The sequence below is a fragment of the Pseudomonas sp. AOB-7 genome (assembly GCF_003696305.1).
Classification (GTDB): domain Bacteria; phylum Pseudomonadota; class Gammaproteobacteria; order Pseudomonadales; family Pseudomonadaceae; genus Aquipseudomonas.
Genome location: NZ_RFFK01000005.1, coordinates 275,927 through 373,327 on the forward strand (window position 1 = coordinate 275,927; position 97,401 = coordinate 373,327).

The 97,401-nt window shown below is 67.0% G+C and carries 87 protein-coding genes, 1 tRNA gene and 1 pseudogene (1 of these 89 running past the window's edge); 37 read left to right on the forward strand and 52 right to left on the reverse strand.

Annotated features, from left to right (window positions below):
• The 9 genes from fdx to trmJ form a co-directional block, all read right to left on the reverse strand.
• Nucleotides 1–182, reverse strand: the 5' portion of a protein-coding gene (gene fdx, locus EA796_RS12400) for an ISC system 2Fe-2S type ferredoxin (RefSeq protein ID WP_122108831.1). The gene continues 160 nt to the left of window position 1, outside the view; only the first 182 of its 342 coding nucleotides appear in the window; its start codon is at nt 180–182; its stop codon lies beyond the left edge, outside the window.
• Between the two features lie 4 nt (nt 183–186).
• Nucleotides 187–2,052, reverse strand: a complete 1,866-nt coding sequence (gene hscA, locus EA796_RS12405; protein WP_122108832.1) for a Fe-S protein assembly chaperone HscA — start codon at nt 2,050–2,052, stop codon at nt 187–189.
• Nucleotides 2,053–2,097: 45 nt separating this feature from the next.
• Nucleotides 2,098–2,619, reverse strand: coding sequence for a co-chaperone HscB (gene hscB, locus EA796_RS12410; protein ID WP_122108833.1), 522 nt, complete (start codon nt 2,617–2,619; stop codon nt 2,098–2,100).
• A 9-nt stretch (nt 2,620–2,628) separates the two neighbouring features.
• Nucleotides 2,629–2,952: an iron-sulfur cluster assembly protein IscA gene (iscA, locus tag EA796_RS12415; protein WP_021442761.1), complete on the reverse strand. Its 324-nt coding sequence runs from the start codon at nt 2,950–2,952 to the stop codon at nt 2,629–2,631.
• Between the two features lie 14 nt (nt 2,953–2,966).
• Nucleotides 2,967–3,353: a Fe-S cluster assembly scaffold IscU gene (gene iscU / locus EA796_RS12420; protein WP_003246233.1), complete on the reverse strand. Its 387-nt coding sequence runs from the start codon at nt 3,351–3,353 to the stop codon at nt 2,967–2,969.
• A gap of 43 nt (nt 3,354–3,396) precedes the next feature.
• Entirely contained in the window at nt 3,397–4,611 is a 1,215-nt protein-coding gene (locus tag EA796_RS12425) for an IscS subfamily cysteine desulfurase (protein WP_122108834.1), read from the reverse strand.
• 30 nt (nt 4,612–4,641) lie between these two features.
• Nucleotides 4,642–5,136 (reverse strand): Fe-S cluster assembly transcriptional regulator IscR, encoded by a 495-nt coding sequence (iscR, locus tag EA796_RS12430; protein ID WP_122108835.1) that lies wholly within the window; start codon nt 5,134–5,136, stop codon nt 4,642–4,644.
• Nucleotides 5,137–5,272: 136 nt separating this feature from the next.
• Nucleotides 5,273–6,058 (reverse strand): serine O-acetyltransferase, encoded by a 786-nt coding sequence (gene cysE / locus EA796_RS12435; protein ID WP_021442764.1) that lies wholly within the window; start codon nt 6,056–6,058, stop codon nt 5,273–5,275.
• Nucleotides 6,051–6,830 carry a tRNA (cytosine(32)/uridine(32)-2'-O)-methyltransferase TrmJ gene (gene trmJ / locus EA796_RS12440; protein WP_178082561.1) on the reverse strand — a complete coding sequence of 260 codons (780 nt, stop codon included), beginning with the start codon at nt 6,828–6,830 and terminating at the stop codon, nt 6,051–6,053. The genes cysE and trmJ overlap by 8 nt, the downstream gene beginning before the upstream one ends.
• A gap of 145 nt (nt 6,831–6,975) precedes the next feature.
• Between trmJ and suhB the strand changes: the two genes are divergently transcribed.
• A complete protein-coding gene (suhB, locus tag EA796_RS12445; RefSeq protein ID WP_122108837.1) occupies nt 6,976–7,791 on the forward strand; it encodes an inositol-phosphate phosphatase in 816 nt (271 codons plus the stop codon).
• 58 nt (nt 7,792–7,849) lie between these two features.
• Here suhB and EA796_RS12450 read toward each other — a convergent pair whose 3' ends face one another.
• From EA796_RS12450 to queA, 6 genes are all read right to left on the reverse strand, one after another.
• Nucleotides 7,850–8,392 carry a glycine zipper 2TM domain-containing protein gene (locus EA796_RS12450; protein WP_021442767.1) on the reverse strand — a complete coding sequence of 181 codons (543 nt, stop codon included), beginning with the start codon at nt 8,390–8,392 and terminating at the stop codon, nt 7,850–7,852.
• A gap of 116 nt (nt 8,393–8,508) precedes the next feature.
• Nucleotides 8,509–9,426: a protein translocase subunit SecF gene (secF, locus tag EA796_RS12455; protein ID WP_122108838.1), complete on the reverse strand. Its 918-nt coding sequence runs from the start codon at nt 9,424–9,426 to the stop codon at nt 8,509–8,511.
• A 2-nt stretch (nt 9,427–9,428) separates the two neighbouring features.
• A complete protein-coding gene (gene secD, locus EA796_RS12460) occupies nt 9,429–11,297 on the reverse strand; it encodes a protein translocase subunit SecD (protein WP_021442769.1) in 1,869 nt (622 codons plus the stop codon).
• A 68-nt stretch (nt 11,298–11,365) separates the two neighbouring features.
• Complete coding sequence (gene yajC, locus EA796_RS12465; RefSeq protein WP_021442770.1) at nt 11,366–11,698, reverse strand: preprotein translocase subunit YajC; 333 nt, start codon at nt 11,696–11,698, stop codon at nt 11,366–11,368.
• Nucleotides 11,699–11,738: 40 nt separating this feature from the next.
• Nucleotides 11,739–12,854 (reverse strand): tRNA guanosine(34) transglycosylase Tgt, encoded by a 1,116-nt coding sequence (tgt, locus tag EA796_RS12470; protein WP_122108895.1) that lies wholly within the window; start codon nt 12,852–12,854, stop codon nt 11,739–11,741.
• Between the two features lie 20 nt (nt 12,855–12,874).
• Complete coding sequence (queA, locus tag EA796_RS12475; RefSeq protein ID WP_021442772.1) at nt 12,875–13,918, reverse strand: tRNA preQ1(34) S-adenosylmethionine ribosyltransferase-isomerase QueA; 1,044 nt, start codon at nt 13,916–13,918, stop codon at nt 12,875–12,877.
• 112 nt (nt 13,919–14,030) lie between these two features.
• Here queA and EA796_RS12480 point away from each other — a divergent pair.
• The 3 genes from EA796_RS12480 (at nt 14,031) to EA796_RS12490 (ending at nt 15,264) form a co-directional block, all read left to right on the forward strand.
• A tRNA-Leu gene (locus EA796_RS12480) sits at nt 14,031–14,115 on the forward strand.
• A gap of 333 nt (nt 14,116–14,448) precedes the next feature.
• The gene (locus EA796_RS12485; protein WP_003298189.1) at nt 14,449–14,661 is read left to right on the forward strand and encodes a cold-shock protein; all 213 of its coding nucleotides are present in this window, start codon (nt 14,449–14,451) and stop codon (nt 14,659–14,661) included.
• A gap of 105 nt (nt 14,662–14,766) precedes the next feature.
• The gene (locus tag EA796_RS12490; protein ID WP_122108839.1) at nt 14,767–15,264 is read left to right on the forward strand and encodes an RDD family protein; all 498 of its coding nucleotides are present in this window, start codon (nt 14,767–14,769) and stop codon (nt 15,262–15,264) included.
• A gap of 60 nt (nt 15,265–15,324) precedes the next feature.
• Here EA796_RS12490 and lptG read toward each other — a convergent pair whose 3' ends face one another.
• Nucleotides 15,325–16,389 carry an LPS export ABC transporter permease LptG gene (lptG, locus tag EA796_RS12495; RefSeq protein WP_122108840.1) on the reverse strand — a complete coding sequence of 355 codons (1,065 nt, stop codon included), beginning with the start codon at nt 16,387–16,389 and terminating at the stop codon, nt 15,325–15,327.
• The gene (lptF, locus tag EA796_RS12500) at nt 16,382–17,506 is read right to left on the reverse strand and encodes an LPS export ABC transporter permease LptF (protein ID WP_021442064.1); all 1,125 of its coding nucleotides are present in this window, start codon (nt 17,504–17,506) and stop codon (nt 16,382–16,384) included. Before lptF ends, lptG begins: the two co-directional genes overlap by 8 nt.
• 141 nt (nt 17,507–17,647) lie before the next feature.
• Between lptF and EA796_RS12505 the strand changes: the two genes are divergently transcribed.
• The 9 genes from EA796_RS12505 (at nt 17,648) to rlmF (ending at nt 29,641) form a co-directional block, all read left to right on the forward strand.
• Nucleotides 17,648–19,129 (forward strand): leucyl aminopeptidase, encoded by a 1,482-nt coding sequence (locus tag EA796_RS12505; protein WP_122108841.1) that lies wholly within the window; start codon nt 17,648–17,650, stop codon nt 19,127–19,129.
• Nucleotides 19,130–19,257: 128 nt separating this feature from the next.
• A complete protein-coding gene (locus EA796_RS12510) occupies nt 19,258–19,674 on the forward strand; it encodes a DNA polymerase III subunit chi (protein ID WP_122108842.1) in 417 nt (138 codons plus the stop codon).
• Nucleotides 19,675–19,687: 13 nt separating this feature from the next.
• Nucleotides 19,688–20,104 (forward strand): DNA polymerase III subunit chi, encoded by a 417-nt coding sequence (locus EA796_RS12515; protein ID WP_122108843.1) that lies wholly within the window; start codon nt 19,688–19,690, stop codon nt 20,102–20,104.
• A gap of 127 nt (nt 20,105–20,231) precedes the next feature.
• A complete protein-coding gene (locus EA796_RS12520) occupies nt 20,232–23,063 on the forward strand; it encodes a valine--tRNA ligase (protein WP_122108844.1) in 2,832 nt (943 codons plus the stop codon).
• Between the two features lie 103 nt (nt 23,064–23,166).
• The gene (gene nhaC / locus EA796_RS12525) at nt 23,167–24,597 is read left to right on the forward strand and encodes a Na+/H+ antiporter NhaC (RefSeq protein WP_122108845.1); all 1,431 of its coding nucleotides are present in this window, start codon (nt 23,167–23,169) and stop codon (nt 24,595–24,597) included.
• Nucleotides 24,598–24,791: 194 nt separating this feature from the next.
• A complete protein-coding gene (nhaD, locus tag EA796_RS12530) occupies nt 24,792–26,168 on the forward strand; it encodes a sodium:proton antiporter NhaD (protein ID WP_122108846.1) in 1,377 nt (458 codons plus the stop codon).
• Between the two features lie 15 nt (nt 26,169–26,183).
• The gene (locus tag EA796_RS12535; RefSeq protein WP_021443321.1) at nt 26,184–26,480 is read left to right on the forward strand and encodes a helix-turn-helix domain-containing protein; all 297 of its coding nucleotides are present in this window, start codon (nt 26,184–26,186) and stop codon (nt 26,478–26,480) included.
• Between the two features lie 170 nt (nt 26,481–26,650).
• On the forward strand, nt 26,651–28,480 hold the full coding sequence (locus EA796_RS12540; RefSeq protein ID WP_122108847.1) for an SLC13 family permease: 1,830 nt from the start codon (nt 26,651–26,653) through the stop codon (nt 28,478–28,480).
• Between the two features lie 159 nt (nt 28,481–28,639).
• Nucleotides 28,640–29,641, forward strand: a complete 1,002-nt coding sequence (gene rlmF, locus EA796_RS12545; RefSeq protein WP_122108848.1) for a 23S rRNA (adenine(1618)-N(6))-methyltransferase RlmF — start codon at nt 28,640–28,642, stop codon at nt 29,639–29,641.
• Nucleotides 29,642–29,708: 67 nt separating this feature from the next.
• Here rlmF and EA796_RS12550 read toward each other — a convergent pair whose 3' ends face one another.
• The 7 genes and pseudogenes from EA796_RS12550 to EA796_RS12580 all read right to left on the reverse strand — a co-directional run bounded on the left by EA796_RS12550 (nt 29,709) and on the right by EA796_RS12580 (nt 38,361).
• Nucleotides 29,709–30,953 carry an SLC13 family permease gene (locus tag EA796_RS12550; RefSeq protein WP_122108849.1) on the reverse strand — a complete coding sequence of 415 codons (1,245 nt, stop codon included), beginning with the start codon at nt 30,951–30,953 and terminating at the stop codon, nt 29,709–29,711.
• A gap of 86 nt (nt 30,954–31,039) precedes the next feature.
• Nucleotides 31,040–31,753 (reverse strand): type 1 glutamine amidotransferase domain-containing protein, encoded by a 714-nt coding sequence (locus EA796_RS12555; RefSeq protein WP_122108850.1) that lies wholly within the window; start codon nt 31,751–31,753, stop codon nt 31,040–31,042.
• A 300-nt stretch (nt 31,754–32,053) separates the two neighbouring features.
• Nucleotides 32,054–32,596, reverse strand: coding sequence for an isochorismatase family protein (locus tag EA796_RS12560; RefSeq protein WP_122108851.1), 543 nt, complete (start codon nt 32,594–32,596; stop codon nt 32,054–32,056).
• Nucleotides 32,597–32,598: 2 nt separating this feature from the next.
• Nucleotides 32,599–36,033, reverse strand: a complete 3,435-nt coding sequence (locus EA796_RS12565; RefSeq protein ID WP_122108852.1) for an SbcC/MukB-like Walker B domain-containing protein — start codon at nt 36,031–36,033, stop codon at nt 32,599–32,601.
• Between the two features lie 167 nt (nt 36,034–36,200).
• Nucleotides 36,201–36,560, reverse strand: a complete 360-nt coding sequence (locus tag EA796_RS12570; protein WP_122108853.1) for a hypothetical protein — start codon at nt 36,558–36,560, stop codon at nt 36,201–36,203.
• A 162-nt stretch (nt 36,561–36,722) separates the two neighbouring features.
• Nucleotides 36,723–37,939: pseudogene (gene sbcD / locus EA796_RS12575) on the reverse strand (exonuclease subunit SbcD).
• Between the two features lie 2 nt (nt 37,940–37,941).
• Nucleotides 37,942–38,361: an Lrp/AsnC family transcriptional regulator gene (locus EA796_RS12580; protein ID WP_021444208.1), complete on the reverse strand. Its 420-nt coding sequence runs from the start codon at nt 38,359–38,361 to the stop codon at nt 37,942–37,944.
• A 125-nt stretch (nt 38,362–38,486) separates the two neighbouring features.
• Between EA796_RS12580 and yjeH the strand changes: the two genes are divergently transcribed.
• Together yjeH and EA796_RS12590 are read left to right on the forward strand one after the other, a co-directional pair.
• A complete protein-coding gene (yjeH, locus tag EA796_RS12585; protein WP_122108854.1) occupies nt 38,487–39,740 on the forward strand; it encodes an L-methionine/branched-chain amino acid transporter in 1,254 nt (417 codons plus the stop codon).
• Between the two features lie 204 nt (nt 39,741–39,944).
• Nucleotides 39,945–41,318, forward strand: a complete 1,374-nt coding sequence (locus EA796_RS12590; protein WP_122108855.1) for a TAXI family TRAP transporter solute-binding subunit — start codon at nt 39,945–39,947, stop codon at nt 41,316–41,318.
• Between the two features lie 85 nt (nt 41,319–41,403).
• Here the strand turns inward: EA796_RS12590 and EA796_RS12595 are convergent, their stop codons facing one another.
• Nucleotides 41,404–43,014 (reverse strand): M28 family metallopeptidase, encoded by a 1,611-nt coding sequence (locus EA796_RS12595; RefSeq protein WP_122108856.1) that lies wholly within the window; start codon nt 43,012–43,014, stop codon nt 41,404–41,406.
• 349 nt (nt 43,015–43,363) lie between these two features.
• Between EA796_RS12595 and yejK the strand changes: the two genes are divergently transcribed.
• The 4 genes from yejK to EA796_RS12615 are packed head-to-tail and all read left to right on the forward strand — an operon-like array spanning nt 43,364 to nt 46,484.
• On the forward strand, nt 43,364–44,371 hold the full coding sequence (gene yejK, locus EA796_RS12600; RefSeq protein ID WP_122108857.1) for a nucleoid-associated protein YejK: 1,008 nt from the start codon (nt 43,364–43,366) through the stop codon (nt 44,369–44,371).
• 50 nt (nt 44,372–44,421) lie between these two features.
• The gene (locus EA796_RS12605) at nt 44,422–45,309 is read left to right on the forward strand and encodes a DUF4344 domain-containing metallopeptidase (RefSeq protein WP_021445743.1); all 888 of its coding nucleotides are present in this window, start codon (nt 44,422–44,424) and stop codon (nt 45,307–45,309) included.
• 12 nt (nt 45,310–45,321) lie between these two features.
• Complete coding sequence (locus tag EA796_RS12610) at nt 45,322–46,167, forward strand: polyphosphate kinase 2 family protein (protein ID WP_122108858.1); 846 nt, start codon at nt 45,322–45,324, stop codon at nt 46,165–46,167.
• Nucleotides 46,164–46,484, forward strand: a complete 321-nt coding sequence (locus EA796_RS12615; protein ID WP_122108859.1) for a glutaredoxin family protein — start codon at nt 46,164–46,166, stop codon at nt 46,482–46,484. Before EA796_RS12610 ends, EA796_RS12615 begins: the two co-directional genes overlap by 4 nt.
• Before the next feature lie 40 nt (nt 46,485–46,524).
• Here the strand turns inward: EA796_RS12615 and EA796_RS12620 are convergent, their stop codons facing one another.
• The 8 genes from EA796_RS12620 to EA796_RS12655 all read right to left on the reverse strand — a co-directional run bounded on the left by EA796_RS12620 (nt 46,525) and on the right by EA796_RS12655 (nt 53,455).
• A complete protein-coding gene (locus tag EA796_RS12620) occupies nt 46,525–47,460 on the reverse strand; it encodes a glutathione S-transferase family protein (protein ID WP_122108860.1) in 936 nt (311 codons plus the stop codon).
• 64 nt (nt 47,461–47,524) lie between these two features.
• Nucleotides 47,525–47,806: a GIY-YIG nuclease family protein gene (locus tag EA796_RS12625; RefSeq protein ID WP_122108896.1), complete on the reverse strand. Its 282-nt coding sequence runs from the start codon at nt 47,804–47,806 to the stop codon at nt 47,525–47,527.
• Nucleotides 47,803–48,522, reverse strand: a complete 720-nt coding sequence (gene pcsA / locus EA796_RS12630) for a phosphatidylcholine synthase (protein ID WP_021445748.1) — start codon at nt 48,520–48,522, stop codon at nt 47,803–47,805. The genes EA796_RS12625 and pcsA overlap by 4 nt, the downstream gene beginning before the upstream one ends.
• A 102-nt stretch (nt 48,523–48,624) precedes the next feature.
• Nucleotides 48,625–49,107 carry a nuclear transport factor 2 family protein gene (locus EA796_RS12635; RefSeq protein ID WP_021445749.1) on the reverse strand — a complete coding sequence of 161 codons (483 nt, stop codon included), beginning with the start codon at nt 49,105–49,107 and terminating at the stop codon, nt 48,625–48,627.
• A gap of 155 nt (nt 49,108–49,262) precedes the next feature.
• Entirely contained in the window at nt 49,263–50,027 is a 765-nt protein-coding gene (locus EA796_RS12640; RefSeq protein ID WP_021445750.1) for an amino acid ABC transporter ATP-binding protein, read from the reverse strand.
• Between the two features lie 9 nt (nt 50,028–50,036).
• Entirely contained in the window at nt 50,037–51,134 is a 1,098-nt protein-coding gene (locus EA796_RS12645; protein ID WP_021445751.1) for an amino acid ABC transporter permease, read from the reverse strand.
• 9 nt (nt 51,135–51,143) lie between these two features.
• A complete protein-coding gene (locus EA796_RS12650; protein ID WP_122108861.1) occupies nt 51,144–52,328 on the reverse strand; it encodes an amino acid ABC transporter permease in 1,185 nt (394 codons plus the stop codon).
• A 98-nt stretch (nt 52,329–52,426) separates the two neighbouring features.
• Entirely contained in the window at nt 52,427–53,455 is a 1,029-nt protein-coding gene (locus EA796_RS12655) for an amino acid ABC transporter substrate-binding protein (protein WP_021445753.1), read from the reverse strand.
• A 476-nt stretch (nt 53,456–53,931) separates the two neighbouring features.
• On the opposite strand from EA796_RS12655, the gene EA796_RS12660 reads away from it, so the two are divergent.
• The 8 genes from EA796_RS12660 to EA796_RS12695 all read left to right on the forward strand — a co-directional run bounded on the left by EA796_RS12660 (nt 53,932) and on the right by EA796_RS12695 (nt 63,626).
• Complete coding sequence (locus EA796_RS12660; protein ID WP_122108862.1) at nt 53,932–54,591, forward strand: alpha/beta hydrolase; 660 nt, start codon at nt 53,932–53,934, stop codon at nt 54,589–54,591.
• 121 nt (nt 54,592–54,712) lie between these two features.
• Nucleotides 54,713–56,614: an acyl-CoA synthetase gene (locus EA796_RS12665; RefSeq protein ID WP_122108863.1), complete on the forward strand. Its 1,902-nt coding sequence runs from the start codon at nt 54,713–54,715 to the stop codon at nt 56,612–56,614.
• A gap of 189 nt (nt 56,615–56,803) precedes the next feature.
• Nucleotides 56,804–57,742 (forward strand): GGDEF domain-containing protein, encoded by a 939-nt coding sequence (locus EA796_RS12670; protein WP_122108864.1) that lies wholly within the window; start codon nt 56,804–56,806, stop codon nt 57,740–57,742.
• Nucleotides 57,743–57,842: 100 nt separating this feature from the next.
• Entirely contained in the window at nt 57,843–59,006 is a 1,164-nt protein-coding gene (locus EA796_RS12675) for a dipeptidase (protein WP_122108865.1), read from the forward strand.
• Between the two features lie 110 nt (nt 59,007–59,116).
• Nucleotides 59,117–60,574 carry an ATP-dependent RNA helicase RhlB gene (gene rhlB / locus EA796_RS12680; protein WP_122108866.1) on the forward strand — a complete coding sequence of 486 codons (1,458 nt, stop codon included), beginning with the start codon at nt 59,117–59,119 and terminating at the stop codon, nt 60,572–60,574.
• Between the two features lie 250 nt (nt 60,575–60,824).
• Entirely contained in the window at nt 60,825–61,784 is a 960-nt protein-coding gene (locus tag EA796_RS12685; protein ID WP_122108867.1) for an ornithine cyclodeaminase family protein, read from the forward strand.
• Nucleotides 61,785–61,786: 2 nt separating this feature from the next.
• Entirely contained in the window at nt 61,787–62,914 is a 1,128-nt protein-coding gene (locus tag EA796_RS12690; protein ID WP_122108868.1) for an FAD-binding oxidoreductase, read from the forward strand.
• A gap of 82 nt (nt 62,915–62,996) precedes the next feature.
• Nucleotides 62,997–63,626, forward strand: a complete 630-nt coding sequence (locus tag EA796_RS12695) for a transcriptional regulator (protein ID WP_021442469.1) — start codon at nt 62,997–62,999, stop codon at nt 63,624–63,626.
• Nucleotides 63,627–63,664: 38 nt separating this feature from the next.
• On the opposite strand, the gene ycaC is transcribed toward EA796_RS12695, so the two are convergent.
• Nucleotides 63,665–64,279, reverse strand: a complete 615-nt coding sequence (ycaC, locus tag EA796_RS12700; RefSeq protein ID WP_021442468.1) for an isochorismate family cysteine hydrolase YcaC — start codon at nt 64,277–64,279, stop codon at nt 63,665–63,667.
• Between the two features lie 179 nt (nt 64,280–64,458).
• On the opposite strand from ycaC, the gene EA796_RS12705 reads away from it, so the two are divergent.
• Nucleotides 64,459–65,382: a LysR family transcriptional regulator gene (locus EA796_RS12705; protein WP_122108869.1), complete on the forward strand. Its 924-nt coding sequence runs from the start codon at nt 64,459–64,461 to the stop codon at nt 65,380–65,382.
• Between the two features lie 2 nt (nt 65,383–65,384).
• Here EA796_RS12705 and EA796_RS12710 read toward each other — a convergent pair whose 3' ends face one another.
• The 3 genes from EA796_RS12710 to EA796_RS12720 form a co-directional block, all read right to left on the reverse strand.
• Nucleotides 65,385–65,687 carry a hypothetical protein gene (locus tag EA796_RS12710; RefSeq protein ID WP_122108870.1) on the reverse strand — a complete coding sequence of 101 codons (303 nt, stop codon included), beginning with the start codon at nt 65,685–65,687 and terminating at the stop codon, nt 65,385–65,387.
• Between the two features lie 52 nt (nt 65,688–65,739).
• A complete protein-coding gene (locus tag EA796_RS12715) occupies nt 65,740–66,744 on the reverse strand; it encodes a TerC family protein (RefSeq protein ID WP_122108871.1) in 1,005 nt (334 codons plus the stop codon).
• A 272-nt stretch (nt 66,745–67,016) separates the two neighbouring features.
• Nucleotides 67,017–69,380, reverse strand: a complete 2,364-nt coding sequence (locus EA796_RS12720) for a DNA polymerase II (protein ID WP_178082560.1) — start codon at nt 69,378–69,380, stop codon at nt 67,017–67,019.
• A 147-nt stretch (nt 69,381–69,527) separates the two neighbouring features.
• Between EA796_RS12720 and EA796_RS12725 the strand changes: the two genes are divergently transcribed.
• Genes EA796_RS12725 through EA796_RS12735 form a run of 3 tightly spaced genes read left to right on the forward strand, consistent with a single transcriptional unit; the run spans nt 69,528 to nt 71,216 of the window.
• Entirely contained in the window at nt 69,528–69,962 is a 435-nt protein-coding gene (locus EA796_RS12725; protein WP_256679210.1) for a group II truncated hemoglobin, read from the forward strand.
• Nucleotides 69,959–70,297: an FKBP-type peptidyl-prolyl cis-trans isomerase gene (locus tag EA796_RS12730; RefSeq protein ID WP_122108874.1), complete on the forward strand. Its 339-nt coding sequence runs from the start codon at nt 69,959–69,961 to the stop codon at nt 70,295–70,297. The genes EA796_RS12725 and EA796_RS12730 overlap by 4 nt, the downstream gene beginning before the upstream one ends.
• Complete coding sequence (locus EA796_RS12735; protein WP_122108875.1) at nt 70,290–71,216, forward strand: class I SAM-dependent methyltransferase; 927 nt, start codon at nt 70,290–70,292, stop codon at nt 71,214–71,216. The genes EA796_RS12730 and EA796_RS12735 overlap by 8 nt, the downstream gene beginning before the upstream one ends.
• A 93-nt stretch (nt 71,217–71,309) precedes the next feature.
• On the opposite strand, the gene EA796_RS12740 is transcribed toward EA796_RS12735, so the two are convergent.
• Together EA796_RS12740 and norR are read right to left on the reverse strand one after the other, a co-directional pair.
• Nucleotides 71,310–72,086 carry an ABC transporter substrate-binding protein gene (locus tag EA796_RS12740; RefSeq protein WP_021442460.1) on the reverse strand — a complete coding sequence of 259 codons (777 nt, stop codon included), beginning with the start codon at nt 72,084–72,086 and terminating at the stop codon, nt 71,310–71,312.
• A 219-nt stretch (nt 72,087–72,305) separates the two neighbouring features.
• Nucleotides 72,306–73,853 (reverse strand): nitric oxide reductase transcriptional regulator NorR, encoded by a 1,548-nt coding sequence (gene norR, locus EA796_RS12745; protein ID WP_122108876.1) that lies wholly within the window; start codon nt 73,851–73,853, stop codon nt 72,306–72,308.
• 191 nt (nt 73,854–74,044) lie between these two features.
• On the opposite strand from norR, the gene hmpA reads away from it, so the two are divergent.
• Genes hmpA through EA796_RS12760 form a run of 3 tightly spaced genes read left to right on the forward strand, consistent with a single transcriptional unit; the run spans nt 74,045 to nt 76,655 of the window.
• A complete protein-coding gene (gene hmpA, locus EA796_RS12750; protein WP_122108877.1) occupies nt 74,045–75,226 on the forward strand; it encodes an NO-inducible flavohemoprotein in 1,182 nt (393 codons plus the stop codon).
• 18 nt (nt 75,227–75,244) lie between these two features.
• Complete coding sequence (locus EA796_RS12755) at nt 75,245–75,490, forward strand: hypothetical protein (protein WP_021444570.1); 246 nt, start codon at nt 75,245–75,247, stop codon at nt 75,488–75,490.
• A complete protein-coding gene (locus EA796_RS12760; RefSeq protein ID WP_122108878.1) occupies nt 75,477–76,655 on the forward strand; it encodes an NnrS family protein in 1,179 nt (392 codons plus the stop codon). Before EA796_RS12755 ends, EA796_RS12760 begins: the two co-directional genes overlap by 14 nt.
• A 135-nt stretch (nt 76,656–76,790) precedes the next feature.
• Here EA796_RS12760 and rimI read toward each other — a convergent pair whose 3' ends face one another.
• The 10 genes from rimI to EA796_RS12810 all read right to left on the reverse strand — a co-directional run bounded on the left by rimI (nt 76,791) and on the right by EA796_RS12810 (nt 88,420).
• A complete protein-coding gene (gene rimI, locus EA796_RS12765; protein ID WP_021445354.1) occupies nt 76,791–77,243 on the reverse strand; it encodes a ribosomal protein S18-alanine N-acetyltransferase in 453 nt (150 codons plus the stop codon).
• Between the two features lie 27 nt (nt 77,244–77,270).
• On the reverse strand, nt 77,271–78,068 hold the full coding sequence (locus tag EA796_RS12770) for an energy transducer TonB (RefSeq protein ID WP_122108879.1): 798 nt from the start codon (nt 78,066–78,068) through the stop codon (nt 77,271–77,273).
• Nucleotides 78,065–79,612 (reverse strand): 2-isopropylmalate synthase, encoded by a 1,548-nt coding sequence (locus EA796_RS12775; protein ID WP_122108880.1) that lies wholly within the window; start codon nt 79,610–79,612, stop codon nt 78,065–78,067. Before EA796_RS12775 ends, EA796_RS12770 begins: the two co-directional genes overlap by 4 nt.
• A 222-nt stretch (nt 79,613–79,834) precedes the next feature.
• Nucleotides 79,835–81,079, reverse strand: coding sequence for a saccharopine dehydrogenase family protein (locus tag EA796_RS12780; protein ID WP_122108881.1), 1,245 nt, complete (start codon nt 81,077–81,079; stop codon nt 79,835–79,837).
• 198 nt (nt 81,080–81,277) lie between these two features.
• A complete protein-coding gene (locus EA796_RS12785) occupies nt 81,278–82,375 on the reverse strand; it encodes a carboxynorspermidine decarboxylase (protein WP_122108882.1) in 1,098 nt (365 codons plus the stop codon).
• Between the two features lie 245 nt (nt 82,376–82,620).
• Complete coding sequence (locus EA796_RS12790) at nt 82,621–84,948, reverse strand: DUF6160 family protein (RefSeq protein ID WP_122108883.1); 2,328 nt, start codon at nt 84,946–84,948, stop codon at nt 82,621–82,623.
• An 11-nt stretch (nt 84,949–84,959) separates the two neighbouring features.
• Nucleotides 84,960–85,550 (reverse strand): DUF6160 family protein, encoded by a 591-nt coding sequence (locus tag EA796_RS12795; RefSeq protein WP_031304159.1) that lies wholly within the window; start codon nt 85,548–85,550, stop codon nt 84,960–84,962.
• On the reverse strand, nt 85,537–86,592 hold the full coding sequence (locus tag EA796_RS12800) for a hypothetical protein (protein WP_256679212.1): 1,056 nt from the start codon (nt 86,590–86,592) through the stop codon (nt 85,537–85,539). The genes EA796_RS12795 and EA796_RS12800 overlap by 14 nt, the downstream gene beginning before the upstream one ends.
• Before the next feature lie 8 nt (nt 86,593–86,600).
• Entirely contained in the window at nt 86,601–87,632 is a 1,032-nt protein-coding gene (locus tag EA796_RS12805) for a DUF6160 family protein (RefSeq protein WP_122108885.1), read from the reverse strand.
• 185 nt (nt 87,633–87,817) lie between these two features.
• Complete coding sequence (locus EA796_RS12810; protein WP_021446240.1) at nt 87,818–88,420, reverse strand: hypothetical protein; 603 nt, start codon at nt 88,418–88,420, stop codon at nt 87,818–87,820.
• Nucleotides 88,421–88,645: 225 nt separating this feature from the next.
• On the opposite strand from EA796_RS12810, the gene mksB reads away from it, so the two are divergent.
• From mksB to mksF, 3 genes are all read left to right on the forward strand, one after another.
• Nucleotides 88,646–89,887 carry an Mks condensin complex protein MksB gene (gene mksB, locus EA796_RS12815; RefSeq protein ID WP_122108886.1) on the forward strand — a complete coding sequence of 414 codons (1,242 nt, stop codon included), beginning with the start codon at nt 88,646–88,648 and terminating at the stop codon, nt 89,885–89,887.
• Nucleotides 89,888–90,069: 182 nt separating this feature from the next.
• Nucleotides 90,070–90,762: an Mks condensin complex protein MksE gene (gene mksE, locus EA796_RS12820; protein WP_122108887.1), complete on the forward strand. Its 693-nt coding sequence runs from the start codon at nt 90,070–90,072 to the stop codon at nt 90,760–90,762.
• Nucleotides 90,759–93,590, forward strand: a complete 2,832-nt coding sequence (gene mksF, locus EA796_RS12825; RefSeq protein WP_122108888.1) for an Mks condensin complex protein MksF — start codon at nt 90,759–90,761, stop codon at nt 93,588–93,590. The genes mksE and mksF overlap by 4 nt, the downstream gene beginning before the upstream one ends.
• A gap of 114 nt (nt 93,591–93,704) precedes the next feature.
• Here the strand turns inward: mksF and EA796_RS12830 are convergent, their stop codons facing one another.
• The 3 genes from EA796_RS12830 to EA796_RS12840 are packed head-to-tail and all read right to left on the reverse strand — an operon-like array spanning nt 93,705 to nt 97,264.
• Nucleotides 93,705–96,008 (reverse strand): PqiB family protein, encoded by a 2,304-nt coding sequence (locus EA796_RS12830; protein ID WP_122108889.1) that lies wholly within the window; start codon nt 96,006–96,008, stop codon nt 93,705–93,707.
• Nucleotides 96,001–96,618, reverse strand: coding sequence for a paraquat-inducible protein A (locus tag EA796_RS12835; RefSeq protein WP_122108890.1), 618 nt, complete (start codon nt 96,616–96,618; stop codon nt 96,001–96,003). Before EA796_RS12835 ends, EA796_RS12830 begins: the two co-directional genes overlap by 8 nt.
• Nucleotides 96,605–97,264: a paraquat-inducible protein A gene (locus tag EA796_RS12840; protein WP_122108891.1), complete on the reverse strand. Its 660-nt coding sequence runs from the start codon at nt 97,262–97,264 to the stop codon at nt 96,605–96,607. Before EA796_RS12840 ends, EA796_RS12835 begins: the two co-directional genes overlap by 14 nt.
• Between the last annotated feature and the right edge of the window lie 137 nt (nt 97,265–97,401).

Consider the following 97,401-nt stretch of genomic DNA (forward strand, 5'->3'; position numbering starts at 1 on the left):
GAATCGAAGCCCTCGCGCACGATGCAATGGCAGGTGGTGCAGGCGCACACGCCGCCGCAGGCGCTCTCCATCTCGATATGGTGCTGGTGCGCCAACTCCAGGATGGAAACGCCGGGCTCCGCCTCGACCACCATGCCTTCCGGGCAGAACCGCTCGTGGGGCAGAAAAATGACCTGCGGCATCAGTTTAGTCCTCGATCTCGTTCAGATTGCGCCCGGCCAGCGCGGCTTTTACCGTCGAATCCAGGCGCCGGGCGGCGAAGGCGTCGGTCACCTGCGACAGACGCTTGCTCTGCCGCTCGATGGCCGGGCCGTCATTGCTGGCGAGCAGCTCGCGCAGCTCCTGCACCTGCAATTCGATGACCTCACGCTCCTCGGCATCGAGCAAACGCTCGCCATCGGCCTGCAGCGCCGCCTCGACCGCCTCGATCAGGCGCTGGGCGTCGACCTGCAGCTCGCGCAGGGCGCGGGCGGCCTTGTCGTCGCCGGCGTTCTGGAAGGAGTCCTGCAGCATGCGCGCGATCTCGCCATCGGTCAGGCCGTAGGACGGCTTGACCTGAATGCTCGCCTCCACCCCGGAACCCAGCTCGCGGGCGGCGACGCTGAGCAGACCGTCGGCATCGACCTGGAAGGTCACACGAATCTTCGCCGCGCCGGCCACCATCGGCGGGATGCCGCGCAGCTCGAAGCGCGCCAGGGAGCGGCAGTCGGCGATCAGTTCGCGCTCGCCCTGCAGCACGTGGATCATCATGGCCGTCTGGCCATCCTTGTAGGTGGTGAAGTCCTGCGCGCGCGCCACCGGAATGGTGGTGTTGCGCGGAATCAGCTTCTCCATCAGCCCGCCCATGGTTTCCAGGCCGAGCGACAGCGGGATCACGTCGAGCAGCAGCAGCTCTTCGCCGTCGCCGCGATGATTGCCGGCCAATGTGTCGGCCTGGATCGCGGCACCGATGGCCACCACCTGATCCGGGTCGATGTTGGTCAGCGGCGTGCGGCCGAACAGCTCGCCGACCGCTTCGCGTACCCTGGGCACCCGGGTGGAGCCGCCGACCATGACCACCGCACTGACCTCCTCCAGCTCGACGCCGGAGTCGCGCACGGCGCGGCGGCAGGCCTTGAGGCTGCGTGCCAGCATCGGCTCGATCAGCGCCTCGAACTGCGCGCGCGACAGCGTGCCGCGCCAATCGCCATGGGCCAGCTCGACGCTGTCGGCGGCGGTCAGCCCTTCCTTGGCCGCGCAGGCGGTTTGCAGCAGGCTGCGCTGGGTCGCCGGGTCGAGGTCGCTGGACAAGCCGGCCTGGCCGATGATCCAGTCCGCCACGGCGTGATCGAAATCGTCACCGCCCAGGGCGCTGTCGCCGCCGGTGGCCAGCACCTCGAACACGCCGCCGGTCAGGCGCAGGATGGAAATGTCGAAGGTACCGCCACCCAGGTCGTAGATCGCCACCACGCCCTCGGCCTTCTGATCCAGGCCGTAGGCCACGGCGGCGGCGGTCGGCTCGTTGAGCAGGCGCAATACGTTGAGGCCGGCCAGGCGCGCGGCGTCCTTGGTGGCCTGACGCTGGGCATCGTCGAAATAGGCCGGCACGGTGATCACCGCCCCGACCAGCTCGCCGTCCAGGGCCTGCTCGGCGCGCAGGCGCAGCGTCTTGAGGATTTCCGCAGAGACTTCGACGGGGCTCTTGGCGCCCTGCACCGTCTCGATAAAGGGCATATGCGACTCGCCGACCGCGAAGCGATAAGGCATCTGCTCGCCGAGCTGATGCACATCGGCGATCCCGCGACCCATCAGGCGCTTGACCGACAGCACGGTATTGAGCGGGTCGCGGGCGGCCGCCAGCTTGGCCGACTCGCCAACCTCGACGCTGCCTTCGTGATAACGCACGGCCGACGGCAGGATGACCTTGCCCGCGGCATCGGCGATGGGCTCGGCCAGGCCGCTGCGCACGGCGGCGACCAGAGAATTGGTGGTGCCCAGGTCGATACCCACCGCCAGCCTACGCTGATGGGGTTGCGGGCTCTGCCCTGGCTCGGCGATCTGCAATAAGGCCATGGTCTTCTTGAAATCATCAGGCAGGCTGCCGGGGCAACCCACGGGTTAATCGTCGAGGCGCTCTTCTAACTGGCGCACTTCATGGGAGAGCTTGTCGAGGAACTGCATGCGGCGCATCAGGCGCTCGGCCTCCTCGCGCCGGGCGTCATCGTCCCAGCAGGCGGCGAAGCTGTCGTTGAGTTGCTCCTGCGCGCCCTTGAGGCGGCGCTTGAAGGCGGCCACGCCAGCCAGGTCGGCGTCGTCCTGCAGCTCCTCCAGCTCCTCGCGCAACTGCATCTGCTGCAGGAGGAAGTCCGGATCCTGCACCGTCACCTCCAGCGGCAGCTCGGGGCCACTCAGGGCCAGCAGGTAGCGCGCACGCCGCGACGGCGTCTTCAGCACCTGGTAGGCCTCGTTGAGGCTGGCCGAGCGCTCCAGCGCCAGGCGCTGCTCGCGCTCGCCGGCGTCGGCGAAACGATCCGGGTGAACCTGGCGCGCCAGCTCGCGGTAGCGCGCGGCCAATTGCTCGAGATCGAGACGAAAACTCGGCTGCAGCTCGAACAGGGCGAAATGACAAAGAGTACCCACGCGATAGCCTCAGACGTTGAAGCTCTCGCCGCAGCCGCATTCGCCGCGCACGTTGGGGTTATTGAACTTGAAGCCCTCGTTGAGGCCTTCCTTGACGAAGTCCAGCTCGGTGCCGTCGAGGTACACCAGGCTCTTGGGGTCGATGATCACCTTGACGCCGTGACTCTCGAACACCTGGTCCTCGGCCGCCAGTTCGTCGACGAACTCGAGCACGTAGGCCAGACCCGAACAACCGGTGGTGCGCACACCGAGGCGAATGCCCTCGCCTTTGCCGCGCCCATCGAGGGAACGCTGCACGTGGCGAGCCGCCGCTTCAGACATGGTGATGGCCATTGCAAACCTCGTGTTTAGAGCAAGCCTTTCTTCTGCTTGTAATCGCGCACGGCCGCCTTGATGGCGTCCTCGGCGAGCACCGAGCAGTGAATCTTCACCGGCGGCAACGCCAGTTCCTCGGCCAGCTGGGTGTTCTTGATGCTCTCGGCCTCGTCCAGGGTCTTGCCCTTCATCCACTCGGTGGCGAGGGAGCTGGAGGCGATGGCCGAACCGCAGCCATAGGTCTTGAACTTGGCGTCTTCGATCACGCCGCTCTCGTTGACCTTGATCTGCAGGCGCATCACGTCGCCGCAGGCCGGCGCACCGACCATGCCGGTGCCGACGTCCGGGTCTTCGGCATTCAGTTTGCCGACGTTGCGCGGGTTCTCGTAGTGGTCGATAACCTTGTCACTGTAAGCCATGGTGCTATTCCTCTCTCATCAGGTGCCGCTCTTCGGGCAGCTATCAGTGTGCTGCCCATTCCACGGAGGAAAGGTCGACACCTTCTTTGAACATATCCCACAGGGGCGACAGTTCGCGCAGCTTGTCCACCGCCTCGCGCACCTTGGCGGCGGCGTAGTCGACTTCCTCTTCGGTGGTGAAACGGCCGAAGGTGAAGCGGATCGAGCTGTGCGCCAGTTCGTCGTTGCGGCCCAGGGCGCGCAGCACGTAGGACGGCTCCAGGGAAGCCGAGGTGCAGGCGGAACCGGACGACACGGCGAGGTCCTTGAGCGCCATGATCAGCGACTCGCCCTCGACGTAGTTGAAACTCAGGTTGAGGTTGTGCGGCACGCGCTGGGTCAGGCTGCCGTTGACGTACAGCTCTTCCATGCCTTCGAGCTGGCGGTAGAAACGATCGCGCAGGGCTTTGACGCGCTGGTTTTCCGCAGCCATTTCTTCCTTGGCGATACGGAAGGCCTCGCCCATGCCGACGCACTGGTGGGTGGCCAGGGTGCCGGAGCGCATGCCGCGCTCGTGGCCGCCGCCGTGGGTCTGGGCCTCCAGGCGCACGCGAGGCTTGCGCCGTACGTAGAGGGCGCCGACGCCTTTCGGGCCGTAGGTCTTGTGCGCGGAGAAGGACATCAGGTCGACCTTGAGCTTGTCCAGGTCGATCTCCACCTTGCCGGTGGACTGCGCCGCATCGACATGCAACAGCACGCCGCGCGAGCGGGTCAGCTCGCCGATGGCGGCGATGTCGTTGATGGTGCCGATCTCGTTGTTGACATGCATCACCGACACCAGCGTGGTGTCGTCGCGCAGCGCGGCCTCGACCATGGCCGGGGTGATCAGGCCGTCTTCGCCGGGCTCCAGGTAGGTGACCTCGAAACCTTCGCGTTCGAGCTGGCGGGTGGTGTCCAGCACCGCCTTGTGCTCGATCTTCGAGGTGACGATGTGCTTGCCCTTGCTGGCGTAGAAGTGCGCCACGCCCTTGATGGCGAGGTTATCGGACTCGGTCGCGCCGCTGGTCCAGACGATCTCGCGCGGGTCGGCACCCACCAGTTCGGCGACCTGGCGGCGAGCGTTTTCCACCGCCTCTTCGGCCTTCCAGCCGAACACGTGGGAACGCGAAGCCGGGTTGCCGAAGTTACCATCGACCAGCAGGCACTCGCTCATCTTCTGCGCCACACGCGGATCGACCGGGGTGGTAGCGGAGTAATCGAGGTAAATCGGCAATTTCATCAGGCTTCTCCTATCAGGCAAACGCCCTGCTCATTCGACGGCGGACGCTTCAATCTTGTCCAGGTGTGGCACGGTCCTGCCAGTACAGCGGCGCTGATCCTGGCGCAGCGCGACTTCCTGTACCTCGCGGCGCGCGACCAGATCGGCCAGGCTGATGCCACTGAGGAACTCGTGAATCTGCTGACTGAGGTCGCACCACAGATGATGGGTCAGGCAGGTGTCGCCGGCATGGCAATCGCCCTGCCCCTGGCAACGGGTGGCATCCACCGACTCGTTGACCGCATCGATCACCTGGGCCACCTGGATGCCGCGCATATCGCGCGACAGCTGATAGCCACCGCCCGGCCCGCGCACGCTGGACACCAGATTGCCGCGCCGCAGCTTGGCGAACAGTTGCTCCAGGTAGGACAGGGAGATACCTTGCCGCTCGGAAATATCGGCCAGGGATACGGGACCATGCTGCGCGTGCAACGCCAGATCGAGCATGGCGGTAACGGCGTAACGGCCTTTGGTGGTCAGTCGCATGGCTCTACCACGAATCACTGAATTGCGGCGAAGTATGCGATTCCCGAGTATTTAAGTCAACTATAAGACCTATTGATTTACTCGGGATTGAGCGCAAAAAGAGGCGGCATCATAGCAAAGACCGCCTCGCCGCGCATCAGGCCGCAGGCTTATCGCCCTGCTGCTGGTCCTTGCACACCTCGGCGAAGTCCTCGTCGCGCAGCACCGGCAGGTCCTTGGCGCAATAGTCGCTACCCAGGGCAGTGAGCGCCTTGCACATGCCCTCGAGACGGCCGTCGACCGCATGCAGGTGATCGAGCAACTGGCCGATGGCGCGCGCCACCGGGTCCGGCATGTCCTGACCGACGCCATAGGCATCGAAGCCGATCTTCTCGGCCATCGCCTGACGCTTGGCCTCCTGCTCGTCGTCGGACTTGACGATGATCTTGCCGGGAATCCCCACCGCGGTAGCACCGGCCGGCACCTCCTTGGTCACCACCGCATTGGAGCCGATCTTGGCACCGGCGCCGACAGTGAACGGACCAAGTACCTTGGCCCCGGCGCCGACCACCACGCCGTCTTCCAGGGTCGGGTGGCGCTTGCCCTTGTTCCAGCTGGTGCCGCCCAGGGTCACCCCCTGGTACAGCGTGACGTCGTTGCCGATCTCGGCGGTCTCGCCGATGACGATGCCCATGCCGTGGTCGATGAAGAAACGCCGACCGATCTTCGCCCCCGGATGAATCTCGATACCGGTCAGCCAGCGGCCGAAGTTGGACACCACCCGCGCCAGCCACTTCCAGCCCGAGCGCCACAGGGCGTGGGCAACGCGATGCAGCCAGACCGCATGCAGGCCCGGGTAGCAGGTGACCACCTCAAAGGCGTTGCGCGCCGCCGGATCGCGGTGAAACACGCTCTGGATATCTTCTCGCATGCGCTCAAACATCGGACTTCCCCTGCTTGTGAGGCTCACCGCGCACGGCCTTCTCGGTCTCGGTGAGAATGCCGCGCAGGATATTCATTTCCAATTTGCTCACCGCACTGCGCCCATACAGGCGACGCAGACGGGTCATCAGGTGCCGCGGCTTCAGCGGATCGAGGAATCCGATCATCACCAGCACCCGCTGCAGGTGGCCGTAGAAGGACTCCAGCTCATCCGCCGTAGCCGCCTGGGAATTGAGCATGGCAGTGGTTTCCAGCTTCTCCACCTTGGTCGGTAGATTCTGCGCCGCCAGCCAGGCCATGCGCACTTCGTAGGCCAGCACCTGCACCGCCGCCGCCAGGTTCAGCGAACTGAACTCGGGATTGGACGGGATATGCACGTGGTACTGACAGCGCTGCAGCTCCTCGTTGGTCAGCCCGGCGTACTCGCGACCGAACACCAACGCCACCTCGCCGCCGGAGGCAGCCTGTTCGCAACTGGTCACCCCGCACTCGCGCGGATCGAGCAGCGGCCAGGGAATGCGCCGATCCCGCGCACTGGTGCCGATCACCAGGCTGCAGCCGACCAGCGCCTCCTCCAGCGTGCCGACCACCAGCGCCGCATCGAGGATATCCGTGGCGCCGGAGGCGCGCGCCACCGCGTCGCCGCTGGGAAAATCCTCGGGATCTACCAGCACCAGACGCGACAGGCCCATGTTCTTCATCGCCCGCGCCGCGCCGCCGATATTGCCCGGATGACTGGTGTTGACCAAAACCACGCGAATATTGTCCAGCAACGCAGGCACTCTCAGAGACGACAAGGGGGCAACGATCTTACCCAAGCCCTCGGATTAATGCCATGCGGCGTACAGACGGCACTGCATCCGCCGGACTTTTCTGCTAACATGGCCGGCTTTCTTTAACGCCCCAGGTGAACCTTCCATGCAGCCCATGCTGAATATCGCCCTGCGCGCCGCTCGCAGCGCCGGTGAAATGATCTTTCGCTCCATCGAGCGCCTGGACGTCATCTCGGTCGACGAGAAGGATGCCAAGGATTACGTCACCGAGGTCGATCGCGCCGCCGAACTGATGATCGTCCAGGCCATTCGCAAGGCCTACCCGACCCACAGCTTCCTCGGCGAGGAAGGCGGTGCACTGGAAGGCAGCGGCGAAGGCGCCGACTACCAGTGGATCATCGACCCGCTGGACGGCACCACCAACTTCATCCGCGGCGTGCCGCACTTCGCCATCAGCATCGCCTGCAAGTACCGCGGCCGCCTGGAGCACGCCATCGTGCTCGACCCGGTGCGCCAGGAAGAATTCACCGCCAGCCGCGGCCGCGGCGCCGCCCTCAATGGCCGCCGCCTGCGCGTGAGCAACCGCAAGAGCCTGGACGGCGCGCTGCTGGGTACCGGCTTCCCGTTCCGCAACGAGCAACTGGACAACCTCGAGAACTACCTGGGCATGTTCCGCAGCCTGGTCGGCCAGACCGCCGGCCTGCGCCGTGCCGGCGCCGCCAGCCTGGACCTGGCCTACGTCGCCGCCGGTCGCTACGACGCATTCTGGGAGTTCGGCCTGTCCGAGTGGGACATGGCCGCCGGCGCCCTGCTGATTCAGGAAGCAGGCGGCCTGGTCAGCGACTTCAGCGGCAGCCACGAATTCCTCGAGAAGGGCCAGATCGTCGCCGGCAACACCAAGTGCTTCAAGGCCGTGCTGACCGCCATTCAGCCGCACCTGGCGCCGTCGATGAAGCGCTGAGCGCCAGTCGCCCGACAATAAAAAAACGCCCCGAGGGGCGTTTTTTTATGAACGGCGATTATTGCGCCTGCTGCACCAGCACCAGCTCACCCTGCTTGTTAACCGGAATCTGAGCGCCCGGATCGCGGTCCATGCGCACGGTACCGACCTGCTCGCCCAGCTGATACTTGACGTCGTACCCCACCAGCTTCTCGCTGGTGTCGGTCACGGTGTTGCAGCGGGTTTCGGTGGTGGTGTAGGTGTCGCGCGCCTGCATGCCTTCCTGGATCTTGTTGCCGGCGTAGCCGCCGCCGACCGCACCAGCTACGGTGGCGATCTTCTTGCCGCTGCCGCCGCCAACCTGATTGCCCAGCAGACCGCCGGCGATGGCGCCGATGGCGGTGCCGGCGATCTGGTGCTGATCCTTAACTGGCGCCTGACGGGTAACGGTGACGTCCTTGCACACCTCGCGCGGCGTCTTGATGGTTTCCTTGACCGGGGTCACCGCCAGCACTTCGGCATACTGCGGGCCGCGATCGACCAGGCTGTAAGTGGCAACCGCGCCGCCAGCGGTAACGCCGACAGCGCCCAGCACGGTACCGATCAACATCGACTTGTTCATGATTCTCTCCTAGGCTCGGCGACTCGCGCCTTTCTCCTTGCCTAGGACAGCAGAAGGCCGCGACAAGTTCGCCCTGTCGCGGCCCGCATGCGCATTACATGAAGCAGGTCACAGCCTCAGGGGCGCCCGTCGTCAACCTCGGCTTCGACGGCCGGCGGAATCAGATCCTCGACGCTCAGCTTCAGCCAGATCAGCACCACGGAGCCGATGTACACCGACGAGTAGGTACCCACCACCACACCGACCAGCAGGGTCAGGGCGAAGGCCGCCAGCACGTCGCCGCCGAAGAACAGCAGCGCCAGCAGGGCCAGCGCGGTGGACAACGAGGTGGCAATGGTACGCAGCAGGGTCTGGGTGATCGAGATGTCGATGTTCTCGACCAGCGACGCCTTGCGCAGCATGCGGAAGTTCTCGCGGATGCGGTCGTAGATGATGATGGTGTCGTTCAGCGAGTAACCGATCATCGCCAGTACCGCCGCCAGCACGGTCAGGTCGAAGGGAATCTGGAAGAACGCCAGCACGCCAAGGGTGATCACCACGTCGTGCACCAGGGAGGCGATGGCGCCGACGCCGAATTTCCACTGGAAGCGAAACGCCAGGTACAGCAGGATGCCGCCCAGCGCCAGGAGCATGGCGATGCCGCCCTGGTCGCGCAGTTCCTCACCCACCTGCGGACCGACGAACTCGACCCGCTTGACCTCGAACTCGGTGGTGCTGTCGACCTTGCGCAGGGCCTCGGCCACCCGGTTGCCCAGGTCGGGGTCATCGCCCGCCAGGCGCACCAGCACATCGGTGCTGGCGCCGAAGTTCTGCACCACGGCGTCGGCGTAACCGGCCTGGCCCAGCTCGCGCTTGATCAGCTCGAGGTCGGCCGGCTGCTCGTATTGCAGCTCGATCAGGGTACCGCCGGTGAAATCCAGACCGAAGTTCAGGCCCTTGGCGAACAGCGCCCCGAGCCCGACCAGGGTGAGCACCAGGGTCATGGTAAAGGCGATGTTGCGCACCGCCATGAAACGAATGGTTGACTTGATCATGGCTAGATCCACAGCTTCTTGAAGTTACGGCCACCGAAGATCAGGTTGACCAGGCCACGGGTGAACATGATGGCGGTGAACATCGAGGTGACGATGCCCAGCGACATGGTCACCGCGAAGCCCTTGACCGGGCCGGTGCCCATGGCGAACAGGATGCCGCCGACCAGCAGGGTGGTCAGGTTACTGTCGAGAATTGCCGAGAAGGCGCGGTCGAAACCCTCGTGGATGGCGCGCTGCACGGGCAGGCCATTGGCCAATTCCTCGCGGATACGCGAGAAGATCAGCACGTTGGCGTCCACCGCCATGCCCAGGGTCAGCACGATACCGGCGATGCCTGGCAGGGTCAGGGTGGCGCCGATGGCCGACATCAGACCGACCAGCAACACCAGGTTGAACGCCAGCGCGACGGTCGCCAGCACCCCGAAGAAGCGGTAGATGGCGACGATGAACAGCGCCACGAAGATCATCGCCCACTCGGTGGACTCGATGCCCTTGGCGATGTTCTCGGCACCCAGGCTCGGGCCGATGGTGCGCTCCTCGGCGAAGTACATCGGCGCCGCCAGGCCGCCGGCACGCAGCAGCAGAGCCAGCTCGGAGGATTCGCCCTGGCCGTTGAGGCCGGTGATGCGGAACTGGCTGCCCAAAGGCGACTGGATGGTCGCCAGGCTGATGATCTTCTTCTCCTCGACGAAGGACGATACGGCCACTTCCTGCTCGACGCCGTCGACCACCTGACGCACGTAGCGGGTCACCGGCTTCTGCTCGATGAAGATCACCGCCATGCTGCGCCCCACGTTGTTGCGCGTGGCACGGTTCATCAGGTCGCCGCCGTGGCCGTCGAGACGGATGTTGACCTGTGGCCGGCCGTTCTCGTCGAAGCTGGCCTGGGCGTCGGTGACCTGGTCGCCGGTGATGATCAGCTCACGCTCGAGTTGCACCGGCGGGCGGCCTTCCTCGCGGAAACCGAAGGTTTCGGTGGCGCCGCGCGGCGCGTCGAAATCGGCCTGCAGGCGGAATTCCAGGTTGGCGGTCTTGCCGAGGATGCGCTTGGCTTCGGCGGTGTCCTGCACGCCCGGCAGCTCGACCACGATACGGTTGGCACCCTGACGCTGCACCAGCGGTTCGGCCACGCCGAGTTCGTTGACCCGGTTGCGCACTGTGGTGAGGTTCTGCTTGATCGAGTACTCGCGGATCTCGGCGATCTTCGCCGCGGTCAGGCCGAGTTGCAGCACCTGCTGACCACCGCGCTCGACGGTGGTGATCTCAAAATCGTTGAAGTCCTTGCGAATCAGGCGCTGAGCCTGCTCCAGCGCATCGCTGTCGGCGAAGCCGAGCTGAATGCGACCGTCCTGTTCCGGCATGCTGCGGTAGCGAATGCGCTCCTTGCGCAGCAGGCTCTTGATCTCGCCTTCGTAGACCTTGCGTCGCACATCCAGCGCCTTGTCCATGTCGACTTCCAGCAGGAAGTGCACGCCGCCGGACAGGTCCAGGCCCAGTTTCATCGGGCTGGCGCCGAGGCTGCGCAGCCAGTCGGGGGTGGTCTGCGCCAGGTTCAGCGCCACCACGTAGTCGTCGCCCAGGGCGCGGCGGACCACGTCCTTGGCCGGCAGCTGGTCATCCTGCTTGGTCAGACGGATCAGGCCAGTGCGGCCGCGCTCGTCGAGGCCGATGTCCTTGACCGCGATGCCGGCATCCTGCAGCGCCTTGCCGGCACGATCGAGATCGCTCTGCTCGATGCTCAGCGCCGAGCTGGCGCCGCTGATCTGCACGGCCGGATCGTCCGGATAGAGATTGGGGATGGAGTACACCAGGCCGACGGCCAATACGGCCAGAATCAGCAGGTACTTCCACAGAGGGTATTTATTGAGCATGAACGAGCCGCCCGCTTATGACGCGGGGCGCTAAAAGCGCCCCGTCGAGTGGAAAACTAACAACCGAATCAGATGGCTTTCAGCGTGCCCTTGGGCAGGGTGGCGGCGATGGCCTGCTTCTGGAACTTCAGCTCGACGCTGTCGGAAACCTCGATCACCACGAAATCGTCGGCCACCTTGGTCACCTTGCCGGCGATACCGCCGCTGGTCACCACCTCGTCGCCCTTCTGCAGGCTGCCGAGCAGGTTCTTGTGCTCCTTGGCGCGCTTGGCCTGGGGACGCCAGATCATCAGGTAGAAGATGACCAGAAAGCCGATCAGGAACACCCACTCGAAGCCGCTACCGGCAGGGCCGGCAGCCGGAGCGGTGTCAGCGTAGGCGGCGGGGATGAAAAAGCTCATGTATCACTCCTAATGGAAAGGATGTTGAATCGTTCGGGAATCAGTCCAGCGGCGGCACGGGCAGGCCGCGCTTGGCATAGAAGCTTTCGACAAAGGCGGCCAATGTACCCTGTCCGATAGCCTCGCGCAAACCAGCCATAACCCGCTGATATTGCCGCAAGTTATGGATGGTATTGAGCATGCTACCGAGCATTTCGCCGCACTTGTCCAGGTGATGCAGGTAGGCGCGGGAGAAGTGTTTGCAGGTGTAACAGTCGCAGCTCGGATCCAGCGGCGAGTCGTCGTGCTTGTGCACGGCGTTGCGGATCTTCACCACGCCGCTGTCGACGAACAGGTGGCCGTTGCGTGCATTGCGCGTCGGCATCACGCAGTCGAACATGTCCACCCCGCGGCGCACGCCCTCGACCAGGTCTTCCGGCTTGCCCACGCCCATCAGGTAGCGCGGCTTGTCGGCCGGCATCTGCGGCGGCAGGAAGTCCAGCACGCGGATCATCTCCTCCTTCGGCTCGCCCACCGACAGACCGCCGATGGCCAGGCCGTCGAAGCCGATCTCGCACAGCCCTTCCAGCGAGCGCATGCGCAACTCTTCGTGCATGCCGCCCTGGACGATGCCGAACAGCGCCGCCGTGCTCTCGCCATGGGCGGTCTTGGAACGCTTGGCCCAACGCAGCGACAGCTCCATGGAGCGCTTGGCCACGTCGAACTCGGCCGGGTACGGCGTGCATTCGTCGAAGATCATCACGATGTCCGAGCCCAGGTCGCGCTGCACCTGCATCGACTCTTCCGGGCCCATGAACACCTTGGCGCCATCGACCGGCGAGGCGAAGTACACGCCCTCCTCCTTGATCTTGCGCATCGCGCCCAGGCTGAACACCTGAAAACCGCCGGAGTCGGTGAGGATCGGCCCCTGCCACTGCATGAAGTCGTGCAGGTCGCCGTGCTTCTTGATCACTTCCATGCCCGGGCGCAGCCACAGGTGGAAGGTGTTACCGAGGATGATCTGCGCGCCGATATCCTCGACGTCGCGCGGCAACATGCCCTTGACCGTGCCGTAGGTACCCACCGGCATGAAGGCCGGGGTCTCGACCACGCCACGGGGGAAGGTCAGCCGGCCGCGACGGGCCTTGCCGTCGGTAGCCAGCAACTCGAAGGACATGCGACAGGTGCGCGACATACTCAAACCTCGGGCCCGCGCGCGGCGGGATTGCGGGTGATGAACATGGCATCACCGTAACTGAAGAAGCGATAGCCCTGCGCCACGGCCTCGCGGTAGGCGGCCATGGTCTCGGCGTAGCCGGCGAAGGCCGACACCAGCATCAGCAGGGTCGACTCGGGCAAATGGAAATTGGTCACCAGGGCATCGACCACATGGAACGGGCGGCCCGGGTAGATGAAGATGTCGGTGTCGCCGCTGAAGGCCTTCAGCTCGCCATCGCGCGCCGCCGTCTCCAGCGAGCGCACGCTGGTGGTGCCCACCGCGATCACCCGACCGCCGCGCGCCCGGCAGGCGGCCACGGCGTCGACCACGTCCTGACCGACCTCCAGCCATTCGCTGTGCATATGGTGGTCTTCGATCCGCTCGACACGCACCGGCTGGAAGGTGCCGGCACCGACGTGCAGGGTGACGAAGGCGGTGTCCACGCCCTTGGCGCGGATCGCCGCCAGCAGCTCGTCGTCGAAGTGCAACCCGGCGGTGGGCGCCGCCACCGCACCGGCCTTCTCGGCGTAGACGGTCTGGTAGCGCTCGCGGTCGGCCTCGTCGTCCGGCCTGTCTATATAAGGCGGCAGCGGCATATGACCGACGCGTTCGAGCATCGGCAGCACCGGCTCGGTAAAGCGCAGCTCAAACAGGGCGTCGTGACGCGCGACCATCTCGGCCTCGCCGCCACCGTCGACGAAAATCTGCGAACCGGGCTTGGGCGATTTACTGGAACGCACGTGCGCCAGCACGCGGTGCTGATCCAGCACCCGCTCTACCAGCACCTCGAGCTTGCCGCCGGAGGCCTTCTGGCCGAACAACCGCGCCGGAATCACCCGGGTATTGTTGAACACCATCAGATCGCCGGCGCGCAAATGGCCGAGCAAGTCGGTGAACTGGCCGTGGCGCAGTTCGCCGCTGGGCCCGTCCAGTTGCAGCAGACGGCTGGCCCGACGTTCGGCCAGGGGATGACGGGCGATCAACGACTCGGGAAGATCGAAGTGGAAATCGGCAACACGCATGATCGGAGGGGGCAATTCTGCAGGGCGGCAAAGCTTACCGGAATTCCCCCAAACTGGCCACGCACGCCGATTGACCGGACTCTGAGGCATCCCTATACTGCGCCGCCATCGTGCCCCGGTGGCGGAATCGGTAGACGCGGCGGATTCAAAATCCGTTTTCGAAAGGAGTGGGAGTTCGAGTCTCCCCCGGGGCACCAGCTTAGAGCCCGCAAGACCTTGGTCTTGCGGGCTTTTTCATGCCCGCGCCAGGGACTTCGCGCCGTGCCGCACAAGTGCTGCAACTGCACTTTCCCAGCCCCTCGGCGAGCCCCGTAAAACCTGGCCAACAGCCGCGCCGGCGGGGGTTGGCAATTGCGCAAAAGTTAGCGTAGAGTGATTGCACTGTTTGCATGGGTCGCTGTGAATCGTGACCTGGTGCAGTAGATCATCAAGATCCGCTACATCCCGCTCGACTTCTATTACTCCTTGCAACCAGTCTCAGCCCTCTATAGTTAGAGGCTGTCATCAACTCTAGTTTCAAGGAAAAAGACATGTCGAATCGTCAGAACGGTACCGTCAAGTGGTTTAACGACGAGAAAGGTTTTGGTTTTATCACTCCCGAGAGCGGTCCGGATCTGTTCGTGCACTTCCGCGCGATCGAAGGCAATGGTTTCAAGAGCCTGAAAGAAGGTCAGAAAGTCAGCTTCGTCGCTGTGCAAGGTCAAAAAGGCATGCAGGCCGACCAGGTTCAGATCCTGGGCTGATCGCCGCTGCTTTGAAGAACCCCTGATGCTGCATCGGGGGTTTTTTTATGCCTGTGGAAAAGTCGCGGTTAGAATGGCGCGCCCTATCGTCACAGCGAGCCCATCATGCCGAGACACCAGCTGCGCCCGCAGGGGGACTTCCCCACTGCCGGCCTGATCCGTCGCCTGGCGGCGATCTTCTACGACTTCCTGCTCTGCGTCGCGCTGATCATGGTGGTCACCCTGATCTATCAGCAGGGGATCCTGCGCCTGATCCACGGCAGCGAGGCCCTGCTGGCCATGGCCGAAGCCGGCGCCCTGGACAACGACCCGATCCTGGCCAGCCTGGTGCTGCTCAGCCTGTTCGCCTTCTTCGCCAAGTTCTGGACCCACAACGGCCAGACCCTGGGCATGCAGGCCTGGGGCCTGCGCATCCAGAACGCCGACGGCAGCGCCATCGACCTGTGGCAGGCGCTGCTGCGCTTCGTGGTCGCCATCGGCTCCTGGCTGTTCGCCGGCCTCGGTTTTCTCTGGATGCTGTGGGACAAACAGGGCCGCACCTGGCACGACATTTACTCCGACAGCCACGTGGTACAACTGCCGAAGAATATCCACAAGAAGTAGCGCGACGCAGGCAGAAAAAAGCCGGCTCTGATAGCCGGCTTTTTCATGCACACGCGAAGCTCAGCCCGCACGCCTCAGCAGCCACACCCCGGCCAGCGCGCAGATCCCCGCCGGCACCAGCACCGCCAGCAGCGGCGAGAAGCCGAACACCAGACTGGACGGCCCGAGCAGGTCCTGGGCGATGCGGAACACGAAGCCCACCAGCACGCCGGTGAACACCCGCTGCCCCAGGGTAACAGAGCGCAGCGGGCCGAAGATGAAGGAAATCGCCATCAACACCAGCGCGCCGGTCACCAGCGGCTGCAGCACCTTGCTCCAGAACGCCAGCCAGTAGCGGGCGTTGTTCAGGCCCTGCTCGCCCAGGTAGTGGATGTACTGCCACAGGCCGCTGACCGACAGCGACTCGGGCTCCATCACCACGGTGCTGAGTAGTTGCGGGCTCAATTCGATGTCCCAGCGCTCCTCGGGACTCTTGACCACCTCGGTGGCGCCTTCGCGGAAGTGGGTGGTCTGCACATTGCGCAACACCCAGTGATCGCCGCGGTGCTCGGCGCGCCGGGCGAAGCTGGCGGACTGCATGCGCCGCTCGCCGTCGAAACGGTAGCGGGTCACCCCGAGCAGCAGGCCATTGGGTTGCACGGCGTTGATATGCACGTACTCCTGCCCCTGGCGGTGCCACATACCGCGCTTGGAGCTCTGCGCGGCGCCGCCGCCCTGGGCCAGGGCGCGGTCGGCCTGGGCCTGGTTCTCGGTCAGCGGTGCGACGTACTCGCCGACCAGGATGCCGGCCAGCATCAGCACCAGCATGGGCTTCATCACGGCCCAGACGATGCGGCCGATGGACACCCCGGCGGCGCGCATGATGGTCAGTTCGCTGTTGCTGGCCAGGCTGCCGAGGCCGATCAGGCAGCCGATCAGCGCCGCCATCGGCAGCATCTCGTAGGCACGCCGCGGCGCGGTCAGCAGCACGTACCAGAGCGCCTGGCCGACGCCGTAGTCGCCCTTGTTGAGGTCGCCCAGCTCGTCGATGAAGGCGAACAGCAGGGCCAGGCCGAGGATGATGCCCAGCACCGCGAGAATGGCCAGGAACACCTGGGTGCCGATGTACCTATCCAGCTTAGCCATGGGCCACCTCCACTGCCGCAGCGCGGCGGCCGGCCCACCACAGGCTCAATTGTTCCCAGTACAGCAGCAGCACACCGATCGCCAGGAAGATGCCATGCACCCACCACAGCCCCAGCCCGGGCGGCAGCTTGCCCTTGTCCAGCGCGCCGCGGGCAGCGATCAGCAGACCCAGATAGGCCATATACAGGAAGATTGCCGGCAACAGCTTGAGGAAGCGCCCCTGGCGCGGGTTGACCTTCGACAGCGGTACCGCCAGCAGGGTGACCACGAACACCAGCAGCGGAATCGACAGGCGCCACTGCAGTTCGGCCTGCAGGCGCGGATCATCGCTGCCCAGCAGCTCGCGGGTCGGCATCGCCTCGCGCTCGCTGGCCTCGATGGCCACCTCCGGCTTGGGCAGCAGCACGCCGTAGGTGTCGTACTGGATGGCGCGGTAATCGGCTTCGCCCGGCTCGCCGTCGTAGCGGTAGCCGTTCTCCAGGATCAGGTAGCGACTGCCGTCGGCCTGGATTTCCTGGCGCCCGCTCTCGGCCACCAGCACGGTGATGCCGCGTTCGGATCGACCGTCGGCGGAGAAGCGCTTCTCCGACATGAACACCCCGCGCAACTCGCTGCGGTCGGCCGACAGCTCCTGCGAATAGGTCACCCGCGAGCCGTCCTTCATCGACTGGAAGCGCCCCGGCACCAGGGTGTCCAGCTCGGTCAGGGCATCCTGTTCGTTGAGAATGCGCGACACCTCGGCCACGCCCTGCGGCGCCAGGCCCATGCTCAACCAGCCGGCCAGCAGGGCGACGATCAGCGCCGGCGCCATGCTGTAGGCGGTCAGCCGCTGCTGGCTGACGCCGGTGGCCGAGAGCACGGTCATTTCGCTGTCGAGATAGAGACGGCCATAGGCCAGGAGGAAACCGAGGAACAGGCCCAACGGCAGGATCAGCTGGAGGAAGCCGGGAATCCGGTACCCCATGATCAGAAACAGCACGCCGGGATCAAGCGCCCCCTGCGCGGCCTGCGCCAGGTACTTGATGAAACGGCCGCTCATGATGATCACCAGCAGCACGGCGCTCACCGCACTGAGGGTTACCAGCACTTCGCGGGACAGATAACGGAAGACGATCAAACCGGACGCTCCAGGGTTGTCAGGCTCGGGCGCGAACGCTCACACTAGCCGCACCTTTGCCGGCCCGCCTTACGGCGGGCCCTCGAAAAAATAGCGGGCATTATCCGCCAAACCCGACTCTTTGTCTTGGGGACAGCTCATATGGAATTCCTCGTCAAAAGCACCCGCCCGGAAACCCTGAAGACCGCCACCCTGGTGCTGGCCATCGGCGAAGGCCGCAAGCTGGGCGAAGCCGCCAAGGCCGTCGACGCGGCCAGCGGCGGCGCCCTCTCCGCCGTGCTCAAGCGTGGCGACATCGCCGGCAAGCCGGGCCAGACCCTGCTGCTGCACAGCCTGCCCGGACTCAAGGCCGAGCGTGTGCTGCTGGTGGGCAGCGGCAAGGGCGATCTATCCGACCGTCAGTTGCGCAAATTGGTTGCAAGCCTGCACGGCGTGCTCAAGGGCCTCGGCGGCAGCGACGCCGTGCTGGCCCTCGGCGAGCTCAAGGTCAAGGGCCGCGACGCCTACGGCAAGGCGCGCCTGATCGTGGAAACCCTGGCCGACGGCGACTACCTGTTCGAGCAGTTCAAGAGCCAGAAGGCCGATGCCCGCGCGCTGAAGAAGATCACCCTGATCGCCGACAAGGCCGAACTGGCTGCGGTCGAGCGCGGCGCGCAGCACGCCCGCGCCATCGCCAGCGGCATGGCGCTGACCAAGAACCTCGGCAACCTGCCGCCGAACCTCTGCCACCCCAGCTACCTGGCCGAAGAGGCCAAGGCTTTGGGCAAGGCGCACAAGAACCTCAAGGTGGACATCCTCGACGAGAAGAAGCTCAAGGAACTCGGCGCCGGCGCCTTCCTCGCCGTGGCCCAGGGCAGCGAGCAGCCGCCGCGGATGATCGTCATGCACTACCAGGGCGGCAAGAAGGACGACAAACCCTTCGCCCTGGTCGGCAAGGGCATCACCTTCGACACCGGCGGCATCAGCATCAAGCCGGCGGCCGGCATGGACGAGATGAAGTACGACATGTGCGGCGCCGCCAGCGTGTTCGGCACCCTCAAGGCGGTGCTCGAGCTGCAACTGCCGATCAACCTGGTGTGCCTGCTGGCCTGCGCCGAGAACATGCCCAGCGGCCGCGCCACTCGCCCCGGCGATATCGTCACCAGCATGAGCGGGCAGACCGTGGAGATCCTCAACACCGACGCCGAAGGCCGCCTGGTGCTGTGCGACACCCTGACCTACGCCGAACGCTTCAAGCCGCAGGCGGTGATCGACATCGCCACCCTCACCGGCGCCTGCATCGTCGCCTTGGGCAGCAACGTCTCCGGCCTGATGGGCAACAACGAGGCGCTGATCAAGCAGATCCTCAAGGCCGGCGAGCAGGCCGACGACCGCGCCTGGCAGCTGCCGCTGTACGACGAATACCAGGAGCAGCTGGACAGCCCCTTCGCCGACATCGCCAATATCGGCGGGCCCAAGGCCGGCACCATCACCGCCGGCTGCTTCCTCTCGCGCTTCGCCAAGAACTATCACTGGGCGCACCTGGATATCGCCGGCACCGCCTGGATCAGCGGCGGCAAGGACAAGGGCGCCACCGGCCGCCCGGTGCCGCTGCTGACCCAGTACCTGCTCGATCGCGCGTAGGTTGACGCTGAGCGCAGCGAAGCCCGACGAGGAGCGCGCAGCGCTCCGCCCGGCGGCCTGAAGCCAAGGCCGCCGAGCACATTGGCGACTCAAGCCCCCTGCCACCCATAGCGTTCAACGAGCCCCTCATGCGTATCGAGTTCTACGTCCTCTCCTCCAGCGACGCCGAAGGCCGCCTGCGCGCCGCCTGCCAACTGGCGCTGAAGGCCTGGAGCGCCGGCCTGCCGGTGTTTGTCCGCGGCGGCGACGCGGCGCAGTGCGAGGCGCTGGACCAGTTGCTGTGGGCGTTCAAGGCCGAGCGCTTCGTGCCCCACGACCTGCACCGCGACGCGCCGCAGTCGCCGGTGACCCTGGGCCTGGACGAGGCGCCGGGCTTCGAGCAGGGCGTGCTGATCAACCTCGGCAGCAGCCTGTCGCCGCATGTCGAACGCTTCGCGCGGATCATCGAGATCGTCAACCAGCAGCCGGATCTACTCGACGCCTGTCGCGAGAATTTCCGTACCTATCGCCAGCGCGGGTATGATCCCAAGCGCGTAGAACTGTAAAGCGCGTCGCCCCATGGACAAGCCCCCGCACAAGCCGACCCAACTGCTCAACGACCTCGAGTCGATCCGCGAACTGCTGGGCGACGAAAGCCTCGAGCCGCCGCTGCTGATCGATTCGCTCGACCCGGACAGCATCCCGGTGCTCTCCGATATCGTCAGCGCGCCGCCCGGCCCGCCGCCACCCTTCAATATCGCCCCGCCGCCCAGCGGCCCGTCGGCCGCTGCCAGCAGCGCCACGCTGCGCGCCAGCCTGGAGCCGCGCCTGCAAGACAGCGCCCGCGACCTGCAGCGCCTGGACGGCGAACTGCGCGCCGCTGCGCAACTGATCCTGCAGGACGTGATCGACGATTTCGTGCCGCAGATCGAGGCCGAACTCAAGCGCCGCCTGGAAGCCCGCCTGCCGCGCCTGCTACCGCCGCGCAAACCCTGACCTGCCCCTAACGCCTCTGGCGCGGCCCCCGCTACCGCTCGCTGACGCGCTGCCCTTACGCCGCAAGGCCCATCCCCGTTATACTTGCCGGCTTTTCCGATCAGCCGTCACAAGGGTCCCGCCGCGCATGGACAAGACCTACCAGCCGCACGCCATCGAATCCAACTGGTACCAGACCTGGGAGCAGAACAACTACTTCGCCCCACAGGGTAGCGGTGAGCCGTACTGCATCATGATCCCGCCGCCGAACGTCACCGGCAGCCTGCACATGGGCCACGGCTTCAACAACTCGATCATGGACTGCCTGATCCGCTTCCGCCGCATGCAGGGCCGCAACACCCTGTGGCAGCCGGGCACCGACCACGCCGGCATCGCCACCCAGATGGTGGTGGAGCGCCAGCTGGCCGCGCAGGGCATCGGTCGTCACGACCTGGGCCGCGAGAAGTTCCTGGAGAAGGTCTGGGAGTGGAAGGAACAGTCCGGCGGCACCATCACCCGGCAGATCCGCCGCCTGGGCTCGTCGGTGGACTGGTCGCGCGAGCGCTTCACCATGGACGAGGGCCTGTCCGAAGCCGTTAAAGAGGCCTTCGTGCGCCTGCACCAGGATGGTCTGATCTACCGCGGCAAGCGCCTGGTCAACTGGGACACCAAGTTCCACACCGCCATTTCCGACCTCGAAGTGGAAAACCACGACGAGAAGGGCCACCTGTGGAACCTGCGCTACCCGCTGGCCGACGGCAAGAAGACCGCCGACGGCAAGGATCATCTGATCGTCGCCACCACCCGCCCGGAAACCATGCTCGGCGACGCCGCCGTGGCCGTGCACCCGGAGGACGAGCGCTATAAAGCCCTGATCGGCAGCTTCGTCGAACTGCCGCTGGTGGGCCGGCGCATCCCCATCATCGCCGACGACTACTGCGACCCCGAGTTCGGTACCGGCTGCGTGAAGATCACCCCGGCGCACGACTTCAACGACTATGAAGTCGGCAAGCGCCACTACCTGCCGCTGATCAATATCTTCGATGCCGACGCCGCCGTGCTGGCGCGCGCCCAGGTGTTCAATATCGACGGTAGCGTCAACACCGAGGTGGACGGCAGCCTGCCGGCCGAATACGCCGGCCTGGACCGCTTCGAGGCGCGCAAGCGCATCGTCGCCGCCTTCGAAGCCGCAGGCCTCTTGGAGAAGATCGAAGACCACGCGCTGAAAGTGCCGAAGGGCGACCGCTCCGGCACCGTGATCGAGCCCTGGCTGACCGACCAGTGGTACGTCTCCACCAAGCCTCTGGCCGAGAAGGCCATCGCCGTGGTCGAGAGCGGCGAGATCCAGTTCGTGCCCAAGCAGTACGAGAACATGTACTTCAGCTGGATGCGCGACATCCAGGACTGGTGCATCAGCCGTCAGCTGTGGTGGGGCCACCGCATCCCGGCCTGGTACGACGAGGCCGGCAACGTCTACGTCGGCCGCGACGAGGCGGAGGTGCGCGCCAAGCACAACCTCGGCGATGCCGCCCTGCGCCAGGACGAGGACGTGCTGGACACCTGGTTCAGCTCCGGCCTGTGGACCTTCTCCACCCTCGGCTGGCCCGAGCAGACCGATTTCCTCAAGACCTTCCACCCCACGGACGTGCTGGTCACCGGCTTCGACATCATCTTCTTCTGGGTCGCCCGGATGATCATGCTGTCGACCCACCTGACCGGGCAGATCCCGTTCAAGACCGTGTACGTGCACGGCCTGGTGCGCGACGGCCAGGGGCAGAAGATGTCCAAGTCCAAGGGCAACGTGCTCGACCCGCTGGACATAGTCGACGGCATCAGCCTGGACGAGCTGCTGGAAAAACGCACCAGCGGCATGATGCAGCCCAAGCTGGCCGAGAAGATCGCCAAGCAGACCCGCGCCGAATTCCCCGAAGGCATCGCCGCCTACGGCACCGACGCCCTGCGCTTCACCAACCTGGCGCTGGCCTCCACCGGCCGCGACATCAAGTTCGACATGGGCCGCGTCGAGGGCTACCGCAACTTCTGCAACAAGCTGTGGAACGCCGCCAACTTCGTCATCGAGAACACCGATGGCCAGGACACCGGCGTCAACGGCGAGCCAGTGGATCTGTCGCCGGTCGACCGCTGGATCATCTCCGCCCTGCAGCGCTGCGAGCAGGACGTGACCCGCCACCTCGACGCCTTCCGCTTCGACATGGCGGCACAAGCCTTGTATGAGTTCATCTGGGACGAGTACTGCGCCTGGTACCTGGAACTGGTCAAGCCGGTGCTGTGGGACGAGAACGCCCCGATCGAGCGCCAGCGCGGCACCCGTCGCACCCTGGTGCGCGTGCTGGAAGTGATCCTGCGCCTGGCTCATCCGTTCATGCCCTTCATCACCGAAGAAATCTGGCAGCGCATCAAGGCCCTGGCTGGCAAGGACGGCGCCACCCTGATGCTGCAGCCCTGGCCGGTCGCCGCCGAGGAGCGCATCGACGCCGCCGCCGAGGCCGATATCGAGTGGGTCAAGCAGCTGATGCTCGGCGTGCGCCAGATCCGTGGCGAGATGAAGATCTCCATGGCCAAGCGCATCGACATCATCGTGCAAAACGCCGCGGCCTCCGACCTGCGCCGCCTGGCCGACTTCGAGCCGCTGCTGAACAAGCTGGCCAAGCTGGAATCGGTGCGTGTACTGGCCGCCGGTGAAGAGGCGCCGATGTCCGCCACCGCCCTGGTCGGCGAGATGCAGGTGCTGGTGCCGATGGCCGGGCTGATCGACAAGGACGCCGAGCTGGCGCGCCTGGACAAGGAAATCGCCCGCCTGCAGGGCGAAGTGCAGCGCGTCGGCGGCAAGCTCGCCAACGAGGGCTTCGTCGCCAAGGCGCCGGCCGAAGTGCTGGACAAGGAACGCGCCAAGCTGGCCGAGGCCGAACAGGCGCTGAGCAAGCTGGTGGAGCAGCGCGGCAAGATCGCCGCGCTCTGATCCCTGCGCAATACCCACAGGCCCGCGCCCTAACCGGCGCGGGTTTTGTTTTTTCCGCAGAGGCCCGACTCGGCCTCCGTTTCATCGATTGACCGGTACACCCATGACTGCCCGCTCCCCTTCCCTACTCGACGCGCTGCTGCCGATCGGCGTGCTGGTGCTGCTGCTCGGCCTTTCCGTCTACCTGTTCGGCGACGGCTCCTCCAGCGGGCCGAACCAGATCGCCCTGATGAGCGCCGCCTTCGTCGCCGGCCTGGTCGGCCTGAAGAACGGCCTGCGCTGGGCCGAGATCGAGGAAGGCATACTCGCCGGCATCCATATGGCGATGAAGGCCAACCTGATCCTGCTGGCGGTCGGCGCGCTGATCGGCACCTGGATTCTCGCCGGCACCGTGCCGACCATGATCTGGCTCGGCCTCAAGCTGATCAGCGCCGAGTACTTCTACCTCACCAGTTGCCTGATCTGCGCGCTCACCGCGCTGTCGATCGGCAGCTCCTGGACGGTGGCCGGCACCCTCGGCATCGGCCTGATGGGCGTGGCCGCGGGCCTGGGCCTGGATCCGGCGATCACCGCGGGGGCGATCATTTCCGGCGCCTATTTCGGCGACAAGCTGTCGCCGCTGTCGGACACCACCAACCTGGCCCCGGCCGCCGCCGGCGCCGAGCTGTTCGCGCATATCCGCAACATGCTGCGCACCACGCTGCCGGCGCTGCTGATCGCCCTGGCGATCTTCTTCGTGCTCGGCCAGCAGGCCGGCGCCAGCCACGACACCGGGCGCATCGCCGAGGTACTGGCGGCGCTGGAAACGCAGTTCAGCCTGGGCTGGCACCTGCTGCTGCCGGTGGCCTTTCTGCTGCTGCTCGCGGTGCGCCAGTGGGCGGCCTTTCCCGCGGTGTTTCTCGCCGCCCTGCTCGGCGCGCTGTTCGCCGTGCTGTTCCAACCCGAAGTGATGAGCCGCCTGGCCGATCCGGCGGCCGGCGCCCTGGCGCCGCTGAAGACGGTATGGAGCGCGCTGTTCGCCGGCTATCAGTCGGCCAGCGGCAACGCCGAGCTGGACGGCCTGCTGTCCAAGGGCGGTATGGCCAGCATGCTCACCACTGTGTGGCTGATCATCTGCGCCATGTGCTTCGGCGGCGTGCTGGAGCGCCTCGGCCTGCTCCAGCGCCTGCTGCACAGCGCGCTGCGCCTGGTACGCAGCGACAGCGGCCTGGTCGCCAGCACCATCACCACCAGCATCGGCACCAACGCCATCACCGCCGACCAGTACATCGCCCTGGTGCTGCCGGGGCGCATGTACCGCGCCGAGTACGAGAAACGCGGCCTGCCGCCGACCAGCCTGTCGCGCGCCCTGGAAGACGGCGGCACCCTGACCTCGGTGCTGGTGCCCTGGAACACCTGCGGCGCCTACATGGCCGCCACCCTCGGCGTGGCCACCCTGAGCTACCTGCCCTACTGCTTCTTCAACCTGATCATGCCGCTGCTGGCCATCGCCCTGGCCTATATCGCGCCGCCCAGGCCGCAAGCGCTCGACTAGGCATCCGCGCTAGCCACCGGGGCGACCGCCGCGCCGTCCCGGGACTCCTCATCAGGTCGCAAAACGCTGCTGCTGTTTGCCCCTTTTCGCCATAAAAGCCTTCCCTTTTTCCAATTGATTCAGGCATCTTCAGCCGCCTGGCTACAGCCTCCGGCACCTCCCGACCAATAAAAATCAGAACGGAACCCCCGAACATGTATGCGTTGATGGCACTCGTCTTTGTCCTCGGCTACCTGTGCATCGCACTGGAGCACCCGTTAAAGATCGACAAGGCGGCCTCCGCGCTGCTCACCGCCGTGGTCGCCTGGACCATCCTGGTACTGGGCGCCGACAGCATCCTGCCGCTGCTGGGCACCGGCACCGCCGGCGCCAGCACCAACACCAATCACGTGGTCGAGGAACTGCGCCACCACCTGGGCGAGATCTCCGAGATCCTGTTCTTCCTCATGGGCGCCATGACCATAGTCGAGCTGATCGACGCCCACGAAGGCTTCAAGGTGATCACCGACCGCATCCGCACCACCAAGCGCGTGCACCTGCTGTGGCTGGTGGGGCTGATCACCTTCTTCCTCTCCGCCGCGCTGGACAACCTGGCCACCACCATCGTGATGATCTCGCTGCTGCGCAAGCTGATCGCCGACCAGCACGAGCGCTGGTTCTACGCCGGCATCGTGGTGATCGCCGCCAACTCCGGCGGCGCCTGGTCGCCCATCGGCGACGTCACCACCACCATGCTGTGGATCGGCGAGCAGGTCACCGCCACCGGCATCATCGCCAAGCTGTTTCTGCCCAGCCTGGTCTGCCTGCTGGTGCCGCTGATCCTCATGAGCTTCGTGCTCAAGGGCGAGGTCACCCCGCCGCGGCTCAAGGAAAGCGCCGAAAGCCGTCGCGACCCGACCACCCCGTTCGAGCGCAACCTGGTGTTCTGCTTAGGGCTAGGCGCGCTGATCTTCGTCCCGGTGTTCAAGACCATCACCCACCTGCCGCCGTACATGGGCATCCTCTTCGGCCTCGGCCTGCTGTGGGTGACCACCGAAATCATCCACCGCAGCAAGAACAGCGAGGACAAGGACCCGCTGTCGGTGGTCGGCGTGCTGCGCCGCATCGACATCACCAGCGTGCTGTTCTTCCTCGGCATCCTGCTGGCGGTGTCCGCGCTGTCCAGCGCCGGCCACCTGATCCAGGTCGCCACCTACCTCAAGGACAGCCTGGGCAACGTCTACAGCATCGCCATCTCCATCGGCATGCTGTCGGCGGTGGTGGACAACGTGCCGATGGTCGCCGGTGCGATGAAGATGTACCCGCTGGTCAGCCCGGAAACCCTGGCCACCGCCGCCGCCAGCGAACTGCCCTGGCTGCGCAACTTCGTGGTCAACGGCAACTTCTGGGAAATGCTCGCCTACTGCGCCGGCACCGGCGGCAGCTGCCTGATCATCGGTTCGGCGGCCGGGGTGGCCGCCATGGGCATGGAGAAGATCAACTTCATCTGGTACCTGAAGAAGATCACCGGCCTGGCCTTTATCGGCTACCTGGCCGGCGCCGCCACCTATATCGCCATCGCCAGCCTGTAACAGGGAGCGCCGCACATGGACGTGAGCAAGACCCGCACCAGCTTCTACCGCCGCCTCTACGTCGCCTGGCTGATCGACAGCGGCCAGGCCACCAGCGTGCCGGCGCTGATGGCCGCCACCGGCATGCCACGGCGCACCGCCCAGGACACCCTGGCGGCGCTGGCCGAACTGGATATCGACTGCCAGTTCGAGCAGAACGCGGGCGAGCGCAACAACGCCGGGCACTACCTGATCCGCGACTGGGGCCCCTTCGACAAGCGCTGGATCGCCGCTAACCTGCAACAGATCAAGACCACCCTCGGTTATCCCTGAAATACTCGCCAGCATCTAGAGCCTGCTCACAGCCTAGCGAGCTAGGTTCCTGCAAGGCGAAAACAGGAGAGGAGGCGCAGTTTACTTGTGGTAAATGAGCACTCCGAGCCTGTTTTCAACGCAGCAGGGCCGACGCGCAGCAGGTTGTGAGCAGGCGTTAGGGAGTTGCGATGAATCCGGATCTGCTGTGGGTGCTGGCCTTGCTGGCCGGCGCCGTCACCCTCTTCGTCATCGGCAAGCCGCGCATGGACGTGGTCGCCCTGCTGGTGCTGGTCGCCCTGCCGCTGAGCGGCGTGCTCGACCTGCAACAGAGCCTGGCCGGCTTCAGCGACGCCAACGTGATCCTGATCGCCGCGCTGTTCGTCATCGGCGACGGCCTGGTGCGCACCGGCATCGCCTACCGTCTCGGCGACTGGCTGGTGGCCAGGGCCGGCAGCAGCGAGACGCGCCTGTTGATCCTGCTGATGCTGACGGTGGCCGGCCTCGGCTCGGTGATGAGCTCCACCGGCGTGGTGGCGATCTTCATCCCGGTGGTGCTCGGCGTCGCCGCGCGCCTGCGCATCGCCCCGGCGCGGCTGATGATGCCGCTGGCCTTCGCCGGGCTGATCAGCGGCATGCTCACCCTGGTGGCCACCCCGCCCAACCTGGTGGTGCACGCCGAACTGCGCCGCGCCGGCCTGGACGGTTTTTCCTTCTTCGACTTCACCCCCATCGGCCTGGCCGTGCTGCTGCTGGGTATCGGCTACATGCTGCTGGCGCGGCGCTGGCTGGCGCGCAGCGCGGCCGGCAAGGGCGATGAGCCGCCACGCCTGACCCTCGCCGACCTGGCCGAACGCTACCGCCTGAACGGCCGCGAGCGGCGCCTGCAACTGCGCGCCGACTCGCCGCTGGCCAACCAGGTGCTCAACGAGCTGGCGCTGCGCCGCGACTACGGCATCAACGTGATCGCCGTCGAGCGCCGCCGACGCCTGCGCACCCTGCTGCTGGTGGCCAGCGGCAACACCCAGCTGGAGCCCGGCGACGTGCTGCTGGTGGACATCGCCAGCCCCGCCATCGGCCTGCTCGGCAGCTACCAGGCACTCGGCCTGGAACCCATGCCGCTGCCGCACTCCTACTTCAGCCTGCACGCCCACCAGCTGGGCCTGGCCGAGGTGGCGCTGCCGCCGGAGTCGCAGCTGCCGGGCAAGACCATTCAGGAACTGGGCTTTCGCTCGCGGCACAAGCTCAACGTGGTCGGCCTGCGCCGCCAGGGCCGGGCCCTGGAAGGCCTGCTGGTGGACGAGAAGCTCAAGGCCTCGGACTGCCTGCTGGTGGCCGGCGAGTGGAAGGACATCCACCGCCTGCAGGCACAGAGCCGCGATTTCCTGGTGCTCAGCCTGCCGGCGGAAGTGGCCGAGGTGGCGCCGGCCGCGCGCAAGGCACCCTACGCCCTGCTCAGCCTGGCGGTGATGGTGGCGCTGATGGTTTCCGGCCTGGTGCCCAACGTGCTGGCCGCGCTGATCGCCTGCCTGCTGCTGGGCGCGTTTCGCTGCATCGATCTGGACAGCGCCTACCGCGCCATCCACTGGCCGACGCTGATCCTGATCGTCGGCATGCTGCCCTTCGCCCAGGCCCTGCAGCAGACCGGCGGCGTCGAGCTGGCGGTCCAGCTGCTGGTCGGTGGCCTGGGTGGCGCCGGGCCCTACCTGATCCTCGCCAGCCTGTTCACCCTGACCGCGCTGATCGGCCTGTTCATCTCCAACACCGCCACCGCGGTGCTGATGGCGCCGGTGGCCATCGCCACCGCGCAGGCGCTGGACGCCTCGCCGCTGCCCTTCGCCATGACCGTGGCGCTGGCCGCCTCGGCGGCGTTCATGACGCCGATCTCCTCGCCGGTCAACACCCTGGTGCTCGGCCCCGGCCAGTACCGCTTCGGCGACTTCGTGCGCATCGGCGTGCCCTTCACCCTGCTGGTGATGGTCGTCAGCGTGCTGCTGGTACCGCTGATCTTTCCGCTCTGAACTTGGCCTGGGCGGCCCCGCGACACCCTGCAGGGGCATGCGGTACAGCGTACGCGCCCGTAGAAGCGGCTTCAGCCGCGCAGAGGCGCGAGACGCCGCGGCTGCGCGCCAGGCCTGGCTGTGGGAAAATCCCGCGCCCCGACCCGCCAGATGCCCGCCATGCCCCAGCCGCCGAAACGCCCGCGCAAGCCCGCCCCGCCCGCCGTCAAGACCGCTCCGGCCAAGGGCCAGCTGCACCCGCGCAACCGCCACCAGGGCCATTACGACTTTCCCGCGCTGATCCAGCTCAGCCCCGATCTGGGCCGCTTCGTCATCGCCAACCCCTACGGCAAGCCGAGCATCGACTTCGCCGATCCGGCCGCCGTGAAAGTATTCAACCGCGCCCTGCTCAAGCAGTTCTACGGCATCGAGCACTGGGACATTCCCGACGGCTACCTGTGCCCGCCGATCCCCGGGCGCGCCGACTACCTGCACAACCTCGCCGATCTGCTGGCCAGCGAAAATGCCGGGCAGATCCCGCGTGGCGGCGCCATCCGCGCCCTGGATATCGGCGTCGGCGCCAACTGCATCTACCCGCTGATCGGCCACTGCGAATACGGCTGGCACTTCACCGGCGCCGATATCGCCGCCGAGGCGCTGGCCTCGGCGTGCGCCATAGTCGCCGCCAACCCGCAGCTGAGCGGCGCCGTCGAGCTGCGCCAGCAGGCCAATGCCGAACACATCTTCCAGGGCCTGCTGCAGCCCGGCGAGCGTTTCGACCTGAGCCTGTGCAACCCGCCCTTCCACGCCAGCGCCGACGACGCCAGCCGCGGCAGCACGCGCAAGTGGCGCAACCTCGGCAAGCTCGACCCCAAGCGCAAGCTGCCGGTGCTCAACTTCGGCGGCCAGGCCGCCGAGCTGTGGTGCCCGGGCGGCGAGGCGGCCTTCCTCAAGCGCATGGCCAGCGAGAGCGCGCAGGTGGCCGAGCAGCTGCTGTGGTTCAGCAGCCTGGTGTCCAAGGGCGGCAACGTCGAACTGCTGCAAGGCTGGCTGGCCAAGGCCGGCGCCTGTGAGGTGCGGGTGCTGGGTATGGCCCAGGGCCAGAAGCAGAGCCGCCTGGTGGCCTGGACCTTCCAGGATGCCGAGCAGCGCAGCGCCTGGCGGCAAACCCGTTGGCGGTGAGAGCTGCTGGTGTGCACGGCGCCCCCTACGCGCTATCCCCTAGCGGGCTCCGGGCGCATCAAGCCACCTACCAGGGCAACCAGCCGCCCAGGCCCAGCCACAAGCCCGCCGCGGCCATGCTCAGCAGGGTCACCGGCACGCCGCTGCGGGCATAGTCGACGAAGCCGATGCGCACGCCCTGGCGCTTCGCGCCTTCGGCGACGATCAGGTTGACCACGCTGCCGATCAGCAGCAGGTTGCCGGCCAGGGTCGACATCAGCGCCAGGCCCACCAGCACCGGCTCGGACAGTTCCGGCAGCAGGCCCAGCAGCAGCACCACGAAGGGCACGTTGCCGATCAGGTTGCTGGCCAGCAACGAGGCCGAGGCCAGCGCCCATATGCCCTGCGGCAGCAGGCCGTGGGCGGCGAGCCAGTGGCCGGCACCGGCCAGCTCCGGCAGCTCCAGCGCCGCGCCGCTGACCAGAAACAGCCCGGCGAACAGCAGCAGCAGGTTCCAGTCCACCTTGTGTACGTAGTCGCGGCTGTCCACCCGTCGCGACACCATCACCAGCGCCGCCACCAGCAGCGCCGACAGCTCGCGCGGCAGCGCGGTGGCGAACAGCGCCAGCAGCGCCAGGCTGGCCGCCAGCGGCTTGAGGTAGCTGTGCGCACCGTAGATGCGCGCCGCCGGGGTTTCCTCCACCGGCAGCGGCTGCGGCGTGCCCCAGCGGTTGCGCCACTGCAGCCAGAGCACGGCGTAGACGATGGCCATGGCCAGCAGCGCCACCGGCGCGGCCAGGGCCAGGTAGCCCCAGAAATCCAGGCCGCCGGCCTGACCGATGAGGATGTTCTGCGGGTTGCCGATCAGGCTGGCGGCCGAGCCGGCGTTGCACGACAGCGCCAGGCCCAGGAGAAACGGCCGCGGGTCGAGACCGCGCAGCTGCAGGCTGTGGCACAGCAGCGGGGTCAGGGCGAAGGCGACGATATCGTTGACCAGCAGCGCCGACAGCCCGCCGCCGAGCAGCACCACCCCGGCCAGCAGCAGCGCCGGGCGCTGGGCATGGTGGGTCAGGTACTGGTTGAGCCAGGCGTACACCCCGGAGAAGTCGAACTGCGCGGAGATCAGCATCAGCGCCAGCAACAGCAGCAGCGCCCCGGCGTCCAGGTGCCCCGCTGCCTCGTCCATGCTCAGCGCGCCGCTGACCAGCAGCAGCACCGCGGCGCAGCCGGCGATCCAGCTGCGGTCGATGCGCAGCCCGCGCACGCCGCCGGCGGCCATGCCCAGGTAGGTGAGAAGAAACAGGCCGATAACCAGCCAGGAAGTGATCGCCATGCCCGCTCCGCCAGATGCGCCGTCACTGCCCTGTGGCAGTAGCGGCGCACTCTAGCGCCAGCGGCGGGACAAGGGAATGGGGCGCCTCAGGCCCCGACCATGCCCTCAGGCGCGGCGCCCTGCTGCAACTCGGCCAGCACCAGATCGGCCACCGGCCCGCCGGACGCCGGGTTCTGCCCGGTGATCAGGCGCTGGTCGGCGATGGCGAACGGCAGCCAGGGCTCCGGCGCCTTCTCGTAGTGGGCGCCGCGCCGGACCAGTTCGGTCTCGGTGAGAAAGGGCACGTGCTGGTCCAGCTGGGCGAGCTTCTCCTCGGTATTGGAGAAGCCGGTGACGCGCTTGCCGGCCAGCAGCAGCGCGCCGTCGGACAGCCTGATATTGAGCAGGCCGACCGCGCCGTGGCAGACCGAGGACACCACCCCGCCGGCCTCGTAGATGTCGCGCGCCAGCGCCTGCAGCGCGGCGTTGTCGGGGAAGTCCCAGATCACCCCGTGGCCGCCGGCGTAATAGATCGCCGCGTAGTCCTCGGCCCTGACCTGGTCCGGCGTCAACGTGGCTCCCAGGCGGTTCATGAAGGCCTTGTCCTGATACCACTGCCAGTCCACCGGTTCGGCCATGGACAGGCTGTGCGGGTCGATGGGCGTATAGCCGCCCAGCGGGCTGACGTAATCGACCGCATGGCCGTCGGCCTGCATCTTCTTGACGAAATGCACCGCCTCGCCCAGCCACAGGCCGGTGGCCCGGTCGAGGTTGGGATACTTGGCCACGCTGGTTAGCACCACCAGGATCTTCTTGCCCATCGCTTCTGCTCCTGTAGCGAGTGAAGGGCGCCGTCCGCGCGGCGCATACCCCACCACAGTAGAACAGTTGCCGGCCCTTTCCCCGCCAGCGGACGGACGGCCCTGACCCTGGCGTGGATGTCGCTTTTCACATCCGCCAGAGCCCTGGATCGGCGAAGCGTGATCCATCCTCCGCACGGCCACGGAAAGCGACAGATCATTCGTATCGCGACACGAGTGGATCCCCGCCTTCGCGGGGATGACGGGAGTTGGATTGGTCATTCCCGCGCAGGCGGGAACCCAGAAAGCCGCGTGATAACGCTAGCGGATAAACTCGCGACTGACCTGGCGGAACAGCTCGCTGCCGGCCTGCTCCAGCCACTCGAAGGCGACCATCTCGCGCGAGACGATCGCCGCCCCGGCGCGCTGCATCCGCGCCAGGCCCAGGGCCTTGTCGCGCGGCGTGCGCGAACCCACCGCCTCGTCCACCACGAACACCTCGCGCCCGGCGGCCAGCAGACCGAGCACCGTCTGCAGCACGCAGACGTGGGTTTCCGCGCCCATCACCACGAACTGCCGACGCGCGCCGCCGGGCAGGTCGAACACCCCGGCGCCGGCCGTGGCGGCAAAGTGGATCTTCTCGCGCAGCGCGCCCGCCGGCAGCAGTTCGCGCAGCGGCGCCAGGGTCGGCCCCAGGCCCTTGGGGTACTGCTCGGTGGCGATCACCGGCACCTGCAGGCGCTGCGCCAGACGCAGCAGCCAGGCGGCCTGCTCGGCCAGCTCGGCGGCGCCGTCGATGGCCGGCAGCAGGCGCTCCTGCAGGTCGATCAGCAGCAGGGTGGACTCATTGGCTTGCATCAACATCGCTATGCTCCTTCCTTCACCGCAAAACGCGCGTCGAGCCGGCTGTAGCCGAGGCCGACGCCCTTGTATACGCGCAGCTGCACCGGGATGCGCTCCTTCATCGCCTCGACGTGGCTGATCACGCCGATGGTCTTGCCGCTGGCGTTGAGGTTGTCCAGCGCGTCCAGGGCCACCTCCAGGGTCTCGCCGTCCAGGGTGCCGAAGCCCTCGTCGAGAAACAGCGAATCGATGCTGGTCTTGTGGCTGACCAGGTCCGACAGCGCCAGGGCCAGCGCCAGGCTGACCAGGAAACTCTCGCCGCCGGACAGCGTGCGGCAGTCGCGCGCCACGTCGGCCTGCCAGGTGTCGAGCACTTCCAGCTCCAGCTCGCCGCTGCCCTTGCGCGCCAGCTGGTAGCGGCCGTGCAGGCGCGCCAGCTGGCGGTTGGCCAGGTGGATCAGGTGATCGAGGGTCAGGCCCTGGGCGAACTTGCGGAACTTGGCGCCGTCGGCCGAACCGATCAGGCCGTTGAGCTGCTGCCACAGCGCGTGCTCGCTCTGCTGCGCCTCGATCTCGGCGAACAGCGCCTGCTGGCTGCTGCGCCGCACATCGTCGGCCTGCAACTGGGCGCGCAGCTCGCCCTGGCGCTGGCTCAGCGTGCGCACTTCGCTCTGCAGCGCCTGCAGCTGCGCGTCCAGCTCGGCCAGCGCCAGCTCCGTCTGCGGCGCGGCGCGTAACTGCTGCATCTGCGCCTTGGCGGCGGCCAGCAGGGTCGCGGCCTCGGTCAGGGCGTGCTGCAGTCGCGCCTGCAAGGCGGCGAGGCGTTCGCGTTCATCCTCGCCCAGCAGCGCGGCGAGGAACGCCGGCAGGTCGGCGAAGGGGCTGGCCGCCAGCGCCTGCTGCCAACGCTGCTCGGCGTCGTTCAGGCGCGCCTGCAGTTGCTGCAGCAGCGCCTGCTGGCTCTGCTCCCGGCCACGCAGGGCATCGCCTTCGCGCTGGGCGCTGGCCAGGCTGGCGGCCGCATCGTGCAGGGCCTGCTCGGCTTGCGCCGCAGGCTCGGGCTCGGCTAATGCCGAGGCGCCTGCCGCCTGCCAGCGCTGCCGCCACTGAGCGGCCTGCGCCTCGGCCTCGGCGAGCAGACGCTGCGCCTCGCGCTGCAGCTCCTGCAGCTGCTGATCCTGCGCCTGGGCCTGCTGCCAGTCGCGCCAGGCGTTTTGCTGTTCGGCCAGCCAGGCGGCGCCATCGGCGGGCAACTGGTTGGCGAAGCCGTCCAGGCTGGCCAGCAGGGTCTGCCCCTGGCGCTGCAGCTCCCGCTCCAGCTGCTGCAGACGCCCCTGCTGCTCGGCCTGGCGCGCCTGCAGGTTGTCCAGATCGCGCGCCAGCAGCGCCTGCTGCTGCTGCGTATCAGCCAGGGCCCGCTCGGCGACCTCGCGGGCGCCGCGCGCCTGCGCCAGTTCGGCCTGCCGGCTCTCGACCTGGGCCAGCCGGCTCTGCACTTGCGCCAGGCTCTGTTCATGGCTGCGCTGCAGCTCGGCCAGGGCCGCGCCATCGGCCAGCGACAACGCCTGCTCGGCCAGTTGCTGCTGCCACTGCCCATCCAGTTGGGCGGCCTGTTCGCGGACCTGCTCCAGCTGCTGCTGCAGCTGGGCGATCTGCGTGGTCAGGCGGGTCAGCTCGTCGCGCAGGCTGGCGCCCTGGTTTTCCAGCTGCGCCAGATCGTTGCGGCCCTGCTCCAGGGCCTGGCGCGTGGCGGAGACGTCGAGCGCCTGGTACTGGCTGACCGCCGGGTGCTCGTGCGAGCCGCACAGCGGGCAGGCCTCGCCCGGCTGCAAGCGGGCGCGGTAGGCCTCCAGATCCTGAATGCGCTGCTCCTGCTCCAGCAGCTTTTCCTTGTCGGCCAGCTGCTGCTTGAGCAGCTTGTAGCGCTCGCGCAGGCCGCCGATTTCGTCCTGCTTGCCGGCGTGCTGGTGCTGCAGCTGCGCCAGCCGCGGGCTCAGCTCGGCGAGCTGCCCGGCCAGGCGTTCGCGCGTCTGCGCCAGCTGCTCCAGACGATCCAGCGCCCTGCCCTGCACCTGCAGCTGCTGCCAGCGCTCGCGCAGCCCGGCCTCGCCGCCGTCGCCGAGCAAGGCCTGCAGCTCGCCCTGCTGCCGGGCTTCGCTGGCGCGCGCCTGCTCCAGGCGCGCGGCGGCTTGCTCATGCTGCGCCGAGAACTCCTCACCTTGACGCTGCAGGGCGACGAGTTGCTCGGCCTCCTGCGCCAGGCGCGTCTGCAGCGCCTGCTGCTCCCTGAGCAGCTGCCCGCGCTGGTCGAACTGCGCGCGCCAGCCGCCGAGCAACTCACCCAGCCGCGCCTGCTGCGGGGCAGCGTTCAGGCGCGCCTGCAGGCTTTGCCGTTGTTCGAGCAGCGCCTGCAATTCGCCCTGGCGCAGACTCAAGACTTGCTCGGCATAGCGGCTGGCCAGCCAGAGTTGCTGGCGCTCGCGCTCGGCACTGCCGCGCTGCTGCCGTTGCAGCTCGTCCAGCCCCTCGTGCGCCTGCTGCCTGTCCTGCTGCGCCTGCTGCCAGCCCTGGTAGAGCGGCTGCAACCGCGCCGCCGGCTCGCTGGCGGCCAGGCGCTGCAGCTCGCCAGCCGCCTGCGCCTGAGCCTGCTGCGCCTGCTCCAGGCCCAACCGCGCCTGCTGGCACTGCTGCTCGGCCTGTTGCAGGGCCTCGCGCCAGCGCCGCTGAGCCTGCAGGCTTTGTTGCCGGGCCAGCAGCGGCGCTTCCTCCTGGCTCAGGCGCTGGTGCTCGGCCTGCAATTCGCCGCGCTGCGCCTCGTCGAGCAGTTCCATGCCCTGGGCACGGCTTTTCAGCAGGTTCAGTGCCTGCTCGGCGGCCTTGGTGCGCTCGTAGACCTGCTGCGAAATCCGCCCGTACACCTCGGTGCCGGTCAGCTCCTCAAGCAGCTCGGCGCGCTGGTTGGCGCCCGCCTCGAGAAAGGCGGCGAAACCGCCCTGGGCCAGCAGCATGGACTTGGTGAAGCGCTCGAAGTCCAGGCCGGTGAGCTCGGCGGTCAGGCTCTCCTTCTCGCGAATCTTGTCGGTGAGGATCTCGCCGCCGGCGATGCGCGCCAGCTCCACCTTGGGCGCCTGCAGCGCGCCGTCGACCTTGTCGCGCGCGCGGCGCTGGCTCCAGAAGGCGCGATAGCCCTGCCCCTTGACCTCGAACTCGACCTCGGCCAGGCAGTCGGCGGTGTGCCGGGTCATCAGCTCGTTGCCGCTGGCCGACAAGGTGCCCATGCGCGGCGTACGGTGATACAGGGCCAGGCAGATGGCGTCGAGCAGCGTGGTCTTGCCCGCCCCGGTCGGCCCGGTGATGGCGAACAGGCCGCTGTCGGCGAAGGGCGCGGCGGAAAAATCGATCTTCCACTCGCCCTTGAGCGAGTTGAGGTTCTTCAGGCGCAGGCTGAGGATTTTCATGCGGGAATGGCTAGCCGGGAATCAGGCGGGCATTCTGGCATTGTTGGCAGGGTTGTGCAGGCGCGGTGGACTGGGCAGATGGCGCTGTTGCCCAACGATAACCACAGAGTCAAATACCGCGACACGTTTCACCCTGTGGCTATCGCAACGGTGCGCCAAGATTATCCTTATTGGGCCGACCATATATGGTGATCGCCAAGGCTGGCATGCAGTGCGGCCCTGACATCGCCGGCGGATGCGCTAGCAGCAGCTATGCAGACGGCAACGGTGTTCTTCGAGCCCTTCTTTCGTTGCACCTCGATCTTGTAGGGATAGGTCCTGTTACCAATCGGCACCGCATCGACGTGCAATTTGTCGCTCTCGTACTGCGAGTTCTTCGTCCGATTTCTAAAGATCTTGGAAGTGTCGTCAATCGAGTCGATAAGCCCCTGCGCCTCTTGAAACAAGCGCGGCTCGATACTGATGTCCTCGAGACCACGCCCACCGGTAGGCGCCCCCTCATCGTTGATGTTTGGATTTAAAGCCATGCTTCGCTCCTTGAATAACCTGGTCATGGTGAGTTGGCGGCGAGCAGCATCCCTGAGCCAAACTGCATGGACTAAATTCTGCGGATCGCTGGCGAGCCCCCGAGCCTTGCAGGGTAGTCGTACTTGGACCGTCATGCCCGACGACGCTTGGAGCGGCCGGCTTCAATCCCCCGTCAACTCGTCCAGCACCCGGCGGTAAAGCCCCTGCAAGCGCTGCGTCTCTTCCTCGCCCAGTTGCTCCTGCTGCAGGCGTCTGTCGAACACCTCGGCGGCGGACAGTTCATCCAGCGTCTCGCGCGCCTCGCTGGCCAGGCTGGCGGCGGCGTTGCCGCGTTCGCGGCGGATATGCGCAGCACTTCCACCGGCAGCCCTTCGCACAGCGCGGCGATGCGGCTCTGCAGGTCGCTCAGGTAGTCGTCGCCGCGCACCTGCACCTCCAGCCATACCGGCCGCTCGGCGCTGCCCCGGGCGGCCTGTTCGGCGATGGCACCGGCTAGTTCCGCGAGCGAGCCGCGCAGACTGGCCAGGGGCTGGAAGCAGGGTACGGGCAGCGGCGTGACCGCCTGCAAAGCGCCGGCGCCGAACTCGACCAGCAGCACTTCCTTCTGCTGCCTGGCCTCGTCGAAGGACAGCGCAATCGGCGAGCCGCAGTAGCGGATCTGCTCCAGGCCGGCGACCTTCTGCGGCCGGTGGATATGGCCCAGGGCGATATAGTCGGCCGGCGGGAAGGCGCTGGTGGGAAAGGCCTCCAGGCTGCCGACGTAGATCTCGCGCACCGACTCGCTGGCGCTGGCGCCGACCGTGGTGAGGTGGCCGCTGGCGACGATCGGCAGGGCCAGGCCCAGTTCGGCGCGGCGGGCCTCGGCCAGGGCGAACAGCGTCTGGTAGTGCTCGGCGATGGCCTGCTGCAGCGACTGCTGCTTGTCCTGCGCGCTCTGCCCAGCCTGGCTGGCCAGCACCTCGCGCGGACGGATAAAGGGAATGGCGCAGAGGATGGCGCCCGGCGCGCCGGCGCGGTCGTGCAGCACCAGCACCTGTTCGGCGGGGTCGAGGCCGACACCGGGGACCACCCGCGCGCCGAGCTGGGCCAGCAGGGTTCTGCTCTCGCCGAGCATGGCCGGCGAGTCGTGGTTGCCGCCGAGCACGATCAGCGCGCAGCCGGCGTCGCGCAGCTCGACCACCAGGCGGTTGTACTGCTCGCGCGCATAGCTGGGCGGCGCGCCGGTGTCGAACACGTCGCCGGCGATCAGCAGCACGTCCACCGCATGCGCCCGCACCTGTTCCAGCAGCCAGGCGCAGAACGCCTGATGCTCGGCCTGGCGGGTCTTGCCCATGAAGTGCTGGCCCAGGTGCCAGTCGGAGGTGTGCAGCAGGCGCAGGCTCACAGCGGCCACTCCTGCACCACCATATGGGTCTTGACCCGCTGCATCTGCGGGAAGGCCTCGAGGGCGTCGCGGATCTCGCTCAGGCGCGTCATGCTGGCCGCCTCGACGTACACCAGCATGTCGGTCTCGCCGCTGATGCCGCAGCAGCGGCGGATCTCCGGGTACAGGCGCATGCGCTCGACGTAGTCCTGGCAGCGGCCGTCCTTGTAGAACAGCTCGAAGAAGGCCTTGACCGCGTCCGCCCCCGGCTCGGCGACCTGGGCGTGGTAGCCGCGGATCACCCCACCGCCTTCCAGCTGGCGGATGCGCTCGCTGACCGCCGAACGCGAGAGGTTCACCTCGCGGGCGATCTGGCTGACGGGGGTGCGCGCATCGCGGCGCAGCAGGGCGAGGATCTGGCGGTCGAACTTGTCCACGGGGGCTCTCAAACAACAAGCGGGTTGAGGGACAGAACCGCCGTTTCGACGGCGAAAGCCGACGCCCTGCACGGGAGCGCCGGCTTACCATGGCGGGATTCTGCGCAAGGACACGAGCATACCCCATGAGTCGACTGAACAAGGAACTGGGCCTGCTGCAGGGCATCGCCCTGCTCAGCACCTCGCTGCTCGGCACCGGCATCTTCGTGGTGCCGGCGCTGGCCGCCACCGCCGCCGGGCAGGCCTCGTTGTGGGCCTGGCTGGTGCTGATCGCCCTGGTGCTGCCGGTGGCCTTCACCTTCGCCCAACTGGGCAAACGCTTCCCCCATGCCGGCGGCGCGCCGCACCTGATCGGCCGCGCCTTCGGCCAGCGCCTGGAAGGGGTCAGCGCGCTGCTGTTTCTCGCCGTGCTGCCGGTCGGCCTGCCCGCCGCGCTGCATATCGCCAGCGGTTTCTGGCTGGCCCTGTTCGACCTCTCCAGCGCCGGGCTGCTGGCGATCCAGCTGGCCACCCTCGGCGCCATCCTGCTGCTCGGCCAGCGCCCGGCCAGGGCCTCGGGCGTGCTGCAGGGGCTGATCGCGGTGGCGATTGTCGCCAGCGTGGCGCTGATCTGGTGGGTCGGCGACCTGCCGCGCGCCAGCCAGCCGCTGCTGCCGCCGCTGAGCGGCCAGTGGCAGCTGCTGCCGGCGGCGCTGGGGGTGATGTTCTGGTGCTTCGTCGGCATCGAGGCCTTCACCCACCTGGGCGAGGAGTTCAAGCGCCCCGAGCGCGACTTCCCCCTGGCCCTGCTGCTCGGCGTGCTGCTCGCCGGCCTGGTGTACTGGGCCTGTTCGGTGGCGGTGCTGAGCTTCGCCACCCATGGCGATGTGCACAGCGACACCACCGCCCTGCCGCGGTTGTTCGAGCTGCTGCTGGGCGAGCGTGCCCGCGTGCTGGTCGCGCTGGTCGGCTACCTGGCCTGCTTCGCCTCGATGAACGTGTATATCCAGGGCTTCGCCCGGCTGATCTGGAGCCTGGCCGACGAGGGCAAGCTGCCGGCGCCGCTGGCCCGACGCAACGGCCAGGGCGTGCCGGCTCGCGCGCTGCTGCTGGTGGTCGCCAGTTGCGCCCTGTGCGCACTGCTGGCCGCCGTGCTCGAGCTGTCGGTGGACGACCTGATCCGCTACGCCAACGGCAACTTCGTGCTGATCTACCTGTTCAGCATGGCCGCCGGCGCGGTGCTGCTGCGCGGGGTGTGGCGCTGGCTGGCCGGGCTGGCCACGCTGCTGTGCGCCGCGGTACTGACGATGCTCGGCGGCGATGCGCTGTACGCCCTGGTCCTGCTCGGCCTGTTGCTGCTGCTCGATCAATTGCGTGCGACGCGCAGGTCCCTGGCGTAGGGGGCGCCATGGGCACAGGAGGTCGATAGGCATCGTTTGCACTGCGCACGCCACGACACCCTATGGCGTGACCACAAGGCGCTTGGGGTTCTATCCTTGCAGCGAACCCGCCTGCCCTTATCCGGCGCTGCGCGCCAGCTTCTCCTGCGGGAGAAGGACACCAGGAAGGCGTCGCTTCGCGACTTTCACCCCCAAGGATGCCCCATGCGCCGCGTGCTGAACGACCTGAAGATCATGATCCTGGCCAACCTGTGGATAGTGCCGGTGGTGGCCGCGCTGGTCTGGGCGCTGTTCCAGTTCGTCGCCCCGCCGCCGCCGATGAGCGCCAGCATGGCCACCGGCATCCAGGGCGGGGCCTACCAGCAATTCGCCGAGCGGCTCAAGGAGGAACTGGCCAAGGAAGGCTTCGAGCTGCACCTGGTGCCCACCTCCGGCTCGCGCGACAACCTGCAGCAGTTGCTGGCCGACGCTCCCCAGGTGCAGATCGCCCTGGTGCAGAGCGGCCTGGAACGCCAGCTCGCGCCGGCCGAGCAGCAACGACTGGAGAGCCTGGGGGCGATCTACCAGGAACCGCTGTGGCTGTTCTATCGGCGCGAGGCCAGCCTCGACCGCATCGCCGACCTGCTGCCGCTGCGCCTCGGCCTCGGCGGCGAAGGCAGCGGCACCCGCGCCGCCAGCGACGCCATTCTCGCCGCCAACGCCATCGCCCCAGAGCAATACCCCGCCACCTGGCACAGCCTCGGCGGCGGCAAGGCGGCCCGCGCGCTGCTGGCCGGCGAGCTGGACGCGGCGTTCTTCGTCGGCCCGGCGGAGAACGCCCTGGTGCAGCAGCTGGCGGCCAGCCCCGACATCGCCCTGGCGCACTTTCGCCGCGCCGCCGCCTACGAGGCGCGCCTGCCCTTCTTCAACCGCGTCACGGTCGGCGAGGGCCTGCTCGACCTGGCCAGCAACGCGCCGGATCGCGACATCGTCACCCTCGCCCCGGTGGCCACCCTGGTGGTCAACGAAGAGTTCAACCCCGGCCTGGTGCCGCTGTTTCTCGCCGCCAGCCGCGAGGTGATGAAGAACGGCACCCTGCTCGACGCCGCCGGCGCCTTCCCCAGCGCCGAGCCGCGCACCTTCGAGTTGCACCAGGATGCCCAGCACTACTACGCCAAGGGCCTGCCGATCCTGCAGCGCTACCTGCCGTTTCGCATCGCCTCGCTGGCCGACCGCTACATCATCCTGCTGATCCCGCTGATCGTGGTGATGATCCCGCTGGTCAAGGCGGTGGGGCCGATCTACCAGTGGCGCATCCGCGCGCGCATCTACCGCTGGTACAAGCACCTGCGCGAGATCGACCGCAAGCTGCACGCCGGTTCCTTGCCGGCCGAGCTGGACAGCGAGATCGAACGCCTGGAACAGCTGGAGGACGAACTGGCGGCGGTCGAGGTGCCGCTGTCCTACTCCAACGAGCTGTACGAGCTGCATATGCACCTGCGCTACGTGATCGAGCGCTTGCGAGCGCTGCAGCAACGCCGGCGAGACGCCCCGCAACATGCCCCCTCGTCCCTGGCGCCGTCTGCGGATCGAGACTAGCGCAGGGCAACGAAAAAGCCCGCGAATCGACCGCGGGCTTTTTCTTGTACGCCGTAGGGTGCGCCGTGCGCACCGGCGAACGACGCTACTTGACCCAGTGCTTGCCCCAATGGGTGATGTCATAGGCTTGCGCGCTGCGCATCAGCCCGCGCTCGGCCCGGCTGGCCTCGATCTCGTCGTCCACCACCTTGGTCGACAGCGCCAGCCAGCTGGCGACGAAGGCCATGGCATCGCCGTTGACCTCCAGCGCGCGCCGGTCGAGGTTGTTCAGGTCGTCGCAGGCGTCGTGATAGCAGGGATCGAAGGCGATGCCGGCGGTACCGCCGTAGCGACTGGCCTGCTCTTCGGACTTGACCACCTCGGCCCCGGTGAACAGCCCGCCGAAGGCGATGCCGTCGAGGAAGAACTGCGCGTAGTCGGAGCGGAAGCTGATCTCGTCGCCTTCGAACGGCAGACCGCGCAGGCGGTAGTACTCGCCGAACAGCCGCTCGATCGCGGCCGAGCCGGGCGGCCCCTGCAGGCCGAAGTCGGAGCCGTCGCCGTCGTAGATGAAGTAGGCGAAGTTCGGCGAGGCGATCATGTCGAAGTTCAGGTAGGCCTTGATCTTCGCCTTCTCCTCGTCGGCCAGTTGGTTGACGTAGTAGGTCGACCCCACCAGCCCCGACTCCTCGGCGCCCCACCAGGCGAAACGCAGCTTGTTCTGCGGCTTGGCCTTGGCCATCTGCACGGCCAGCTCCAGCAGCGCGGCGCTGCCCGAACCGTTGTCGTTGATCCCGGCGCCCTCGAACACCGAGTCCAAGTGCGCGCCGGCCATCACCACGTTGTCCGGATTGCCGCGTTTGCTCTCGGCGATCAGATTGTGGGTCTCGGTGCGCTCGCGTACCACGTCGGCGACCATGCGCAGTTGCAGCTCGGCGGTCTGCGCCAGGCTCACGCCCAGGTCGTAGGTGGTGAACAGCACCGGAATGCCGCCGGCATAGCCGTCGCCCAGGGTGGCGTTGAGCAGCCCCTTGCGATCCTCGCTGTCGCCCTGGTTGAAGATGACCACCCCAACCGCGCCGGCGTCGGCGGCGTGCTCGGCCTTGATCTGGAAGTTGCAGGCCCCGCGCTGCAGCAGGGCGATGGCGCCGGCGGGGAACGCGGCGAAGTCCTCGGCCTCGCAGCCGCTGGTGGACAGGTTGCCCTCGCCCAGGGCGATATCCACCGCCACCACCGGCGCGGCGACGTCGCCGGCCTCGGTCTGCGACAGGTAGGTGAAGTCCACCTCCCATTCGTACTGCGCCGGCGTCGGCGCCAGACTCTGCAGCACGCCAGGGCCTTGCGGGTAGAAGGCGCTGAACGGGAAGGCCTGGCGGCTGACGGCATAGCCGGCGCTCTCCAGGGTGGCCTGCACGTAATCGAGCGAGCCCTGATAACCGGGCAGCCCCGCCGCACGGTTGCCGCCGTTGGCCTGGGCGATATCGTTGAGCATCTGCATGTGGATCAGGCTGTTGGCCGCCTGCATGCAGCGCGGCAGCAGCAACGGCGTGGCGCTCAGCACCCCGGAGCGGCACTCGGCCGGGCCGAGCCGCGTCGGGCTCCAGAACTGATCGAACAACTCGGTGAGATCCGGCGCCTTGGCCGCCACGGCCTGCCCGGAAAGTGCCGCCAGCAAGGCGGCGCCCAGTAAACGGCGATTATTGATCTTGTTGCGCATGTGTTCCTCCAATCCATATTTGGAGATCGAGAAAGGCGGCGACGCTTGTGGCGCCGCCGCGGTGCGTCCCTTTACTGCGTCGTGTGGACGTCACAGACGCTAGACCGGGAAGCGCCATCGCGCGAATCGGAAAGCGCATTTTTTCCAGAAAATAGAGCTCTATCACTGCAGATAGCGGCAAATAGCCAGCAATCTCCCTTCGCATCCTGTGCCCAGCGGCATCCCGGGCATGGAGTCGGCAGCGATGTCGGGTAGACTCTGCGCATGCCGCAACGCTGCCGATGCGCGAGCCCTTCTTGCTCCCCTGCGGCGTTACTCCCATCGCGAACCCGCCAAAGACCGAACCGCCATGCCGATCCGCCATTGCATCGTCCACCTGATCGACAAGAAACCCGATGGCAGCCCTGCCGTGCTGCACGCCCGCGACAGCGAGCTGAGCGCCTCGCCGGCCATGGAGAACCTGCTGGCCGACCTCAACGAGAGCTACAACGCCAAGCAGGGCAAGGCCTGGGGCCTGTTCCACGAGGAGTCCGGCGCCTACCCCTTCAGCGGCTGGCTGAAGAGCTATCTGGATGGCGAACAGGATTTCACCGCCTTCAGCCGCCAGGCCGTGGAACAGCTGCAGAAGCTGATGGAGGAATCCAACCTGTCCACCGGCGGCCACGTGCTGCTGGCGCACTACCAGCAGGGCATGACCGACTACCTGGCCATCGCCCTGCTGCACCACAGCGAAGGCGTGGCGGTGACCGAGGCGCTGGACGTGACCCCGGCCAAGCACCTGGACCTGGGCCAGTTGCACCTGGCCGCGCGCATCAACATCAGCGAGTGGCAGAACAACAAGCAGTCCAAGCAGTACATCTCCTTTATCAAGGGCAAGAACGGCAAGAAGGTCTCCGACTACTTCCGCGACTTCATCGGCTGCCAGGAAGGCGTCGACGGCCCGGGCGAGACCCGTACCCTGCTCAAGGCCTTCAGCGACTTCGTGGAAAGCGAGGATCTGCCGGAGGAGCAGGCGCGCGAGAAGACCAAGACCCTGGTCGGCTACGCCACCAGCCAGGCCAAGATGGGCGAGCCGATCACCCTCGACGAGCTCTCCGGACTGATCGACGAAGAGCGCCCACGCGCCTTCTACGAGCATATCCGCAACAAGGATTACGGCATGGCCCCGGAATTTCCGGCGGACAAGCGCACCTTGAGCCAGTTCCAGCGCTTCACCGGCCGCGCCGAGGGCCTGTCGATCAGCTTCGAGGCGCACCTGCTGGGCTCGAAGGTCGAGTACGACGAGGGCCGCGACATGCTGATCATCCGCCAGCTGCCGACCCAGCTGAAGGATCAGCTCAAGCGCCACCAGGACTGACGCGCGCCCCGACTGGGCTAGACTGCAAGAACACGCCGCGAGGTGCGCCCATGCCCTCGTCCCCTGCCTTGCGCCGCCACTGCGCCGCCGCCCTGCTGGGCCTCGTCCTGCTGGCGGCCGACGCCTCCGAGGAGCCGCCGATCGAGGCGCTGCTCAGCGACGAAGAGCGCTTCATCAGTGCCAACGCCGAGTTCACCCTGCTCCACGAGATGGGCCACCTGCTGATCGCCGAGCTGGATCTGCCGGTACTCGGGCGCGAGGAGGACGCCGCCGACCAGCTGGGCTTCCTCAGCCTGTTCCTCAGCGCCGACCGGCAGCGCGACGCCGGCTTCTATGCCCGCCTGCTGGACATCGCCGACTACTGGCGCCTGGAATGGCAACGCCCCAAGCCCGACTACGAGGAGGTGCACGCCTGGGCCAGTCACGGCCTGGACGCGCAGCGCTTCTACAACCTGGCCTGCCTGATCTACGGCAGCGACCCGGATCGCCTGGAGTGGGTACCCAAGGTCACCGGCCTGCCGATGGAGCGGGCGCTCTATTGCGACCAGGAATACCAGCAGGTCAGCCGGGCCCTGGCCTGGGTCAAGCGCCAGCACGGGCGCAGGCCGGGCGAGCCGCACGGCCATCGCATCCGGGTGATCTTCGATGCGCCCGCACAGCGCATCGCCAACGGCGCACGCCTGCTCGCGCTGCTGCAGGACAGCGGCGAGGTGGAGGCCATCGCCGCCCGCGCCAGCGCCGTTTATCGCCTGCCGCGCGACCTGATCCTGCGCGTGGTCAATTGCGGCGCCGCGGATGCCTGGTACAGTCGAGACGCTGGCGAGTTGGTGCTGTGCTACGAACGCCTGGCACATTTCCAGCTGCTCGCCGCCCAGTTGCCGCGCCTGCGCCTGAACGGCGCAGCCATGCTGTGCCCGGCCTGCCGGCCACCCCGCTGAAGGAACCCGCCCATGAGCCAGCGCCTGCCCAACGCCCTGCTCGACGCCTGTCTGTGCGACGTGCGGGCGCCGCTGGCGGGCGATCCGGCGCGCACCTTCGGCCTCGACAAGGCCGAGGCCAAGGCCCGCCTGGAACGGCTCAAGCCCTGGCTGCAGGAGCAGCAGACGCGCCTCTGGGCCAACCGCCGCCAGGCCCTGCTGCTGGTGCTGCAAGGCCCGGACTGCAGCGGCAAGGATGGCGTGATCCGCCGCGTGCTCAGCGCCTGCAACCCGCAGGGCCTGGCCGTGCACAGCTTCCAGGCGCCGAACGCGGCCGAGCGCGGCCAGCACTTCCTGCAACGCTACCGCCAACGCCTGCCAGCCCCCGGCCTGCTCGGCGTATTCAACCGCAGTCATTACGAGGCGCTGATCTGCGACCCGCTGGACGGCCTGTGCGGCGACGACGAGCTGCCGGCGCGCCTGGCCGCGGCGCTGGAATTCGAGCAGGGCCTGGCGGCGCAGGGCATCGTGGTGCTCAAGTGCTACCTGCAGATCGACCAGGCCGAGCAGTACCGCCGCCTGGTCGAGCGCCTGGAGCAGCCGGCGAAACGCTGGAAGCTCAAGCTCAGCGACCTGCAGTCGCACCAGCAGTTCGGCGAACGCCAGCGGCGCTGGAGCACGCTGCTCGCCGCCAGCCACAGCGGCGCCGCGCCCTGGTACCTGATCCCGGCGCACAAGCGCTGGCTGCGCGACCTGCTGGTGGCCAGCCTGCTGGCCCGCGAGCTGGAAAGATTGCAGCTGCAGTGGCCGGATCGCCCGGCGCCCTTTACCCTGGAACAACTGCAAGCCGCCACCACGCACAAGGACGCGCACCAATGAAGAAAATCCTGCTGATCCTCGCCGCCCTGGCCCTGTGGCAGAACTGGGACAGGCTCGAACGCTGGCTCAAGCCGCCGCAGGCCGGCAACGCCGGCGGCGAGGTCGTGCTCTATGCCACCAGCTGGCGCGGCTACTGCGCCAAGACCCGCGAACTGTTCGCCGCGGACGGCATCGCCTACCGCGAGGTGGATATCGAGAAGGACAGCGCCGGCCGCGCGCGCCACCAGGCCCTGGGCGGCCGCGGCGTGCCACTGATCGATATGCGCGGACGGATCATCCACGGCTACGACCAGCGCGCCATCCGCGCCGCCTACTGAGCGGCCGGCTGAATCGCCCCGCGCTGCCGAAAACAGGCGCTCAGCGCGCCTCGATGCGAAAGCCCAGGCGCGGGAAGTGCACGTGCAGCACGCCGGCCCGCGCGTCCTCGCGGCGCAGGATCAGCTCCTCGCGCCCGGCGAACAGCAGCTCGCCCGCCACCGGATCGACGCCGTAATCCACCGCGGCGATGCTCACCTGCTGGCCGCGGACAAAGCCGTTGGGCTCGACGAAGTCCTCCTCCGGCAGCGCCGCCGGGGTCGCCTCGCGCGCCACGGCGATGGCCTGTTCGGCGCTCATCTCGCTCAGCGAACCGTGGCCGAAACCCAGCACCCGGCCGAGCCAGGCAGCGACGTCCGGGTAGTCGTCGACCAGCGGCGCGGTCACCGGAGTGGCGCGCAGGAACCACAGGCAGTGGGCCACGGCGAAGTCGGCCAGCGACGGCTCGCCGAACAGGAAGTCGCCCGGCTCGCGCTGCAACTGCTGCTGCAGGCGCCCCATCAGCACCGGCCACTGGTGCTTGGCCTGCTCCAGCGGCAGGCGGCTGGCACTGCCGCCGGAGAACAGCGCGCTGCGGTCGGCGACGAAGGCCTTGACGAACTCCGGCGGCAGTTTGGCGAAACGCAGGGCGATGGATTCGGGCTGGAACACCAGTGCCACGGCGTGCTGGAACAGCACCGAGTCGGCCCATTGCGCCAGCAGGCTGACGTTGAACTCCTGGCCTTCGGGCAGCAGCGCCGGGGCGGCCTTCTCCGCCTCCAGGCGGCGGGCGATCAGTGCAGTGTCGCAGTAGATATCGGCCCCCACCTGCAGCACCGGGGTCTTGCGGTAGCCGCCGGTCAGCGCGGTCAGATCCGGCTTGGGCATCAGCGGCGGAATCGTCACCGAACGCCAGGACAGTTGCTTGAAGCCCAGCATCAGGCGGCCCTTCTCGGCAAAGAGCGAGGTGGGGTAATGGTGCAGGATCAACTCGTGCATGGCGCACTCCGCGTCGGGGTCGAAAGGCCCAGCTTAACCGCCTGGTCCGACCGCGCCCACCGCCTCAGGCGAATGAGGGGGCATCACCGGCGGCAATCAGCGCTTCCTTGGCGCGCTTGGGCAGGCGCTTGATCGCCCGCTCGCGGCGCAGCGCCTCGCCCTTGCCGGAGCAGGCCTCGACGTAGGCCAGCGCCTGCGCCGGGCTGGTATGGAAGAAGCGCGCACCCTTGCCCGCCTGGTGCTGGGCGAAACGTCGTTGCGGGTCGTCGCTGATGCCGCAGTACAGCGCGCCGTTGGCGGCGCGTACCAGGTAGACGAACCAGGCTTTGTCGAGCGCTGCGTTCATCGGCGCCGAGGCCACCATTCCCGCGCGCTGCGCCACAGGCAGACGCCGACGAAATAGGCGCTCGCCAGCAGCCAGATGGCCAGCAGCCAGGGCTGGTTGAGCGGGTACTGCAGGATCAGCAGCGCGCTGGCCAGCATCCACAGGCTGGTGACGGCGATGTTCAGCGGCATGAACTGGCGCACCCGAAACGGATGCAGGAACTTCATCTTGGTCAGCGTCAGGCCGGCCAGCAGGACGATGGTGCCGAGCGCCAGCCAGGGGTGGAAGTCGAGGAGGTAGAAGTACAGCACCACCACGTTCCACGCCGCCGGGAAGCCGACGAAGTAGTTGTCCTGGCTCTTCATGTTGAGGTTGCAGAAGCAGAACAGCGAGGACACCAGGATCAGGCCCACAGCGAACAGCGCGGTGAAATCGGGCAGCGGGATAAAGCGGTAGAGGAAGATCGCCGGGATGAACACGTAGGTGAGGTAGTCGATCACCAGGTCCAGGGTCGAGCCGTCGAAGTGCGGCAGCACGCCCTTGACGTCATAGCGCCGCGCCAGCGAGCCGTCCAGGCCATCGACCAGCAGCGCCAGGCCGAGCCACAGCAGGCACTGCTTGGGCTGGCTGTCGAGCACGGCGAGCAGGGCCAGCAAGGCGAGTATCACCCCGCTGGCGGTGACGGCATGGACGCCCCAGGCCTTGGCCTGTTTCACGGCTACGAGCAATTCGGTCACGGCAGGATCTCGGCTGAGGGTGGCTGGGTGCGGCAACAGGCGCCCGCATCCCTAATTGAAGGCTATGACCGGCAAGCCTACCACTGCGTTCAGCCGCGCGCCTCAGCCGGCCGCCTGGCGTCCCTGGCGAAACTGCGCCAGGCCCTTGGCCGCCTGCCGGCGGATGGCCCCCTGCACCGGCGGCGCCCAGCCCAGCAGCAGGCCCTTGGCGCCGAGCGCCTGGCCGGCCCAGCGCCACAGGTCGAACTGGTCGCGGTGCTCGACTATCAGTCCGCCCTCGAAGCGAAACTGCGCCTGGATGCGGTTGACCACCTGGCGCCCGGTGGCGCTGAAGCGGTAGCTGGCGACCCAGTGGGCGCTGCCCTGGCGGTCGTCGGCCTGCACCGCATCGAAGGTCAGCGAAAAGCCTTCGGCGCGGCTGCACAGCATGCGCCACATATCGCCGGCCGCGGCGCCGCGCAGGTCGGTGAACACCGGGTCGGAGAAATGAATGTCCGCGGCGTAGCAGGCCACCATGGCCTCGGCATCCAGGCGCTGGAAGGCCGTATAGAAACGCTGGATCAGTTCGGCATTGGGGTGGTTCATAAGCGCTCCAGGGCTACAGGCCTGTAGGGTGTCGCTGGGCCGTCTAGGCCATGCGCACCAGCGAACGGAGGGTTTGGGTCTGCGGTGCGCGCGGCGCCTCTGGGCCCCATGAAAAAGGGAGCCCGAAGACTCCCCCTGTTCACAGCGCAACCGCCTCAGTGCAGGATCTGACTGAGGAACAGCTTGGTGCGCTCGTTCTGCGGGTTGGTGAAGAAGGTGTTGGGCTCGGCCTCTTCGACGATCTCGCCCTTGTCCATGAAGATCACCCGGTTCGCCACGGTGCGGGCGAAGCCCATTTCGTGGGTCACGCAGAGCATGGTCATGCCGTCCTCGGCCAGGCCGATCATGGTGTCGAGCACTTCCTTGACCATCTCCGGGTCGAGCGCCGAGGTCGGCTCGTCGAACAGCATGATCTTCGGCTTCATGCACAGCGCGCGGGCGATCGCCACGCGCTGCTGCTGGCCGCCGGAGAGCTGACCCGGGTACTTGTGCGCCTGTTCGGGGATACGCACGCGCTCGAGAAAGTGCATGGCGACTTCCTCGGCCTGGCGCTTGGGCATCTTGCGTACCCACATCGGCGCCAGGGTGCAGTTCTGCAGCACGGTCAGGTGCGGGAACAGGTTGAAGTGCTGGAACACCATGCCCACTTCGCGGCGGATCGCCTCGATGTGCTTGAGGTCGCTGGTCAGCTCGGTGCCGTCGACCACGATGCGCCCCTGCTGGTGTTCCTCCAGGCGGTTGAGGCAGCGGATGGTGGTGGACTTGCCCGAACCGGACGGGCCGCAGAGGACGATGCGCTCGCCCTGCTGCACGCTGAGGTTGATGTCCTTGAGCACGTGGAACTGGCCGTACCACTTGTGCACCGCCTGCATGAGGATCATCGGCTCGGCGCTGGACGACTTCTTGATGGCTTCACTCATAACTCACTCCTAACGCTTGTGGCCGGTATCCAGCTTTCTCTCCAGATGCAGGGAGTAGCGGGACATGCCGAAACAGAAAATCCAGAAGATCAGCGCGGCGAACACGTAGCCCTCGGTGGCCATGCCCAGCCAGGCCGGGTCGGTGGTCGCCTGCTTGATGCTGTTGAGCAGGTCGAACAGGCCGATGATGATCACCAGGCTGGTGTCCTTGAACAGCGCGATAAAGGTGTTGACGATGCCGGGGATCACCAGCTTCAGCGCCTGCGGCAGGATCACCAGGCCCATCATCCGCCAGTAGCCCAGGCCCATGGCCGCGGCCGCCTCGTACTGGCCCTTAGGAATGGCCTGCAGGCCGCCGCGTACCACCTCGGCGATGTAGGCGGACTGGAACAGGATCACCCCGATCAGCGCGCGCATCAGCTTGTCGAAGTGCATGCCTTCGGGCAGGAACAGCGGCAGCATCACCGAGGACATGAACAGCACGGTGATCAGCGGCACGCCGCGCCAGAACTCGATGAAGGTCACGCAGATGACGCGGATCGCCGGCATGTCCGAACGCCGTCCCAGCGCCAGCAGGATGCCCAGCGGCAGCGCGCCGGTGATGCCGACCGCGGCGATCACCAGGGTCAGCATCAGGCCGCCCCACTGGCTGGTGGAGACCAGGCTGAGGCCGAACACGCCGCCGTGCAGCAGGCACCAGGCGATGATCGGGTAGATCACCAGGAAGGCCAGGCCGTACAGCGCCTTGCGTGGCATCTGCGGCACGAACAGCGGCGCCGCGCCGATGATCGCCAGCCACAGGGTGGTATCCACCCGCCAACGCAGTTCGCTCGGGTAGAAACCGTACATGAACTGGCCGAAGCGCTGCTGGATGAACACCCAGCAGGCGCCGCCGCCGGTGCAGTCGGCCCGGGTGGTGCCGCTCCAGGTGGCGTCGATGAAGGCCCACTGCAGCAGCGGCGGCACGATCAGCCAGATCAGATAGAGGGCGAACAGGGTCAACAGGCTGTTGAACCAGTTGGAGAACAGGTTGGCCTTGAGCCAACCCAGTGCGCCGACGCTCAGGCGCGGCGGCGGCAGGTCCGGTTTGAAGGTATGAGTCTGCATGGCTGCTCCTTACCGCTCGATCAGCGCAATGCGCTTGTTGTACCAGTTCATCAGCAGGGAAATGCTGATGCTGATCGCCAGGTACACGCTCATGGTGATGGCGATCACCTCGATCGCCTGGCCGGTCTGGTTGAGCACCGTGCCGGCGAACAGCGAGACCATGTCCGGGTAGCCGATGCCGGCCGCCAGCGAGGAGTTCTTCGCCAGGTTGAGGTACTGGCTGGTCAGCGGCGGGATGATCACGCGCAGGGCCTGCGGGATGATCACCAGGCGCAGGGTGACCGCCGGGCGTAGGCCCAGCGAGCGCGCCGCCTCGGTCTGGCCATGGCTCACCGCCATGATCCCGGAGCGCACGTTCTCGGCGATGAAGGCCGCGGTGTAGATGGTCAGCGCCAGGGTCAGGGCCATCAGCTCGGGAATCATCACCCAGCCGCCGCGGAAGTTGAAACCGGTCAGCTCCGGCACGCTCCACTGCAGCGGGTTGCCGCCGATCGCCACGGCCAGGCCGGGGATCACCACGATCATCGCCAGCGACGCCCAGAAGGCGTGAAACACCTTGCCGGTGGCCTCGCGGCGCGCCTTGGCCCAGCGCCCCATCAGCACGATGGCGACGATGGTCGCCAGCAGCACGCCGACGAACAGGCCGAAGCTCTCCGACGGGCTCGGCGCCGGCAGGTACAGGCCGCGGCTGTTGAGGAAGAAGGTCTCGCCGATCTCCAGGCTCTGCCGGGGCCCCGGCAGGGTGAGGAACACCGCGAAGTACCAGAAGAGAATCTGCAGCAGCGGCGGGATGTTGCGGAAGATCTCGATATAGACGGTGGCCAGCTTGCTGATCAGCCAGTTCGGCGACAGCCGCGCCACCCCGAGGATGAAACCGAGGATGGTGGCCAGGACGATGCCGATCACCGACACCAGCAAGGTGTTGAGCAGGCCGATGACGAACACCCGTCCGTAGGTATCGCTCTCGCTGTAGTCGATCAGGTGTTGGGCAATGCCGAATCCGGCACTGTTACCCAGGAAACTGAAGCCGGAAATGATCCCGCGCTTCTCGAGGTTGGCCTGGGTGTTCTGGAACAGGAACCAGCCGAGCGCCACGACGGCGACCACGGCGATGATCTGGAATAGCCACGCGCGCACCTGGGGGTCGGTCCAGACCGATCCTCGCGGGCGCGGGACATTAGCAGTAGTTTGCATAACAGCCCTCTTGGAAGCCCCATGCCCGCGGGCGCGGGCATGGGGTTCACGTCATCAGGAACAACCGGCGCGCCGAGCTGGCGCGCCGATACAGACGATCAACGCACCGGCGGTGCGTACTGCAGACCACCTTTGTTCCACAGGGCATTGAGGCCACGCTCGATCTTCAGCTCGCTGCCGGCACCGACGTTGCGGTCGAAGCTCTCGCCGTAGTTACCCACTTGCTTGACGATCTGCACCGCCCAGTCCTTCGGCAGCTTCAGATCCTTGCCGAACTCGCCTTCGGCGCCGAGCAGACGGGCGACGTCGGGGTTCTTGGTGGACTTGGCCATTTCTTCGACGTTGGCCGAAGTCACGCCCAGTTCCTCGGCGTTGAGCATGGCGAACAGGCTCCAGCGCACGATGTCGAACCACTCCTCGTCACCCTGGCGTACCACCGGGCCCAGCGGTTCCTTGGAGATGACTTCCGGCAGCACCACGTAGTCGTCCGGGTTGGCCAGCTTGATGCGCTGCGCGTACAGCTGCGACTGGTCGGAGGTCAGCACGTCGCAACGGCCGGCTTCGACCGACTTGGCGCTCTCGTCGGAGGTATCGTAGGTGATGGGGGTGTACTTCATGCCGTTGGCACGGAAGTAGTCGGAGAGGTTCAGCTCGGTGGTGGTACCGGCCTGGATGCACACGGTGGCGCCGTCCAGTTCCTTGGCGCTGGATACGCCCAGCTTCTTGTTAACCAGGAAGCCCTGACCGTCGTAGTAGTTGGTGCCGGTGAAGTTCAGGCCCAGGGCCGCGTCGCGCGAGCTGGTCCAGGTGGTGTTGCGCGAGAGGATGTCGACTTCGCCGGACTGCAGCGCGGTGAAGCGCTCCTTGGCGGTCAGCGGACTGTACTTGACCTTGGTCGCATCGCCGAACACCGCAGCCGCTACGGCGCGGCAGACGTCGACGTCCAGGCCCAGGTAATTGCCTTTCTCGTCGGCGTAGGAGAAGCCCGGCAGACCATCGCTGATCCCGCACTGCACGAAGCCCTTCTTCTGTACCGCATCCAGGGTAGCGCCCGCCTGCGCGAAGCCGCTGACACCGAGTACGGCTGCGGTGGTCAGCACAGCCAGGGTGGATTTCACCATCTTCATTAAAACCTCCAGTTGCTCTTGTTGTGTTGGAGTCTCGGTCCTGCTTCCCCACCCTTATGAGGCACGCGATCCGCTGGCAGCAACGGTATCGACGGGAAGATCGGACCTCAGGCGTGAGTCTAGTCGGCATTACCCTCTGCTGGCCAACTGCCCTCGCCCTGCCCATTGGTCGAACGGGCCAGAGACGGATCGTCATCCGCCGGCGCGAAGGTTCGCGCCGACGAACTGGTAAGGAACCCCACACAGCAGATTCCTGCCTGTTGAGCGTGCAGCGATGGCACAGTGTTACCGTTACCACACGCGTCGTCAGTCCGGGTCAGCTATAGCAAGCCCCGTACCAGCGCCTTGCAAAAAGCAGCATACGGACTGGTCAAGAGCAAAAGTTGCACCCGTGCGACAACTTATTCACAGATTAGCCAAGCCTCGAAAAGGGCGCCGCCCCAATTTGAAGCACACGCACCACACCGGAGCTACCAATGACCGCACCCATGATCCTGCAGCCCCCACAACCTGCCGATGCCAGCGTGATCTGGCTGCACGGCCTGGGCGCCGATCGCTACGACTTCCTCCCGGTCGCCGAAACCCTGCAGGAACAGTTGCCCAGCACCCGCTTCGTCCTGCCGCAGGCGCCGACCCGCCCCGTCACCATCAACGGCGGCTGGAGCATGCCGAGCTGGTACGACATCCTCGCCATGAGCCCGGCGCGCGCCATCGACCAGGCGCAGCTGGAGCAGTCGGCGCAGCAGGTGATCGAGTTGATCGAGGCCGAGCGCGCCAGCGGCATCGAACCGGCGCGCATCGTCCTCGCCGGTTTCTCCCAGGGCGGCGCGGTGGTGCTGCATACCGCCTTTCTGCGTTACCCGCACGCCCTGGGCGGGGTATTGGCACTCTCGACCTACGCGCCGACTTTCAGCGACGACATGCCGCTAACGGATACAAAAAGACAACTGCCGGTGCTGTGTTTGCATGGCAGATTCGACGACGTGGTGACGCCCGACATGGGCCGCGCCGCGTTCGACCGTCTGCACGCCTGCGGGGTGCCGGTGCAATGGCGCGACTACCCGATGGCGCACGAGGTGCTGCCGGAGGAGATTCGCGATATCGCCGCCTGGCTGAGCCAACGGCTCGCCGACTGACCGATAAAGGTGCGCCGCGCGCACCAGCGGTTCTCGGCGTCGCCGCGGTTCGCTGGCACGGCCCCCGGCTTCACCCTGAACCGGCTGCAGATACCCGCCGCCCCAACTGAGAGATACACCAATGACGACAGCGCCGCTGATCCGCACCCTGCAGGATATCGAGCAGATCGAGAAAACCCCGCTCAGTGCTCGCGACCTGCCCACCAGCACCTACGAGCTGATCCGCCGCACGGCCGTCGCCCAGCCGGACACCCCGGCGCTGTCGTTCATCCTCCAGGGCGACGGCGAGGAACAGCCGCTGCGCCTGAGCTACGCCGAGCTGCTGGGCAAGATCACCCAGACCGCCAACGCCTTCCACCGCCTCGGCCTGCGCCCAGGCAAGGCGGTGTCCTTCCTGCTGCCCAACCTGCCGCAGACCCACTTCACCATCTGGGGCGGCGAAGCGGCCGGCATCGTCAACGCGATCAACCCGCTGCTCGAGCCCGAGCATATCGCCGAGCTGATCCACGCCTCGGACTCCGAGCTGCTGGTCACCCTGGCCCCCTTCCCCGGCACCGACCTGTGGGCCAAGGTCGAGGCCCTGCGCGGCCAGTTGCCGGCGCTCAAGGCGGTGCTCTGCGTGGATCTCGCCAACCTGCTGCCGGAGCCCCAGCGCAGCGCGCTCAAGGCCCAACGCGGGGCGCTGCCGGACGGCGTGCTGGACTTCGACGAGACCATCGCCGCCTGCCCGAGCGACCACCTGGAGAGCGGCCGGATCATCCAGGCCGAGGACATCGCCAGCTACTTCCACACCGGCGGCACCACCGGCACGCCCAAGCTGGCGCCGCACAGCCACGCCAACGAGGTGGCCATGGCCTACAGCATGAACCTGGTGACCCGCTTCGCCCCCGGCGACGTGACCCTCTGCGGCCTGCCGCTGTTTCACGTCAACGGCGTGATCGTCACCGGACTGACCGCCTTCATCGGCGGCGCCGAGGTGCTGCTGGCCACCCCGCAGGGCTATCGCAACCCCAAGCTGATCGGCAATTTCTGGAAGATCATCGAGCGCCACAAGGTCAGCTTCTTCAGCGGCGTGCCGACCATCTATGCCGGCCTGCTGCAGGTGCCCAGCGCGGGGCATGACCTGAGCTCGCTGAAATACGCCCTGTGCGGCGCCGCGCCGATGCCGGTGGCGCTGATCCGCCAGTTCGAGGCCAAGACCGGACTGTGCCTGATCGAAGGCTACGGCCTTACCGAAGGCACCTGCGGCAGCTGCGCCAATCCGCCGGCCGGCGAACGCCGCCCCGGCTCCATCGGCCTGCGCATGCCCTACTGCGAGGTGCGCATCAAGCTGCTCGACGAGCAGGGACAGTACCTGCGCGAGGCCGCGCCCAACGAGATCGGCAACCTGTGCATCCGCGGCGCCACGGTGTTCAAGGGTTACCTGCAGGCGAGCAAGAACACCGGCATCTGGGTCGACGGCGACTGGTTCAATACCGGTGACCTCGGCCGCATGGACGAAGACGGCTACATCTGGCTGACCGGGCGCAGCAAGGACCTGATCATCCGCGGCGGCCACAATATCGACCCGCAGCTGATCGAGGAGGCGCTGCACAAGCACCCGGCCGTGGCCCTGGCCGCCGCGGTCGGCAAGCCGGACGAGAAGGCCGGCGAACTGCCGGTGGTCTACGTCCAGCTCAAGCCCGACGCCCAGGCCGGCGAGGCCGAGTTGCTCGAACATGCCGCCGCGCATATTCCCGAGCGCGCCGCGGTGCCCAAGGACGTCTGGATAGTCGAGGCCATTCCGCTGACCGCGGTGGGCAAGACCTTCAAGCCGGCGCTGCGCTTCGATGCCATCGCCCGCGTCTACCAGGCGGCGCTGGCCGAGCTGGAGCCGGCGATCCGCGTCGAGGTGCTCGGCGACGACCAGGCCGGCCAGCTCGCCCATATCCACCTGCCGCGCCGCGACCCGGCGCTGGCCGCGGCCGTGCGCGAACGCCTGGCCGGCTTCGCCGTCGGCCACCGCCTCCACCTACCCGACTGAAGTCGCCGCGCAGGGACGCGCGCCAGTCGACAGCCTGGCACCAACGTACAACCGCTGGTCGGCCGAACTTTGGCCGAGCATTGCCAGGGGCCCTACCCGGGAATAATGTCGAGACGCTATTGCACCACGACAAGGAGCGTTTGCGATGCCATCTGGCCTCGACGCCCCGCCAGGCCCGGCAACATCGCGATGAAACCGGCGCACTGGCAGGCAGACCTGCAGCAAATCCAACGACTGCGACTGTTCCACAAAGTCGCCGCCAGCAGCCTCGACCAGTTGCTGCGGGAATTTCGCGCCTGCGAACTGGAAGCCGGCGAAGTCCTGCTCTCCCCGTTCAACCGCAACCAGCACCTCTACCTGCTGATCGAGGGCCAGCTGCGCGTCTACCTCGGCTCGCTGGACAACCAACCGGTCGGCACCCTGGAAGTCGGCGACTGCGCCGGCGAGATCAGCTTCATCGACAACGAGCATCCCAGCGCCTACGTGGTCGCCGAGCGGCCCTCCACCGTGCTGCGCCTGCACCGCGAGTCGCTGATCGCGCTGTTCCAGCAATCGCCGCAACTGATGCAGAACCTCCTGGAGCAGCTTTGCGAACGGGTGCGCCGGGGCAACCGGCTGATCCTCGACAGCGAGCAGAATGCCAATATCGACACCCTCACCGGCAGCTTCAACCGGCGCTGGCTGGAGCACGTGTTCGAGCGCGAAAGCACCCGCTGCGCCTTCAACGACGAGCCGCTGTCGCTGCTGATGCTGGATGTCGACCACTTCAAGGCCTACAACGACCAGCACGGCCACCTGGCCGGCGACTACGCCCTGTGCCTGGTGGCGCATACCCTGCGCAACCAGCTGCGGCCGAAGGACAGCCTGGTGCGCTTCGGCGGCGAGGAGTTCGTCATCCTCCTGCCGGAGATCGCCGACCAGGGCGCGCGCGGCATCGGCGAGCGCCTGCGCCAGAGCCTGGAACGCATCGGCTCCTTCTATTCGCCGGTCGGCGTGCTGCCGGGGGTGACCATCTCCATCGGCCTGGCGCAGATGCGCCACCAGGACAGCCTGCAGAGCCTGATCGCCCGCGCCGACGCTGCGCTGTACCAGGCCAAGCAGCAGGGACGCAACTGCCTCTGCGGTTAAGCCCTGCTCACCATGGTGCGCAGGGCGCACCCTACTCCAGGGCGCACCGCTTCCCTGCTAGAGTGGCCGGCATAACAACACGCCTGGATGGCCACCCTTTATGCGCAAACTGCTGATCGCCCTGCTGCTGCTCGCCCCGCTTTCCGCCCTGGCCTTTTTCGGCCTGCCCCAGGTGCTCGATGCACAGATGAACAGCGTCGCCTCGCCGCCGCCCTACCCCGCCAGCGCCAGCGCGCAGCAGCTGCACCAGGGCCTGTTCGTCGCCGACCTGCACGACGACGCCCTGCTCTGGGAACGCGACCTGCTCAAACGCTACGACTATGGCCACTCCGACCTGCCGCGCATGCTCGAAGGGCGCCTCGGCCTGCAGGTGTTCTCCACCGTGACCAAGACCCCGCGCGGGCTGAACATGGAAAGCAATGCCGGCGACAGCGACAACATCACCCTGCTGGCCATGGCCCAGCGCTGGCCGCGCGCGACCTGGGACAGCCTGCTGCAGCGCGCGCTGTACCAGGCCGAGAAACTGCGCGAGGCCGCAGACGCCAGCGACGGGCGCCTGGTGCTGATCCGCAACCGCGCCGAGCTGACCCGCTTCGTCGAGGCCTGGCGGCAGGATCCGCAGCGAGTCGCCGCGCTGCTCGCCACCGAGGGCCTGCAGCCCATCGAGGGCAAGCTGGAGAACGTCGACGCGCTGTACGACGCTGGTTTCCGCATCGCCGGCCTGACCCACTTCTTCGACAATGAAGTCGGCGGCTCGGCCCATGGCCTGGAGAAAGGCGGCCTGACCCCGTTGGGTCGCCAGGTGATCGAACGCCTGGAAGAGAAAGCCATGCTGGTCGACCTGGCCCACGCCTCGCGGCCGCTGATCGACGACGTGCTGGCCATGGCCACGCGCCCGGTGCTGGTGTCGCACACCGGCGTCGAGGGCACCTGCCCCGGCACGCGCAACCTCAGCGACAAGCACCTGCAGGCCATCGCCGCCACCGGCGGGGTGATCGGCATCGGCTACTGGAGCACCGCGGTGTGCGACACCTCGGTCGCCGCCATCGTCCGCGCCATCCGTTATACGGCGGACAAGGTCGGCGTCGCGCACGTGGCCCTGGGCTCGGACTTCAACGGCACCGTGCACACGCCGTTCGACGTCACCGGCCTGGCCCAGCTCACCGAAGGCCTGCAGGGCGCCGGCTTCTCCCCCGAGCAGATCGCCGCGATCATGGGCGGCAACGTGCAGCGCCTGCTGCTGGCCAGCCTGCCGGCGAAATAAGCCGCACAGCGCGTTCGCCCCTTGACAGGGGCGAGCGAGGCACTTCGCCGCGCCCGCGTCTTGCATTACACTGGCGGCCGTTCATTCCTTAACCAATCGATGAGAAGCCCGTGCTCAAAGCACTCAAGAAAATGTTCGGCAAAGCCGAAGGCGAACTGCCCCAACCGGCCACCGCGCCCGTAGCGCCCGCCCAGGCCCAGGCCGGCGGTCAGGAAAAACCCAGCCGCATGCCCAAGCCTGCGCGCCAGCCCGAGACCGCTGCCGCCAGCGCGGCAACCAGCGCGGAACGCCCCGCCCGTCCGGCCAAGGCCGACAAGCCGCGCCGCGAGCGCCCGGCCAAGCCGGTGGACACCTGGAAGCTGGAAGACTTCGTGGTCGAGCCGGTCGAAGGCAAGACCCGCTTCCACGACTTCAAGCTGGCCCCCGAGCTGATGCACGCCATCCACGACCTCGGCTTCCCCTACTGCACGCCGATCCAGGCCGGCGTGCTGGGCTACACCCTCAAGGGCCAGGACGCCATCGGCCGGGCCCAGACCGGCACCGGCAAGACCGCCGCCTTCCTCATTTCGATCATCACCCAGCTGCTGCAGACGCCGCCGCCGAAAGAGCGCTACATGGGCGAGCCGCGCGCGCTGATCATCGCGCCGACCCGCGAGCTGGTGGTGCAGATCGCCAAGGACGCCGCCGCGCTGACCAAGTACACCGGCCTCAACGTCATGCAGTTCGTCGGTGGCATGGACTTCGACAAGCAGCTCAAGCAGCTCGAATCGCGCTTCTGCGACATCCTGGTGGCCACCCCGGGCCGCCTGCTGGACTTCAACCAGCGCGGCGAGGTGCACCTGGACATGGTCGAGGTGATGGTGCTCGACGAAGCCGACCGCATGCTCGACATGGGCTTCATCCCCCAAGTGCGCCAGATCATCCGCCAGACCCCGATGAAGGGCGAGCGCCAGACCCTGCTGTTCTCCGCCACCTTCACCGACGACGTGATGAACCTGGCCAAGCAGTGGACAGTCAACCCGGCCATCGTCGAGATCGAGCCGGAGAACGTCGCCAGCGACAGCGTCGAGCAGCACGTCTACGCCGTGGCCAGCAGCGACAAGTACAAGCTGCTGTACAACCTCATCACGCAGAACGACTGGACGCGGGTGATGGTCTTCGCCAACCGCAAGGACGAGGTGCGCCGCATCGAGGAACGCCTGACCCGCGACGGCGTCAGCGCCGTGCAGATGTCCGGCGACGTGCCGCAGCACAAGCGCATCCGCGCCCTGGAGGGCTTCCGCGAGGGCAAGATCCGCGTCATGGTCGCCACCGACGTGGCCGGCCGCGGCATCCACGTCGACGCCATCAGCCACGTGATCAACTTCACCCTGCCGGAAGACCCGGACGACTACGTGCACCGCATCGGCCGTACCGGCCGCGCCGGCAGCAGCGGCACCTCGATCAGCTTCGCCGGCGAGGACGACGCCTTCGCCCTGCCGCCGATCGAGGCGCTGATCGGGCGCAAGATCCAGTGCGAGATGCCGCCGGACGAACTGCTCAAGCCGGTGCCGCGCAAGCACCACTGAGTCGCGCCGCCGCACCAGCAGAAGGCGAAGCCCCAGGGCTTCGCCTTTTTTGTTGGCGATGTCAGCGCGGGTCGTTGCATAGCCTGCAGGAGCGGATTTATCCGCGAAATACGCCCGGGCGCCATCGCTTCTGTGCCGATAGCAGCTTTGTCCATGCGTCATCCACGGACAGCCGGCGGCCATGCCCCTTGTCGAGCAGATACCAATAAGTCCAGAATGGACAAATAAGTTCATTCCGGATACCGCCGCCATGCCCAGCACCCCGCCCTATCTGATCCATCGGGCCGAAGCCGCCCAACTCCTCGCCCGCGTCGATGTCGTGCAGGCCATGCGCGAGCTGTTCCGCAGCCTGGCGCGCGGCCAGGCGGTGCAGCCGGCGCAGCAGCTGGTGGAGTTTCCTGGCGGCGGCGACTTCATCAACTACCTCGGCGTGCTGGCCGAGCAGCGCGTCTACGGGGTCAAGACCTCGCCCTACATCCCCGGCGAGCGCGGCGCCATCGTCACCGCCTGGACCCTGCTGATGTCGATGGACGACGGCCAGCCGCTGCTGCTGTGCGATGCCGGCGAACTCACCACCGCCCGCACCGCGGCCACCACCGCCGTGGCGCTGGACGCCCTGGCGCCGGCCGCGGCCAACCGCCTGGCGGTGATCGGCAGCGGCCCGGTGGCGCGCGCCCATGTGCGTTACGCGCAGGGCCTGCGCGACTGGCAGAGCATTCGCCTGTACTCGCCGAGCCTGGCCGGCAAACCCGCCACCACGCAGCAGGAGCTGCTGCAGCTCGACACGCGCCTGCAGCTGTGCGCCAGCCAGGCCGAGGCCTGCGCCGATGCCGAGGTGATCATGCTGTGCACCTCCTCGGCCGGCCCGGTGCTCGACCCCGCCACGCTCGAGCAGCCGGCGCTGATCACCTCGATCAGCACCAACGCGCCGCGCGCCCACGAGGTGCCGCCGGCCAGCCTGGCGCAGATGGACGTCTACTGCGACTACCGCGCCACCACCCCGGCCAGCGCCGGCGAGATGCGCCTGGCCAGCGAGCAGCACCTGTGGGACCGCGCGCTGATCCGCGGCGACCTGGCCGAACTGCTCGACGGCTCGGCGCCCCTGCCCGACTACCGCCGCCCGGCATTCTTCCGCTCCATCGGCCTGGGTCTGGAAGACGTCGCCCTGGCCCAGGCGCTCCACCAACTCAAGCAGGCCGCGGAGGGCTGAGCATGCAACACGCCGACTACCTGATCGTCGGCGCCGGTATCGCCGGCGCCTCCACCGGCTACTTCCTCGCCGGCCAGGGCAAGACCATCGTCCTGGAGCGCGAGCGCCAGCCCGGCTACCACAGCACCGGCCGTTCGGCGGCGCTGTACACCGTGGCCTACGGCACGCCGCAGGTACGCGCGCTGACCGCCGCCAGCCGCGCCTTCTACGACGCGCCGCCGCCCGGCTTCGCCGAGCACCCGCTGCTCAGCCCGCGCGGCGAACTGGTGGTGGACTTCAGCGGCGATGCCGCCGAGCTGCAGCGCCAGTTCGACAAAGCCCGCGCCCAGGTGCCCGAGGCCCGCCTGCTCGATGCCGACCAGGCCTGTGCGCTGGTGCCGGTGCTGCGCCGCGACAAGGTCCAGGGCGCCCTGTTCGACCCCAGCGCCGCCGACATCGACACCGATGCCCTGCACCAGGGCTACCTGCGCGGCATTCGCCAGCAGGGCGGGGAGATCCACAACGATCGCGAAGTGCAGGCCATCGCCCGCGACGGCGACGCCTGGCTGGTCGACTGCGGCGCCGAGCAGTACCGCGCGCCGGTGCTGGTCAACGCCGCCGGCGCCTGGTGCGACGAGCTCGCCGGGCTGGCCGGGGTCGCCCCCATCGGCCTGGTGCCCAAGCGCCGCGCCGCCTTCACCTTCCACGGCCCGGAGGGCGTCGACTGCCACGCCTGGCCCTGCGTGGTGGACCTGCACGAAGCCTTCTACTTCAAGCCCGACGCCGGCCAACTGCTCGGCTCGCCGGCCAACGCCGACCCGGTGGCGCCGCACGACGTGCAGCCGGAGGAGCTGGACATCGCCATGGGCATCTACCAGATCGAGGAGCACACCAGCCTGAGCATCCGCCGCCCGGCGCACACCTGGGCCGGGCTGCGCAGCTTCGTCGCCGACGGCGACCTGGTGGCCGGCTACGACGGCCAGGCCGAGGGCTTCTTCTGGGTCGCCGCCCAGGGCGGCTACGGCATCCAGACCAGCGCGGCGATGGGTCAGGCCAGCGCCGCGCTGATCCGCCGCCAGCCGCTGCCCGAGGCGCTGACCCGCTTCGGCCTCGACGAAGCCATGCTCAGCCCGGCGCGGCTGCGCCAGTAGCCCAGATGCAGTCCGGGGGTGCCTTGATGACGCCCCCGGCGCTTTGCGGCACACTCGTCGCGCCGACCCAGGAGCCCACCGCATGACGCCCCGCCCCGCCGCCGATCTCGACAACTACCGCGCCATCGCCGACGCCATCGCCACCCTGTTCTTCCCCCACGCCGAGGTGGTGCTGCACGACCTGCGGACGCAGAAGATCGACCATATCGCCAACAACATCTCCAAGCGCGCGGTGGGCGATGACGCCGCCCTGGAGGACATGCTCGACGACGCCGGCGACGCACGCAGCATCGGCCCCTACGAGAAGCTCAACTGGGACGGGCAGAAGATCCGCTCGGTCAGCAGCGTGCTGCGCGACGCCGGCGGCAAGCCGGTCGCGGTGCTGTGCATCAACCTCAATATCTCGCTGTTCGAGAGCGCCCGTCAGGCACTCGACCTGTTCCTCTCGGCGAACAAGCTGATCCCCCAGCCTGACGCGCTGTTTCGCGACGACTGGCAGGAGCGCATCAACACCTTCCTCCACGCCTGGCTGCGCCAGCGCCAGCTCGGCCTCAACCTGCTGACCCGCGAGCACAAGCGCGAACTGGTCGAGGCGCTGCACGCCGAAGGCGCGTTCAAGGGCAAGAGCGCCGCCAACTACGTGGCCAACGTGCTGAACATGGGCCGGGCGACGGTGTACAAGCACCTCAAGGAAATCAAGGGCGAAAGCTGAGAGCCAGCCCGCCGGCAAGCGCCGGCGGGCTCGCCGCGTCACTTCTGGCTGTAGCTCTGGATCAGGTTGGCGTAGGCCGGCAGGTGGCCGCCTAGGATGCCGCCGAAGCCTTCGATGTCGTTGCGCCAGTCGCGGTGCAGTTCGCAACCGACGCTGAACCAGTTGAGCATCTGCGCCCCGGCGTGGGCCATGCGCATCAGCGCGGCGTCGCGCACGCTGGTGTTGAAGGTGCCCGAGGCGTCGGTGACGACGAACACCTCATAGCCGGCCTGCAGCGCCGACAGGGTCGGGAAGGCCACGCAGACGTCGGTGACCACCCCGGCGATGATCAGCTGCTTGCGCCCGGTGGCCTCGATGGCCTTGACGAAATCGGCGTTGTCCCAGGCGTTGATCTGCCCCGGCCGGGCGATATAGGGCGCATCGGGGAACATGGCCTTGAGTTCGGGCACGATCGGCCCGTTGGGGCCGTTCTCGAAGCTGGTGGTGAGGATGGTCGGCAGGTTGAAGAACTTGGCGATGTCGGCCAGCGCCAGCACGTTGTTCTTGAACTCGTCCGGCGTGTAGTCGCGCACCAGCGAGAGCAGGCCGGCCTGGTGGTCGACCAGCAGCACGACGGCATCGTCCTTGTTCAGGCGGTTATAGGTGAAAGACATGGCGCAGTCTCCTGTGGCGGTGAGGGAGCCCGGTTGCGGGCGTGAACCCAAAGCCTAGCCCGACTCGGCGGCCTCGACCTCCCGCCGCACGACGAAATGGTTTTTCGCTCAAACCGAACAATCCAGCTCCCGGCGAGGCGTTATGCTGAACAGCACACTGGCTCAACGCGTGCACCGCCATGAAACTGGATATTGCGGAAATCGAGACCTTTCTACGCGTCGCCGAACTGGGCAGCGTCAGCCTGGCCGCCCAGCAGCTGGGGGTGGCCAAGTCGGTGGTGAGCAAACGCCTCAGCGACCTGGAACGCCACCTCGGCGCCCGCCTGCTGTTCCGCTCGACGCGCAAGGTCGCCCCGACCGACAGCGGCCAGCGCTTCTACCGCCAGGCCAGGGCCGCGCTCGAAGAACTGCGGGCCGCCGCCGAGGCCGTCGCCAGCGAGGACGGCAGCCTGGCCGGCAGCCTGCGCATCCTCGCACCGATGAGCTTTGGCACGCTGTGGCTGGCGCCGCAACTGACGAGCTTCATGCGCCTGCATCCGCAACTGGAAGTGGCGCTGCAACTGGACGACCGGGTCAGCGACTTCGAGCGCGAGGGCTACGACCTGTGCCTGCGCATCTCGCGCCTGCACGACCGCGCGCTGATCGCCCGCCGCCTGGGCAGCAGCCCGCGGGTGGTGTGCTGCAGCCCGGACTACATCCGCGCCCACGGCGCCCCCGAGCGCCTCGAGCAGCTGCTCGAACACCCCTGCATCGGTTACTGCAACCTGAGCGCCGAACAGCTCTGGTCGTTCGACGACCCCGCCGCGCCCCAGCGCCCGCTGACCCTGGCGCCCGGCGGGCGCTTCACCAGCAACAACGGTGAGGCCATGCGCGATGCGGCGCTGGCCGGACTGGGCCTGGCGGTGCTGCCGCGCTTTATCGTCCAGCCCGACCTGCAGGCCGGCCGCCTGCTGCAGGTACTGCCCGAGGCGCGGCCCACGGCCGATGAGATCCACGCCCTCTACCCGCGTTCGCACCGCGCCTCGGTCAAGATCCAGGCGCTGTGCGACTTCCTCCAGCAGGCGCTGCACGCGGCCGCCTGGACGACCGACGGCGCGCGCTGAGCTCAGGTTTCCACGCCCGGCTCGAAGCCTTCGCCCGCGGCATCCGGCTCGGCCTCGGGCTGCTCGGCCGGCTCTTCCTGCGCAGGCTTGCCGAGCGCCCGGTTGGCCGACTCCTGCAGCGTGTCAACCTGCTTGTTCAGCTGCTCCACCGCCTCGCCGACGGCGTCGTCGAGCAGGGCCTGGGCCTGCTGCTCGGCTTCCTCGACGAGCTTCTGGGCGGACTGCTCGGCCGCCTCGCATCCGGCCAGCAAGACCAGCGCCAGGCCGAGCGCGGAAAGGGAAAGGCTGCGTAACGGGCTATGCATACAACGTCCTCTTGGGTGACGCCTGCGCGTCGGTCGATGGGGGATGGGGCGCTCAGTCCGCGAGCGATTTCGGCGCGCTCGCCGGCGGCTGGCCACGGGTCTTGTACAGCGACAGCAGCACGCCACCGATCAGCAGGCCGAGGGTCACGCCCAGCGACACCGCCGCCGGAATCTTGCCGATGATACCGACCAGGAAGATCTTCGCGCCGATGAACACCAGCACCAGGGCCAGCGCGTACTTGAGGTAGGCGAAGCGGTGGATCAGCGCCGCCAGGGCGAAATACAGGGCACGCAGACCGAGGATGGCGAAGATGTTCGAGGTGTAGACGATGAACGGATCCTGGGTGATGGCGAAGATCGCCGGCACGCTGTCGATGGCGAACATCAGGTCGGCGCACTCGATCAGAATCAGCGCCAGGAACAGCGGCGTCACCCACAGCACGCTGCGGCCGTTGCCGTCGTCCTGACGCACGAAGAAGCGCTCGCCATGCAGCTCGTCGGTCACGCGCAGATGCTTGCGCAGGAACTTCACCAGCAGGTTGTTTTCCAGATCGGGCGCATCGTCGAGCTTGGCGAACAGCATCTTCACCCCGGTGAAGAACAGGAAGGCGCCGAACAGGTAGAGAATCCAGCTGAACTCGTGGATCAGCGCCGCTCCCAGGCCGATCATGATGGCGCGCAGCACCAGCACGCCCATGATCCCCCAGAACAGCACCTTGTGCTGGTACTGCCGCGGGATCGCCAGGAAGCTGAAGATCATCGCCATGAGGAACACGTTGTCCATCGACAGCGATTTTTCGATCAGAAAGCCGGTGAGGTAATCCATGCTGGCGTCGCCGCCTTTCTGGAAGAACACCCAGACGCCGAACAGCAGGCCCGCGGTGATGTAGCCGGCCGACAGCAGCAGGCTCTCGCGCACGCCGATTTCGCGGTTGTCGCGATGCAGCACGCCCAGGTCGAAGGCCAGCAGGGAGATGACGACGGCGATGAAGACCAGCCACAACCAGGTGGCGGTGCCGAGGAACTCGGCGAAGAGAAACGGTTCTAGGGCAGTCATGGAGCCCCTCCTACAGTCAGATTGAACAGACTGTGATTCCGACATCGCGGTGTTAACCGCCAGAGGGGCCCGGCATCACGGCGCAAAGATACTCAGGCGGCGAACACCGCTCAACCGCGCAGAGTTTGCAAAGTATTTCCCGTTTGCCGCCGCCCCAAGGGACCGCAGCCGCCTTGAGGCGCCCGCTTGCCGGCGATGAGTACGACGGCGCCAGGATCGCCCGCAAGCGGGCTCCTGCGGGTTCGCTGTCGCACTCAACCTTGGCAAAGGCTTCAGAACAACCCCAGCTGGCCGTCCACCAGGCGCTCGAAATCGCCGCCGACGAAGGGCAGGATGGCATCGGCCACCGGTTTCAGCTGGCGACTGAGGTAGTGCTCGTAGTCGATGGGTGACAGCAGGCACTCCAGCGGCTGCGGCCCGGCGGTGGTGATCAGGTAGCCGATCCAGCCGCCGCGCTGGTACTGCAGCGGCCGGCCGAGGCGCTGGTTGTGTTCGTCGGCGCTGCGCGCGGCGCGCACGTGCGGCGGCACGTTGCGCTGGTAGTCGTCGAGGCGCCGACGCAGGCGTTTGCGATAGACCAGCAGCTCGTCCAGCTCGCCAGCCAGGGTGCGTTTGACGTAGTCGCGCACGTAGTCCTCATAGGGCTGGCCGGCGAACACCAGGCGGTACAGCTCCTGCTGGAAGCGCTGGGCCAGCGGCGACCAGTCGCTGCGCACCGTCTCCAGGCCCTTGAACACCATGCGTTCGCTGCCATCCGCCGCACGCACCAGGCCGGCATAGCGCTTCTTGCTGCCCTCCTCGGTGCCGCGAATAGTGGGCATCAGAAAGCGCCGGTAATGGGTCTCGAACTGCAGCTCCAGGGCGCTGACCAGACCATGCTCCTGCTGCAGATGTTCGCGCCACCAGGCATTGACCCTTGATACCAGGGCGCGGCCGATCTGCGCCGCCTCGGCCTCGTCGTGGGCGCGGCCGAGCCAGACGAAGGTCGAATCGGTGTCGCCGTAGATCACCGCATGGCCCTCGGCTTCGATCAGCTCGCGGGTGCGCTTCATGATCTGGTGCCCGCGCAGGGTGATGGACGAGGCCAGGCGCGGGTCGAAGAAGCGGCAGCCACTGGAGCCGAGCACCCCGTAGAAGGCGTTCATGATGATCTTCAGCGCCTGCGACAACGCCGCGTTGCCCCCGCGCTTGGCCGCCTCGCGCCCCTGCCAGACCCGCTCGACTATGGCCGGCAGGCAGTGCCGGGTACGCGAGAAGCGCGCGCCGCGAAAGCCCTCCACCGAATGCGCATCGTCCGGCTGCTGCAGCCCCTCCACCAGCCCCACCGGGTCGATCAGGAAGCTGCGGATGATCGACGGATATAGGCTCTTGTAGTCCAGCACCAGCACCGAGTCGTACAGACCGGGGCGCGAATCCATGACGAAACCGCCAGGGCTGTTCTCGCCCCGAATGTCGCCGAGGTTCGGCGCGACGAAGCCCAGGCGGTGCATCGGCGGCAGGTACAGGTGGGTGAAGGCCGCCACCGAACCGCCGCTGCGGTCGGCGGCCAGGCCGGTGACACTGGAGCGCTCGAGGAGGAAGGCGAGCAGGTCGGTGTGGGCGAAGATGCGCGTGACCAGCTCGCAGTCCTTGAGGTTGTAGTGCGCCAGCGCCGGCTTGTCCTCGTCGAACATGCGCTGGATCTCGTCCATCCGCGCATAGGGGGTGTCGATGGCCTTGCCTTCGCCGAGCAGGGTCTGCGCCACCGACTCCAGGCTGAACGAGGGGAAGCTCCAGGTCGCCGAGCGCAGCGCCTCGATGCCGTCGATGATCAGCCGCCCGGCGGCCTCGGCAAAGTAGTGCTGGCTGCTGTTGTGCTGACGCCAGCCCATCACGTCGCCGCCGCGGCCCAGGCGCAGCGGCACCTTGAGCTGCTCGGCGTGCTCGCGCAGCACGCGCAGGTCGAACTGCACCAGGTTCCAGCCGATGATGGCGTCGGGATCGAAGCGCGCCAGCCAGTCATTCAGCCGTTCGAGCAGGGCCTTGCGGCTGTCGCAGTACTCCAGCTCGAAATCCACGCCGCCGGCATCGCCATTGGCCGGGCCGAGCATATACACCTGGCGCTGGCCGCAGCCCTCCAGGGCGATGGAATACAGCTCGCCGCGGGCGCTGGTCTCGATGTCCAGCGACACCAGGCGCAGCGTCGGGCGGTAATCGGCGGCGGGCTTGAGCGACGTGCAGAGCAGGCTGCCGTCTTCCTGGGCAGTGCCCGCGAAGCTGACGGAGGCGGTGATAAAGCGCTCCATCAGGTAACGCTCCGGCGGTCGGATATCGGCCTCGTAGACGTCCACGCCGACCTGGCGCAACTTCTTCTCCAGCTGCAGCAACTGGCGGTACTGGCGGCAGTACAGGCCCAGCACCGGGCGGCGCTTGAAGTCGCGCAGGGCCAGCTCGCGCAGCTCGACGCCCTTTTCATCGCGCAGCAGCGGCTCGGCCCAGGCGCGCTGCTCGGCCGGGATAAAGGCCACCGACTCCTGCCGCGGCAGGCGCACCTGGCGCGGGCCGCCATCGGTGGCCAGCCAGAAGGCCACTTCGGTGCCTTCCGGCGTGTCGCGCCAATGGCGGCTGAGCACGAAGCCTTGCTGGGGTTGCGTCATCATCGTTTCAGGCAAGCACGGCCTACCCCTCTCCCGCTTACGGGAGAGGCGAGAAACAGCCTCTGCCGCTGCCCATCACCTCGAACCAAACTGGCCGGCCATTCTACGCCAGCGGTTACAATGGCGCCTTTTCCGCGGAGCGCTTCGATGAGCAGCCAACCTCCCTACGGCACGGGCGACGCCTCCTACCAGGCGGCCGGCGGCAGCGACGGCCTGCGCCGTCTGGTCGACGATTTCTACCGGCTGATGGACGAACGCCCCGAGGCCGCCGCCCTGCGCGCCCTGCACCCGGCCTCCTTAAGTGCCTCGCGCGACAAGCTGGCGTGCTTTCTCAGTGGCTGGCTGGGCGGGCCAAGGCTGTTCGCCGAGAAGTACGGCAGCATCAGCATCCCCAGCTTCCATGCGCAGTGGCCGATCGACGAGGCCCTGGCCGAGAGCTGGCTGAGCTGCATGGCCGGCGCCATCGCCCTGCAGCCCTATGAGCCGGCCTTCGCCGACTACCTGCTGGCCCAGTTGCGCGTGCCCGCGCAGCGCATCGTCCAGGCCAGCCACAACCGACACCAGAGTGGAAAACCGACATGAGCCTCGAGCTGATCATCGAAGACCTGCAACCGGGCGACGGCAAGGCCGTGGTCAAGGGCGCCCTGATCACCACCCAGTACCGCGGCTGGCTGGAGGACGGCAGCGAGTTCGACTCCTCCTACTCGCGCGGCAAGCCCTTCCAGTGCGTGATCGGCACCGGCCGGGTAATCAAGGGCTGGGACCAGGGCCTGATGGGCATGCAGGTGGGCGGCAAGCGCAAGCTGCTGGTGCCCGCGCACCTGGGCTATGGCGAGCGCACCATGGGTTCGATACCGCCAAACGCCAACCTGATCTTCGAAATCGAGCTGCTGGAAGTGCTGACCCGCGATGACTGACGCCGCCCTCGTCACCCTACGCGAGCATTTGTTGAATGCGCTGGCGCACCATCCGGGCGCCGAAACCCGCCGCCTGTTCCACGGTCGTGGCCGCTGCTGGCCGGGGCTGGAGCAGATCACCGTCGACTGGCTGTCCGGGATCGTCCTGGTGATGCTGTTTCGCGAGCCTTCGCCGGCGTTAAAGCCGCTACTGATCGAGCTGCTGCAGACGCCGCAGTGGCAGGCCAGCGGCGCCCGCGGCCTGCTGCTGCAGCACCGCTACGTGCAGGGTAGCGAGAGCGAATGGCTGGCCGGCGAGCCCCAGGCGCAGTGGCCGATTCTCGAAGACGGCCTGCGCTACCTGCTCGACCTGGGCAGCAAGCAGAACAGCGGGCTGTTTCTCGACATGCGCCTGGGCCGCCAGTGGGTGCGTGAGCAGGCCGCCGGCAAGCGCGTGCTCAACCTGTTCGCCTACACCTGCGGCTTCTCGGTGGCGGCCATCGCCGGCGACGCCGAGCGGGTGGTCAACCTGGACATGGCGCGCGCGGCGCTGTCGCGCGGGCGCGACAACCATCGCCTGAACGAGCATGACCTCGCCCGGGTGGAGTTTCTCGGCCACGAGCTGTTCAAGTCCTGGGGCAAGGTGCGCAAGAGCGGGTCCTATGACCTGGTGATCATCGACCCGCCGAGCTTCCAGAAAGGCAGCTTCGCCCTCACCCAGGACTACCGCAAGATCCTCCGCCGCCTGCCCGAACTGCTCGGCGAGCGCGGCACCGTGCTGGCCTGCGTCAACGACCCGGATATCGGCCCGGACTTTCTCATCGACGGCATGGCCGAGGAGGCGCCGCAGCTGCGTTTTGTGCGGCGCCTGGACAACCCGCCGGAGTTTCCCGACATCTCGGCCGAAAGCGGCCTGAAGGCGCTGGTGTTCCAGCTGTAGCCCGGATGCTATCCGGGCTGCGCGGCGTGGCGCCGGCCGATCCACAGGCTGCGCCGTGCGCACCGCGCGGGGGCCCGGCGCGGTGCGCCTCGTTCAGTCGCCGTAGATGTCGAAGCTGAAGTAGCGCTGCTGGATCTGCTGATACTTGCCGTTGGCGCGGATCGCGGCGATGGCGGCGTTGAGCTTGCCGAGCAGCTCGCTGTCGCCCTTGCGCACGGCGATGCCGGCGCCCTCGCCGAAGTAGGCCGGGTCGGTGAAGGACGGCCCGACGAAGGCGAAGCCCTTGCCGTTGTCGGTCTTGAGGAAGCCCTCCTCCACCGGAATGGCGTCGGCCAGGGTGCCGTCCAGGCGCCCGGAGATCAGGTCCAGGTAGATTTCGTTCTGCGAGCTGTAGCGCACCACCTGCACGCCCTGGGCGGCCATCACCTCGCTGGCGAAGCGGTCGGTGGTGGTGGCGCGCTGCACGCCGATGCGCTTGCCCTTGAGGTTGGCGAAGTCGGCGTCGACCGTGCTGCCTTCCTTCATCACCAGGCGCGCCGGGCTGTAGTAGTACTTGCCGGTGAAGTCCACCGACTTGCGCCGCTCGTCGGTGATGGTCATGGACGAGAGGATGGCGTCGACCTTCTTCACCTTGAGCGAGGGGATCAGGCCGTCGAACTCCTGCTCGACCCACTGGCACTGCACCTTCATCTCGGCGCACAGGGCGTTGCCGATGTCCACGTCGAAGCCGGCGATCTCGCCGCTGGCCTCCTTGTAGGCGAACGGCGGGTAGGCCGCCTCGATACCCAGGCGCAGTGGCTTGTCGGCGGCGAACGGGCTGGAAGCCATCAGGCTCAGGGCGATGGCGCCCAGCCAGGCGAGTTTCTTCATGGACGTGTCTCCTGCTGCGGAATGAACGAGTCCGCCGCGCGCGACAAGGCGACGGAACCCGGTGGGAAGGCGAAGGGGCAGAAGCAAGGCGCGCCGGCCCACGACGAATCGAGGGGCACGCGGCGCGCGGAGGGAAATGGGGAGGACTGCATGGGTCGCTCTCGCTTATACATTAAAGTCCACTCTGGACTTTAATGTACAGATCGTCAACCCCTGCGCTCAGCGCAACCCGAGGCGTTTTGCCAACCGACTCAGATTGGCCCGATCGATCCCCAGCTCGCGCGCGGCATCGGCCCACTTGCCCTGGTGGCGCGCCAGGCATTGCTCGATCAGCCGGCGCTGGTAGGCATCCAGCGCGCTGCGCAGGTCCTGCCCCGCCGGCAGCGCGCCGGGCGCACTCTCGCCCGGCGCCTCTGCGGCCGCCACGCTCGCGGGCAGGTCCAGGTCCTGCAGCTCCAGGCTGAGAATCCGCGGCCGTTCGCCGTGGCGCGCCAGCGCCTTGAGCGCCGCGCGGCCGATCAGGTGCTCCAGCTCGCGTACGTTGCCCGGCCAGTCGTGCGCCAGCAGCGCCTTCTGCGCCTCGCTACTCAGGCGCAGGCTGCGCAGGCCCAGGCGCGCGCGGTTGTCTTCGAGGAAGTAGCCGGCCAGCAGCAGCACGTCGCGGCCACGCTCGCGCAGCGGCGGCACCGGCAGCGGGTAGACGCTGAGGCGGTGATAGAGGTCGGCGCGAAAGCGCCCGGCGCGCACCTCGGCCGCCAGGTCGCGGTTGGTGGCGGCGATCACCCGCACGTCGACGCGGTGCTCGCGGTCCGAGCCAAGGCGCTGCAGCTGGCCGCTCTGCAGCACGCGCAGCAGCTTGGCCTGCACCGCCAGCGGCAGCTCGCCCACCTCGTCGAGAAACAGGCTGCCGCCGTCGGCCAGCTCGAACTTGCCGCTGCGCTCGCTGAGCGCGCCGGAGAAGGCGCCGCGCACGTGGCCGAACAGCTCGCTCTCCACCAGCGCCTCGGGCAGCGCCGCGCAATTGAGGCTGACCAGCGGCCGCTGCGCGCGCGGCGAGGCGCCGTGGATGGCCTCGGCCACCAGCTCCTTGCCGACCCCGGTTTCGCCGGTGATCAGCACGGTCAGCGGGCTGTCGCCGACCAGACGGATCTCGCCCTGCAGCTTGCGCAGCGCGGCGCTCTGACCGATCAGCTCGCGCGGCTGCTGGCGCGCCTGCTTGTACAGCTCGGTGAGCTGGCGCTCGGTCTCCACCCGCCGGGCCAGGCCGCTGATCCGCTCGCTGGCCTTGACCGTGGCCGCCGCCAAGCTGGCGAAGGCATCCAGGTTGTCCAGGTCGGCGCGGCCGAAGCTGGCCGGGTCCAACGCATCCAGGGTCAGCAGGCCCCACAGCTGATCGTCCAGGTACAGCGGGCAGCCCAGGCAGTCGTGCACCTCCAGATGGCCGTGCAGCCCCTCGACCAGGCCGTCGTAGGGGTCGGGCAGGCCGCAGTCGGCGGCGAAACGGGTCGGCCCGCGGTGCTCGATCAGCGCCGCCAGGCGCGGATGCTCGCTGACCTTGAAGCGCCGCCCCAGGGTGTCGGCGCTCAGGCCCTCCACCGCCAGCGGCACCAGTTGCTCGCCGTCGAGCTTGAGCAGCGCCACCGCATCGCAGGGGAACAGCTGGCGCAGGGCGGCCAGCAGGCGGCGGTAGCGCTCGCCGTCGTCCAGCTCGCGGGATAGGTCGGCAACCAGCGGGATCAGCGTCTGCAACAGCGGGCTAGCGGTCATTTCGACAACCTAAAGTCCTTATGACTCGTATTGACCACGAGTCATTTTAACAACAATAAAAATAAGCCATTGAATTTAAACGATAAATTAAATGGCACGATTCATGAGAGGCATACAGCGCTAACGCTAGCACGCCAGATGCGGCCAGACGAGCCGGGCCGGCGCCTTTTCATGCCTTGCAGGAGTTACCCATGCTGTCCAACGCCCAACGCGATCTGATCAAAGCCACCGTGCCGCTCCTGGAAAGCGGCGGCGAGGCGCTGACCACCCACTTCTACCGGATGATGCTGAGCGAGTTTCCCGAGGTGCGCCCGCTGTTCAACCAGGCGCACCAGGCCAGCGGCGACCAGCCGCGCGCCCTGGCAAACGGCGTGCTGATGTACGCCAAGCATATCGACCGTCTCGAGGCGCTCGGCCCGCTGGTGGCGCAGATCGTCAACAAGCACGTGTCGCTGCAGATCCTCCCCGAGCACTACCCCATAGTCGGCGGCTGCCTGCTGCGCGCGATTGGCGAGGTGCTCGGCGCCGAGATCGCCACCGATGAAGTGATCGAAGCCTGGGCCATCGCCTACCGACAACTGGCCGATATCCTCATCGGCGCCGAGGAGAGCCAGTACGCGCACAATGCCGCCGCCCCCGGCGGCTGGCGTGGCGCTCGCGCCTTCCGCGTGGCGCGCAAGGTGGCCGAGAGCACCGAGATCACCTCCTTCTACCTGGTGCCGGCGGACGGCGGCGCCCTGCTCGACTTCCAGCCCGGCCAGTACATCGGCCTGCGCCTGCTGCTGGACGGCGAGGAGGTGCGGCGCAACTACTCGCTGTCGGCGCCGGCCAACGGCCGCGAGTACCGCATCAGCGTCAAGCGCGAGGCCGGCGGCCGGGTATCCAACCACCTGCACGACAAGGTCCAGGTCGGCGACCAACTGGAGCTGTTCCCGCCGGCCGGCGAGTTCATCCTGCGCGACTCGGCCAAGCCGCTGGCGCTGATCAGCGCCGGCGTCGGCATCACCCCGGCGCTGAGCATGCTCGACGCCGCGCGCCATAGCGGCCGGCCGATCCACTTTATCCACTGCGCCCGCCACGCCGAGGTGCACGCCTTCCGCGACTGGGTCGAGGCCCGCGCCGCCGCGCATCCGCAGATCCGTCACTACGTCTGCTACAGCGAGCCGCGCGCAGGCGATCAGGCCGATGCCGAGGGTTTCCTCAGCCGCGAATTGCTGGCGCAGTGGCTGCCCGCCGAACGCGACCTGGACGCCTACTTCCTCGGCCCGAAAGCCTTTATGGCCCAGGTCAAGCGCCACCTGCAGGAACTGGGCGTGCCGCCCGAGCAGAGCCACCATGAGTTCTTCGGCCCGGCCGCAGCACTGGATAGCTGATCAATCAGGAGGTGCATCATGTTCCCGCTCGCCCCGCAGCAGCTGCTGCGTCTGTCCAGCCAACTGCTGCTGGCCGGCCTCGGCCTGCTGCTGCTCGGTCTGCTGGCGGCCTATGGCCTGGAGTCCAGGTTGAACCTGGCCAGCCTGGTGCTGGCGCATAGCCTGACCATCATCGGCCCCGGCCTGCTCAAGCTCGGTTATGTGCTGCGTCTGGCGGCGCAGCAGGGCCTGCGGCGAGGGGAACAGCAGCATGCAACTGCTTGATCGCAACCGCGCGCTGGCGATTGCTCCGCTGTGGCGCCTGGGCTTTCGCCCGTTCTTTCTCGCCGGCGCGCTGCTTGCCCTACTCGCCGTCGCCCTCTGGGCCGCGGTACTGCAGGGGCTGCTCAGCGCGCCGCAGGTGCCCGGCGGCCTGCTCGCCTGGCACCGCCACGAGATGCCGTTCGGCTTCGCCCTGGCGATCATCGCCGGCTTCCTGCTCACCGCGGTGCAGACCTGGACCGGCCGTCCGGGCTTGAGTGGGCGGCCACTGATCGCGCTGTTCGCCCTGTGGCTGGCGGCACGGCTGGTCTGGTTCCTACCGCTGGCGTTGGGGGTGCTGATCGCCGCCCAGCTGGCCTTTGTCGCCCTGCTGCTCGCGCAGCTGGCGCGCCAGCTGATCGCCGCCCGCCAGCGCAACAACTACCCGATCCTGCTGGTGCTGAGCCTGCTCGGCCTGTGCCAGGGCCTGACCCTCGCCGGCCTGGCCCTGGGCGACGACGCGCTGCAACGGCGCGGTGCCCTGGCGGCGCTGTGGTTGATCGCGGTGCTGCTGAGCCTGATCGGCGGACGGGTGATTCCCTTCTTCACCCAGCGCGGCCTGGGCCGGGTCGAGGCCTTCGCCGCCCAGCCCTGGCGGGATCGGCTGCTGCTGGCTGGCGGTCTGCTGGTCGCCGCGCTGTTCGCCAGCGGCCACAACCTGCAGGCGCAGCCCTGGCTGGCGCTGCCCTTCGCCCTGCTGGCGGCGCTGCACGGCCTGCGCCTGTGGCACTGGCACCTGCCGGGCATCTGGCGCGTGCCGTTGCTGTGGTCGCTGCACCTGGCCTACGCCTGGCTGCTGGTCGCCACCCTCGGCATGGCCGCCTGGCACCTGGGTTGGCTGGCGCAGCCCAGCCCGGCCAGCCATGCGCTAGCGGTCGGCGCCCTGGGCGGGCTGGTTCTGGCGATGATGGCGCGGGTCAGCCTCGGCCATACCGGGCGACCGCTGCAGCCGCCCAAGGCCATGGCCTGGGCCTTTACCGTGCTCAACCTGGGCGCCTTGATCCGGGTGGCGGCGGGCGGCAGCTGGCTGTGGCTGGCGGCCCTCTGCTGGGGGCTGGCCTTCGCCCTGTTCGTCGTCTACTACGCGCCGCTGCTGTGCCGGGCGCGGGTCGATGGCCATCCGGGGTGACCAGCGGACCAAAAACCATTGGCGCACCGATCCATACGCCGATGTAGGGCAAATCAGCGCGTAGGGTGGATGTCGCTTTTCACATCCAGCACAGCGGTGGATCGGTAAAGCGTGATCCACCCTACGCCAACAACCTCAATCGACCAGGGTGCAGGCCATCACCAGCGCGTCTTCACGACCGCCCACCGCCGGGTAGTAGTCGCGGCGCCGGCCGACTTCGTTGAAGCCATAGCGCTCGTACAGGCGGTAGGCGCTCTGGTTACTGGCGCGCACTTCGAGGAAGCACTCGCGACCGCCCAGCTCATGGGCCTCTTTCATCAAATGTTCGAGCAGGCGCAGGCCGAGGCCGCGGCCCTGACTTTCCGGCTTGACGGTGATATTGAGCAGGTGCGCTTCGTCGAGGATCAGGTTGATCACGCCGTGGCCGACCTGCTGGCCGCCCTCGAACATCAGCCAGCAGTGATAGGACTTGAGGCTGTCGGTGAAGATGCCACGAGTCCAGGGGTGGCTGAAGGCGGCGTATTCGATCTTCAGCACGGCATCGAGATCCGCCTCGGTCATGGGGCGGAAGGAAATCGCATCGGTCATTCGCTAGAACTCGGCGGCAGGTGGCACTCAGGCGTCGGTACTTTTCAGCCAGCGCTGGCGCACGCGCTGCATGGCTTGCCACAACTCGCGCTTGCGCGCCGGCTCTTCCATCAGCAGCTCCAGGCCCGGCAGCGCCCAGCAGGCGCCGAGGCCCTCGATCTGCAGCTCGCGGTTGTAGCTCTGTGCGTCGCCCTCACCGGCGAAGCGAATGGCCGGCAGGCCGACCAGCCACAGGCAGATGCTGGGCTGCTCCTCCAGGCGCGCGGCGACGAAGCTCTGCACGAACTCCAGCGCCGCCTGCGGGCCCTGGTCCAGGTTGCCGCGCACCAGCAGCGGCCAGCGCACCGGCTCGCCGAGCAGTTGCGGGCTGTCCGGCAGGCCGGCGGCGCGCAGCAGGTCCTTGAGCAGGATGTAGGCCGGGTCGCGACTCTGGAACGGCTCGCCGGTGGGCAGTTCCACCAGCAGCGCGCAGTCGCCGGCGCGCAGCAGCTGCAGGGCGAATCGCGGTGGCGGCGCGGCGACGCGGGCCGGCTTTTCCTCCACCGGCGCAGCCTCCTCGACCACCGCGGCGGCCTGGCGCGGCTGGGCAGCGGGGCGCGGCACTTCGATCTTCGGCCGCTCGGCAGCGGGCGCTGGCACAGTTTCGCGGGCTACCGCCGGGGCCGCGGCGACCGGCTCGACCGGCGTCTCGACCTCTATTTCCGCCTGCGGCGGCTCCAGCAGTTCCGGCCGCGACGGCGCGGCGAAGGGCAATACGGTGCGCGGCAGCCAGCTGGCCACCTGCATGGCGCCCAGGTAGGCGCGCCGACGGAGTTCGGGGATCACACGCCCTCCACTTGCGGGTGCGCCTTCTGCCCGACCTGCATCAGGTTCAGCGCGTTGATATAGGCCTTGGCCGAGGCCACCAGGATATCGGTGTCGGCGCCGTTGCCGTTGACGATGCGCCCGCCCTTCTCCAGGCGCACGGTGACCTCGCCCTGCGAGTCGGTGCCCTGGGTGATGGCATTGACCGAATACAGCAGCAGGCTGGCCTCGGAGGCGGCGATGGCCTCGATGGCCTTGAAGGTGGCATCCACCGGCCCGGAACCCTGGGCGCCGGCACGCCGTTCGTTGCCCTCGACGCTGACCACGATCTGCGCCTGCGGCACCTCGCCGGTCTTGCTCGCCACTTCCAGGGTGACCAGCTTGAAGTGCTCAGGCGCCTCCTCGGCCAGGGTGTCGGAGACCAGCGCCTGCAGGTCCTCGTCGAAGATCTCGTGCTTCTTGTCGGCCAGCTCCTTGAAGCGGGCGAAGGCGGCGTTCAGCTCGGCCTCGCCGGCCAGGACGATGCCCAGCTCGTCCAGGCGCGAGCGGAAGGCGGCGCGCCCGGAGTGCTTGCCCATGACCATCTTGTTGGTGTTCCAGCCCACCGACTGGGCGGACATGATCTCGTAGGTCTCGCGGTGCTTGAGCACGCCGTCCTGGTGGATGCCGGACTCGTGGGCGAAGGCGTTGGCGCCGACTATGGCCTTGTTCGGCTGCACCGGGAAGCCGGTGATGCCGGAGACCATACGCGAGGTGCTGAGGATATGTGGGGTGTCGATGTTGGTGTGCACGCCGAGCAGGTCCTGGCGGGTCTTGATCGCCATGACGATCTCTTCCAGCGCGGCGTTGCCGGCCCGCTCGCCGAGGCCGTTGATGGTGCACTCGACCTGGCGCGCGCCGGCCACCACGGCAGCCAGGGAGTTGGCCACGGCCAGGCCCAGGTCGTTGTGGCAGTGCACCGAGAAGATCGCCTTGTCGGCATTGGGCACGCGCTCGAGCAACTGGCGGATGGTGTCGGCGTACTGGTGCGGGATGGCGTAGCCGACGGTGTCGGGGATGTTGATGGTGCGCGCGCCGGCGTCGATGGCCGCCTCGATGATGCGGCAGAGGAAGTCGATCTCCGAGCGACCGGCGTCCTCGCAGGAGAACTCCACGTCGCTGCACAGGTTGCGCGCCTTCTTCACCGCGCGCACGGCCTGGGCCACCACGTCATCCGGCTGCATGCGCAGCTTGTACTGCATATGGATCGGGCTCGTGGCGATAAAGGTGTGAATGCGCCCGGAGTTGGCCCCGGCCAGCGCCTCGGCGGCGCGCTCGATGTCGGCGTCCACCGCGCGCGACAGGCTGCACACGGTGCTGTCCTTGATGTTGTCGGCGATCGCCTTGACCGCGGCGAAGTCCCCCGGGCTGGCGATGGCGAAACCGGCCTCGATCACGTCCACCCGCAGGCGCTCCAGGGCCTTGGCGATGCGCAGCTTCTCCTCGCCGGTCATGGAGGCGCCGGGGCTCTGCTCGCCGTCGCGCAGGGTGGTGTCGAAGATGATGACGCGATCATTGCTGCTCATAGGGGTTTCCTCACGGCTGCCGGGGCGCCCTTCGTGGGGGCGTCTGTAATCGGCCGATTGTCGCGTGAAATGGGCGGGCCGGGAAGGCACAGCTGCGGCTCGTCGGGTGGATGTCGCTTTTTACATCCACCATGGGGCAGTGCGCGCCGATGGTAACGGTGGAAAACAAAACGCCCGCCAAGTGGCGGGCGTTTGCCGACCCTGTGCGCTAGGCGCAGCCAATCAGAGCGGCTGATCCCAGGGACGGTCGCCGTGCTCGTCCTTGATGCGGGTGGGCAGGCCCATCACGTCCAGCAGCTTCAAGAACGGCTCGGCCGGCAGCTCCTCGACGTTGACCATGCGCTTGGCATCCCACTCGCCACGCGCCACCAGCAGGGCAGCGGCGACCGGCGGCACACCGGCGGTGTAGGAGATGCCCTGGCTGTCGGTCTCGGCGAAGGCTTCTTCGTGGTCGGCGACGTTGTAGATAAACAGCTCAGTCTGCTTACCGTCTTTCGTGCCTTTTACCAGGTCGCCGATGCAGGTCTTGCCGCTGTAGCCCGGCGCCAGCGAGGCGGGATCGGGCAGCACGGCCTTGACCACTTTCAGCGGCACGACCTCGAGACCTTCGGCGGTCTTGACCGGCTGCTCGGAGAGCAGGCCGAGGTTCTTCAGCACGGTGAACACGTTGATGTAGTGGTCGCCGAAGCTCATCCAGAAGCGCACATTCGGTACGTCGAGGTGCTTGGACAGCGAGTGCACCTCGTCATGGCCGGTCAGGTACAGGTTCTGTTCACCCACCACCGGCAGATCGTCGGTGCGTTTGACTTCGAACATGCGGTTGCTCACCCACTGGCTGTTCTGCCAGCTGTAGACCGTGCCGGTGAATTCGCGGAAATTGATTTCCGGGTCGAAATTGGTGGCGAAGTACTTGCCGTGCGAACCGGCGTTGACGTCGAGGATGTCGATCGACTCGATCTTGTCGAAGTACTGTTGTTGCGCCAGGGCGGCATAGGAGTTGACCACGCCCGGGTCGAAGCCGACGCCGAGGATGGCGGTCACGCCCTTTTCCTGGCATTCGGCCAGGTGCTTCCACTCGTAGTTGCCGTACCACGGCGGAGTTTCGCAGATCTTGCTCGGATCTTCGTGGATGGCGGTGTCCAGATAGGCGACGCCGGTGTCGATGCAGGCGCGCAGCACGGACATGTTGAGGAACGCCGAGCCGACGTTGATGACGATCTGCGATTCGGTCTCGCGGATCAATGCCTTGGTCGCTTCCACGTCCAGAGCGTTCAGCGCATAGGCCTTGATCTCGCCGGGCCGCTTGAGACCGCCCTTTGCCTGCACGCTGTCGATGATGGCCTGGCATTTGGAGATGTTGCGCGACGCAATTGCAATGCGACCTAACTCGTCATTGTGTTGCGCGCACTTATGGGCCACCACCTTGGCAACACCTCCTGCACCAATGATCAGGACATTCTTCTTCAATTGTTCCACCTCCTAGTACTGCGTTATTGAAAGCGTTTGATGAATCGTAGGGTGGATGACGCTCTTTTCATCCACCATCGCTTGGCAAATGGTGGACGGATGAAGCGTCGTCCACCCTACGTGACTTGAACCTGTCAGCTGAGGCTCGACAGGTAGTCGTCGAACTCGAACTGGCGCACCACCNGTGACTTGAACCTGTCAGCTGAGGCTCGACAGGTAGTCGTCGAACTCGAACTGGCGCACCACCTCGACGCTACCGTCGAGTTGTTTCACCACGATGGACGGCATCTTCAGGCCGTTGAACCAGTTCTTCTTGACCATGGTGTAACCCGCCGCGTCGATGAACGACAGTCGATCGCCGATCTGCAGCGGCTTGTCGAACTGGTATTCGCCGAAGATATCGCCGGCCAGGCAGGATTTGCCGCAGACCATGTAGCTGTGCTCGCCGCCTGAGGGCGCCATCTTGGCGTTGAGGCGGTAGATCAAGAGGTCGAGCATGTGCGCTTCGATGGAGCTGTCGACCACCGCCAGGTGCTTGCCGTTGTACAGGGTATCGAGCACGGTCACTTCCAGCGAGGCGCTCAGGGTGATCGCCGCTTCGCCCGGCTCCAGGTAGACCTGCACACCGTATTTTTCCGAGAAGGCCTTCAGCCGCGCGCAGAAGGCATCGATCGGGTAACCCTCGCCGGTGAAGTGGATGCCGCCGCCGAGGCTGACCCACTCGACCTGGGCGATCAGGTGGCCGAAGCGCTCCTCGATGCGGGTCAGCATCTGGTCGAACAACTCGAAGCTGGCGTTCTCGCAGTTGTTGTGGAACATGAAGCCGCTGATCTGGCCCATGACCTTGGCAATCTTCTCCGGGTCCCACTCACCGAGGCGGCTGAACGGGCGCGCCGGGTCGGCCAGCAGGTAGTCGGAGCTGCTCACCTGCGGGTTGACCCGCAGGCCGCGGATGGTGCCTTCGGTGGCCGCGGCGAAGCGCTCGAGCTGGCCAATGGAGTTGAAGATGATCTTGTCGCAGTTGGCGACCATCTCTTCGATCTCGTCGTCGGCCCAGGCCACGCTGTAGGCGTGGGTTTCGCCGGCGAACTTCTGCCGGCCGAGCTTGAGCTCGTAGAGCGAGGACGAGGTGGTGCCGTCCATGTACTGCTGCATCAGGTCGAACACCGACCAGGTGGCGAAGCATTTCAGCGCCAGCAGCGCCTTGGCCCCGGAGTTCTCGCGCACGTAGGCGATCTTCTCCAGGTTGACCAGAAGCTTCTGTTTGTCGATGAGGTAGTACGGCGTTTGGATCATCTCGTAGCCCCCGCAAGGTCGGCCGATGAGGGGCCTTGCGACCCCCCAGAAAAAAGTGGACGCGAATTGTGCCGATTACCGACAAATATCGAAAGGGTATTGGAGATTTTTTGTACAACGGGCGATTACCGGTTGCCTCGGCAGAAGCCAATGCAGGGGGCGCCGTGCGCAGCGGGGTGTACGAAGCCTCGGTGCGCATAGCGCACCCTACGGGCCTGCCATGACAGGGGCGTGACCGCCGGCCTTCAGTTGATCGGCGTGGCGGTCAGGTTGGCGCGGATATCGGCGTTCTGCAGCTTCATGCCGTACATGGAGGTGACCGCGCCGCCGGTGGGGTGGACGTTCTGGATGCGGTCGATGTTGATCTCCTTGAAGTGCACCCGGCCGTTGACGGCGAAGCCCAACGGGTCGGGCGTCACCGGTGGGCAGCCGCTGGCGCCCTTGTCGCAGACCTTGGTCGGTGCCACGTCGAGGTTGAGGTCGACGCGCACGCCGTAGCTGTTGGCATTGGCGTCGGCCGGATTGGCGTCGGAGGTGTGGAAGTTGTCCACCACCAACTGCGCGCCGCTGCCGTTGACCCCGTTTACCCGATCGGTCTCGATGATCAGCTGGTTGCGCTTCTCGCTGGCCGAGACGCTGCCCGCCGGATTGCCCGAGGCGTCGCGGACGAAGACGTTCTTCAGCCCGGCGGTCAGGCCCTCGTTGCCGCGGTCCTCCCAGCGCCCGCCGCTGGCCGAGCAGGCCGAGGCACTGGCGCCGCTGCCGCCGACGCACAGCGCGCCGGCGCCGCCGGAGCTGAGGCTGAGGGTGGAGCCCTGCTCGTAGCGGCGCAGCACGATGCGGCCGAGGCTGTGGCCGCTATGGCGGTCGCCCCAGCGCAGGTCGCCTACGTCCAGGGTCGACCAGTAGGTGCCCTTGTTCAGTTGCACGCCGTCCTGGGTCACGTCCAGCGAACCGTCGCGAAAGTGCATGTCGTAGCGCGTGCCGGACAGCCACAGGCCCTTGCCGCTTTCGTCGACGGTGATCGCCGCGTTGGCGTCGCTGATGAGAAAGTCGGCGTTGTAGCGCAGGCCGTCGCCGCTGGCGCCGCCGGGGCGGATGGTCAGCTGGCCGTTGAGGGTGAAATCGTAGGCCGGGAAGATTTCCAGCAGCACCAGCAGTTCGGTGCCGCCCTGCAGCGGCGCATCGGCCGTGCCGACGCGCAGGCCGTCGAAGCTGTAGCTGCCGACCACATTCTTCAGGCCCAGGCGCAGGCCGTCGAAGTGGCCGTCGTAGCCGCCGCTGCCCGGCTGGGTATTGGCGCTGCCGGCGTAGCAGCCGGCGCTGACGCCGCCGGCGCAGCTCTTGGTCAGATCCAGGCTGAGCTGGCCACTGCCATGGGTGCGCAGGCCGCTGAACCACAGGCTGTTGCCGTTATCGGTGAGCGAGACCGAGCTGCTGACCATGTTCCACGACAGATCCGCGCTGATGCCCTTGAGCCCGGAATTGGGATCGCCGCCGGGGCGCAGCCTGAACCAGTTCTGCCGTGCGCCCTGGTCCTGGAAATTGAGCTCCAGCGCCAGGCTGCCGATCTTCTGGTTGCTCGGGTTGCCGATGATCAGGCCGCCGAGGCTGGCGTTGAGCTTGAGGTCCTGAAAGGCCAGTTGCGCATAGCGGCCGCTGCCGTCCTCGCCCAGGTCGAGGGTGATGCCGTTATGGCTGCTGAGCACGCCGGCGAAGTTCTCCGCGCGCAGCACGCCGTCGTCCCGGTACTGGAACAGGCTGTTGGCAATGGTGATCTGCGGGATCAGGCGCAGCCCCTCACCAGTAGCGCCGCCGCCGGCGATGCGGATGCTGCCGCCCAGGCGCAGGTCCATATCCAGCTGGCCGAAGCTGCGCCCGTGCTCGGGATGCCGCGTATCCGGCTCGCCCGGGGTAACCGCGACACCGGCCACGGGATCGCCATGCGCCAGGTCCAACCCGATACCGCCGACATGCGCGACGAAGCGCGTGTCGCCCAGATCGAGGCGCACCGCCGAGCCGTTGCCGCCGCTGACGATATCCAGATAGGCATTGTTCAGGTAGGCATCGAAGGAGGCGTTGCGCACGATCAGATCGAAGCCATTGTCGCGGTAATAGAAGGTCACCGCGTCCAGGCTCAGGCGGCTGTCGTCGAGGCTGAAACCGGCAACCCCGCTGGCGCCGCCGCCACGCAGCTTGAGGCCGGCGCCCAGGGTATAGAAAGCGCGGAAGGCGCCGAAGCTCTTGTCGCTGCCGGCGAAGCCAACATTGCTGATCGCCAGTTCGTTGGGCCGGCCCTGATGCTCGATCTGCAACCGCTCGTCGACCACGTCGAGCTGCGTGGTCGAGCTGCTGCCGGCTTGCTGCGGGCGACTGGAGACGCCTTCCAGGCGCAGGCTCCGGCCGTCGTCGCGGTACTCGATGCTGCCCGCCGACCAGCCGCCGCCGCTGGTTTCGATGCTGATGCCGCCCTGGCCGCTGACGCCGGCCAGGCTGTCGTCGTCCAGCGCCTGCATGGCCCAGACCGGCGAGCTGCCCAGCAGGAGCGCTGAAAGCCAAGCGTGACGCTGCATGATGCGGCTCCTCAATTGGTCGGGAAGATCAGCACGCTGCCCTGCATGCGGATGCTGCCGTCGATCTTGGCCGAGAAGATATTGGTCTGCTGATAGCTGGGGTCGCCGCCGTTGGCGGCACTCAGCGCCTTGTTCTTCCAGCCGCCCTGGCTGGCCACGCCGAAGGCGAAGTTGCCGTCCTTGAAGCGGATTTCGTTGGGCAGGCCGAGCGCCAGCACCTCCTGCTCGCCGCCCGCGCCGGTCAGGGTGCGGGTGTCGAGGGTCAGGCCCTCGAAGCTGAAGATGCCCTTGAGGTTGTCCAGCACGTACCAGCCGGCATTGGCGCCGGAACGAATCGCCAGGCGCAGGCCGCAGCTCTCCGGGCTGGCCGCGCCGGCCAGGGCGCAGCTGCGCTGGTTGGCCGTCCACAGCGCCGGGTCGTTGCTCGCCGGGGTATCCCAGAGCACGCCGCCGTCCTTGTTGATGCTGAACTCGCCGGACAGGTAGACCCCGCCCTGGCCGCTCATCTGGCTGAGGGCGCTGTCGTCCAGCGGCTGCAGTTCGGCCAGGGCCAGCGCCGGCAGCAGCGCCAGCAACGCCATGCTTCGGCTAGCGCAGGTCATAGCTGCTCACCTTGAGGTAGTTGAAGCTCAGCCCGGAAATCTCGTTGCGCCCGAAGTTGTAGCCGCCGGTGGGAATCGCGGTGGGGCTGCTGCGCGTGCCGCCGACGGTCAGGTTCTCGAACACCAGATTGGTGCGCGGCGCGTTGGCGTAGAAATCGGTCGCCAGGGCCTGGCGTTGTGCCGCGCTGGTGCCAGCGGCAGTGGGGTTCTGCAGTTCCAGCACGAACTGGCCGTCGGCGCTGGAGCGCAGGCGCAACGGTTGCGACTTGCCGTAGCCCAGGGCGATATTGGCGTAGCCGTTGGTGATATAGAGGGTGCGCGCGCCGCGCTGGGCGGCGGTCTCGCCGGCGGTATCGCAGTTGGCCTGGGCGCAGGACATGATCTCCAGGGTCTTGGCGAAGATATTCACCCGCGCCTCGCCGACCAGCTCGCCGTTGCCGTTCTGTCCGGGGTCGCCCCACAGGCGCAGGTAGGAGCCGTCCATCACCAGTTGGTGGAAGTCCAGGGCGAGCATCTCGGTACGCCCGGCCGCCACCTGGAAGTCGAAGCGCATGCCCAGATCGGCGCGCCCGCTCGGCGCGGTCGAGCAATTGGAGCCGGCGCCGGCGTAACTGGCGATACAGGGGTTGCCGCCGGCGGTCAGCCGCTCGGGGAAGTTGAACGACAGCACGGCGACATTGCTGGGCGTGGTCTGCACCCACTGACCGTCGTCGCGCAAGGTGCGCAGCTCCTCGCCCTTGGCCAGTTCCAGCTCGAAGGGATGGTCGAGGCTGCCGATGGTCACCGGGTTGAGATTGCTGCCCTTGTTGCTGCCGGCGGCGCCCAGGTAGAGGTTCTTCAACGAAATGGGGACGTTCTGCCCCTGGTCGTTGGTGATGTCGTTGATCACGATCTGCGCGCCGGAGCCATCCAGCAGCACCTGATCCAGCACGAAGCCCAGACCGGCGCCCTGCACGTCGGAGAGTTCCTGATCGCTCAGGGGTTCCATGGCCTGGGCCATTGCAGCCGGCAATGCGACCGCCAGCAGCAGGTAGCGCCTCATGCTCATGCTCAGCACCCCGCCGTTGCACTGCCCAGGCAGGTGTCCTGCCGGGGAATGCCGTTGAATGCCTGGTCGAAATTGATATTGATCGGCGAGACCAGATTACCGTTGGCGTCGCGGTACTTGGGCAGGTTCATGAACGCGCCCTGAAGTGCGGTGACGAAGGCGTTGCTGTCCATATCCCGCCAGGCCACGTCCTGGGTCTGTAGGGAGATGAAGAAACCCTTGGCCGCGTTCTGCATGTTGGACATATCGCTGGTATTGCCCACCGGCAGCGACTGGAACTGGGAGAGATTGAAGCAGGTCTGGATGCCCAGAATGCTGCAGTTGCTGGAAGCGAACCCGCCCAGCAGTGCATCGGTCCAGCCCCCGGCGCAGCCCGAGGTACAGTTGAGCCCGTCACCGTTCTTGATACCGGCCATGGTGCCCCTAACCGGATCGGCCGTCCCGCCGGAATTGACCAATATGGCATCGGCTTCGACAATGCTGCTGCGGTACACGCCGGCCAGAAACAGCGCGCTCTGCTGCAGTAAATTCGACTTGTTGTAGATGGCATCGCCCGTGCCCTTGATATGCACAGGGATGTTGCCGGTCAGGCTCTGGATATCGCCAGACAGCGTGCCCTTGGCCTCGCCGAAACCGATACGCACCCCGACTACACGATTTCCATCGTAGGCCAGTTCCAGGAAGGGGTTGGCGATCTTGAACGGGTTGACGGTGTCATTAGGCCCCACCGTCCCCAGTGCGAAATTGTTGATCAGGATGTCGGAGGAACCCGCTAGCTCGCCGGCCCGGTTGTACTGCCCAAGCTGCAGTTTCTTAATGTTCAGCTGGGTATCGATATTCAGTCCGAAGTTGACTCGGGTGTAATTGATACCTGCATTGCTGTCGGTGGTGAGGTTGATAAACGCCTGTCCGGTGACGGCCGACAGCTCGTCGTCCGCCAGCTCCTCCAGCTTGGCCTGAGCCACCGGCGCGACCAGCAGCGAGGCGCACAGCAATGCCAGAGCATGCTTGGCGAAACGGCAGGACTGGCGCATGGCGGAACCCCTTTTCTTATGGTGGCGGTCGAGCGCTCCGACTCGAGCCCTTAAGGCCACTATAGGGACGCCTGCGCCAGGACGGCCCGACCCATAGTCGAGAAAAGGACGTCCAATAGCCGCCTGCCGCGGCGCGATCAGGGCGGCGGTGTTACCGCCGGCAACAGCGGCGTAACACCCACCCGTCAGCCCTGGCGGAACAACGCCAGCAGGTGCTCGGCAATAGTGCCGCGGATGGCGTCGATGCTCAGCTGCGAACAGTGCGCCAGCTTGTGCGGGTTGATCCGGTGCAGGTGCAGCGACGGCATGCGCGCCTCGTACTCGCGCAGATCGCCCTTCACCAGCACCGGCAGGAAATGCTCGCCGCGTGCGCGGTAACGCTCGATCAGCAGGCGCAGGCCGTCCTGGAACGGCAGCTCGCGCGAGGCCACCAGGCGAAACTCGCCCGGCACCTTGAGGTACAGCCCGGTCTCGCCTACCGCCTCGCCCGGCAGGATATGTACCCCGGTGGCTTCCACGGCGTCGGCCGGGATATCGTGAAAGGTGTCGTGCCAGGCCAGCTCGTCCGGCAGGATGGTGATGCTGCCCGCCTCCTGCGGCACCACGAAGCTGTAGTTGCTGTAGAGCTTTTCCACGTAGCTGGAATAGATGCACAGGCGGTTTTCGAAGCGCTTGAGAAAGGCGATGGCCTCGCTGCGGTCGGTGATGGCATCCAGCTCCCAGTCCAGGTCGCGCTGGTGCTGCAACTCTTGCCAACAGGCGTCGATACTCAGGGCGGTGGCGGGCATGGGCGAACTCTGGCGGCAAGGCTACGCGCAGCTCTTTGCAGAAAGTGCGCCAGCCGCCAGGCAGCGCTTTTTCCACCCATATCAAGGACTTGCCCGGCCCATCCGGGCCCGCCGCGTCCCAATGTGCCGCAACGCGTCACCTGCCTCTGATCGACTCGCGCTCAAACCCGGCACCCGCCTTGCAGTACAATCGCCTCTTTTCACTTGCCTGGACCCGGCGCCTCGATGATCGATCCCAAGCGCGTATTGCGCGCCCTCGCCGAACACTGGACGTTGCTCGAACCGCTCTGCGAGCGTTTCGACGCCGGCACCCTGAGCCTGGTGGAGCTGCGCGGCCAGCTCGCCGCGCAATTGCCCGACGCCACGCCCAGCGACACCACCGCCCTGCTCGACACCTGGATCCGCCTGGACATCCTGGTACCGGTGGCCAAGAGCCCCAACCGCTTCGAGCTCAACGCGCAGATCCACGACTTTCTCGCCTACCTGCGCCGCGAGCACCGCCTCGGCCTGTGCCTGGAGATCGAAGCCTACCTGCGCCACCTGGAGCGCCTGGCCGGCTATATCCAGGACGCCTTCGAAGTGCGCGATGCCAACGACCTGGCGCGTCAGTTGCGTCTGCTCGATATGCGCGTGCGCGACGTGCTGAAGAAGCTGGCCAACGACGAGCAGGCGCTGGTGGGCGTGGCCGACCGGGCCAAGACCTCGGACCGGCAGATTCCCCTGCGCCAGCGCTACGCCGAGGTGCTGGCCACCTGGGACGAATATGTCGAACCGATGATCCAGCTGGTCGCCGCCGACGGCGCCTTCGAACAGGGCGTGCGCCGGGTCGAACAGGTGCTGCTGCGCCTGCTCGGCGACCAGCAGCGCCTCGGCCAGCTGGTCGACGACGACCTGCTGCTGCGCACCCACGCGCGCATCCTGGAAATGCAGACCACCGCCCAGCTGACCCTGCGCAAGGCCCGCGAACTGCTGCTGCCGCTGCGCGAGGAAGCCCGCCGGCACAACGCCGTGACCCGAGGCGCGGCGCTGGCGCTGTCGGTGATCCGCAAGAAGGGTATCGACGCCGTGCCGCAGGCGGCCATGCCGCTGTTCACCCGGCCGCAGAGCAACTTCCTCGGCAGCGCCAGCCAGGTCGAAGCCTACGTCTACGCCCTGGCCCGCTTCGAAGCCAAGCCGGCGCATTTCCCCAAGGCCAGCGGCGGTCGCAAGGGCGGCGCGCCCAAGGCGCCGAAGACCGCGCGAGAGATGATCGAACGCTGCGAACAGGCCCTGCCACTGCCAGACCTGATGGCCTGGCTGCTGGAACAGGAGCCGGAAGGTGCCACCGACGAGCTGCTCTACTGGTTCTCGCGCCTGTCGCGCGAGTCGCGTTTCCAGCGCGAGCGTCTGGAACGCCGCCAGTACCTGACCCGCGAGCACGAGGTCAGCCTCAGCTCCTATGCCCTGGTAGGCCAGCCCAATGCCTGAGTACTACGTAGGGTGGACAACGCTTTTTTTGTCCACCTTGGCGATTGCCGGGCGGTGGACGGATGAAGCGTCGTCCACCCTACCCCCTGCTCAAGACTCCGTAGGGTGCGCTGTGCACACCATAACCGACGACCCGGTGCGCACGGCGCACCCTACTCGGCTCCACTAGCCAACGGATTGCCATGAACATCGATCTAAAAGAAATGACCCAGCTCGCGGCCGCCTTCCGCGACCTGTTCAAGGGCTACCACATCTCGCGCAGCGAGCCGGAGTGCTACGCCCAGCTGTCCAGCATGCAGGACCAGTACCGCGCGCTGTTCCGCGCCCTCGGTTTCGAGCTGGTGTGCGACCCGCGCGGCTTCTACTACTTCGTCCCCGAGCAGGTCGCCCCACAGGTGAACAAGACCGCCCAACGCCTGGCGCTGTTCACCTTTATCCTCGTGGAGCATCTCGCTGACCAGGGCCGCGACCCATTGAGCGTGCTCGACGGCGGCAGCATCGGCCGTGACGAGCTGCCGGCGCTGCTGGACAAGTACCGCGACCTGTTCCTGCAAGCCGAGGTGACCACCTTCGAGGAGCTGGAAGACAAGATCATCCGCCGCCTCATCCAGCTCGGCTTCGCCGAGGACAGCAACGGCGTGTATCGCTTCCTGCCGCCGATGCACCGCTTCCTCGACGTCTGCCTGTCGGTGCAGCACGACCGCGACCTGGCCGCCAGCCTGCACAGCAGCGACCTGCCGCTGCCGGCACCGGTGCTGCTGGACGATGACGGCGATGCAGACGCGACCGCTGTCATCGATATCGAAGAATCCGAGGAAGATGCCCTGGCCCGCGCCATGGCCGACGAACGCGCCGCACAGGAGATGGACGCATGAGCCAGGAACGCTACGGCATCCGCCGCTTCGCCCTGCTGAACACCGCCGGCTACAGCCTCGGCCTGTTCCCGCTGGAAAACCCGCTGTCGGTCTACGGCGCCAACAACCTGGGCAAATCCGCCTCGATCAACGCCCTGCAGTTCCCCATCCTGGCGCGCATGTCGGACATGAGCTTCGGCAAGTACAGCCTGGAAGCCTCGCGCAAGTTCTACTTCGCCAGCGACACCAGCTACATCCTCGTCGAAGTCGCCCTGCCCCATGGCCCGCACGTGATCGGCGTGGCCGGTCGCGGCCCGGGTGGCGGCTTCGGCCACCAGTTCTTCGCCTACGCCGGCGAGCTGGACCTGGAGCACTACCAGCAGAACGGCACCTGCCTGCGCCAGCGCGAACTGTTCAAGAACCTTGGCCAGGCCGGCATCACCGCCTACGAACTCAAGCCCGACGAACTGCGTCGCCTGCTGGTCGGCGGTCACACCAGCATCCCGCTGGACCTGACCCTGATTCCGCTGCGCTCGACCAGCGAGCAGAGCTTGAAGACCTTCCGCGCGCTGTTTATCAACCTCCTGCACATGCGCGAGATCACCGCGGCCAAGCTCAAGCAGCTGTTCCTCGATGCCTTCGAGCACAGCCTGCGCTCGGGTAGCGTCGACTATATCGCCGCGACCGAAGAAGCCTTCCGCGACGTGCGCCGCATGGAGCAGGACTACCAGGCGCTGGTCACCGCCGGCCCCTTGATCGAAGCCCTGGCCTCGGGCGTGACCCAGCGCGAAGTGCTGCGCGGCAAGCTGCATCGCCTCTCGCCGCTGCTCGACAACCTGCTGGGCACCTGGCACGACTACGCCGATGCGCGCAAGGAAGAGCTGGTGATCCAGGCCGAGCACTACCGCAACGAGCAGGACGGCCTGCAGAACGAGCAGCGCGGCGGCACGGCCGAGCTGATGCGCCTGGAGCGCGAGATCAGCGAGATCCAGCGCTGGCTGGGCGAGCTTTCCGTGCTGAAGAACCGCTTCGCCCTGGTGGAAAGCGCCAAGGTGCTGGAAGAGCAGCTGCTCGCCGCCAAGGACGCCCACGACGAACTGGCCGGCGCCCTGGCGCAGTCGCGCCAGTTCTCCAGCGAAGACCTGGACGAGCGCCTGCGCGACCTGGAAAAACGCCTCAAGTCGGTCAAGCAGCAACTCGACCACGCCGACAACAACAGCTACTCGCGCCTGCGCGAGGAATTCAGCCAGCAGGACGTCGACCGCCTGATGCGCCTGTTCAACGGTCAGCTGTTCAGCCTGCCGCTGGGCGAGAAAGGCATCCAGGCCGACGGCGACGACTGGGTCAAGGCCGTCGAGGCGGTGCTGGACCGCTTCAAGGGCGACACCTTCGCCGTGCCGGGCCTGTCCATCGACCTCAGCCATATCGAACCACCTGCACTGCAGGCGCTGGCCGACCGCGCCGCCCTGCGCGATCAGAAGGATCGTCTGGAGCGCGAGCTCAAGCAGCTCAAGACCCAGCAGTCGGTAGCCGCCGACCGCGCCGCCAGCAAGGCCCAGGCCGAGACGCTGTACCAGGCCGTGCTGGACGCACAGAAAGCGCTGGAAGACTTCCGCAAGAGCCAGACCCTGGCCGCCGAGGAGCCGCAGAAGCTGGAGCGCCTGGCCGAACTGGAAGGCGCGCAGGACGAACTCAAGCGCGCGAGCGATGCCTTCGCCGAACGCGTACAGCAACTGTCCGCCAAGCTGCAACTGGTCGGCCGCCAACTGGCCGATCTGGAAGCCAAGGAACGCACCCTGGAAGACGCCCTGCGCCGTCGCCAGCTGCTGCCGGCCGACCTGCCCTTCGGCACGCCGTTTATGGAGCCGGTGGACGATTCGCTGGACAACCTGCTGCCGCTGCTCAACGACTACCAGGACACCTGGCAGGCGCTGCAGCGCATCGACGGCCAGATCGAAGCGCTCTACGCCCAGGTGCGCCTGAAAGGCGTGGCCAAGTTCGACAGCGAAGACGACGTCGAGCGTCGCCTGCAGCTGCTGGTCAACGCCTATGCCCACCGCCAGGACGAAGCCCTCACCCTGGCCAAGGCGCGTCGTGCGGCGGTCACCGATATCGCCCGTACCCTGCGCAATATCCGCAGCGACTATGACAACCTCGAGCACCAACTGGCGCTGTTCAACCGCGAGATCAACAAGCGCCAGGTCTCCAACCTGCAGAGCTTTCGCATCGTCCTGGCGCCGAACAAGGAAGCCCTGCGCCATATCGATCAGATCATCCACAGCGCCGGACAGTACGAAGAGGGCGAGACCCTGTCGGTGTTCGACCTGTCGCAATCGGCCGATCAGGACGCCAAGAACGAAGAAGCCAAGGACTACCTGTCGCGCCTGGTCGCCGCCAACGGCAACCAGCTCGGCCTGAAGGATCTGTTCGAACTGGCCTTCGAGATCACCAAGGTGCATGGCCAGCCGATCATCCACACCGACATCGATGGCGCCGCATCCAACGGCACCACCATGACCATCAAGGCACTGACCAACATGTACCTGTTGCTGCACCTGATGGACCGCGAGCAGGCCGGGCGCATCCGCCTGCCCTACTACCTCGACGAGGCGGCGGACATCGACGAACGCAACCAGCAGGCGCTGATTGAAACCAGCCTGCAGCTCGGCTTCGTGCCGATCCTGGCTTCGGTGAAGCCACAGGTCTCGGCCCACGTGGCCATCGACCTGGAAGGCGGCAGCGGCCCCAACGGCATCTACATCGACGAGGCGGACTGGAAGTTCATCAAGCCCCGCGAGACTGCCAAGGTGCAGGCGCCGCAGCAGGAAGAAGCGGTCGAGCCGGCTTGAAGCTCAAGCCCCTCCCAAGGTTCACACGACCGTAGAAGCGGCTTCAGCCGCGAGCTTTCATAAGCCCAATGAAAAAGGCCGCTCGATGCGGCCTTTTTCATTTCTACAGTTTGCTCACTGCTCCAGCACGATCTTCGGCGCCCACTGCATCCAGCCGTCCTCGGGCTCATCGAACAGCGCAAAGGTCTGCCCCGGCTGCGCCGGCCCGCCCATTTCCGGGTTGTTCGGCGTGGCGAAGGCAATACCGCCCTCGATCAGCGCCTCCAGCGACTCGGTCCGCACCTTGACGCCCTTGAACAGCCCGGCATCCACGCCGATGCCGCTGGCATTCCAGAAGCGGCTGCCGCTGCGCACCAGCGGTGCATAACGCGGCTCGATCAGCACATGGATCAGCACCCGATCCGAGGTCGGCCCCAGTTCGAAGTTCACCACCTTGCCCACCGGGATTTCACGATAGCTGACCAGTACGCCGGGCTTGATCGAGCCGCGCCGCGCTGCGCTGAGCACCAGGCGCAGGCCCTCTTCACGCGCACTCTGACTGGGCGGGCTGCCCAATGCGGTGAACTCCAGCCGCCGCGCGCCCGGCTTGGCTGCCGGCTGCACTTCCAGGTACTGACCGCTGACCAGGGTACCCAGGTTGGCGGCGCGGGTCAGACTCAGTTCCGGCTTGATCACCCAGAACTGCGTGCCCTCGCGGGCGATACGCTCGGCGGCCTCGGTGATGCGCACGCCCAGCACCACGGCCTGCAGGTCATCGGTGAGGCTCATGCTCTCCACCTTGCCGACCTCCAGGCCCTTGTAGCGGATCGCCGTGCCGGGTTGCAGGCCGTCGCCATTGGCGACCCGGATGCTGATCGGTTGCCCAGGTTGCAGGGCGCTATCGCGATCGGCGTACAGGTTGAAACGCTGCACCCGCCGGTCGCTCCTGGCCGCCTGCGGCTCGGGGGTCTCGAAGGCGATGCCGCCGGCCAGCAAGGTCTGCAGCGACTCGCTCTTCACCTCCACCCCCGACAGCCCGCCCTTGAGGGTGATGCCGCTGGCATTCCAGAAGCGGGTCGAGGAGTTGACCAGATGGCTGTACTCCGGCTCGATGTGCACGCCCAACACCACCTGGCGGTCATCGCGCGACAACTGGAAGCTCTGCACCGAGCCCACCTTGATCTGCCGGTAGAGGATCGGACTGCCCACCTCCATGGACCCCAGGTTATCGCTGAACAGCACCAGGTGCAGCCCCGGCGCGCCCAGATCCAGCGGCGGCGCCTTGGGCCGCGCCACGAACTCGCGCAGCGGCGGATTGCCGCTTTCGCCGGGACGAATGGCGATGTAGTTGCCCTTGACCAGCGCCTCCAGACCGGTGATGCCGGCCAGCGAGATCGACGGTCGGACCACCCAGAAATCGGTGCCCTCGACCAGGTAGTCCTCGGTACGCGGGTCGAGCATCAGCTCCACCTGAGCGCCGCCCAGGTCGGCATCGACCTTGAACGTCTTCATGTGGCCGACCTGGATGCCCTTGTACATCACCGGCGTGCGTCCCGGCTCCAAGCCTTCGAAGTCGTGCAGCTTCAGCGCGACGCGGATACCGGCCTGCGCCGCGTCGTAGTCCTCGTAGAGGCGGAAGGGAATGCTCGGATCGGTGGCCGGACTGTCCTTGCGGTGCTCCGGCGTGGCGAAGGCGATACCGCCGGCGACTATGCTGGCCAGCGACTCGGTACGCAGCTTGACCCCGGTCAGACCGGCATCGATGGACACGCCGCTGGCGTTCCAGAAGCGCGTGTGCTTGCGCACCAGGCTGGCGTACTGCGGCTCGATGAACAGTTTCACCTCGACCGTGCTCTGATCCGCGCCCAACACGTAGCTCTTCACCCGACCGACCTGGATCTGCTTGTAGAACACCGGACTGTCCTTGCTCAAGGAGCCGAGACGTTCGGCATGCAGGGTCAGGTGCAGACCGGGCACGTCGTCCGCCAGCGGCGGCGCCTCGGGCAACGCGGTGTACTTGCGCGCCGGCTCGCCCTCCCCCGGGCTGACGGCGATGTAGTTGCCGGACACCAGGGTCTCCAGCCCGGTAATCCCGGCCAGGGTGACGCTGGGCTTGACCAGCCAGAAACGCGTGCCGCTGAGCAGATGAGGCTCGGTGTCCTTGTCCATCTCCAGCGTGGCGATCACCCCGCGCCGCTCGCCGCTGCGATCAAGCGCCAGTTCGGTGACCTTGCCGATGGCGATGCCCTTGTAGATCACCTCGGTCTTGCCGACCTGGATACCGGAGCCGTTCTCGAACAGCACCTGAATCTCGATGCCGGCTTGCGAATAGGCGCGCCAGGCCAACCAGGCCCCTATCGCCAGGGCGAGCAGGGGCAACACCCAAATGGCAGACCAGTTGGAAGCCGGTCGAGTCTTGGCCGTTGGCAGATCAGTCATGGTCAGGTTCCGTGTTGTCCCAGATCAGGCGGGGGTCGAATGTCAGGGCGGCGAGCATGGTCAGAATCACCACGCTGGCGAAGGCGGCGGCACCGGCATTCGGCTCGATGCTGGCCAGGCTGCCGAAGTTCACCAGCGCGACCAGGATGGCGATGACGAAGATATCCAGCATCGACCAGCGGCCGATCCACTCGATGAAGCGATACATGAGAATGCGCTGGCGCGCCGACATCGGCTGATGACGCTGCACCGAGTACAGCAGCAAGGCGATGCCGACCAGCTTGAAGGTCGGCACCAGGATACTGGCGACGAACACCACCGCAGCAATCGGCAGCATGTCGTACTGGATCAGCTCGATCACCCCGCCCATGATGGTCGACGGTGCCCCCTTGCCCAGGCTGTTGACCGTCATGATCGGCAGCAGGTTGGCCGGGATATAGAGAATCGCCGCGGTCAGCAGCAACGCCCAGGTGCGTGCCAGACTGTCGGGCCTGCGCGCATGCACCCGCGCACCGCAGCGGCTGCAATACTGGTGCTTGACGTCTGGGTCGACAGGGTTGAGCTGATGGCACTCATGGCAAATCAGCAATCCCGCATCAATCGCCCGCATGAATGTCCTCCCCGGACAAGGCTTCCCAGATCTGATGTGGCGACATGGTCACCTCCAGCCACACCTGCACCAACAGCAGCGCGACGAAACAGAACAATCCCAAGCCGAGGCTCAGGTCGGCCAGATCCATCAGCTTGACTATCGCCACCAGGATGCCCATCAAATAGACCTCGAGCATGCCCCATTCGCGCATATGGTGATAAATGCGATAGAGCAGCAAACCATAGCTGCGTCCGAAATCCAGGCGAATGCTTAGCAGCACCAACAGCTGGCACAGCAGCTTGAGCAGCGGCACCGCCATGCTGCAGAGAAAGACCACCAGGGCGATGCCCTGCATGCCGCTGTCGTAGAGCCCTACAACGCCACTCCAGACCGTATCCTCGGTGGTCTGCCCCAACAGGTTGAGCTGCATGATCGGCAGAAAGTTGGCCGGTACATAGAGCAGCAGGGCCGCGATCACCAGTGCCAGACTGCGCCTAATCACGCGGTGCCGGTGGCGGAACAGTTCATAGCCACAGCGCGGGCATGCCGCGCTTTCGCCATCGCTCAAGCTCGGCTTGTGCATCAGCAGATCGCACTCATGGCAAGCGACCAACGCCTCCAGCGGAAACATCATTAGCCGCTGCTCGGTAGCCGAATCAGACATGAAGTCCCCCAGGTAATATCGACCTATTCTAGACGAGCCACGGCAACGGACATACACAGGCGAACGGCGTCTCTCATGGCACAAGGTATGCCACGACTTTCCGACGCACAAAGAAGAAACCCCAGACCGCGTTGGCG

What these genes read in the sequence shown, in the direction of transcription:
- hscA (WP_122108832.1), bottom strand. Translation starts at nt 2,052, where the DNA reads ATGGCCTTATTGCAGATCGCCGAGCCAGGGCAGAGCCCGCAACCCCAT.
- iscA (WP_021442761.1), bottom strand. Translation starts at nt 2,952, where the DNA reads ATGGCCATCACCATGTCTGAAGCGGCGGCTCGCCACGTGCAGCGTTCC.
- iscU (WP_003246233.1), bottom strand. Translation starts at nt 3,353, where the DNA reads ATGGCTTACAGTGACAAGGTTATCGACCACTACGAGAACCCGCGCAAC.
- EA796_RS12425 (WP_122108834.1), bottom strand. Translation starts at nt 4,611, where the DNA reads ATGAAATTGCCGATTTACCTCGATTACTCCGCTACCACCCCGGTCGAT.
- iscR (WP_122108835.1), bottom strand. Translation starts at nt 5,136, where the DNA reads ATGCGACTGACCACCAAAGGCCGTTACGCCGTTACCGCCATGCTCGAT.
- cysE (WP_021442764.1), bottom strand. Translation starts at nt 6,058, where the DNA reads ATGTTTGAGCGCATGCGAGAAGATATCCAGAGCGTGTTTCACCGCGAT.
- suhB (WP_122108837.1), top strand. Translation starts at nt 6,976, where the DNA reads ATGCAGCCCATGCTGAATATCGCCCTGCGCGCCGCTCGCAGCGCCGGT.
- EA796_RS12450 (WP_021442767.1), bottom strand. Translation starts at nt 8,392, where the DNA reads ATGAACAAGTCGATGTTGATCGGTACCGTGCTGGGCGCTGTCGGCGTT.
- secF (WP_122108838.1), bottom strand. Translation starts at nt 9,426, where the DNA reads ATGATCAAGTCAACCATTCGTTTCATGGCGGTGCGCAACATCGCCTTT.
- secD (WP_021442769.1), bottom strand. Translation starts at nt 11,297, where the DNA reads ATGCTCAATAAATACCCTCTGTGGAAGTACCTGCTGATTCTGGCCGTA.
- yajC (WP_021442770.1), bottom strand. Translation starts at nt 11,698, where the DNA reads ATGAGCTTTTTCATCCCCGCCGCCTACGCTGACACCGCTCCGGCTGCC.
- tgt (WP_122108895.1), bottom strand. Translation starts at nt 12,854, where the DNA reads ATGTCCTTCGAGTTGCTGGCTACCGACGGCAAGGCCCGTCGCGGCCGG.
- queA (WP_021442772.1), bottom strand. Translation starts at nt 13,918, where the DNA reads ATGCGTGTTGCCGATTTCCACTTCGATCTTCCCGAGTCGTTGATCGCC.
- EA796_RS12485 (WP_003298189.1), top strand. Translation starts at nt 14,449, where the DNA reads ATGTCGAATCGTCAGAACGGTACCGTCAAGTGGTTTAACGACGAGAAA.
- EA796_RS12490 (WP_122108839.1), top strand. Translation starts at nt 14,767, where the DNA reads ATGCCGAGACACCAGCTGCGCCCGCAGGGGGACTTCCCCACTGCCGGC.
- lptG (WP_122108840.1), bottom strand. Translation starts at nt 16,389, where the DNA reads ATGGCTAAGCTGGATAGGTACATCGGCACCCAGGTGTTCCTGGCCATT.
- EA796_RS12505 (WP_122108841.1), top strand. Translation starts at nt 17,648, where the DNA reads ATGGAATTCCTCGTCAAAAGCACCCGCCCGGAAACCCTGAAGACCGCC.
- EA796_RS12510 (WP_122108842.1), top strand. Translation starts at nt 19,258, where the DNA reads ATGCGTATCGAGTTCTACGTCCTCTCCTCCAGCGACGCCGAAGGCCGC.
- EA796_RS12515 (WP_122108843.1), top strand. Translation starts at nt 19,688, where the DNA reads ATGGACAAGCCCCCGCACAAGCCGACCCAACTGCTCAACGACCTCGAG.
- EA796_RS12520 (WP_122108844.1), top strand. Translation starts at nt 20,232, where the DNA reads ATGGACAAGACCTACCAGCCGCACGCCATCGAATCCAACTGGTACCAG.
- nhaC (WP_122108845.1), top strand. Translation starts at nt 23,167, where the DNA reads ATGACTGCCCGCTCCCCTTCCCTACTCGACGCGCTGCTGCCGATCGGC.
- nhaD (WP_122108846.1), top strand. Translation starts at nt 24,792, where the DNA reads ATGTATGCGTTGATGGCACTCGTCTTTGTCCTCGGCTACCTGTGCATC.
- EA796_RS12535 (WP_021443321.1), top strand. Translation starts at nt 26,184, where the DNA reads ATGGACGTGAGCAAGACCCGCACCAGCTTCTACCGCCGCCTCTACGTC.
- EA796_RS12540 (WP_122108847.1), top strand. Translation starts at nt 26,651, where the DNA reads ATGAATCCGGATCTGCTGTGGGTGCTGGCCTTGCTGGCCGGCGCCGTC.
- rlmF (WP_122108848.1), top strand. Translation starts at nt 28,640, where the DNA reads ATGCCCCAGCCGCCGAAACGCCCGCGCAAGCCCGCCCCGCCCGCCGTC.
- EA796_RS12550 (WP_122108849.1), bottom strand. Translation starts at nt 30,953, where the DNA reads ATGGCGATCACTTCCTGGCTGGTTATCGGCCTGTTTCTTCTCACCTAC.
- EA796_RS12555 (WP_122108850.1), bottom strand. Translation starts at nt 31,753, where the DNA reads ATGGGCAAGAAGATCCTGGTGGTGCTAACCAGCGTGGCCAAGTATCCC.
- EA796_RS12560 (WP_122108851.1), bottom strand. Translation starts at nt 32,596, where the DNA reads ATGTTGATGCAAGCCAATGAGTCCACCCTGCTGCTGATCGACCTGCAG.
- EA796_RS12565 (WP_122108852.1), bottom strand. Translation starts at nt 36,033, where the DNA reads ATGAAAATCCTCAGCCTGCGCCTGAAGAACCTCAACTCGCTCAAGGGC.
- EA796_RS12570 (WP_122108853.1), bottom strand. Translation starts at nt 36,560, where the DNA reads ATGGCTTTAAATCCAAACATCAACGATGAGGGGGCGCCTACCGGTGGG.
- yjeH (WP_122108854.1), top strand. Translation starts at nt 38,487, where the DNA reads ATGAGTCGACTGAACAAGGAACTGGGCCTGCTGCAGGGCATCGCCCTG.
- EA796_RS12590 (WP_122108855.1), top strand. Translation starts at nt 39,945, where the DNA reads ATGCGCCGCGTGCTGAACGACCTGAAGATCATGATCCTGGCCAACCTG.
- EA796_RS12595 (WP_122108856.1), bottom strand. Translation starts at nt 43,014, where the DNA reads ATGCGCAACAAGATCAATAATCGCCGTTTACTGGGCGCCGCCTTGCTG.
- yejK (WP_122108857.1), top strand. Translation starts at nt 43,364, where the DNA reads ATGCCGATCCGCCATTGCATCGTCCACCTGATCGACAAGAAACCCGAT.
- EA796_RS12605 (WP_021445743.1), top strand. Translation starts at nt 44,422, where the DNA reads ATGCCCTCGTCCCCTGCCTTGCGCCGCCACTGCGCCGCCGCCCTGCTG.
- EA796_RS12610 (WP_122108858.1), top strand. Translation starts at nt 45,322, where the DNA reads ATGAGCCAGCGCCTGCCCAACGCCCTGCTCGACGCCTGTCTGTGCGAC.
- EA796_RS12615 (WP_122108859.1), top strand. Translation starts at nt 46,164, where the DNA reads ATGAAGAAAATCCTGCTGATCCTCGCCGCCCTGGCCCTGTGGCAGAAC.
- EA796_RS12620 (WP_122108860.1), bottom strand. Translation starts at nt 47,460, where the DNA reads ATGCACGAGTTGATCCTGCACCATTACCCCACCTCGCTCTTTGCCGAG.
- EA796_RS12625 (WP_122108896.1), bottom strand. Translation starts at nt 47,806, where the DNA reads ATGAACGCAGCGCTCGACAAAGCCTGGTTCGTCTACCTGGTACGCGCC.
- EA796_RS12635 (WP_021445749.1), bottom strand. Translation starts at nt 49,107, where the DNA reads ATGAACCACCCCAATGCCGAACTGATCCAGCGTTTCTATACGGCCTTC.
- EA796_RS12640 (WP_021445750.1), bottom strand. Translation starts at nt 50,027, where the DNA reads ATGAGTGAAGCCATCAAGAAGTCGTCCAGCGCCGAGCCGATGATCCTC.
- EA796_RS12645 (WP_021445751.1), bottom strand. Translation starts at nt 51,134, where the DNA reads ATGCAGACTCATACCTTCAAACCGGACCTGCCGCCGCCGCGCCTGAGC.
- EA796_RS12650 (WP_122108861.1), bottom strand. Translation starts at nt 52,328, where the DNA reads ATGCAAACTACTGCTAATGTCCCGCGCCCGCGAGGATCGGTCTGGACC.
- EA796_RS12655 (WP_021445753.1), bottom strand. Translation starts at nt 53,455, where the DNA reads ATGAAGATGGTGAAATCCACCCTGGCTGTGCTGACCACCGCAGCCGTA.
- EA796_RS12660 (WP_122108862.1), top strand. Translation starts at nt 53,932, where the DNA reads ATGACCGCACCCATGATCCTGCAGCCCCCACAACCTGCCGATGCCAGC.
- EA796_RS12665 (WP_122108863.1), top strand. Translation starts at nt 54,713, where the DNA reads ATGACGACAGCGCCGCTGATCCGCACCCTGCAGGATATCGAGCAGATC.
- EA796_RS12670 (WP_122108864.1), top strand. Translation starts at nt 56,804, where the DNA reads ATGAAACCGGCGCACTGGCAGGCAGACCTGCAGCAAATCCAACGACTG.
- EA796_RS12675 (WP_122108865.1), top strand. Translation starts at nt 57,843, where the DNA reads ATGCGCAAACTGCTGATCGCCCTGCTGCTGCTCGCCCCGCTTTCCGCC.
- EA796_RS12685 (WP_122108867.1), top strand. Translation starts at nt 60,825, where the DNA reads ATGCCCAGCACCCCGCCCTATCTGATCCATCGGGCCGAAGCCGCCCAA.
- EA796_RS12690 (WP_122108868.1), top strand. Translation starts at nt 61,787, where the DNA reads ATGCAACACGCCGACTACCTGATCGTCGGCGCCGGTATCGCCGGCGCC.
- EA796_RS12695 (WP_021442469.1), top strand. Translation starts at nt 62,997, where the DNA reads ATGACGCCCCGCCCCGCCGCCGATCTCGACAACTACCGCGCCATCGCC.
- ycaC (WP_021442468.1), bottom strand. Translation starts at nt 64,279, where the DNA reads ATGTCTTTCACCTATAACCGCCTGAACAAGGACGATGCCGTCGTGCTG.
- EA796_RS12705 (WP_122108869.1), top strand. Translation starts at nt 64,459, where the DNA reads ATGAAACTGGATATTGCGGAAATCGAGACCTTTCTACGCGTCGCCGAA.
- EA796_RS12710 (WP_122108870.1), bottom strand. Translation starts at nt 65,687, where the DNA reads ATGCATAGCCCGTTACGCAGCCTTTCCCTTTCCGCGCTCGGCCTGGCG.
- EA796_RS12715 (WP_122108871.1), bottom strand. Translation starts at nt 66,744, where the DNA reads ATGACTGCCCTAGAACCGTTTCTCTTCGCCGAGTTCCTCGGCACCGCC.
- EA796_RS12720 (WP_178082560.1), bottom strand. Translation starts at nt 69,380, where the DNA reads ATGACGCAACCCCAGCAAGGCTTCGTGCTCAGCCGCCATTGGCGCGAC.
- EA796_RS12725 (WP_256679210.1), top strand. Translation starts at nt 69,528, where the DNA reads ATGAGCAGCCAACCTCCCTACGGCACGGGCGACGCCTCCTACCAGGCG.
- EA796_RS12730 (WP_122108874.1), top strand. Translation starts at nt 69,959, where the DNA reads ATGAGCCTCGAGCTGATCATCGAAGACCTGCAACCGGGCGACGGCAAG.
- EA796_RS12735 (WP_122108875.1), top strand. Translation starts at nt 70,290, where the DNA reads ATGACTGACGCCGCCCTCGTCACCCTACGCGAGCATTTGTTGAATGCG.
- EA796_RS12740 (WP_021442460.1), bottom strand. Translation starts at nt 72,086, where the DNA reads ATGAAGAAACTCGCCTGGCTGGGCGCCATCGCCCTGAGCCTGATGGCT.
- norR (WP_122108876.1), bottom strand. Translation starts at nt 73,853, where the DNA reads ATGACCGCTAGCCCGCTGTTGCAGACGCTGATCCCGCTGGTTGCCGAC.
- hmpA (WP_122108877.1), top strand. Translation starts at nt 74,045, where the DNA reads ATGCTGTCCAACGCCCAACGCGATCTGATCAAAGCCACCGTGCCGCTC.
- EA796_RS12755 (WP_021444570.1), top strand. Translation starts at nt 75,245, where the DNA reads ATGTTCCCGCTCGCCCCGCAGCAGCTGCTGCGTCTGTCCAGCCAACTG.
- EA796_RS12760 (WP_122108878.1), top strand. Translation starts at nt 75,477, where the DNA reads ATGCAACTGCTTGATCGCAACCGCGCGCTGGCGATTGCTCCGCTGTGG.
- rimI (WP_021445354.1), bottom strand. Translation starts at nt 77,243, where the DNA reads ATGACCGATGCGATTTCCTTCCGCCCCATGACCGAGGCGGATCTCGAT.
- EA796_RS12775 (WP_122108880.1), bottom strand. Translation starts at nt 79,612, where the DNA reads ATGAGCAGCAATGATCGCGTCATCATCTTCGACACCACCCTGCGCGAC.
- EA796_RS12785 (WP_122108882.1), bottom strand. Translation starts at nt 82,375, where the DNA reads ATGATCCAAACGCCGTACTACCTCATCGACAAACAGAAGCTTCTGGTC.
- EA796_RS12790 (WP_122108883.1), bottom strand. Translation starts at nt 84,948, where the DNA reads ATGCAGCGTCACGCTTGGCTTTCAGCGCTCCTGCTGGGCAGCTCGCCG.
- EA796_RS12795 (WP_031304159.1), bottom strand. Translation starts at nt 85,550, where the DNA reads ATGACCTGCGCTAGCCGAAGCATGGCGTTGCTGGCGCTGCTGCCGGCG.
- EA796_RS12800 (WP_256679212.1), bottom strand. Translation starts at nt 86,592, where the DNA reads ATGAGGCGCTACCTGCTGCTGGCGGTCGCATTGCCGGCTGCAATGGCC.
- EA796_RS12805 (WP_122108885.1), bottom strand. Translation starts at nt 87,632, where the DNA reads ATGCGCCAGTCCTGCCGTTTCGCCAAGCATGCTCTGGCATTGCTGTGC.
- EA796_RS12810 (WP_021446240.1), bottom strand. Translation starts at nt 88,420, where the DNA reads ATGCCCGCCACCGCCCTGAGTATCGACGCCTGTTGGCAAGAGTTGCAG.
- mksB (WP_122108886.1), top strand. Translation starts at nt 88,646, where the DNA reads ATGATCGATCCCAAGCGCGTATTGCGCGCCCTCGCCGAACACTGGACG.
- mksE (WP_122108887.1), top strand. Translation starts at nt 90,070, where the DNA reads ATGAACATCGATCTAAAAGAAATGACCCAGCTCGCGGCCGCCTTCCGC.
- mksF (WP_122108888.1), top strand. Translation starts at nt 90,759, where the DNA reads ATGAGCCAGGAACGCTACGGCATCCGCCGCTTCGCCCTGCTGAACACC.
- EA796_RS12830 (WP_122108889.1), bottom strand. Translation starts at nt 96,008, where the DNA reads ATGACTGATCTGCCAACGGCCAAGACTCGACCGGCTTCCAACTGGTCT.
- EA796_RS12835 (WP_122108890.1), bottom strand. Translation starts at nt 96,618, where the DNA reads ATGCGGGCGATTGATGCGGGATTGCTGATTTGCCATGAGTGCCATCAG.
- EA796_RS12840 (WP_122108891.1), bottom strand. Translation starts at nt 97,264, where the DNA reads ATGTCTGATTCGGCTACCGAGCAGCGGCTAATGATGTTTCCGCTGGAG.